Origin of the sequence: Pseudothauera rhizosphaerae (assembly GCF_004801305.1) — a bacterium.
Taxonomy (GTDB): Bacteria; Pseudomonadota; Gammaproteobacteria; order Burkholderiales; family Rhodocyclaceae; genus Pseudothauera; species Pseudothauera rhizosphaerae.
This window is the reverse complement of the sequence record NZ_SSOD01000007.1, coordinates 111,397-222,488: the sequence shown is the minus strand read 5'-3', so window position 1 is coordinate 222,488 and position 111,092 is coordinate 111,397. Positions and strand designations below refer to the sequence as shown.

Sequence of the window (111,092 nt, the reverse complement as noted above, 5' to 3'; positions counted from 1 at the left end):
GAACTTTGGAGCTGATGGTGACGAAGATCCTCATTGTGGAAGACCATGCGCTGGTGCGCGAGGCGCTGGCGCAAACCTTGTCCCGGCTGGCGCCGGACATGACTTGTGTGGAAGCGAGCTGTGCCGACGAGGCGCTGGCCAGGCTGGAGGGCGACGGCGACTGGGATCTGGTCGTGGTCGACCTGATGCTGCCGGACATGAACGGCTTCTCCCTGCTCGGCGTGCTCGCCAAGCGCTTTCCCGACGTGCCGGCCATCGTCGTGTCGGCCATGGACGATGCGTCCTCGGTGCGGCGCGCGATCAAGGGCGGGGCCTCGGGTTTCGTGTCCAAGGCCAGTTCCGGCGAAACCCTGTGCGAGGCGGTGCGCACCGTGCTCGACGGCGGGGTTTACCTGCCGGACGTCAATCACGCCGCCGCCAAGCGCGCCGCGGCGCCGGTCAACGAGCGCTTCGGCCTCACCCCGGCGCAGACGCGGGTCATGGAACTGCTCTCCCAGGGCAAGACCAACCGCGAGATCGCCGACCTGCTGGGCCTGTCGGAAGGCACCGTGAAGGTGCACATGTCGGCCATCTTCCGCGCCCTCAAGGTCAGCAACCGCGCCCAGGCGCTGGTCGTCATCTCGCGCCACGGCACGCGGCTGTAAGCTGCCGCGGGAAACGGAAACGCCCCGTGCGCCACAGGCGGACGGGGCGTCGTCACGACTGGACGCGCAGCTTCAGCGGCGCTGGGCCTGGCTCAAGCGCAGCGGCATTTCGGCGGGCGGAATGTGTACCGTCTCGTCCTCGTCGTCCGCGATCGGTTCGCTGCCGTCGCCGGCGCCGATTTCCAGCACCTGCAGCACCTGGCGCGCGAACGCGCGGCAGGCGTTGGCCAGCGGAGTGGGCAACTGGTCGGGCACCTGTTTCTGCAGCAGCAGCTTGGAGGCCGACAGAGCGCCCACCGGCTTCAGGATGCGGTGGCGGTAGGCGCCCATCAGCAGCGCCACGCTGCGGTCGGCGGCGTCGCGCTGCCAAGCATTGGCCGGCCACTGGGTGGGTACCGCGTAGGCGCGCGGGAACATCTCCAGGTCGCGCAGCACGGTGCGGATGTCCTCGTGGGATTCGCGGAAGGGCAGCAGCACGATGTCCGACAGGGCATACAGCTTGCGGTCCATCTCGGTGCGGTTGCCGCCGCCGTCGATCACGCCCAGCCAGTTGTCCAGCGTGCGCAGTTTGTCCACGACCTTGGTGAGCGCGTCGCGGGTGCGCGCGTCGGCAGTGATGTAGCGCCGCCCTTCCGGGGCGAGCGGTTCGCGCGAGGTGTCGGTCAGCACGCAGGCCGACCGGTGCCCGAGCAGCCCCAGCCCCTGGCAGAGCATGTGCGACAAGGTGGTCTTTCCGGTGCCGCCCTTGTTGCCAATGATGCAGATGATCTCAGCCATGACTCCATTCCCTGACTCGCAGCCTCCCGGCCGCACGATGTCATTATCGGCACGGGAGGGGGTGGACTAGAGGCGAATAAACGGCGCTAATGCGGCTCAATTCCGCGCCTGACCCGCAGCCTGCACCGGGCGGTAGGCGTACAGCCGCGTCCTGCGCCGGTCCGCGACGTCCACCACGAAGGCCGGTTCGACCCCCGGTACCGGGAAGCTGTTGCTGACCAGCAAGGCGTCCGCACGCAGTTCCCGGCAGGCCTTCTGCCACACCATGGCCATCGGCACGGGCGAAAGAAAAGCATACACCACGTCGTAGGCGGACCAAGACTCGGCGAAGAAATCGCCGCGGTGCAGCACGAGGTTGGGCTGGCGGCCGGCCAGCAGGCGGGCCAGCACATGGGGCGCCGGCGCGGCCTCGATGCCGGTGAAGCGGCAGTCGGGGCGCAGGCGGGCGAGGGGGCGCAGCAGCGTGCCGGTGCCGCTGCCCAGGTCGAGCACCTGCAATGGTCTGCCTGCCGGCAGCAGGCGGGCGAACTCGGCCACCGTGGGCTGGTTGCTGAGGTAGAGCGGCACCTGGGTGCGGAAGCTGGTCCAGTACACCGCCACCAGTGCCAGGAAGGCACCCAGGTACCAGCCCGGATGGAGATCCAGGCCGCGGGCGAGCACGACCAGCGGCGTGAAGCCCAGATGGATGGGCAGCCACCAGCGCGCGCTGCGCAGCGCCACCGCGACGGTCATGGCACCCACCGCCTGCGCCGCCACCAGCACCCACAGCCCGGCCGGCAGCAGGCCGCTGCGCGCGGCCAGCCAGGCGAGCGCCCAGCCGCCGCACTGGGTGAGCAGGGCTTTCAGGGCAGGGGGCATGGACGGGTCCGGGCTTTCCGTGGGGGAAGGCCCGGATCATAGCCCGATCAGGCCACGGCGCGCGCCTCCGCAGGCCGTGGGGGCGACTCCGCGCTGCGCCAGCGGGCCAGCAGTTGGTCGCGCCGGGCGGCCGCCTGCGCCATGTTGTGCGCCTTGACGTGGCCGAAGCCACGGATGCCGTCCGGCAGCGCGGCGATGTCCACCGCCAGCGGCAGGCGCAGGAAGGAGAGCGATTCCAGCATTTCGGCCAGGTCCTGCTCGTACTGCGCGATCAGCGCGCGTTCGGCACGCCGCTCGGCGCTGTAGCCGAACACGTCCCAGCGCGTGCCGCGCAGGCCCTTGAGCCGTGCGAGCAGGCGGAACAGCTTCAGCATGCGCGGGCCGTAGGTCTGCTTGGCGATGCGGCCGGTGTTGGGGTCGGGGCGGGCGAGCAGCGGCGGGGCGAGGTGGAAGCGCACCTCGTAGTCGCCGTCGAAAGTGGCGTGCACCTTGTCCCAGAACGCCGGGTCGGTGTAGAGCCGCGCCACCTCGTACTCGTCCTTGTAGGCCAGCAGCTTGTAGTAATTGCGCGCCACCGCCTCGGTGAGCCGGATCGATTGCTCGCCCGCCACGCGGGTTTCGGCGGCGCGCACCTTGTCCACCAGCGCCCGGTAGCGGGCGGCGTAGGCCGCGTCCTGGTAGGCGGCGAGGGCTTCCTCGCGCACGCGGAGGGTCTCGTCCAGGCCACGGGCGCGGATCGGCACCACCTCGGCCGGGCGGGCGTAGCGCAGCACCGCGTCCAGGTCGTGCGCCGCGCGCCGGCCCCACAGGAAGGCCTTGCGGTTCATCTCCACCGCCGTGCCGTTCAGTTCGATGGCCTGCATCAGCGCGCCGTGGGACACCGGCACCATGCCCTTCTGCCAGGCGTAGCCGAGCAGGAACAGGTTGGTGGCGATGGCGTCGCCCATCAGCGTGGTGGCGAGCTGCTGGGCGTCGAGGAAGTCCGCGCCGGCGTCGCTGACGGCGTCGCGGATTGCCGCCTGCATGCGCGCGAGCGGGAACTGCCAGTCCGGGTTCAGGGCGAACTCGGAGGTCGGCGTCTCGGCGCAATTGATCACCGCGCGGGTATGGCCGGCGGCCATCTTGGCGAGCGCCTCCACGCTGGCCGAGACGATCACGTCGCCGCCGATCACCGCATCGGCCTCGCCGGCGGCGATGCGCACCGCGTGCAGGTCCTCGGGCCGGTCGGCAAGGCGGATGTGGCTGAACACGGAGCCGCCCTTCTGGGCCAGCCCGGTCATGTCCAGCACGGTCACGCCCTTGCCGTCCAGATGTGCGCCCATGCCGATCAGCGCGCCGATGGTGACCACGCCGGTGCCGCCCACGCCGGTGACCATGATGCCGAACGGCTGCGCGGTGTCCGGCAGCGCCGGTTCGGGCAGGTCGGCGAAGTGTGATTCGTCGGCGGCCAGGGCCTTGCCCTTGCGCAGGGTGCCGCCCTCGATGGTGATGAAGCTGGGGCAGAAGCCCTTGAGGCAGGAGTAGTCCTTGTTGCACGAGGACTGGTCGATCTGCCGCTTGCGGCCGAACTCCGTCTCCACCGGCAGGATGGACATGCAGTTGCTGGCCACGCCGCAGTCGCCGCAGCCTTCGCACACCGCCTCGTTGATGAACACGCGCCGCGCCGGGTCGGGGAAGGTGCCGCGCTTCCTGCGCCGGCGCTTCTCGGCGGCGCAGGTCTGGTCGTAGATCAGCGCGGAGACGCCCTCGGTCTCGCGCAGTTCGCGCTGGACGCGGTCCAACTCGTCCCGGTGGCGCACCGGCACGCCGTGGGGCAGGTCCGCCGGTCCCCAGGCGCGCGGGGTGCCGTCGGTGGCCACGACGATGTTGTTGACGCCCTCGGCCCGCAACTGGGCGACGATCTTCGGCACGGTCAGTTCGCCGTCGTGGGGCTGGCCGCCGGTCATGGCCACCGCGTCGTTGTAGAGGATCTTGTAGGTGATGTTGACCTTCGCCGCCACCGCCTGGCGGATCGCCAGCAGGCCGGAGTGGAAGTAGGTGCCGTCGCCCAGGTTGGCGAAGATGTGCTTCTCGTGGGTGAAGGGCGCCTGGCCCACCCAGGGCACGCCTTCGCCGCCCATCTGGGTGAAGGTGCCGGTGTGCCGCTCGGGCATCCAGGTCACCATGTAGTGGCAGCCGATGCCGGCCAGCGCCCGGCTGCCCTCCGGCACGTGGGTGGAGGTGTTGTGGGGACAGCCGGAACAGAAGGTGGGCACGCGGTCGATCTTGAACACGCGGGTCTCCAGCGCCTTCTCCTTGGCCTCCAGGAAGGCGAGCCGCGCTTCGATGCACTCCGAGGTGAAGAAGCGGCCGATGCGCGCGGCGATGACGCGGGCGATCATCGCCGGAGTCAGCTCACCGGCCGCCGGGAGCAGCCAGTCGCCGTGGTCGGTGGTGCCGTCGGCGTGGGCGATGCGCGCCCATTCGCCCTTTTCGTCGAATTTCCCGACCACGCGCGGGCGCACGTCTTCGCGCCAGTTGTAGAGCTCTTCCTTCAATTGGTATTCGAGCAACTGGCGCTTTTCCTCGATCACCAGTATCTCGTCCAGCCCCTCGGCGAAGTGGCGCACGCCGTCGGATTCCAGCGGCCACACCATGCCCACCTTGTACAGGCGGATGCCGATCTCGGCGGCGAGCTCGTCGTCGATGCCCAGATCGTCGAAGGCCTGGCGCACGTCCAGATAGCTCTTGCCGCAGGTGATGATGCCCAGCCGCGGCGCGGGCGAATCGATGACGATGCGGTTGAGTCCGTTGGCGCGGGCGTAGGCAAGCGCCGCATACAGCTTGTAGTGCAGCAGGCGTTTTTCCTGCACCAGGGGCGGGTCGGGCCAGCGGATGTTGAGGCCGTCGGGCGGCAGCGCGAAATCGGTGGGGATGACCACCTGCACGCGCTGCGGGTCGATGTCCACCGAAGCGGAGGTCTCCACCGTGTCCGCCAGCGCCTTGAAGGCCACCCAGCAGCCCGAGTAGCGCGACAGGGCATAGCCGTGCACGCCGTAGTCGATGTATTCCTGCACGCCGGCCGGGGCCAGCACCGGCATCATCACCGCCTTGAAGAAGTGGTCGGTCTGGTGGGGCAGGGTCGAGGACTTGGCTGCATGGTCGTCGCCAGCGATGACCAGCACGCCGCCGAATTTCGACGTGCCGGCCGCGTTGGCGTGGCGGAACACGTCGCCGCTGCGGTCCACGCCTGGCCCCTTGCCGTACCACATGGCGAACACGCCGTCGTACTTGGCTTGGGGGGAAAGATTGACCTGCTGGGTACCCCACACCGCGGTGGCGGCGAGGTCTTCGTTCACGCCCGGCTGGAACACGATGTCGTGGGTGGCGAGGTGCTGCTTCGCCTTCCACAGGGTCTGGTCCAGGCCGCCCAGGGGCGAGCCCCGGTAGCCGGAGACGAAGCCGGCGGTGTCGAGTCCCGCCGCGGCATCGCGCTCCTTCTGGATCATCAGCAGGCGCGCCAGCGCCTGGTAGCCGGTGAGATAGACCCGGCCCGAGACGGTGGTGTACTTGTCTTCCAGGCTGGGGGAACGGGGAACGGGCGCGCTGCCGGCGCGCGGATCGGCTTCCGCCATAGGGAGTCTCCTTCCACAAGATTCGTGTTCTGTGCGTACCGCTTGCGTGCCTTGTGGGCACGTTCGCAGTGGTGATGCCGGAGCAGCCTAGCCGGGGTGGGCCAGCGGCTTCAATCCTTGGATACCCTAATGTCCCGGGCGTTCGGCCCGTGTTTGCGCGGGCGTCAGAACCCGGGCACGACCTTGCCGGGGTTGAGCAGGTTGTCCGGGTCCAGCGCCCGCTTGATCAGGCGCATGGCGTCCACCGCCGCTGCGCCGTGCTCGGCGAGCAGGAAGTCCTGCTTGCCGATGCCGATGCCGTGCTCGCCGGTGCAGGTGCCGTCCAGCGCCAGGGCGCGCTCGACGATGCGCCGGTTGAGCGCCTCGGCGCGTTCGATCTCGGCCTCGTCGTCGGGGTTCACCAGGATCACCGTGTGGAAGTTGCCATCGCCCACGTGGCCGACGATGGGGGCGACCAGCCCGCTGGCGGCGATGTCCTCGCGGGTTCCGGCGATCGCCTCCGCCAGGCGCGAGATGGGCACGCACACGTCGGTGGTGACGCCGCGGCAGCCGGGTTTCAGGTTGAGGCAGGCGAAGTAGGTGTCGTGGCGGGCCTGCCACAGCCGGCTGCGCTCCTCGGGGCGGGTGGCCCATTCGAAGTCCAGGCCGCCGTGCTCGCGGGCGATGTCCTGCACCGTGGCGGCCTGCTCCTCGACGCCGGCCGGCGAGCCGTGGAACTCGAAGAACAGCATGGGGGCCTCCCGCAGCGTGGTCTTGCTGTAGCGGTTGATGGCGGTGACGGTCAGCGCGTCCAGCAGCTCGATGCGCGCCACCGGCACGCCAAGCTGTATGGTCTGGATCACGGTGCGCACCGCGGCATCCACGTCCGGGAAGGTGCAGGTGGCGGCCGACAGCGCCTCGGGCAGCGGATGCAGGCGCACGATGAGTTCGGTGATCAGCCCCAGCGTGCCTTCGGAACCCACCAGCAGGCGGGTGAGGTCGTAGCCGCTGGAGGACTTGCGCGCCCGCCCGCCGCTGCGGATCACCCGGCCATCCGCCAGCACCGCGGTCAGGCCGAGGACGTTCTCCCGCATCGTGCCGTAGCGCACCGCGTTGGTGCCCGAGGCGCGGGTGGCGGCCATGCCGCCGAGGGAGGCGTCCGCGCCCGGGTCGAGGGGGAAGAACAGCCCGGTGCCGCGCAGTTCGGCATTGAGCTGCTTGCGCGTGACGCCGGGCTGGACCACGGCGTCCATGTCCTCGGTGTGCACCGCGAGCACCTTGTTCATCTCGGAGAAGTCCACGCTGACGCCGCCATGAATCGCCAGGATGTGGCCCTCCAGCGAACTGCCGACGCCGTAGGGGATGACCGGCACGCCGTGCTCGCGGCAGGCGGCGACGATGGCCGCGACTTCCTCGGTGCCGTGGGGGAACACGACCGCGTCGGGCAGGGCATCCGGAAAGTGCGATTCGTCGTGGCCGTGGTGGGCACGCACCGCCTCTGCGGTGGTGAAGCGCGTGCCGAAACCGGCCGCCAGGGTGTCGATCAGGCGCTGCGGCAGCGGGCGGCGGACGGGGCGGCTGGGGGCGTTCATGGAATGGGCTCCGGGGGACGGGCGGATCGAACGCGGCATTATCGTCCCAACTCGCTGGAACGCACGCATTCCTTGCGCCGGGGCTCCGTTCGTCTGCTAAAAAAGAAGGTGTCGCAAGCCTACGGGCGGGATGCGCCGGGCGGGGCCGAAATGCCCTGCCGGAGATCGGACGCATGAGGGCAAAAGTGTTTGACAGCCACGCGCTTACCCACTATAGTGCGGCGCTTCTCGCTTGGAGGGGTACCCAAGCGGTCAACGGGAGCAGACTGTAAATCTGCCGGCTCAGCCTTCGAAGGTTCGAATCCTTCCCCCTCCACCAGTAGCTGAAATGCGCCAGGTTTTTCTGGTGTGACGAGAAGTCTGGTGCATGTGGTGAGTGCGGGTCGTCTACGTTGTGCGCGGGTGTAGCTCAATGGTAGAGCAGAAGCCTTCCAAGCTTATGACGAGGGTTCGATTCCCTTCACCCGCTCCAGGTTGTGAGAGCAGCAGGTGTTTTGGCAGTGCCCATGTAGCTCAGTGGTAGAGCACTCCCTTGGTAAGGGAGAGGCCACGTGTTCAATCCACGTCATGGGCACCATTCCCTCTTCTCCGTCCTGGATGTTGAAGGTTTCCTGATTCCTGATACTGACATTCAAGAGGTTTCGACATGGCGAAGGGTAAGTTCGAGCGGACCAAGCCGCACGTAAACGTAGGCACGATCGGCCACGTTGACCATGGCAAGACGACGCTGACGGCGGCGATCACCACGATCCTGTCGAAGAAGTTCGGTGGGGAGGCGAAGGCCTACGACCAGATCGACGCGGCGCCGGAAGAAAAGGCGCGCGGCATCACCATCAACACCGCGCACGTCGAATACGAAACCGCCACGCGCCACTACGCGCACGTGGACTGCCCGGGCCACGCCGACTACGTGAAGAACATGATCACGGGTGCTGCGCAGATGGACGGCGCCATCCTGGTGTGTTCGGCCGCGGACGGCCCCATGCCGCAGACCCGCGAACACATCCTGCTCGCCCGTCAGGTCGGCGTGCCCTACATCATCGTCTTCCTGAACAAGTGCGACATGGTCGACGACGAAGAACTGCTCGAACTCGTCGAAATGGAAGTGCGCGAACTGCTCTCCAAGTACGAATTCCCCGGCGACGACATCCCCATCGTCAAGGGCTCGGCGCTCAAGGCCCTCGAAGGCGACCAGTCCGACATCGGTGAGCCGGCCATCCTGCGACTGGCCGAAGCGCTCGACAGCTACATCCCCACCCCGGAACGGGCCATCGACAAACCCTTCCTGCTGCCGATCGAAGACGTGTTCTCCATCTCCGGCCGCGGCACCGTGGTGACCGGCCGTGTCGAACGCGGCATCGTCAAAGTCGGCGAAGAAATCGAAATCGTCGGCATCAAGCCCACCGTCAAGACCACCTGCACCGGCGTCGAAATGTTCCGCAAGCTGCTCGACCAAGGCCAGGCGGGCGACAACGTCGGCGTACTGCTGCGCGGCACCAAGCGTGAAGAAGTCGAACGCGGCCAAGTGCTGGCCAAGCCCGGCTCCATCACCCCGCACACCCACTTCACCGGCGAAGTGTACGTGCTGAGCAAGGACGAAGGCGGCCGTCACACCCCGTTCTTCAACAACTACCGCCCGCAGTTCTACTTCCGCACCACGGACGTGACCGGCTCCATCGCGCTGCCGGAAGGCACCGAGATGGTGATGCCGGGTGACAACGTGTCGATCACGGTCAAGCTGATCGCGCCGATCGCCATGGAAGAAGGCCTGCGCTTCGCGATCCGCGAAGGTGGCCGCACCGTCGGCGCCGGCGTCGTCGCTAAAATCATCGAGTAATTCCTGACCGGATTGCCCGATAAAAACGAGCGCCCCGCCCGCGGGGCGCTCAGTAGTCTCTGCTGCAGGGGTATAGCTCAACTGGCAGAGCGTCGGTCTCCAAAACCGAAGGTTGGGGGTTCGATTCCCTCTGCCCCTGCCATACATTTCGGATACAGATAACGTCGATGGCCGATAAGTTGAAGTTCGCGCTGGCTCTCGCCCTGCTTGCAGCCGGCGTGGCCGGCTTCTACCTGCTGGCCGAGCAGCCCCTCGTGGTGCGCGTGCTGTCGGTGCTGGTGGGTGTGGGTGCCGGCGTGGGCGTGGCCGTGCTGTCCGAGCCCGGCCGGCGCTTCGTCGATTTCGCCCGCGAGGCGGTGGTCGAGACCAAGAAAGTGGTCTGGCCGACGCGTAAGGAAACGGTGCAGACGACCGGCATCGTGTTCGCCTTCGTGGTCGTCATCGCGATCTTTCTGTGGCTGACCGACAAGAGCCTGGAGTGGGTGCTGTACGACCTGGTCCTGGGCTGGAAGTGATCATGACGAAGCGCTGGTACGTGGTACACGCCTATTCCGGATTCGAGAAGTCCGTGCAGCGGGCCCTCGTGGACCGCATCAATCGCGCCGGCATGCAGGACCTGTTCGGCCAGATCCTGGTGCCCGTCGAGGAAGTGGTCGAGATGAAGGGCGGCCAGAAGAGCATCTCCGAACGCAAGTTCTTCCCCGGCTACGTGCTGGTGGAGATGGAGATGAACGACGAGACCTGGCACCTGGTCAAGTCGACGCCCAAGGTCACCGGCTTCGTCGGCGGCACGGCCACCAAGCCGACGCCGATCTCCGACAAGGAAGTCGACAAGATCATGCACCAGATGCAGGAAGGGGTGGAGAAGCCCCGTCCCAAGGTGCTGTTCGAGACGGGCGAGGTGGTGCGCGTCAAGGAAGGTCCGTTCACCGATTTCCACGGCAGCGTGGAAGACGTGAATTACGAGAAGAGCAAGCTGCGGGTGTCGGTGACCATCTTCGGTCGCGCCACCCCGGTGGAACTGGATTTCGCCCAGGTCGAGAAGACCTGAGCGCGAGGCGGCGGGCGCGGGCGCGTCCACTGCATCTGCCCGTCCCGCGACGGGCGCAACGAGGAGCGTCGGCGCGACCGGCGCGTTTGCACTCACGACAGGAGCATGCCTAGATGGCAAAGAAAATCACCGGCTACGTCAAGCTGCAGGTGCCGGCCGGCAAGGCCAACCCCAGCCCCCCGATCGGCCCCGCGCTCGGCCAGCGCGGCCTGAACATCATGGAATTCTGCAAGGCCTTCAACGCCCAGACCCAGAGTCTGGAGCCGGGCCTGCCGATCCCCGTGGTGATCACGGCTTACGCCGACAAGAGCTTCACCTTCATCATGAAGACCCCGCCGGCCTCGGTGCTGATCAAGAAGGCGGCGAAGGTGCAGAAGGGTTCCGCGAAGCCGCATACCGACAAGGTCGGCTCGATCACCCGCGCCCAGGCCGAGGAAATCGCCAAGACCAAGCTGAAGGATCTGACTGCTGCCGACCTGGAAGCCGCGGTGCGCACCATCGCCGGCTCCGCGCGCAGCATGGGCATCACCGTGGAGGGTCTCTGATCATGGCCAAGCTTTCCAAGCGCGTTCAGGCCCTGCGTGCCAAGGTTGACCGCAACCGTACCTATCCCGTCACCGAAGCGCTGACTCTGGTCAAGAGCCTGGCCACCGCCAAGTTCGACGAATCCATCGACGTGTCCGTGAATCTCGGCGTCGATGCGCGCAAGTCCGACCAGGTGGTGCGCGGTTCCGTGGTGCTGCCCGCCGGCACCGGCAAGAGCGTGCGCGTGGCCGTGTTCGCCCAGGGCGACAAGGCCGAGGCCGCCCGTGCCGCCGGCGCGGACGTAGTCGGCTTCGACGACCTCGCCGAGCAGGTCAAGGCCGGCAACCTAGACTTCGACGTGTGCATCGCCACGCCGGATGCCATGCGCGTGGTCGGCCAGCTGGGCCAGATCCTCGGTCCGCGCGGCCTGATGCCGAACCCGAAGGTCGGCACCGTCACCATGGACGTGGCCACCGCGGTCAAGAATGCCAAGGCTGGCCAGGTCCAGTACCGCACCGACAAGGCGGGCATCGTGCACGCCACCATCGGCCGCGCCTCGTTCCCGGAGGAAGCGCTGCAGCAGAACTTCAACGCGCTGGTGGACGCGCTGGTGAAGGCCAAGCCCGCCGCCTCCAAGGGTGTGTATCTGCGCAAGATCGCGCTGTCGAGCACCATGGGTGCCGGCGTGCGCGTCGAGCCGGCCAGCGTTACCGCCGCCTGAGCATAGGCGGCACAAAGAACTTTGGGCCGTCCCGGTGCACCCGCGCCGGGGCGGATCGTCAAAGACCGCAGGTGTGCGGGTTGATCCCCGCGCTTAAGTGCCTCCCGGGCGGCCTGCGCAGACGGTGAGCCCAGAACAGGATTTGGCCTTTGTTGGCCGCACTCCTGATCCAGGTCGCCGTGGGTGCGAATCGCCGTTGGCGGTTCGCGTGTGGACTTGAAAGGAGGAAAGACCCGTGGGTCTCAATCTCGATGACAAGAAAGCCGTCGTGGCAGAGGTGTCGGCACAGGTAGCCAGCGCCCAGACCATCGCGGTGGCCGAGTATCGCGGCATTGCGGTGGGCGATCTCACCGTGCTGCGTGCCAAGGCCCGCGAATCTGGCGTGTACCTGCGTGTGCTGAAGAATACCCTGGTGCGCCGCGCGATCGCCGATACCCCGTTCGCCGGGCTGGCCGACCAACTGGCCGGTCCGCTGATCTACGGCATTTCGGCCGATCCCGTTGCCGCCGCCAAGGTGCTCAACGATTTCGCCAAGGGCAACGACAAGCTGGTGCTGAAGGCCGGTTCCTACGCGGGCCGAGTGCTCGACAAGGGCGCCGTGCAGGAGCTCGCGTCGATCCCGAGCCGCGAGGAACTGCTCGCCAAGCTGCTGGGCGTCATGCAGGCGCCGCTCTCCGGCTTCGCCGGCGTGCTGGCCGCGCTGGCCAAGAAGCGCGAGGAAGAAGGCGCGGCTGCCTGAGCGACACGCACTACGGTTTTCTGAAAAATTTGGATTTTGGAGTGATTTGAAATGGCAATCAGCAAAGAAGACATCATCGAAGCCGTCGCCAATCTGACCGTGATCGAACTGAACGAGCTGGTCAAGGCGTTCGAAGAGAAGTTCGGCGTGTCCGCCGCCGCGCTGGCCGTGGCCGCGCCGGGTGCCGGCGCCGCCGCCGCGCCGGCCGCCGAAGAGAAGACCGAGTTCGACGTGATCCTGGCCGCTGCCGGCGAGAAGAAGGTCGAAGTCATCAAGGTCGTGCGTGCCGCCACCGGCCTGGGCCTGAAGGAAGCCAAGGACGTGGTCGACGGTGCGCCGAAGGCCGTGAAGGAAGGCATCTCCAAGGCCGACGCCGACGCGCTGAAGAAGCAACTGGAAGACGCCGGCGCCAAGGTCGAGATCAAGTAATCCCTCGGCCTTTCCTGGGGGCTGGTGCTCGTATGAGCGCCGGCCCTTTCGTGCTTTCTGCTCGCAGGAAGCCAGAATACAGCGTCCCGGCCTGTTGGCCGGCGGCGAACGTTCCGAGCGGGGCGCTGTCTTCTGTCTTTTGTTTGTCCGACGTCTGACCTCTACCCGGAGCATCCATGGCGTATTCCTACACCGAAAAGAAGCGCATCCGCAAGAGCTTCGCCAAGCGCAAAGCCGTGCTGGAAGTGCCTTTCCTGCTCGCCACCCAGATCGAGTCGTTCGCGGCCTTCCTGCAGGCCGACACGCCACCGGAAGCCCGCGTGAATCAGGGCCTGCAGGCCGCGTTCACGTCGATCTTCCCGATCGCCAGCCATAGTGGCAACGCACGCCTCGAATTCGTCCAGTACATGCTGGGCGAGCCGGCGTTCGACGTGAAGGAGTGCCAGCAGCGTGGCCTCACCTTCGCCTCGCCGCTGCGCGCCCGCGTGCGCCTGGTGATCATGGATCGCGACGCGCCCAAGGAAACCATCAAGGAGGTGAAGGAGCAGGAAGTGTACATGGGCGAGATTCCGCTCATGACCACCACCGGCTCCTTCGTCATCAACGGCACCGAGCGGGTCATCGTCTCCCAGTTGCACCGTTCGCCGGGCGTGTTCTTCGAGCACGACCGCGGCAAGACCCACTCCTCGGGCAAGCTGCTGTTCTCCGCGCGCATCATCCCCTACCGCGGCTCCTGGCTGGACTTCGAGTTTGATCCGAAGGACTACCTGTACTTCCGCGTGGACCGTCGCCGCAAGATGCCGGTGACCATCCTGCTGCGTGCCATCGGCATGAGCCCGGAAGAAATCCTCGCGACCTTCCATGACTTCGACGACTTCCACCTGTCCGGCGAGACCATCCAGTTCACCCTGGTGCCCGACCGCCTGCGCGGTGAAGTGGCGCGCTTCGACCTCACCACGCCGGACGGCAAGCTGATCGTCGCCCGCGACAAGCGCATCACCGCCAAGCACATCCGTGAGCTCGACCAGGCCGGCGTCACCCGGATGGCCGTGCCCGAAGACTTCCTGCTCGGCCGCATCCTGGCGCGTGACGTGGTGGACGGCGAGACCGGCGAGCTGGTCGCGCGTGCCAACGACGAGATCACCGAGGAGCTGCTGGCCAAGCTGCGCGAAGCCGGCGTGAGCGACATCCAGACCCTGTACGTGAACGACCTGGACCGCGGCGCCTACATCTCCTCCACGCTGCGCATCGACGAGACCGCCGACCAGTGGGCCGCCAAGGTCGCCATCTACCGCATGATGCGTCCGGGCGAGCCGCCCACCGAGGACGCGGTGGAAGCGCTGTTCCAGGGCCTGTTCTACGCCGAGGAGCGTTACGACCTGTCCACGGTCGGCCGTATGAAGTTCAACCGCCGCGCCTATCCGGAGAAGATCGACGACAAGGCGCCGGGCTGGCTCAAGCGTTTCTACGAGAAGGTCGGCGCGCGTGGCGAGGAAGGCCAGGGCGTGCTCGCCAACGACGACATCCTCGCGGTGATCGGCGTGCTGGTCGAGCTGCGCAACGGCCGCGGTGAGATCGACGACATCGACCACCTGGGCAACCGCCGCGTGCGCTCGGTGGGCGAACTGGCGGAAAACCAGTTCCGCGCCGGCCTGGTGCGCGTCGAGCGTGCCGTCAAGGAGCGCCTGTCCCAGGCCGAATCCGACAACCTGATGCCCCATGACCTGATCAACGCCAAGCCCATCTCGGCCGCGATCAAGGAGTTCTTCGGCTCCAGCCAGCTCTCGCAGTTCATGGACCAGACCAACCCGCTGTCCGAGATCACCCACAAGCGCCGCGTCTCCGCGCTCGGCCCGGGCGGTCTGACGCGCGAGCGCGCCGGCTTCGAGGTGCGCGACGTGCACCCGACCCACTACGGCCGCGTGTGCCCGATCGAGACGCCGGAAGGCCCGAACATCGGCCTGATCAACTCGCTCGCGGTGTATGCCCGCACCAACCGCCACGGCTTCCTGGAGACGCCGTACCGCAAGGTGGTCGATGGCAAGGTGAGCGACCAGATCGACTTCCTGTCGGCGATCGAGGAAGGCCAGTACGTGATCGCGCAGGCCAACGCCGACATCGCCGAGGACGGCTCGCTCGCCGGCGATCTCGTTTCCTGCCGCCACAAGGGCGAATTCATGCTGGCGACCGCGGACCAGGTGCAGTACATGGACGTGGCGCCGGGCCAGATCGTGTCGGTCGCGGCCTCGCTGATTCCCTTCCTGGAACACGACGACGCCAACCGCGCGCTGATGGGCGCCAACATGCAGCGCCAGGCCGTGCCCTGCCTGCGCCCGGAAAAGCCGCTGGTCGGCACCGGCATCGAGCGCACCGTGGCGGTCGACTCCGGCACCGCAGTGCAGGCCCTGCGTGGCGGCATGGTGGACTACGTGGATTCCAGCCGCATCGTGGTGCGGGTGAACGACGACGAGAACGTCGCCGGCCAGGTGGGCGTGGATATCTACAACCTGATCAAGTACTCCCGTTCCAACCAGAACACCAACATCAACCAGCGTCCGGTGGTGAAGGTGGGCGACGTGATCGCCAGGGGCGACGTGGTGGCCGACGGCGCCTCCACCGACCTGGGCGAACTGGCCCTGGGCCAGAACATGCTGGTCGCCTTCATGCCGTGGAACGGCTACAACTTCGAAGACTCCATCCTGCTCTCCGAGCGCGTGGTCGCCGAAGACCGCTTCACCTCGATCCACATCGAGGAACTGACCGTGGTCGCCCGCGACACCAAGCTCGGGCCCGAGGAGATCACCCGCGACATCGCCTCCCTGGGCGAAGCGCAGCTCTCCCGCCTGGACGAGTCCGGCATCGTGTACATCGGCGCCGAGGTGGAAGCCGGTGACGTGCTGGTGGGCAAGGTCACGCCCAAGGGCGAAACCCAGCTCACCCCGGAAGAGAAGCTGCTGCGCGCGATCTTCGGCGAGAAGGCTTCCGACGTGAAGGACACGTCCCTGCGCGTGCCCGCCGGCATGGTGGGCACCGTCATCGACGTGCAGGTGTTCACCCGCGAGGGCATCGAGCGCGACAAGCGTGCCCAGTCGATCATCGACGACATGCTGCGCAGCTTCAAGACCGACCTGGCCGACCAGATGCGCATCGTCGAACGCGACGCCTTCGCCCGTCTGCGCCGTCAGATCGTCGGCCAGAAGGCCAACGGCGGCCCGAAGAAGCTCGCCAAGGGCACGGCGGTCACCGACGCCTACCTGGACCAGCTCGAACCCTATCACTGGTTCGACATCCGCATGGCCAACGAGGACCTCGCGGCCCAGCTCGAAGCCGTGCGCGAAGGACTGGAGAAGACCCGCAAGGACTTCGACACCGCCTTCGAGATCAAGAAGAAGAAGCTCACCCAGGGCGACGAACTGCCCCCGGGCGTGCAGAAGATGGTCAAGGTGTACCTGGCGGTCAAGCGCCGCCTGCAGCCCGGCGACAAGATGGCCGGCCGCCACGGCAACAAGGGTGTGGTGTCGCGCATCGTGCCGGTCGAGGACATGCCCTACATGGAAGACGGCACCCCCGTCGACATCGTGCTCAACCCGCTCGGCGTGCCGTCGCGGATGAACATCGGCCAGATTCTCGAAACCCACCTGGGCTGGGCTGCCAAGGGCCTGGGGCAGAAGATCGACCGCATGCTGCGCGCCAACGCCGCGGTCGCCGAAGTGCGCGGACTGCTCGACCAGATCTATAACGAAACCGGTACGCCGGAAGAGATCTCCTCCCTGAACGACGGCGAAGTCGTGGAACTGGCGACCAACCTGTCCAAGGGCGTGCCTTTTGCCTCGCCGGTGTTCGACGGGGCCAAGGAAGAGGAAATCTCCAAGATGCTGGAACTGGCCGGCCTGCCGGTCGGCGGCCAGGTCACCCTGTACGACGGCCGCACCGGCGAAGCCTTCGAGCGCAAGGTCACGGTGGGCTACAAGCACGTGCTGAAGCTGCACCACCTGGTGGACGACAAGATGCACGCGCGTTCCACCGGCCCGTACTCCCTGGTCACCCAGCAGCCGCTGGGCGGCAAGGCGCAGTTCGGCGGCCAGCGCTTCGGCGAAATGGAAGTGTGGGCGCTGGAAGCCTACGGCGCGGCCTACACGCTGCAGGAAATGCTGACCGTCAAGTCGGATGACGTGACCGGCCGGACCAAGGTGTACGAAAACATCGTCAAGGGCGAGCACAAGATCGACGCCGGCATGCCGGAATCCTTCAACGTGCTGGTGAAGGAAATCCGCTCCCTGGCGATCGACATCGACCTGGACCGCTACTAAGAATCCGGCCTCGGGCCGGCGGCAGGAGGCGCTGCGCGTTTCCTGCCGCCGGCCCGGCCCCACTCCTCGCTGGAGATATTGATGAAGAGCTTGCTCGCCGATCTGTTCAAGCAAACCCTGCCGAACGAGGAAGAGTTCGACGCCATCACCATCGGCCTGGCCTCCCCGGACAAGGTCCGTTCCTGGTCCTACGGTGAAGTCAAGAAACCCGAAACCATCAACTACCGCACCTTCAAGCCGGAGCGCGACGGTCTTTTCTGCGCCAAGATCTTCGGCCCGGTGAAGGACTACGAGTGCCTGTGCGGCAAGTACAAGCGCCTCAAGCACCGCGGCGTGATCTGCGAGAAGTGCGGCGTCGAGGTGACCCTGTCCAAGGTACGCCGCGAGCGCATGGGCCACATCGAACTGGCCAGCCCGGTCGCCCACATCTGGTTCCTCAAGAGCCTGCCCAGCCGCCTCGGCATGGTGCTGGACATGACCCTGCGCGACATCGAGCGCGTGCTGTACTTCGAAGCCTTCGTGGTGGTCGAGCCGGGCATGACCCCGCTCAACCGCGCGCAACTGCTCACCGAGGACGACTACCTCGCCAAGGTCGAGGAGTACGGTGACGACTTCGACGCCGTGATGGGCGCCGAGGGCATCCGTGCCCTGCTCGGGTCGCTCAACGTCAACCTGGAGATCGAGAAGCTGCGCGGCGAGCTGGAAACCACCAGCTCCGAAGCCAAGATCAAGAAATTCTCCAAGCGCCTGAAGGTGCTGGAGGCCTTCCAGCAGTCCGGCATCAAGCCGGAATGGATGATCCTCGAAGTGCTGCCGGTGCTGCCGCCGGACCTGCGTCCGCTGGTGCCGCTGGACGGCGGCCGCTTCGCCACCTCCGACCTGAACGACCTGTACCGCCGCGTCATCAACCGCAACAACCGCCTCAAGCGCCTGCTGGAACTGAAGGCGCCCGAGATCATCGTGCGCAACGAAAAGCGCATGCTGCAGGAAGCCGTCGATTCGCTGCTCGACAACGGCCGCCGCGGCAAGGCCATGACCGGCGCCAACAAGCGTCCGCTGAAGTCCCTGGCCGACATGATCAAGGGCAAGGGCGGCCGCTTCCGCCAGAACCTGCTCGGCAAGCGCGTGGACTACTCCGGCCGCTCGGTCATCGTGGTGGGCCCGCAGCTCAAGCTGCACCAGTGCGGCCTGCCCAAGCTGATGGCGCTGGAACTGTTCAAGCCCTTCATCTTCAACAAGCTCGAACTGATGGGTCTCGCGACCACCATCAAGCAGGCCAAGAAGATGGTCGAGGGCCAGGAGCCGGTGGTGTGGGACATCCTGGAAGAGGTCATCCGCGAGCATCCGGTGATGCTGAACCGCGCGCCCACGCTGCACCGCCTCGGCATCCAGGCCTTCGAGCCGGTGCTGATCGAAGGCAAGGCCATCCAGCTCCACCCGCTGGTGTGCGTGGCCTTCAACGCCGACTTCGACGGCGACCAGATGGCCGTCCACGTGCCCCTGTCCCTGGAAGCGCAGATGGAAGCCCGCACCCTGATGCTGGCCTCCAACAACGTGCTCTCGCCCGCCAACGGCGAGCCCATCATCGTGCCGTCCCAGGACATCGTGCTGGGCCTGTACTACGCCACCCGCGAGGCGGTGAACGCCCCGGGCGAAGGCATGATGATGGCCGACGTGTCCGAGATCAAGCGCGCCTACGAGTCCAAGCAGATCAGCCTGCACGCGCGCGTCACCGTGCGCCTGAAGGAAATCGAGGTGACGCCGGAAGGCGAGCACCGCGAGAAGATCACCCGCTACGACACCACCGCGGGCCGCGCCATCCTGTCCGAGATCCTGCCGCCGGGGCTGCCCTTCAGCGTCATCGACAAGCCGCTCAAGAAGAAGGAAATCTCCCGCCTCATCAACGCCTCCTTCCGCCGCTGCGGGCTGCGCGCCACGGTGATCTTCGCCGACAAGCTGATGCAGTTCGGCTACGCGCTGGCGACCCGCGCGGGCATCTCCATCGCGGTCAAGGACATGCTGGTGCCCAAGCTCAAGGACGAGCTGATCCGCGCCGCCGAGGCCGAGGTCAAGGAGATCGCCCAGCAATACACCTCCGGTCTGGTGACCGACGGCGAACGCTACAACAAGGTCGTGGACATCTGGGGCCGCTGCGGCGACCAGGTGGCCAAGGCCATGATGGAGCAGCTCGGCCACGAGGCGGTCGTGGACCGCGCGGGCAAGGAGACCAAGCAGGAATCCTTCAACTCCATCTACATGATGGCCGACTCCGGCGCGCGCGGCTCCGCCGCCCAGATCCGCCAGCTCGCCGGCATGCGCGGCCTGATGGCGAAGCCGGACGGCTCCATCATCGAGACGCCGATCACGACCAACTTCCGTGAAGGCCTGAACGTCCTGCAGTACTTCATCTCCACCCACGGCGCCCGCAAGGGTCTGGCCGACACGGCGCTGAAGACCGCGAACTCCGGCTACCTGACCCGCCGCCTGGTGGACGTGACGCAAGACCTGGTTGTCATCGAGGACGACTGCGGCACCCGCGAAGGCTTCAACATGAAGGCGCTGATCGAGGGCGGCGAAGTGGTCGAGCCGCTGCGCGAGCGCATCCTCGGCCGCGTCGCCGCCGAGGACGTGGTGAACCCGGATACCCAGGAAACCGTGATCGAGGCCGGCACCCTGCTGGACGAGGACCGGGTGGACCTGATCGAAAGCCTGGGCATCGACGAAGTCAAGGTACGCACCCCGCTCACCTGCGAAACCCGCTACGGCCTGTGCGCCAAGTGCTACGGCCGCGACCTGGGTCGCGGCACCCAGGTGAACGCCGGCGAGGCGGTGGGCGTGATCGCCGCCCAGTCCATCGGCGAGCCGGGCACCCAGCTCACCATGCGGACCTTCCACGTGGGCGGCGCGGCCTCCCGTGCCGCCGCGGCGAGCGGCGTCGAGGCCAAGTCCACCGGCACCATCCGCTTCGCCGGCAACATGCGCTACGTGGCCAACGTCAAGGGCGAGAAGATCGTCATCGCCCGTTCGGCCGAGCTGGTGGTGGCCGACGACATGGGCCGCGAGCGCGAGCGCCACAAGCTGCCCTACGGCGCCACGCTGCTGGTGGACGACGGCCAGGCCATCAAGGCCGGCACGCAACTGGCGACCTGGGACCCCCACACCCGCCCGATCATCACCGAGTACGCCGGTACGGTGAAGTTCGAGAACGTGGAGGAAGGCGTCACCGTCGCCAAGCAGATCGACGAGGTCACCGGCCTGTCCACGCTGGTGGTCATCGACGCCAAGCGCCGCTCGAGCTCGACCACGGCCAAGGGCGTGCGCCCGCAGGTCAAGCTGCTGGACGAAACCGGCGAGGAAATGAAGATCGCCGGCACCGACCACGCGGTGGCCATCACCTTCCAGGTCGGTTCGCTGATCACCGTGAAGGACGGCCAGCAGGTGGGCGTGGGCGACGTGCTCGCGCGCATCCCGCAGGAATCGGCGAAGACCCGCGACATCACCGGCGGTCTGCCGCGCGTGGCGGAACTGTTCGAAGCCCGCTCGCCCAAGGATGCCGGCCTGTTGGCCGAATACACCGGCACGGTTTCCTTCGGCAAGGACACCAAGGGCAAGCAGCGCCTGGTGATCACCGAGCCCGAGGGCACCGTGCACGAGTTCCTGATCCCCAAGGACAAGCACCTGATGGTGCACGACGGCCAGGTGGTGAACAAGGGCGAGCCCATCGTGGACGGTCCGGCGGACCCGCACGACATCCTGCGCCTGCAGGGCATCGAGGCGCTGGCCCACTACATCATCGACGAAGTGCAGGACGTCTATCGCCTGCAGGGCGTGAAGATCAACGACAAGCACATCGAGGTGATCGTGCGCCAGATGCTGCGCCGCGTGGTCATCACCGATCCGGGCGACACCAAGTTCATCCGCGAGGAGCAGGTGGAACGCTCCGAGGTGCTGGACGAAAACGACCGCATGGAAGCCGAGGGCAAGCTGCCGGCCCAGTACGAGAACGTGCTGCTGGGCATCACCAAGGCTTCGCTGTCCACCGACTCCTTCATCTCCGCGGCGTCCTTCCAGGAAACCACCCGCGTGCTGACCGAGGCGGCGATCATGGGCAAGCGCGACGAACTGCGCGGCCTCAAGGAGAACGTCATCGTCGGCCGTCTGATCCCGGCGGGCACCGGCCTGGCCTACCACCGCAACCGCCGGGCACAGGGCGACGGCGAGGATCTTGGGGCGGAACATGCCTGGGCGCCGGCCGAGGAAGCCGCGGCGGAAAACCAGGACGTGGAAGCCAGTTGACGGAAAACGAGGTCTTGAACTAAACTCCGGCCTCTTTTTGTGGACTGACCAATCGTAGTCAGCCCAGAGCCGGAATAATCCGCCCGAGGCGGCCCCTGTTGGCTGCCTCGGTTTTTTGGGAAATTCTCAAGCTATGCCAACAATCAATCAGCTTGTCCGCAAGCCGCGGCAAATCGCCGTCACCAAGAGCAAGGTGCCGGCCCTGGAAGCGTGCCCGCAGCGGCGCGGCGTGTGCACCCGCGTGTACACCACCACCCCGAAGAAGCCGAACTCCGCGCTGCGTAAGGTGGCCAAGGTTCGCCTGACCAACGGCTTCGAGGTCATCTCCTACATCGGCGGCGAAGGCCACAACCTGCAGGAGCACTCGGTGGTGCTGATCCGCGGCGGCCGGGTGAAGGACTTGCCGGGCGTGCGCTACCACATCGTGCGCGGCTCGCTGGACCTGCAGGGCGTCAAGGACCGGAAGCAGTCGCGCTCCAAGTACGGCGCCAAGCGTCCGAAGAAAGCCTGATTGTCGGCAAAACACAAGATAAGCAGAGGTTGTCATGCCCCGTCGCCGTGAAGTACCCAAGCGCGAAATCCTGGCCGATCCGAAGTTCGGCTCCCAGGACGTTTCCAAGTTCATCAACGTGATCATGCAGGCCGGCAAGAAGTCGGTGGCCGAGCGCATCGTCTATGGCGCGTTCGCGCAGATCAGCACCAAGTCCGGCAAGGATCCGCTGGAGGTGTTCTCCGCGGCGGTGGCCAACGTCAAGCCGGTGGTGGAAGTGAAGAGCCGCCGCGTCGGCGGTGCCAACTACCAGGTGCCGGTGGAAGTGCGTCCGTCCCGCCGCATGGCGCTGTCCATGCGCTGGCTGCGCGAAGCCGCCCGCAAGCGCGCCGAGAAGTCCATGGCCCAGCGCCTGGCCGGCGAGCTGCTGGAGGCGGCCGAAGGCCGTGGTTCGGCGATGAAGAAGCGCGAGGAAGTGCACCGCATGGCGGAAGCCAACAAGGCGTTCTCGCACTACCGGTTCTGATCCCCTGTTCCGGTAGTGACTCGAGCCCTGCGAAGGGCTCGATTGTTTTGTAACGCAACACTTCAATAATCGCGCCCTGGCGCGATTCAGGAAAGGCAGGAATACACCGTGGCTCGCAAGACACCCATCGAGCGTTACCGCAACATCGGTATCTCCGCTCACATCGACGCCGGCAAGACCACCACCACCGAGCGCATCCTCTACTACACTGGTGTGAACCACAAGATCGGTGAAGTGCACGACGGTGCGGCCACGATGGACTGGATGGCGCAGGAGCAGGAGCGCGGCATCACCATCACCTCCGCGGCCACCACCTGCTTCTGGAAGGGCATGGATCTGTCCTTCCCCGAGCACCGCTTCAACATCATCGACACCCCGGGACACGTGGACTTCACCATCGAGGTGGAGCGTTCCATGCGCGTGCTCGACGGCGCGTGTATGGTGTATTGCGCCGTGGGCGGTGTGCAGCCCCAGTCCGAAACCGTGTGGCGCCAGGCGACCAAGTACAAGGTGCCGCGCCTCGCCTTCGTGAACAAGATGGACCGTTCCGGCGCGAACTTCTTCAAGGTCTATGACCAGATGAAGACTCGCCTGCAGGCCAACCCGGTGCCCGTCGTGATCCCCATTGGCGCCGAGGACAACTTCGCCGGCGTGGTGGACCTGATCAAGATGAAGGCCATCTACTGGGACGAAGCCAGCCAGGGCATGAAGTTCGAGTACAGGGACATCCCCGCCGAACTGCAGGCCGACGCCGAGAAGTGGCGCGAGCAGATGGTCGAGGCGGCCGCCGAGGCTTCCGAGGAACTGATGAACGAGTACCTCGAGAGCGGCGAGCTGGCCGAGGACAAGATCAAGCTGGGTCTGCGCCTGCGCACCATCGCGTGCGAAATCCAGCCCATGCTGTGCGGTACCGCGTTCAAGAACAAGGGCGTGCAGCGCATGCTCGACGCCGTCATCGAGTTCCTGCCGTCGCCGGTGGACATCCCGCCGGTGCAGGGTACCGACGACGACGAGAAGGAAGTTTCGCGCCGCGCCGACGACAGCGAGAAGTTCTCCGCCCTGGCCTTCAAGCTGATGACCGACCCCTTCGTCGGCCAGCTCACCTTCGTGCGCGTGTATTCCGGCGTGCTGGAATCCGGCTCATCGGTGCTGAACTCGGTCAAGGGCAAGAAGGAGCGCATCGGCCGCATCCTGCAGATGCATGCCAACGAGCGTGAAGAGATCAAGGAAGTGCTGGCGGGCGACATCGCCGCCGTGGTCGGCCTGAAGGAAGTGACCACCGGCGAGACCCTGTGCGACCCGGCCGCGCCCATTGTCCTGGAGCGCATGGTGTTCCCGGACCCGGTGATCCACGTCGCCGTCGAGCCCAAGACCAAGAGCGACCAGGAAAAGATGGGCATCGCCCTGTCCCGCCTGGCGGCCGAAGACCCCTCCTTCCGCGTGCGTACCGACGAGGAATCGGGCCAGACCATCATCTCCGGCATGGGCGAACTGCACCTGGAGATCATCGTCGACCGCATGAAGCGCGAGTTCAACGTGGAAGCCAACGTGGGCGCGCCCCAGGTCGCCTACCGCGAGACCATCCGCAAGGCCGCCAACGACGTGGAGGGCAAGTTCGTCAAGCAGTCCGGCGGCCGCGGCCAGTACGGCCACGTGGTGATCAACCTGGAGCCGGCGGAGCAGGGCAAGGGCTACGAGTTCGTCGACGCCATCAAGGGCGGCGTGGTGCCGCGCGAGTACATCCCGGCGGTGGACAAGGGCATTCAGGAAACCCTGCCCAACGGCGTGCTGGCCGGCTTCCCGGTGGTGGACGTCAAGGTCACCCTGCACTTCGGTTCCTACCACGACGTGGACTCGAACGAAAACGCGTTCAAGATGGCCGGCTCCATGGCCTTCAAGGACGCGATGCGCAAGGCCAGTCCGGTGCTGCTGGAGCCGATGATGGCGGTCGTGGTCGAGACCCCGGAGGACTACATGGGCAACGTCATGGGCGACCTGTCCGGCCGGCGCGGCATCGTGCAGGGCATGGACGACCTGCCCGGCGGCATCAAGGAGATCAAGGCCGAGGTGCCGCTGGCCGAGATGTTCGGCTACGCCACCACGCTGCGCTCGCTGTCCCAGGGCCGCGCCACCTATTCGATGGAATTCAAGCACTACGCCGAAGCGCCCAAGAACGTGGCCGAGGCGGTGATCAGCAATCGCAAGTAATCAGCTTCAACGAGGAAAACATTCATGGCTAAAGGTAAGTTCGAGCGGACCAAGCCGCACGTAAACGTAGGCACGATCGGCCACGTTGACCATGGCAAGACGACGCTGACGGCGGCGATCACCACGATCCTGTCGAAGAAGTTCGGTGGGGAGGCGAAGGCCTACGACCAGATCGACGCGGCGCCGGAAGAAAAGGCGCGCGGCATCACCATCAACACCGCGCACGTCGAATACGAAACCGCCACGCGCCACTACGCGCACGTGGACTGCCCGGGCCACGCCGACTACGTGAAGAACATGATCACGGGTGCTGCGCAGATGGACGGCGCCATCCTGGTGTGTTCGGCCGCGGACGGCCCCATGCCGCAGACCCGCGAACACATCCTGCTCGCCCGTCAGGTCGGCGTGCCCTACATCATCGTCTTCCTGAACAAGTGCGACATGGTCGACGACGAAGAACTGCTCGAACTCGTCGAAATGGAAGTGCGCGAACTGCTCTCCAAGTACGAATTCCCCGGCGACGACATCCCCATCGTCAAGGGCTCGGCGCTCAAGGCCCTCGAAGGCGACCAGTCCGACATCGGTGAGCCGGCCATCCTGCGACTGGCCGAAGCGCTCGACAGCTACATCCCCACCCCGGAACGGGCCATCGACAAACCCTTCCTGCTGCCGATCGAAGACGTGTTCTCCATCTCCGGCCGCGGCACCGTGGTGACCGGCCGTGTCGAACGCGGCATCGTCAAAGTCGGCGAAGAAATCGAAATCGTCGGCATCAAGCCCACCGTCAAGACCACCTGCACCGGCGTCGAAATGTTCCGCAAGCTGCTCGACCAAGGCCAGGCGGGCGACAACGTCGGCGTACTGCTGCGCGGCACCAAGCGTGAAGAAGTCGAACGCGGCCAAGTGCTGGCCAAGCCCGGCTCCATCACCCCGCACACCCACTTCACCGGCGAAGTGTACGTGCTGAGCAAGGACGAAGGCGGCCGTCACACCCCGTTCTTCAACAACTACCGCCCGCAGTTCTACTTCCGCACCACGGACGTGACCGGCTCCATCGCGCTGCCGGAAGGCACCGAGATGGTGATGCCGGGTGACAACGTGTCGATCACGGTCAAGCTGATCGCGCCGATCGCCATGGAAGAAGGCCTGCGCTTCGCGATCCGCGAAGGTGGCCGCACCGTCGGCGCCGGCGTCGTCGCCAAGATCATCGAGTAATCATTCGTATCCGGGTGCGGCCCCTGCCGCACCCTCGCTCTTTCGGGATAAAACCATGCAAAGCCAGAAAATCCGCATCCGTCTGAAGGCGTTCGACTACCGGCTGATCGACCAGTCGGCCCTCGAGATCGTCGAAACCGCCAAGCGCACCGGTGCCGTGGTCCGTGGCCCGGTGCCGCTGCCGACGCGCATCGAGCGCTTCGACCTGCTGCGCTCGCCGCACGTGAACAAGGCGTCGCGCGACCAGATGGAAATCCGCACCCACCAGCGCCTGATGGACATCATCGATCCCACCGACAAGACCGTGGATGCGCTGATGAAGCTCGATCTTCCGGCCGGCGTGGACGTCGAGATCAAGCTGCAGTAATCGGGCAGCTTGCAGTGCCAGCGAAAAGGCCGGTATAATCCGGCCTTTCGCCTATTGGCGTTAAAAATTGTTTGATAGGGCCCGGTCAATCGTAACCGGGGATCAGGAGAAGAAAATGAGTCTAGGCCTTGTCGGTCGCAAGGTTGGCATGACTCGCGTCTTCGCCGAGGATGGTCGTTCCATCCCGGTGACGGTGCTGGACGTGTCCAACAATCGCGTGACCCAGATCAAGACGCCTGAAACGGACGGTTATGCCGCCGTTCAGGTGACCTTCGGCAAGCGCCGTGCGAGCCGCGTCAACAAGCCGCTCGCCGGCCATCTCGCCAAGGCCGGTGTCGAAGCCGGTCACATCCTCAAGGAATTCCGCGTCGAAGCCGCCCAGATCGCCAGCCTCAAGGCCGGCGACGTGGTGGGCGTGGATCTCTTCTCGGTCGGCCAGAAGGTGGATATCACCGGCACGTCGATCGGCAAGGGGTTCTCCGGTTCGATCAAGCGGCACAACTTCAGCTCCAACCGCGCCTCCCACGGCAACTCGATCTCGCACAATGCGCCGGGCTCCATCGGCATGGCGCAGGATCCGGGTCGCGTGTTCCCGGGCAAGCGCATGGCCGGCCAGTACGGCAACGTCACCCGTACCACCCAGAACCTGGAAGTGGTGCGCGTCGACGCCGAGCGTCAGTTGCTGCTGGTCAAGGGTGCGGTGCCGGGCTCCAAGGGCGGCGACGTGGTCGTCCGTCCTGCGGTCAAGGCCGGTAACTGAGCGAGGGCGTAATGGAACTGAAACTACTGAACGACCAGGGTCAGGCCTCTGCCACGCTGCAGGCGTCCGACGTGCTGTTCGGTCGCGAATTCAACGAGGCGCTGGTGCACCAGGTGGTCACCGCCTATCTGGCCAATGCCCGTTCCGGCAACCGTGCCCAGAAGGGGCGCTCCGAGGTGGCCAAATCCACCCGCAAGCCGTGGCGCCAGAAGGGCACCGGCCGCGCGCGCGCCGGTATGGCCTCCAGCCCGCTGTGGCGCGGGGGCGGCCGCATCTTCCCGAACTCGCCGGAAGAGAACTTCTCGCAGAAGGTCAACCGCAAGATGTACCGCGCCGGCGTGGCCTCCATCCTGTCGCAGCTCGCTCGTGAAGACCGCCTGGCGGTGGTCGAGAACTTCAGCGTCGAGGCGCCGAAGACCAAGCTGCTGACGCAGAAGCTCAAGGGCATGGGTCTGGAGTCCGTGCTGATCATCACCGATCAGCTCGACGAGAACCTGTTCCTGTCTTCGCGCAACCTGAACGACGTGCTGGTTCTCGAAGTGCGGGAGGCCGATCCGGTTTCCCTGGTGCGCTTCGAAAAGGTGCTGGTCACCAAGGCTGCGCTGGCCCAGATGGAGGAGGCGTGGCAATGAGTGCATACAGCCAGGAGCGTCTGCTGCAGGTGCTGCTCGCGCCGCAGATCTCCGAAAAGGCGACCTATGTCGCCGACAAGAACGAGCAAGTGGTGTTCAAGGTCGCTTCCGATGCCACCAAGCCTGAAGTGAAGGCCGCCGTCGAGCTGCTGTTCAAGGTTCAGGTCGAATCGGTGCAGATCGCGAACGTCAAGGGCAAGGTCAAGCGTTTCGGCCGCAGCTTCGGCCGCCGCAAGGACTGGAAGAAGGCCTTCGTCAGCCTCAAGCCCGGCCAGGAAATCAACTTTGTGGCTGGGGAGTGATCAATCATGGCACTGGTTAAACTGAAGCCCACTTCCGCCGGCCGTCGCGCGATGGTCAAGGTGGTCAATGCTTCCCTGTACAAGGGCCGCCCCTACGCGGGTCTGGTGGAGAAGCAGACCAAGAACGCCGGCCGCAACAACGGCGGGCGCATCACCGTGCGCCACCAGGGCGGCGGCCACAAGCAGCACTATCGCGTGATCGACTTCCGTCGCAACAAAGACGGCATCGTCGCCAAGGTCGAACGCATCGAGTACGACCCCAACCGTTCCGCCAACATCGCGCTGCTGCTCTACGCCGATGGCGAGCGCCGCTACATCATCGCACCGAAGGGTCTGGAAGTCGGTCAGCCCATCGTCAGCGGTGTCGAAGCGCCGATCAAGTCGGGCAACGCCCTGCCGATCCGCAACATTCCGGTCGGTTCGACCATTCACTGCGTCGAGATTTTCCCTGGCAAGGGCGCGCAACTCGCCCGTGCCGCCGGTACCTCGGTGCAACTGCTGGCGCGGGAAGGCATCTACGCCCAGCTCCGCCTGCGCTCCGGTGAAATCCGCCGCGTGCACGTCGAATGCCGTGCCACCATCGGCGAAGTCGGCAACGAGGAGCACGGTCTGCGCAAGATCGGCAAGGCCGGCGCCAACCGCTGGCGCGGCATCCGCCCGACCGTGCGCGGCGTGGCGATGAACCCGGTGGATCACCCGCACGGTGGCGGTGAAGGCCGTACCGGCGAGGGCGGTGTGCCGCGCAGCCCGTGGGGTCAGCCCACCAAGGGCTACCGCACCCGTCGCAACAAGCGCACCGATACCATGATCGTGCAGCGTCGGCACAAGCGTTAAGGGGTAAGAGATGTCACGTTCAATCAAGAAAGGCCCGTTCGTCGACGCTCACCTGCTGAAGAAGGTGGATGCGGCGCGCGGTGGCAACGACAAGCGTCCGATCAAGACTTGGTCCCGTCGCTCGACGGTCCTGCCCGACTTCGTCGGCCTGACCATCGCGGTGCACAACGGCCGTCAGCACATCCCGGTGTACGTCACCGAGAACATGGTCGGCCACAAGCTGGGCGAGTTCGCACTGACGCGTACCTTCAAGGGCCACGCCGCCAGCAAGAAGGCGAAGAGGTAAGGAATGACTACGGAAACCAAAGCGATTCTCCGCGGGGTGCGCCTGTCGGCCCAAAAGGGCCGCCTGGTCGCCGACCTCGTCCGGGGCAAGCCGGTTGATCAGGCGCTCAACATTCTCGCCTTCTCGCCGAAGAAGGGCGCCCAGATCATCCGCAAGGTGGTCGAATCGGCCATCGCCAACGCCGAGCACAACGACGGCGCCGACATCGACGTGCTGAAGGTGAAGACCATCCACGTCGAGGAAGGCACCTCGCTCAAGCGCTTTACCGCGCGCGCCAAGGGCCGCGGCAACCGCATCCTCAAGCCCACGTGTCACGTTTACGTGACCGTCGGGGAGTAAGGAGTACTTATGGGTCAGAAAATCCATCCGACCGGGTTCCGCCTCGCGGTTACGCGTGACTGGGGTTCCCGCTGGTTCGCATCGAGCCGCGACTTCTCGCGCATGCTGCACGAAGACCTGAAGATGCGCGACTTCCTGAAGAAGCGCCTGGCGCACGCCTCGGTCGGCCGCGTGGTCATCGAGCGTCCCGCCAAGAATGCCCGCGTCACGCTGTACAGCGCCCGTCCGGGCGTGGTGATCGGCAAGAAGGGCGAGGACATCGAACTGCTCAAGCGCGAGCTGCAGAAGATCGTCGGCGTGCCGGTGCACGTGAACATCGAGGAAGTGCGCAAGCCCGAGATCGACGCCAAGCTGATCGCCGACTCGATCGCCCAGCAACTCGAGAAGCGCATCATGTTCCGCCGCGCCATGAAGCGCGCCATGCAGAACGCCATGCGCCTGGGTGCCCAGGGCATCAAGATCATGAGTTCCGGCCGCCTGAACGGCGCCGAGATCGCCCGTACCGAGTGGTATCGCGAAGGCCGCGTGCCGCTGCACACGCTGCGCGCCAACATCGATTACGGCGTCTCCGAAGCCAAGACCACCTACGGCATCATCGGCATCAAGGTGTGGGTGTACAAGGGTGAGCAGCTCGGCCGCAACGAGCAGCCGGCGGCTGCCGAGCCGGAAGCCGACAACCGCCGCGGCCGCCGCGGTGCGCCGCGTGGCGACGATGGCCGTCCGGGCCGCCGTCCCGCCCGTCGTGAGGGCGGCCGGCAAGAAGATAGCAGGAGTGAATGATGCTGCAGCCGACGCGAAGGAAATATCGTAAGGAGCAGAAGGGCCGCAACACCGGTCTGGCGACCCGTGGCGCCAAGGTCAGCTTCGGCGAGTTCGGCCTCAAGGCCACCGGCCGTGGCCGCCTGACCGCCCGCCAGATCGAATCGGCCCGACGTGCGATGACCCGCCACATCAAGCGGGGCGGCCGCATCTGGATCCGCATCTTTCCGGACAAGCCGATCTCCAAGAAGCCCGCCGAAGTCCGTATGGGTAACGGCAAGGGCAACCCGGAATACTGGGTCGCCGAGATCCAGCCCGGCAAGGTGCTGTACGAAATGGACGGTGTGGACGAAGCGCTCGCCCGCGAAGCTTTCCGGCTGGCTGCCGCCAAGCTTCCGATCGATACCGTGTTCGTCACACGCCAAGTGGGGTAAGGCATGAATGCGAGTGAACTCCGCGCGAAGAGCGCCGGTGAATTGAATCAGGAGTTGCTCGAGCTGCTGAAGGCGCAGTTTTCGCTGCGCATGCAACTGGCGACCCAGCAGCTGAGCAATACGAGCCAACTCGGGAAGGTGCGTCGCGACATCGCGCGCGTGCGTACCGTCCTGCGGGAAAAGGCAGGTCAGTAATGAGTGAAGAAACCGCAAAGGTTCGCCGCGCCCTGGTTGGCCGCGTGGTGAGCGACAAGATGCACAAAACGGTGACCGTGCTGGTGGAGCGCCGCGTCAAGCACCCGCTCTACGGCAAGATCATCACTCGTTCGGCGAAGTACCACGCCGACGTGGAAGCGGGCGGTGCCGCCGCCGGCGACCTGGTGGAGATCGAGGAATGCCGTCCGATCTCCCGCACCAAGAGCTGGAAGGTCACGCGCGTTCTGGAGAAGGCTCGCGTCATCTGAGCAAGGACGTTCCGTAAAAAAACAGCTTGGCAAGCCCTTGCCAAGCTGTTATATTTTGCAGTCTTTGCTCCGGACCCCTTCCGGGGCTGCTACCCGAACGGGTTCCAAGACTGACCGCGCAGCGGGATAAGTTGGAGATTTAATTCATGATTCAAATGCAATCCAGGCTGGACGTGGCCGACAACACCGGTGCGCGTTCGGTGATGTGCATCAAGGTGCTCGGCGGCTCCAAGCGCCGCTATGCCGGCATCGGCGACATCATCAAGGTCACCGTCAAGGATGCCGCGCCGCGCGGCCGCGTCAAGAAGGGCGACGTCTATAACGCCGTGGTGGTGCGTACCGCCAAGGGCGTGCGCCGTCCGGACGGTTCGCTGATCAAGTTCGACGGCAATGCCGCCGTGCTGCTGAACAACAAGCTCGAGCCGATCGGCACCCGCATCTTCGGGCCGGTGACGCGCGAGCTGCGCTCCGAGCGGTTCATGAAGATCGTCTCGCTGGCGCCGGAAGTGCTCTGAGGAGTCGTCGAGATGAACAAGATCCGCAAGGGTGATGAAGTGGTCGTGCTGACCGGCAAGGATCGCGGCCGCCGCGGTACCGTGCTGCGCCGGGTGGATGACGAGCGTCTGGTGGTCGAAGGCGTCAATCGCGTCAAGAAGCATGTCCGCCCGAATCCGATGAAGGGTGAGGTGGGTGGCATCGTCGAGAAGGAGATGCCCATCCATGTGTCGAACGTCGCGCTGTTCAATGCTGCGGCCCAGAAGGCTGACCGGGTCGGAGTAAGGGTGCTTGAAGACGGCCGCAAGGTCCGCTTCTTCAAGTCGAACGGCGAGCTGGTGGACGCGTAAGGAGTGGCAATGGCTCGCTTGCAACAGTTTTACAAGGAAGCGGTGGTGCCCGAGCTGCTCAAGCAGTTCGGCTACAAGTCCGTGATGGAAGTGCCGCGCATCACCAAGATCACCCTGAACATGGGGGTCGGCGAGGCGGTGGGCGACAAGAAGATCCTGGAAAACGCCATTGGCGACATGACCAAGATCGCCGGCCAGAAGCCGGTGGCCACCAAGGCGCGCAAGTCCATCGCGGGCTTCAAGATCCGCGACGGCTACCCGATCGGTTGCATGGTCACGCTGCGCGGTCCGCGCATGTACGAGTTCCTCGATCGTCTGGTGAGCGTGGCCATGCCGCGCATCCGCGACTTCCGCGGCATCGCCTCCAAGGGTTTCGACGGCCGTGGCAACTACAACGTGGGCGTCAAGGAACAGATCATTTTCCCGGAGATCGAGTACGACAAGATCGACGCGCTCCGTGGCATGAACATCAGCATCACGACGACGGCCAAGACCGACCAGGAAGCGCGCGCGCTGCTGGCTGCGTTCAAGTTCCCGTTCAAGAATTGAGGGTGATATGGCGAAACTGGCTCTGATCAATCGCGAAGACAAGCGTCGCAAGCTGGTGGCGAAGTACGCCGCGAAGCGCGCCGCGCTGGTCGCGCAGGTCAAGGACACCAACCTGTCCGAAGAAGAGCGCATGGCGGCGCGTCTGAAGATTCAGCAACTGCCGCGCAATGCCAATCCGACGCGTACCCGCAACCGCTGCAGCCTCACCGGCCGTCCGCGTGGCGTGTTCCGCAAGTTCGGTCTGTGCCGCAACAAGCTGCGCGAAATCGCGTTCCGCGGCGAAGTGCCGGGCATGACCAAGGCGAGCTGGTAAGGAGAGACCGAAGATGAGTATGTCCGATCCGATCGCCGATATGCTGACCCGCATCCGCAACGCCCAGCAGGCCCAGAAAGGCCGTGTGGTGATGCCCTCGTCCAAGCTCAAGGTGGCGATCGCCAACGTGCTGAAGAGCGAAGGCTACATCGAGGGCTACGCGGTGCGCGACAACGACGGCAAGGCCGAGCTCGACGTGGAGCTGAAGTACTACGCCGGCCGTCCGGTCATCGAACGCATCGAGCGCGTCAGCCGTCCCGGCCTGCGCATCTACAAGGGCAGCGACGATCTGCCGCGCGTGATGAACGGCCTCGGTGTCGCCATCGTGTCCACGCCCAAGGGCGTGATGACCGATCGCGCTGCGCGTGCCAGCCGCGTCGGCGGCGAAGTGTTGTGCGTCGTCGCGTAAGGGGGATGCCATGTCTCGTGTAGCCAAGAATCCGGTGGCCATCCCCGCGGGGGTCGAGGTCACCATCAACGCGGCGGAAATCGCCATCAAGGGCCCGCTGGGTGCCATCAGCCGCGCGCTGAATCCGGCCGTCGCCGTCGAGCGCGAAGGCGCTGCGCTGGTGTGCAAGGCGCGTGATGGCTTCGACAACGCCAACGCTCTGTCCGGAACCATCCGCGCGCTGCTGGCCAACATGGTCACCGGCGTGTCGAAGGGATTCGAGCGCAAGCTGACCCTGGTGGGCGTGGGCTATCGTGCCCAGGCGCAGGGTGACAAGCTGAATCTTTCGCTGGGCTTCTCCCACCCGGTGGTGCATCAGATGCCCGCCGGCGTGAAGGTGGAAACCCCCTCGCAGACCGAGATCGTGATCAAGGGCATCGACAAGCAGCAAGTCGGCCAGGTCGCGGCCGAGGTGCGGGCCTACCGCGCTCCCGAACCCTACAAGGGCAAGGGCGTCCGCTATGCGGACGAAGTGGTGGTGCTCAAGGAAACCAAGAAGAAGTAAGGCGGTTCGTCATGGACAAAAAACAAGTTCGTCTTCGCCGTGCGCGCAAAACCCGCGCCAAGATTGCGGAGCTGAAGGCGGTTCGCCTGACCGTGTTCCGTTCCAATTCCCACATCTACGCGCAGGTCATTTCGGGCTGCGGTTCGCGCGTGCTGGCGGCCGCCTCGACGGTCGAGCCCGCGGTGCGCGCCCAGGTGCCGAACGGCGGCAACAAGCAGGCAGCGGAAGTGGTCGGCAAGCTGATCGCCGAACGCGCCAAGGCTGCCGGGATCGAGCAGGTCGCGTTCGACCGCTCGGGCTTCCTGTATCACGGTCGCGTCAAGGCGCTGGCCGAGGCTGCCCGTGAAGGCGGTCTGAAGTTCTAAGCGAGGATACGAATGGCTAAGCAGCAAACCAAACGCCCGCAGGCCTCCGAGGAGCGCGACGACGGGCTGCGGGAGAAGATGGTCGCGATCAATCGCGTGACCAAGGTCGTCAAGGGCGGCCGCATCCTCGGTTTCGCCGCGCTGACCGTGGTCGGCGACGGTGACGGCGGCATCGGCATGGGCAAGGGCAAGTCCCGCGAAGTGCCGGTGGCGGTGCAGAAGGCGATGGACGAGGCGCGTCGCAAGATGGCCAAGGTGTCGCTGAAGAACGGCACCCTGCAGCACACCGTGGTCGGCAAGCATGGCGCCGCCGAAGTGCTGATGCAGCCGGCGCCCAACGGTACCGGCATCATCGCCGGCGGCCCGATGCGCGCGGTGTTCGAGGTGATGGGCGTGACCGACATCATCTGCAAGTGCATCGGCTCGACCAACCCGTACAACGTCGTGCGCGCCACCATCAACGGCCTGCTGGCGGTCAACACCCCGGCGGAAATCGCTGCCAAGCGCGGCAAGACCGTCGAAGAGATCCTGGGGTAAGCGATGTCCGACAAGAAACTCAAGGTTACGCTGGTCAAGAGCGTGATCGGCACCAAACAGTCCCATCGCGCCACCGTTCGCGGCCTGGGCCTGCGCCGGCTGAATCATACGGTCGAGCTGCAGGACACGCCCGAAGTGCGCGGCATGATCAACAAGGTGTCCTACCTGGTGAAGTGCGAGGCATAAATGCGGCTGAATGACATCAAACCCGGCGCGGGTTCCAAATCGCCGGCCAAGCGCGTGGGCCGTGGCATCGGCAGCGGCCTGGGCAAGACCTGCGGCCGCGGCCACAAGGGCCAGAAGTCCCGTGCGGGCGGTTTCCACAAGACCGGCTTCGAGGGCGGCCAGATGCCGCTGCAGCGTCGTCTGCCGAAGCGGGGCTTCGTGTCGCTGACCGGCGCGCGCAACGTCGAGGTGCGCCTGTCCGAACTGGACAAGCTGCCGGTGGAAGACGTGGACCTGCTGGTGCTGATGCAGGCCGGCGTGGTGCCGGCGGATGCGCTGGCGGCCAAGGTCGTCCTGTCCGGCACGATCTCGCGCAAGGTCAACCTGCGCGGCGTCGGTGCGACCAAGGGTGCCCGGGCTGCCATCGAGGCCGCCGGCGGCTCCGTCGCGGTCGCCGAGTAAGCGTCGAGGTCGGTTGTGGCCAATCCTTCCGCCACGCTCGGGAGCGCAGGCAAGTTCGGCGACCTGAAGCGCCGGGTGCTGTTCCTCCTGGGCGCGCTGATCGTCTATCGGATCGGCGCCCACATCCCGGTGCCGGGCATCGACCCGGACAAGCTGGCCGAGCTGTTCCAGTCGCAGGCCGGCGGCATCCTGGGCGTGTTCAACCTGTTCTCGGGCGGCGCGCTGTCGCGCTTCACGATCTTCGCGCTGGGGATCATGCCGTACATCTCGGCATCGATCATCATGCAGTTGATGACCGTGGCGGTGCCGGCGCTCGAACAGCTCAAGAAGGAAGGCGAGGCCGGCCGGCGCAAGATCACCCAGTACACGCGCTACGGCACGCTGCTGCTGGCGTTCGCCCAGTCGCTGGGTATGGCCATCGCACTCGAAGGTCAGCCGGGGCTGGTGCTGGATCCCGGCCTGATGTTCCGCTTCGTCACCGTTGCCACGCTGGTCACCGGCACGATGTTCCTGATGTGGCTGGGCGAGCAGATCACCGAACGGGGCATCGGCAACGGCATTTCGCTGATCATCTTCGCCGGTATCGTGGCGGGCCTGCCCAGCGCCATCGGCGGCCTGTTCGAGCTGGTGCGCACTGGCGCGATGCACCCCTTTACGGCACTGTTCATCTGCGTGCTGGTGGCGCTGGTGACCGCCTTCGTGGTGTTCGTCGAGCGCGGCATGCGCAAGATCCTGGTGAACTACGCCAAGCGCCAGGTAGGGAACAAGGTGTATGGCGGGCAGTCCTCGCACCTGCCGCTGAAGCTGAACATGGCAGGCGTGATCCCGCCGATCTTCGCCTCCAGCATCATCCTGTTTCCGGCCACGCTGGGGCAGTGGTTCGGCGCCTCCGAGGGCATGTACTGGCTGCGCGACATCGCCGCCACGCTGTCCCCGGGCCAGCCGATCTACGTGATGCTGTATGCGCTGGCGATCGTGTTCTTCTGCTTCTTCTACACTGCGCTGGTGTTCAATGCGCGGGACACGGCCGACAACCTGAAGAAGAGCGGCGCCTTCGTGCCGGGGATCCGGCCGGGCGAGCAGACCGCGCGCTACATCGACCGCATCCTCACGCGCCTGACGCTGGCCGGCGCGGTGTACATCACACTGGTGTGCCTGCTGCCGGAGTTCCTGATCCTGAAGTGGAACGTGCCGTTCTATTTCGGTGGCACCTCGCTGCTGATCATCGTGGTGGTCACCATGGACTTCATGTCCCAGGTACAGGCGTACGTGATGTCGCATCAGTACGAGAGCCTGCTGAAGAAGGCGAACTTCAAGGGTGCGGGTCTGCCGCTCAGGTAAGCGATGGCGAAGGAAGATGTAATCGAGATGCAGGGCGAGGTCACCGAGAACCTCCCCAACGCGACGTTCCGCGTTCGGCTCGAAAACGGCCACATGGTCCTCGGGCATATCTCGGGCAAGATGCGCATGCACTACATCCGCATCCTGCCGGGCGACAAGGTTACCGTGCAACTGACGCCCTATGACCTGACGAAGGGCCGGATCGTGTTCCGGACCAAGTGAATACAGAAACAGGAGCAAGAACATGAGAGTCCAGGCTTCGGTCAAGCGGCTGTGCCGCAACTGCAAGATCATTCGACGCAAGGGTGTCGTGCGCGTGATCTGCAGCGATCCGCGTCACAAGCAGCGCCAGGGTTGATCTACTCGATCCCGGATATTAAAATTTAACGTTTTGCTTTTTGGGGTAATCGGATGGCCCGTATTGCTGGGGTAAACATTCCCAACCACAAGCATGCCGAGATCGCGCTGACCGCCATCTATGGGATCGGCCGTACGCGTGCTCAGAAGATTTGCGACGCCGCCGGCGTGGTCCGCTCGACCAAGGTCAAGGACCTGACCGAGTCGGACATGGAGAAGCTGCGCGACGAAGTGGGCAAGTTCGTCGTCGAGGGCGACCTGCGCCGCGAAGTCACCATGAACATCAAGCGCCTCATGGACCTCGGCTGCTACCGTGGCGTACGCCACCGCCGGGGCCTGCCGCTGCGCGGCCAGCGCACCCGCACCAACGCGCGCACCCGCAAGGGGCCGCGCAAGCCGATCGCCGGCAAGAAGTGATAGGAACTGATAATGGCTAAGACTGCTGCAAAGGTTCGCAAGAAGGTCAAGAAGAACGTTGCCGAAGGCATCGCGCACGTTCACGCGAGCTTCAACAACACCATCATCACCATTACCGACCGCCAGGGCAATGCGCTGTCGTGGGCCACGTCCGGTGGCGCTGGCTTCAAGGGCTCGCGCAAGAGCACCCCGTTCGCCGCCCAGGTCGCGGCCGAGGCCGCCGGCAAGGCCGCGCAGGAATGCGGCGTGAAGAACCTCGAAGTGCGGATCAAGGGCCCCGGCCCGGGCCGCGAGTCCGCCGTGCGTGCGCTCAATGCGCTCGGGATGAAGATCTCCAGCATCACGGACATCACCCCGATCCCGCACAACGGCTGCCGCCCGCCCAAGAAGCGCCGTATCTAAGGAGTAGAAAGTGGCTCGTAATCTCGATCCCAAGTGCCGTCAGTGCCGTCGCGAGGGCGAAAAGCTCTTCCTGAAGGGCGAAAAATGTTTCACCGACAAGTGCGCCATCGAGCGCCGCGCCTACGCGCCGGGCCAGCACGGCCAGCGCTCCGGCCAGCGCCTGTCGGGCTACGGTGTGCAACTGCGTGAGAAGCAGAAGATCCGCCGTCTGTACGGCGTGCTGGAACGCCAGTTCCGCAAGGTGTATGCGGAAGCCGACCGCCGCCGCGGCCAGACCGGCGAAAACCTGCTGCAACTGCTGGAAGGCCGCCTGGATTCCGTGGCCTACCGCATGGGCTTCGGCGCCTCGCGTGCCGAGGCGCGCCAGGTCGTGCGCCACAACGGCGTGCTGGTCAACGGCAAGCGCACCAACATTCCGTCCTACACCGTCAAGCCCGGCGACGTGATCGAGCTGACCGAGCGCGTGCGTGCCTCGCTGCGCGTCAAGGCCGCCATCGAGGCCGCCGAGTCGCGCGGTTTCCCCGAGTGGATCGAGGTGGACGCCAAGGCGGCCAAGGGTGTGTTCAAGGCCTATCCGCAGCGCGCCGAACTGCCGGCCACGATCAACGAAGGTCTGGTCGTCGAACTGTACTCCCGCTGATCCGCGGGACGGTGAAGCTTCCCTAGATTCGAGGAAATGCCGATGCAAAGCAATGCTCTGCTGAAACCGCGCATCATCGACGTCCACAGTGTTTCGCCGGTCCAGGCCCGCGTGACCATGGAACCGTTCGAGCGCGGCTTCGGCCATACCCTGGGGAACGCGCTGCGGCGCATTCTCCTGTCCTCGCTGCCCGGCCATGCGCCGACCGAGGTCGCCATCGAGGGCGTGCTGCACGAGTACTCGACCATCGACGGCGTGCGCGAGGACGTGGTCGACCTGCTGCTGAACCTGAAGGGCGTGGTGCTCAAGCTCCACAACCGCAGCGAAGCCACCCTGCGCCTGGCGAAGTCCGGCGAAGGCGTGGTCACCGCGGCCGACATCGAGATCGGCCACGATGTCGAGATCATCAACCCCGACCACGTGATCGCCCATCTCGCCCCCGGCGGCAAGCTGGACATGCAGATCAAGGTCGAGGAAGGCCGCGGCTACGTGCCCGGCAACGTGCGTCCGGTGTCCGGCGAGTCCAAGAGCATCGGCCGCATCGTGCTCGACGCCTCGTTCAGCCCCGTGCGCCGCGTGAGCTATCTGGTCGAGAGCGCCCGCGTCGAGCAGCGCACCGACCTGGACCGCCTGGTCATCGACATCGAGACCAACGGTGCGGTCGATCCGGAAGAAGCGATCCGCTACGCGGCCCGCGTGCTGATGGATCAACTGTCGGTGTTCGCCGACCTGGAAGGCACCCCGACCGACATCGAGGCGCCCAAGCCGCAGACCATCGATCCGGTGCTGCTGCGCCCCGTGGATGACCTCGAACTGACGGTTCGTTCGGCGAACTGCCTGAAGGCCGAGAACATCTACTACATCGGTGACCTGATCCAGCGCACCGAGACCGAGCTGCTGAAGACCCCGAACCTGGGCCGCAAGTCGCTCAACGAAATCAAGGAAGTGTTGGCCTCCCGCGGGCTGACCCTCGGCATGAAACTGGAAAACTGGCCGCCGGCCGGGCTCGAGAAGCTCGGTTGAACGGTGACAGTGAAGTGAGGTATTGAAATGCGTCACCGTAACGGTCTTCGCAAGCTGAATCGCACCAGCAGCCACCGTCAGGCCATGTTCCGCAACATGGCCAACTCCCTGCTGCAGCACGAAGTGATCAAGACGACCCTGCCCAAGGCCAAGGAACTGCGCCGCGTGGTCGAGCCGCTGATCACCCTGGGCAAGAAGCCCAGCCTGTCCAATCGCCGCCTGGCGTTCAGCCGCCTGCGCGACCGCGACATGGTGGTCAAGCTGTTCGACGAACTGGGCCCGCGCTACGCCAACCGCAACGGCGGCTACCTGCGCATCCTGAAGTTCGGCTTCCGCAACGGCGACAACGCGCCGCTGGCGCTGGTCGAACTGCTCGACCGGCCGGAGGTGTCCGAGGCCGACGCCCCGGTGGAATCCGAGGCCGCTGCCGCCTGAGTCGCATCGGGCTTGTGAAGAAACCGGACGTCGTCCGGTTTTTTTTCGCCTACCATTTCTGCACGGTCCACAAGGGGAAGCGCATGGGCGCAGTACTGGTCACCGGCGGGGCGGGCTACATCGGCAGCCATACCTGCCTCGCGTTGCTGCAGGCGGGTTACGAGGTCGTGGTGGTGGACAACCTCTCCAATGCGAAGCGTGAATCCCTGCGGCGCGTGGAGGCGCTGGCGGGCCGTGCGCTGGCCGCCTTCCATGTGGCCGACATTCGCGACCGGAACGCGCTAGGGGCGGTGTTCGGCGCGCATGAGGTCGCCGCCGTCGTTCACTTCGCGGGACTGAAGGCGGTCGGGGAGTCGGTGCAAAACCCCGGCCTCTATTACGACAACAACGTCTGCGGTACGGTCGCTCTGCTCGACGTCATGGAGGCGAGCGGGGTGCGTGCGATCGTGTTCAGTTCCTCGGCGACGGTGTACGGCGATCCGGCGCGCGTGCCGATCGGCGAAGAGGCGCCGCTCGCGCCCACCAATCCGTACGGGCGGACGAAGCAGTTCATCGAAGCCATCCTGGCGGATCAGGCCGCCGCGGACCGGCGCTGGCGGGCCGTGTGCCTGCGTTACTTCAATCCGGTCGGAGCGCACGAGAGCGGGCGCATCGGCGAGGACCCCGCCGGGGTGCCGAACAACCTCATGCCCTATGTCGCCCAGGTCGCCGTGGGGCGTCTGCCCGAACTGCAGGTGTTCGGCGGCGACTACCCGACGCCCGACGGCACCGGCGTACGCGACTACATCCACGTGATGGATCTGGCGGAAGGCCACGTGCGCGCGCTGGAGCGTCTGGATGCGCTGCCCGGGCTGACGACGGTGAATCTGGGCACGGGGCGCGGCTACAGCGTGCTGGAGATGATCAGTGCGTTCGAGCGCGCCAGCGGACGGCCCGTACCCCATCGCGTCGTGGAGCGCCGGCCGGGTGACGTGGCGGCGTGCTGGGCCGATCCGCAGCGGGCGGCCGAACTGCTGGGCTGGAGGGCGGAACGCGGCCTGGAAACGATGTGCGAGGACGCCTGGCGCTGGCAGTCGGCCAATCCGGCCGGTTACGGCGAGGATGAGGAAGGCTGAGCGCCGGCGCCCGGCGCTGCGCTACCAACTGCGCTTGATGCGGTTGCGGTATTGCACGTCGTGGGGCAGCACGTGCTGCATGGCCTCGAGGTGGTTGCGGATGAGTTCGGTGGCCGTCTTGAGCGTGTCGGCGGTCAGCACGCTGATCTCGCTCGGGCGTGCGGTAGTGCGCACCACCTGTTCGATGGCGTGATTGCGCTGGCGCTCGTCGGCCGGCAGATAGACGCCGAGCCCTGCCGACTGCAGGGACTTCAGATAACGGGCCCGGCGGTCGATGCGCTCTAGGAAACGGGCTTGTGGGTCGGTCGGAGCAGTGGCCACTTTGCATACTCCCGGCAAGGGTTGGGGTGCAGTATCGTCGCGCAGCGGCGGACGATATGCAAGTGCGATTACATCGCCAATTGTAAGGCCCGCCGCGCCGCGGCGTGCCCAGCGCCGGCTCAGTTCCGCATGCCGAGCGAGCGCGCCAGATAGCGGGCGGTGTGCGCGAGGCCGCGCGCGGCGATCTCCTCGGGCGTGCCGGCGGCCACGATGGTGCCGCCGCCGTCGCCGCCTTCCGGGCCGAGGTCCACGATCCAGTCCGCGGTCTTGATGACGTCCAGGTTGTGCTCGATGACCACGATGGTGTTGCCGTGGTCGCGCAGGCGGTGCAGCACGGAGAGCAGCATGTCGATGTCGTGGAAGTGCAGGCCCGTGGTGGGCTCGTCGAGGATGTAGAGGGTGCGCCCGGTGTCGCGCTTGGACAGCTCCAGCGCCAGCTTGACGCGCTGTGCCTCGCCGCCGGAAAGCGTCGTCGCACTCTGCCCCAGGCGGATGTAGCCCAGCCCGACGTCGGTCAGTGTTTCCAGCTTGCGCGCCACCGCCGGCACCGCGCGGAAGAATTCCAGCCCCTGCTCCACGGTCATCTCCAGCACCTCGAAGATGGTCTTGCCCTTGTAGCGGATTTCCAGCGTCTCCCGGTTGTAGCGCTTGCCGTGGCAGACGTCGCAGGGCACGTACATGTCGGGCAGGAAGTGCATCTCCACCTTGATCAGGCCGTCGCCCTGGCAGGCTTCGCAGCGCCCGCCCTTGACGTTGAAGGAGAAGCGCCCGGGGCCGTAGCCGCGCGCGCGCGATTCCGGCACGCCGGCGAAGAGCTCGCGGATCGGCGTCATCAGGCCGGTGTAGGTGGCCGGGTTGGAGCGCGGCGTGCGGCCGATGGGCGACTGGTCCACGCTGATGACCTTGTCGAAATGCTCCAGGCCCTCGATCTCGCCGTAGGCGGCGGGCTCCGCGTTGGAACCGTAGAGGTGACGGGCGGCGAGCGGCACCAGGGTGTCGTTGATCAGCGTGGATTTGCCCGAGCCGGACACGCCGGTGACGCACACGAACAGGCCCACCGGCAGCGCCAGGTCCACCCCGCGCAGGTTGTTGCCGGCGCAGCCGCGCAGGTGCAGCCAGCGCTCGCCGGGAACGCGGCGGCGCGTGGGCACGGCGATGCGGCGCCGCCCGGAGAGGTAGTCGGCGGTCAGCGAATCCGGCGCCGCAGCGACTTCGGCCGGCGTGCCGTGGGCGACCACCTCGCCGCCATGCACGCCGGCACCGGGCCCCATATCGACCACGTAGTCCGCGGCGCGGATGGCGTCCTCGTCGTGCTCGACCACGATGACGGTATTGCCCAGGTCGCGCAGGCGCGCAAGCGTGGCGAGGAGGCGGTCGTTGTCGCGCTGGTGCAGGCCGATGGAGGGTTCGTCGAGCACGTACATGACCCCGGTCAGTCCGGAGCCGATCTGGCTCGCCAGGCGGATGCGCTGCGCCTCGCCGCCGGACAGGGTGTCGGCCGAGCGGTCGAGGGAGAGGTAATCCAGCCCCACGTTGATCAGGAAGGAGAGGCGCTCGGAGATTTCCTTGATGATCTTGTCGGCGATCTGGGCGCGGTGGCCGGTGAGCTGCAGGGTGTCGAAGAAGCGCTTGCAGTCGCCCAGCGCCAGCCGGCTGAGTTCGGGCAGGGAACGCCCGCCCACCAGCACCCAGCGCGCCTCGCTGCGCAGCCGCGTGCCCTGGCAGGCGGGGCAGGGACGGGTGGCGCGGTACTTGGCCAGTTCCTCGCGCACGGCGACCGAATCGGTCTCCCGGTAGCGCCGCTCCAGATTGGGGATGATGCCTTCGAAGGGGTGGCTCTTCTGCACTAGGCGGCCGTTGTCGGAGAGGTAGCGGAAGGCGATGGATTCGCGCCCCGAGCCGTGCAGCACGACCTCGCGCACGGCCTCGGGCAGGGTCTCGAAGGGCGTGTCTAGGTCGAAGCCGTAGTGCGTCCCCAGGCTGGCGAGCATCTGGAAGTAGAACTGGTTGCGCCGGTCCCAGCCGCGGATGGCGCCCGCCGCCAGCGACAGCTCCGGGTGGGCGACCACGCGCGCCGGGTCGAAGAATTCCACCTGCCCCAGGCCGTCGCACTTGGGACAGGCGCCGGCCGGGTTGTTGAAGGAGAACAGGCGCGGTTCCAGTTCGCCGAGGGCGAAGCTGCACACCGGACAGGCGAAGCGCGCGGAGAACAGGTGCTCGCGCCCGCTGTCCATCTCCACCGCGACGGCGCGGCCGTCGGCGTGGGTCAGGGCGGTTTCGAAGGATTCCGCGATGCGCCCGCGCAGGTCGGCCCGCACCCTGAAGCGGTCCACCACCACTTCCACCGTGTGGCGGCGGCCCTTCTCCAGCGCGGGCATGGCGTCGAGTTCATGGACCGCGCCGTCCACCCGCACGCGCACGAAGCCCTGGGCACGCAGTTCGCCGAACAGCTCGTGCTGCTCGCCCTTGCGCCCGGCCACCACCGGGGCGACGATCATCAGCCGCGTGTCCTCGGGCAGGGCCAGCACGTGGTCCACCATCTGCGACACGCTCTGGGCCTCCAGCGCCTGGCCGGGGTGGTCCGGGCAATGCGGCGTGCCCGCGCGGGCGTACAGCAGGCGCAGGTAGTCGTGGATCTCGGTGACCGTGCCCACGGTGGAGCGCGGGTTGTGGCTGGTGGCCTTCTGCTCGATGGAGATGGCCGGCGACAGGCCTTCGATCAGGTCCACGTCGGGCTTTTCCATCAACTGCAGGAACTGCCGCGCGTAGGCCGACAGGGACTCCACGTAGCGGCGCTGGCCTTCGGCGTACAGCGTGTCGAAGGCGAGCGAGGACTTGCCGGAACCGGACAGACCGGTGATGACGGTCAGGCGGTTGCGCGGCAGGTCGAGATTGACGCTCTTCAGGTTGTGCGTGCGGGCACCGCGGATGCGGATTTCGTCCATGGAACAGAGGCTGGAGAAAGACGACCCGACACTATAAGAGAGAAGCCGCGGCAGGGCCAATCCACCGTGCGGTGATAGAATCCAGCCCTTTCCCGCCCGCCGGCTTTCGCATGACCACCCCCGAGCACGACACCATGAGCCCGCAGGAGCGCCGCGCCGGCATCAGCCTGGCGGCGATCTTTGCGTTGCGCATGCTGGGGCTGTTCCTGATCCTGCCGGTGTTCGCGGTGCATGCGAACAAGGTGCCGGGCGGCGACGACCTGATGCTGGTCGGCCTGGCCATCGGCGCCTACGGCCTGACCCAGGCCGTGCTGCAGATTCCCTTCGGTGCGGCGTCCGACCGTTTCGGGCGCAAGCCGGTCATCGTCTTCGGCCTGGTCCTCTTCGTGGCCGGCAGCGTGATCGCAGCCCTGGCCGAGAACATCTCGTGGATCATCGCCGGGCGCGTGCTGCAGGGCGCGGGCGCGATTTCGGCCGCGGTCACCGCGCTGGCAGCCGACCTCACCCGCGACCAGCACCGCACCAAGGTGATGGCCATGATCGGCTCCAGCATCGGCCTCGTGTTCGCGCTCTCGCTGGTGGCCGCGCCCATGCTCTACGCAGCGGTCGGCATGGCCGGCATCTTCTGGTTCACCGCCGCCCTGGCGCTTGCCGCCATCTGGGTGGTGCTGCGGGTGGTGCCGGCCGCGCCGCCGGTGCCGCGCGCCACCGGGCGCTTCGCTGAAGTGCTGCTCGACGGCCAGCTGATGCGGCTGAATTTCGGCGTGTTCGTGCTGCACCTGATCCAGACCACGATGTGGGTCATGGTGCCGGCCGCGCTGGTGGCCAGCGGCGGCCTGCCGGTGGCCGCGCACTGGAAGGTGTATCTGCCGGCCGTGCTGCTGTCCTTCGCCGCCATGGTGCCGGCGGTCATCGTCGCCGAGCGGCGCGGCTGGATGAAGCAGGTGTTCCTGGCGGCGGTGGGCCTGCTCGTCGCCGTGCAGCTCGGGCTCAACCTGTTCGGCGAGGGGCTGTGGCCGCTGGCGACGTGGTTGACCCTGTTCTTCGTTGCCTTCAATATCCTGGAGGCTACCCAGCCGTCATGGATATCGAAGATTGCCCCGGCGCACGCCAAGGGGACGGCACTGGGCGTATACAATACGCTGCAGTCGGCCGGGCTGTTCCTCGGCGGCGTGCTGGGCGGCTGGCTGGCGCAGCGCTTCGGCCCCGGCTCGGTCAGCCTGACGTGTGCGCTGCTGGCGGTGCTCTGGCTGCTCGCCGCCGCTTCGATGAACCCGCCGCCGCGTCGCGTGCAAGCGCCCGCGACCGCCGGCTGAAACAACCAGTACTGGAGACTCCGGATGGCTTCCGTAAATAAAGTGATCCTGATCGGCAACCTCGGCCGGGATCCCGAAACCCGCTACATGCCCAGCGGCGACGCGATCTGCAACGTCACCATCGCCACCACCGAGACCTGGAAGGACAAGGCCAGCGGCGAGCGGCGCGAGGCCACCGAGTGGCACCGCGTGGTGTTCTTCGGCCGCCTGGCGGAAATCGCCGCGCAGTACCTGCGCAAGGGCAGCCAGGTCTACGTCGAGGGCCGCCTGCAGACGCGCAAGTGGCAGGACAAGGACGGCCAGGACCGCTACACCACCGAGATTCGCGGCGATGAAATGAAGATGCTGGGCCGCCGCGAAGGTGGGGACGTGCCCATGCGCGAAGGCGGCTACGATTCCGCCCCGCCGGCGCGCCAGGAGCGTGCCCCCGCGCCCGCCGCCCCGCAGGGCAAGCCGGCCGGCAGCGGCGGCTTCGGCGAATTCGACGACGACATTCCGTTCTGAGCGCGCTGGGGGCGTGAGCCCCGTCTTGCAGGGCGGGTGAGGTTTGCCGCCTCTGCCGCAGGAACGCGACTGCCAAGGCCGCCCACACGGGCGGCTCTTTCTTTTTGCAGCCAGGTGCGGAAACTTCCCGCGGATACCCTGGGCCGCTGCTTTACACTCGCGCCCATTCGGCAGTGGGCGGTGCGAGACCGCGTCGCTCGCCGTGCCGTGCGCCGGTCTTGCGGCGCCGGTGCCCCCCGGTCCGCGGCAACCCCGGCCCGGGCGGTTGCACGAGGATCGTGATGAACGCAAACATTTCCTTGCGCCGGCTGCTGCTGGGCCTGGTGGTGCTGTTCGGCCTGCTGGTCGCGGGCGGCCAGTTCACCTTCATCATGCATACCTACACCGCCGAGCTGCTCCACCAGACCCGCCAGATGACGGACCATGCCGGCCGCTTCCTGGCCGCCAATCTGGAAATCGACCTGAGCGCGGATGAACTGGAACACCACGCCCACCATCTGGTGGCGCAGATGGTGTCCCTGCCGCACCTGGTCTACGCGGCTTACGTCGATGCCGACGGCGTGGTGCGCCACGCCACCACGCCCGCGCTTGCCGGACGGCGGCTCGGCGATGCGGACCTGCCGTCCGCCGCGCTCATCGACGCGGCACGGCGGCAGCGCGGCAGTCGGGTTACCGAGGATGCGGCGCACAAACGGCTGTGGGCCGTTTTCCCGGTCCGCCTGCCCGGGGCGGGCGGCGAAACGTCCGCAGCGCGAAGCGGCCTGGTCGTGCTGCTGGTCGATACGGCGATGATCCAGCGCGAGGCGCTGCCCCGCGCGCTGGAGCAGACGCTGTTCGTGCTGGTTCCCATCCTGCTGCTGTCGCTGGGCATCGGTGTGCTGGTGAAGATGCTGCTCACCGACCGCATCGAGCAACTGCTCGCCTACACGCGCTCGCAGGTCGAAGGGCGCAGCCTGCCGCCGCCGGTCACCGGGCGGGACGAACTCGGCCAGCTCGGCGAGCGCCTCGCGGCGCTGATGCGTTCGGTGGTGGCCTCGCGCGACTTCCACGTCCATCTGCTCGACGGCATGCCCAATCCGATCTGGCGCGCCGGCGTGGACGGCAAGTGCGACTACTTCAACCGCGCCTGGCTGCAATTCACCGGGCGCAGACTCGAGCAGGAACTGGGCGACGGCTGGGCCGAGGGCGTGCATCCGCAGGACGCGGAGTACTGCCTGGGCGGCTACCGCGCCGCCGTCGCGGCACGTACTCCCTTCTATCTGGAATACCGGCTGCGCCATCACGACGGCAGCTACCATTGGCTGGCCGACCATGGCCAGCCCATCTTCGGTCCGGGCGGGGAGTTCATCGGCTACCTGGGCAGTTGCTTCGACCTGCAGCAGCAGAAGGAGGCCGCCGCCGCGATCCGGGCCAGCGAGGTGCGCTTCCGCGGCCTCGTGGAGCGCTCCCTGGTGGGCGTCTATCTGATCCAGGACGGCGTGATGAGCTACGCCAATCCGCGCCTCGCGGAGTGGTTCGGCTATCCGTCCGACGAGATCGCCGGCGTGCCGGTCGACGACTTGGTCGCGTCCGAGGACGTATTGCTGGTGCGCGAGATGCTGCGCCAGCGGCTGGAAGCCGGCGTGCTGCATCTGAACTACGGCTTCCGCGCGCGCCGGCGCGACGGCAGCGTGTTCCCGGTGGAGGTGTTCGGTACGCGCATCGACATCGACGGCCGCCTGGCGGTGATCGGCACCCTGCTCGACGTGACCGAGCGCGAACGCGACCGTGCCGCGCTGGCCGCCGCCGCCGAGGTGGTCGAGGCCAGCCCCACAGTGCTCTTCCGCTGGTCGCCGGACGAAGGCTGGCCGGTGCGCTACGTGTCCGAGAACGTCCATCGCTGGGGCTACCGCGCGACCGACATGCTGAAGGGCGACTTCCGCTTCGCCGATGTGGTGCATCCGGACGACATCGATCGGGTCGGGGCCGAAGTGAGCGCCCACCTGGCCGCGGGCCGCCGCGAGTTCGTGCAGGAGTACCGCCTGCGCCGCGCCGACGGCAGTTACATCTGGATCGAGGACTTCATCAGTGCGCACCGCGACGAAGACGGTGCGCTGCTGCATCTGGAGGGACTGCTCACCGACATCAGCGCGCGCCACGCCGCGCAGGAGGCGCTCAGGCAGTTCAACGCCGAACTCGAAGAGCGGGTGGAGCAGCGCACGCGCGAGCTGGGCGTGGTGAACAAGGAACTGGAGACCTTCGCCTATTCCGTGTCCCACGACCTCAAGGCTCCCTTGCGCGGCATCGACGGCTACAGCCATCTGCTGCTGGAGGAACATGCCGCCCAGCTCGACGAGGAAGGGCGCCTTTTTCTCGGCAACATCCGCGCCGGCGTGCGCCAGATGAGCCGCCTGATCGACGACCTGCTGGCCTACTCGCGGCTGGAGCGGCGCAATCTGCAGCACACCGACATCAACCTGCGCGAGATGGTGCATGGCATACTTGCCGAGCGTGCCGCCGAGCTGGAGCGGGGCGGCGCCCGCGTGGAGATCGAGGTGCCCGAAGACATCGTCGTGCGTGCCGATGTGGACGGGCTTGCCCAGGTGTTGCGCAATCTCGTGGACAACGCCTTCAAGTACTCCCGCAATGCGGCGCCTCCACTCGTGCGCATCGGCGCGTCCACGGCCGGCGACGTCCATCACCTCTGGGTCCGGGACAACGGGATCGGATTCGACATGCAATTTCATGACCGCATCTTCGAGATATTCCAGCGCCTGCAGCGTGCCGAGGAATACGGCGGCACCGGTGTCGGCCTGGCTATGGTGAAGCGGGCGGTGACCCGCATGGGCGGCCGGGTATGGGCGGAGAGCGCGCCCGGCGCGGGGGCCACCTTCCACGTGGAGCTGCCGCGATGAGGCAAACCCTGTCCGCTGCCGCCCGGCCCATCCTGCTGGTCGAGGACAATCCGGCCGATCTCGACCTCACCCGGCGCGCCTTCGAGCGCAGCCACCTGGCCAACCCGCTGCAGGTCGCGCGCGACGGCCAGGAGGCGCTCGACTTCGTGCCGCGCTGGGCGGCCGGCGACCCCCTGCCGCTGGTGGTGCTGCTCGACCTCAAGCTGCCGCGTGTGCATGGCCTGGAGGTGCTGCGCCGCTACCGCGAGCATCCGGCGGGGCGGACGGTGCCGGTGGTGGTGCTCACCACCTCCGACGAGGACGTGGACATCGACACCGCCTACCGCCTGGGGGCGAATTCCTACATCCTGAAGCCGGTCGATTTCGACATGTTCGTCCACGTCGCCGGGCAGATCGAACTGTACTGGTGCGCGCTCAACACAGCGCCGCGCCAGTAGGCCTTGCCCCCATGAAGGCCCTCTACGTCGAAGACAACCCGGTGGATGCGGATCTCTTTGCGCGGGCGTTCGCGCGCGAACTGCCGACCGCCGAGCTGCACCTGGCCCGGTCGCTCGCCGAAGGCACGGCGCGGCTGGCCGAAGGTCTGGACGTGGACGTCGTGCTCACCGACCTGTGCCTGCCCGACGGCTCGGGCCTGGAACTGCTCAACTGGGTGCGCGAGCGCCGCCTGCCGGCGGCCGTCGTCGTGCTCACCGGCTCGGGCGACCAGCGTGCCGCCGTGGCCGCGCTCAAGGCCGGCGCCGACGACTACCTGGCCAAGGACGGCGACCACCTGCACCGCCTGTCCGCCACCCTGGACGCGGCGATCGAGCGCGCCCGCGCCGAGCGCAACCGGCGCAGCCGGCCGATCCGGGTGCTGTATGCGGAACACCACCGGTTCGACATCGACCTGACCATCCGCCACCTGGCCCAGGTGGCGCCCCATCTGCGGCTGGACATCGTGGACAGCGCCGCCGCCGTGCTCGAAAGGCTGGAGGGCGAGAGCGGCGGGGGATACGACGTGCTGCTGGTGGATCACATGCTGCCGGGCACCGATGCGCTGGGCCTGACCAAGATCCTGCGCGAGGAGCGCAAGTTCGACATCCCCATCGTCATGGTGACCGGGCAGGGCAGCGAGGAGACGGCGGCGCAGGCCCTGCGCATCGGCGTGTCCGATTACCTGGTCAAGCACCACGGCTATCTGCAGGAACTGCCGCTGGTGCTCGAGAAGGCCTGCCGCCAAGCCGACCTGATGCGCGAGCGCGCGGCCCTGCGCGACGCGGTGGACAAGCTCAGGCTGCACTCGGCGGTCATCGACAGTACCCACGACGGCGTGCTGATCACCGATCTCGACGGCAACATCGTCTCGGTCAACCGCGCCTTCACCGAAATCACCGGCTACCCGGACGAGGAGAGCCGGGGGCGCAATCCGCGCTTCCTGCAGTCCGGGCGCCACGGCCGCGCGTTCTACAAGGAAATGTGGGCCGCGCTGACCGAGACCGGCTGCTGGCAGGGCGAACTGTGGAACCGGCGCAGGAACGGCGAGCTGTTTCCCGAATGGCTCACGCTCAACGCGGTACACGACGAGAACGGCGTGCTCACCAACTACGTGGGCGTGTTCACCGACATCAGCAAGCTGCGCAACGCCGAGGAGCGCCTGAGCCATCTGGCCCACCACGACCCCCTCACCGGGCTGCCCAACCGCCTGCTGGTGCTGTCGCGCCTGGCGCACGCCATCGAGGTGGCACAGCGCCGGGGCCACCGGCTGGCCGTACTGTGCCTCGACCTGGACCGCTTCAAGACCGTCAACGACAGCCTCGGCCATTCGGTCGGCGACGAACTGCTGTGTGCCGTGGCGGAGCGCCTGCACGCGCGCCTGCGCGAGGAAGACACCCTCGGCCGGCTCGGGGGCGACGAGTTCATGGTGCTGCTCGACGACCTGGACGCACCGCAGGATGCCGCCGTGGTCGCCAACGAACTGCTCGGGGCGCTGGCCGAACCCTTCGCCCTGCCCAGCGGGGCGGAGATGTTCATGCATGCCAGCATGGGCATCAGCGTCTATCCGGACGACGGCGACGACTATCTCGCCCTGGTGCGCAACGCGGATGCGGCGATGTACCGCGCCAAGGCCGAAGGCCGCAACACCTACGGCTTCTACACCGAGGACCTCACCCGCCTCGCCAGCCAGCGCCTGGAACTGGAAACCCGTTTGCGCCGCGCGCTTGCGGGCGGCGAGTTCGTCGTGCATTACCAGCCCGTCATCGCGGTGGCCGACGGCCGCCTGCTCGGCGCCGAGGCCCTGGTGCGCTGGCAGCCGCCGGGCGAGGTCATGGTGCCGCCCGGCGCCTTCATCCCCATCGCCGAAGAGACCGGGCTCATCGTGGCGCTGGGCGAATGGGTGCTGGGCACGGCCTGCCGGCAGTGGCGGGAGTGGCTGGACACCGGCCTGCAGCCGGGATCGCTCGCGGTGAACCTGTCGGTGGAGCAGATCCGCCGCCGCGACGTGGAAGGCATGTTGCGCGAAGCGCTGCACGACACCGGCCTGCCGCCCCGGTGGCTGGAACTGGAGATCACCGAGAGCAGCCTGATGGCGCAGGGCGAACAGGCCGAAGCGCTGCTCGCCGCGCTGAAGGCGCTCGGCATCGGCCTGGCCATCGACGACTTCGGCACCGGCTATTCGTCGCTGGCCTACCTCAAGCGCTTCTCCATCGACAAGCTCAAGATCGACCGCAGCTTCGTCCAGGACATCGCCGACGACCGCAACGACCTGGCCATCGCCGCCGCGGTGGTGGCCATGGCGCGGGCGCTGGACATCTCGGTGCAGGCCGAAGGGGTGGAAACCGAAGCCCAGCTCGATCTGCTGCGCGAACTGTGCTGCGGCAGCTACCAAGGCTATCTGTGCAGCCCGGCCCTGCCCGCCGACGAATTCCACGCCCGCTTCCTGGCGCGGCGCTGAATCCGCCCTAGCGCCCCCGCAGGGCGCGCTGCATGCGTGCCAGGGCCTCGGCCAGCGTGGCCGGCGGGCAGCCGAAGTTGAGCCGGACGAACCCCGGGGCGCCGAACGGTGCACCGTCCGAGAGCCCGACCCCGCCCGCTTCGAAGAAGGCCGCCGGATGTTCCAGTCCGGCTCCGCGGCAGTCGATCCAGGCGAGGTAGGTGGCCTCCGGCGGCACGCTGGCGAGGCCGGGCATGTCGGCCACGGCGGCGGCCACGCGCGCGCGGTTGGCGCGCAGCACCTCCAGCAGGGCCTCCCGCCACGGCCCGCCGTCCCGGTAGGCGGCCTCGCAGGCCACCAGGCCGAGCAGGTTCACGTGGGGCACGATGCCGCGCATGGCGTCGCGGAAGCGGCGGCGCAGGGCCGGGTCGGGGATGATGGCCAGTGCGCAGTAGAGGGAGGCGATGTTCCAGGTCTTGGACGGTGCCATCAGCGTGATGGTGCGCCGCGCCACGCGCTCGTCGAGGGCGGCGATGGGCAGGTGCGGCAGCCCGTCGTCGAGCACCAGGCCGCAATGGATCTCGTCGCTGCAGATCACCAGGTCGCGCCGTTCGGCCAGATCCGCGATCCAGCCCAGTTCGTCCCGGTCGAACACCCGGCCCACCGGGTTGTGGGGGTTGCACAGCATGAACAACCGGGTGCGCGGCCCGATGGCCTCTTCTACCGCGGCCCGGTTCCAGCCCCAGCGCCCGCCGGCGAGTTCCAGGGGGCGGCTCACCAGGCGGCGTTCGCTGTTGGCCGGCGCACTGAGAAAGGGCGGATAGACCGGCGTGGCGGTGAACACCTCGTCGCCCGGTTCGCCCACGGCCCGGCAGGCGATGTTGAAGCCGCTCACCACGCCCGGCAGCCACACCAGCCAGTCCGGCTCGATGCGCCAGCCGTGGTCGCGCTCGACGGCGTCGACGACGGCCTCGACGAGGGACGGCCACGGCTGGGTGTAGCCGAACACGCCGTGCGCCACGCGCGCCTGCACGGCGCCGATCACGGCCGGCGGCGCGGCGAAGTCCATGTCCGCCACCCACAGCGGCAGCACGTCGCGGCCGGCGTAGCGGCCCCATTTTTCGCCAGGCAGCGAACCCCTGTCGATTTGCCGGTCAAAGCCGAAGATGTCCGTCATGCACAGCTCCTCACGTTGGGCACAGTGTAACCCGGTGTTCGCTGCCGCCACGGGCCGCCGGGCTGCGGATAGAATTGCGCAAAATTATTCGAGCAGGAAGGAGGGAGACCAAGGTGCAGGACGTGATTGCCCACCCCGACGGCATCTATGCGGTGGATTCCGGCTACGGCCGGCCGCAGCTCGCGGCCATCCATCTGATCGTCCACCAGGGGCGTGCCGCGGTCGTCGATACCGGTACCAACGCCTCGGTGCCGCGCGTGCTGGCGGTGCTGGCCAAGCTCGGCGTCGCGCCCGCGGCGGTGGACTGGGTCATGCTCACCCACATCCATCTGGACCATGCGGGTGGCGCGGGCAGCCTGATGTGCGCGCTGCCGAACGCGCGCCTGCTCGTGCACCCGCGCGGCGTGCGCCACATGGCGGACCCGTCCCGGCTGTGGGAGGGGACCGCGGCGGTGTATGGCGCCGAGCGTGCCTTCGAGCTGTACGGGCGCATCGTGCCGGTGCCGGCCGAGCGCATCGTGCCGGCACGCGACGGCGACGAGATCGACCTGGCCGGGCGGCGCTTCCGCGTGCTCGACACCCCCGGGCACGCGCGCCACCACATCTGCATCTGGGACGAAACGGCGCGCGCCTTCTTCACCGGCGACACCTTCGGCCTGTCCTATCGCGAGTTCGACATGGACGGCCGCGCCTTCGCCTACCCGACCACGACCCCGACCCAGTTCGACCCCGACGCGCTGCACGCCTCCATCGACCGCCTGCTGTCCTTCGCGCCCGAGGCCATGTACCTCACCCACTACAGCCGGGTGACCGAGGTGGAGCGCCTGGCCGGCGACCTGCACCGCCTGATCGACACCCAGGTGGCGGTGGCGCAGGCGGCGCGCGGCGGCGGCGTGGCCCGCCACGTGGAGATTCTCGCCGGCCTGGAGCAGATCGTGCGCGAGGAGGCGGCGCGGCACGGATGGACGCTGTCCGAGAACGACGCGCTGGAACTGCTGCGCGACGACCTGGAGCTCAATGCCCAGGGGCTGGGCGTCTGGCTCGACAGCCTGCGGGTGGCCGAACCCGAGACGGTCTGAGCCCGGCGCCGCGCATGTTTGCCGATACCCTGTTCGAAGTCGATCCCCAGCGCCGTTTCGGCGGCATCGCGCGGCTCTACGGCGACGACGCTCTCGCACGCCTCGCTGCCGCGCACGTGTGCGTGATCGGCGTGGGCGGGGTCGGCTCGTGGAGCGCCGAGGCACTGGCCCGCAGTGGCGTGGGGCGGATCAGCCTGATCGACCTGGACCACGTGGCCGAATCCAACATCAACCGCCAGGCCCACGCCCTGGAACACACCCTCGGCCAGGCCAAGGTGCTGGCCATGGCCGAGCGCATCCACGCCATCAACCCCCAGGCCGCCGTCCATGGGGTGGAGGAGTTCGTCACCGCTGAGAACGCCGCCGCGCTGCTGCGGGGTTACGACTACGTCATCGACGCCATCGACAACGTGCGAGCCAAGGCCGCCATCGCTCTGGCCTGCCGTGACGCGCGCATGCCCCTGACCATGGCCGGCGGCGCCGGCGGCAAGACCGACCCCTGTGCCATCCGCGTGGACGACCTCGCGCGCAGCACGCAGGACCCCCTGCTCGCCAAGGTGCGCAGCCGTCTGCGCAAGGAGCACGGCTATCCGCGCGATCCGCGGCGCCGCTTCGGCATCGAGGTGGTGTACGTGGATCAGCCCCTGCGCCGGCCGGCGCAGGCCTGCGGGAGCGGGCGTGGCCCGCAGGGGCTGGCGTGCGCCGGCTACGGCTCCAGCATGATGATGACCGCCAGCGTGGGCCTCGCCGCCGCCGCGCGGGCACTCGAACGCCTGCTGGCGGCGCAGGTGCAGGGCGGTTCCGAATCATGAATCCCGGCGAGGCGCTGATCCTGTTCGGCCACGGCGCGCGCGACCCGGAATGGGCCGGGCCCATGCGCCGCGTGCGCGAACTGCTGGCCGCGCAGGCACCGGAACTGCGCGTGGAGTTGGCCTTCCTGGAGTTCATGGCCCCCACGCTGGACGAGGCGATCGGCCGCCTCGTCGCGGACGGCGCCTGCCGCGTGACCGTGCTGCCCATGTTCCTCGCCCAGGGCGGCCATCTCAAGCGCGACCTCCCCGCGCTCGTGGACGCCGCCCGTGCGTGCCACCCCGGCACCGCCTTCACGCTGGCGCCGGCGGTCGGCGAGGACGACGGCGTGCTGGCCGCGATGGCGGCCTACGCCGCGAACTTCACGCGCCCCTGAGCCTGCGCCTTCAGGGCTGCGGCCCGCGCAGGCGCGTGGTAACGGCGAGCCCCGCGCCCCACAATGCGGGAACGATGCCGTGCGCGCTCATTTGCGCTGCGCGGATCTTCCCCGTCTCGCGGCGGATCAGGTGCTCGACCGGCGTCTCGGGCGACGAGGGCATGGCCCCCGTGTCCACCTCGCCGCGCCGCAGCGCTTGCCGTGCGACCTCCAGGAAACGGCTTTCCTCGGCCACGTCCAGGGCGTGCTGCTCCAGGTAGTGCAGCACCTGGAATCCGCCCACGATGACGAAGACGATCAGCATCAACACTGCGGTGGTCAGCGCCGTTCCGGTCTGCGGCGCGGCATGCGCCGTCATGGCCCGCGACAGGACGATGCCGCCCAGCAGGATGAGCACGGCACTGCCGGCGAGGCCGTACGCCAGGCGTTCCAGCCGCCGCCTTTCCTTGGCCAGCATCGCTTCGGCCAGTTGGCACAGGGTGGTCCAGGTGCCGGCCGGACCATTGAACCAGGTCGGCCTGCCGACGGATGTATTCTCGTGGATCGTATGCATGATGGTTGTCCTCCAGGGTCGTTGTCGACACCAATGACATAACCGGCAAGACGTCTCCGGGAGGGAATGATCGCCCCGGGAATGCTTGCGTAATATCAGTCGATGCTGTCAATCCGGGGTCGGTAGCCACCGACATGACGTAGGATATCCCCGACAGACGGCATGAGCGGACTTGCCCACGCAGGGGACCGGGCGCGCCCCTCCCGGCGGCGTAGATCATGCTGGCCGGGTGCGGCAGAGGGTGGGGCTGTGCTAGCGTTCGCCCCATGTCCGCCGCCATCGTCCTCTCGCTCCACGTCCGCACCCTGACGGAAGCCCACGCCGCCGCACGTCGGGCCGCTGCGTTGTGCGCCCGGCCGCAGCGGGCCGAGCCCGGCCTCTACGAGCTGCTGGTCAACGCCATCGAACACGGCAACCTGGAGATCGGTCACGCGCTGAAGACGGAGCTGCGGGCTTCCGGGCAGTGGGAGGCGGAGGTGGCGCGCCGCCTGGCCTCGCCCGGACTGGGCGAGCGCCGCGCGCAGCTTGCCGCGTGGCGCACTGCCGAGGGCTGGTGCTTCGAGATCGCCGACGCAGGCCGGGGTTTCGACTGGCTGCCCTGGCTGGCCCTGGACCCGGTGCGCAGCCGGGCGCCCAGCGGGCGCGGCATTGCGCTGGCCCGTGCGCTCCATTTCGATCGCCTGGAGTTCCTGCCGCCGGGCAGCCGGGTGCGCGCCCATGTCCACGAACCATCCGTCGACTAGCGATGTCCACGCTGCGCCTTCCGCCATCGCATACAATCGCGCGCCATGAAAGACACCCCTGCTGCTCCCGCCCTGCACGGCGCCGAAGCCTCGCCCCTCGGCCAGCCGGTCGCCTACCGCGACACCTACGCGCCGGAGCTGCTGTTTCCCATCGAACGCCAGTTGAAGCGCGACGAGCTGGGCATCGCCGCGGGTGCGCTGCCCTTCGTCGGCGCCGACCTGTGGAACGCCTATGAGCTGTCCTGGCTCAACCCGCGCGGCAAGCCGGTGGTGGCGCTGGCGAGCTTCACCGTGTCGGCCGATTCGCCGCGGCTAATCGAATCCAAGTCCCTCAAGCTGTATCTGAACGCCTTCAACCAGAGCCGCTGCGCGGATGCACAGGCGGTGGCCGCGCTCATCCGCGCCGACCTGTCGGCCGCTGCCGGCGCGCCGGTGGAGGTCGCCGTCGAACCGCTGGGCGAGGCGCCGCGGCGCGCGTCCGGCACGCCGGAGGGCATCTGTCTGGACGGGCTGGACATCGACATCGACACCTACCGTCCGCAGCCGGCCTTTCTCGCGGCCGCCGCCGGGCAGCCGGAAGTGGCCGAGACCCTGTACTCGTACCTGCTGAAATCCAATTGCCTGGTCACCGGCCAGCCGGACTGGGGCATGGTGGCGGTGCGTTATCGCGGCGCACCGATCGAGCGCGCCGGGCTGCTGCGTTACATCGTGTCGTTCCGCCGCCACAACGAATTTCACGAGCAGTGCGTGGAGCGTATCTTCTGCGACCTGATGGCGCGCTGCCGGCCGCGCGAACTGCTGGTGTGGGCGCGCTACACGCGGCGCGGCGGGCTGGACATCAACCCGTGGCGCGCCACGCCTGGAATGGCGCCGCCGGCTAATACTATGGAAATACGCCAGTAGGACGCCGGGCGATGCGATTTCCCTTGGGAATCAAGGCGTCGCGAGGCGGTCGGAGTGCTGCAACATTTGTTGAACAGGTAGGCAAGGGTGGGCCGACTGGTTTAGTATCCGCCCACGTTCTACCACCACCATGAGGAAGAAACCATGAAGCTTTTCGTTGCTGCCGCGGTTGCTGCCGGCCTGCTTTCGGCCGCTCCGGCCTTCGCCTCCGCCGATCTGGCCAAGGCCAAGAACTGCCTGGCCTGTCATACGGTGGACAAGAAGCTGGTCGGTCCGGCCTACAAGGACGTGGCCGCCAAGTACGCCGGCCAGGCCGGTGCAGCCGCCACGCTGGCGACCAAGATCCAGAAGGGCGGCGTGGGCGTTTGGGGCCAGATCCCGATGCCCCCCAACCCGCAGGTCAGCGAGGCCGATGCCAAGACGCTGGCCGAGTGGGTGCTGACCCAGAAGTAAGCGCCTGACACGCACCAACAAGAAACCAGCCCGCGGGCTGGTTTTTTGTTGGCATTCCTCGCCGCGTGCCGTTCAGAGCATGGCGCAGGGCGGGGTCTGCAGCCACTGCTCGGCCTCGGCCGCGGCGGCCGGATGGGCGAAGTAGTAGCCCTGCATGACGTCGCAGCCGAGGGAGCGCAGCACTTCGACCTGCTCGGCCTGTTCCACGCCTTCGGCGATCAGTTGCAGGCCGAAGCCGCGCGCGATGCCGGTGATCGCGGAGATGATGGGGTTGAGGGCGGGGCCGTACAGGTCGCCCACGAAGCTGCGGTCTATCTTCAGGCAGCTCACCGGGAATTTCTGCAGGTAGGACAGGGAGGAATAGCCGGTGCCGAAGTCGTCGATCGCCACCCCCAGGCCGGCCGCGCGCAGGGCCTGCACCTTGGCGGCCGCGCCCTCCGTGTCCTGCATCATCATGCTCTCGGTGATCTCGAGTTCGAGCTGGGCGGGCGGGATGCGGTAGCGGGTGACCGCGGCGAGCACCTCGTCCACCATGCCGGCGCGGTCGAAATCGTGCGGCGACAGGTTGAGGGACATGCGCAGGTCCGTGTGTCCGGAGTCGCGCCAGCGCATCAACTGGTGGCAGGAGCGGTCCAGCACCCAGCGGCTGATGTCGGTGATCAGGCCCATCTCCTCGGCGACCGGGATGAACACTGCAGGCCCGATCTGCCCGTGCAGGGGATGGTTCCAGCGCAGCAGCGCCTCCATGCCGACCACCCGCCGCCCGGCCATGCTGACCTGGGGCTGGAAGTGGAGCTCGAACTCGTTGCGTTCGAGGGCGTTGTGCAGGTCGTTCTCCAGCGTCACGCGCTGGCGGTGGTGGGCGTTGAGTTCGGCGTCGAAGAAGCGGAAGCCGTTCTTGCCGGAGCGCTTGACCTTGTACATGGCCACGTCGGCATGCTTGGTCAGCTCTTCCGCGCTCTTGCCGTCGCGCGGATAGATGGAGATGCCGATGCTGACCGTGGCGCGGAATTCGCCTGACGGCAGCGCGAACGGCCGGGCCAGCGTGTCGAGTATCTTGCGCGCGGTGGTCTCGGCGTCCTCGGGACGGGAGATGTCCGGCAACAGGATGGTGAACTCGTCCCCGCCGAGCCGGGCCAGCGTGTCGCCGCGGCGCAGGGCGGTGCCCAGCCGTTCGGCCAGATTGCGCAGCAGGGCGTCGCCCGCGGCGTGCCCGTAGGTGTCGTTGACGAGCTTGAAGCGGTCCACGTCGATGAACATCACCGCCAGCATGCCGGCGCGCCGCTGCGCCTGGGCAACCGCGAGTTCGAGGCGGTCGCGGAACAGCACGCGGTTGGGCAGGCGGGTGAGCTGGTCGTGGTAGGCCTGGAAGGTGATGATCTCCTCGGCCCGCTTGCGCTCGGAGATGTCGCGGGCGACGCCGTAGAGACCGATGCCTGCGCCGTCCTCGCCGGCCATGGGCAGGCCGTTGAGGGCGACGGTGACGTAGGTGTTCTCGCCGTCCTCCACCATGTGGCGGTTGCGGCGCAGGCGCAGTTCGATGCTGAAGCCGTCCGAACGGCCGCTGCGGCAGACCTGCAGCAGGGCCTGGATGCGGTCCTGGTCCTCGGGCATCACCAGCAGGATGAAGGGGCGCCTGAGCAACTGGGCGCGCTCGAAGCCGAGCAGGGCTTCCACGCGCGGATTCAGGTAGCTGAAGCAGCCGTCCGCATCGAGGGTGAAGATGAGGTCGGGCGAACTTTCCACGAGGTAGCGGTGCAGGCGCTCGGAGGCGTGCAGGCGCTGGCTCATGGCGCGGTTGGCACGTTCGAGGGCGGTACGGTGCAGCACGTTCTGCACCGTGCGCTGCATCTGCACCACATGGTAGGGCTTGCGCACGAAATCGTCGGCGCCGCCGCGCAGGGCGCCGATGGCGGCATCGATGGCGTCCTCGCCGCTGATCATGATCACCGCCTCGCCCCGGTGCCGCTCGGCCAGCCAGTCGAGCACCGCGAGGCCGTTGCCGTCGGGCAGGCGGTAGTCGAGCAGGATCAAATCGTATTCGGTGCCGGCGAGCTTCTCGAGGGCTTCGGCGACCGTACCGCATTCGTCGAACTGGCGCGTCGAGTGCGCGAGCACGTGCGGAAGCGTGCGGCGCAGCGCCACGTCGTCATCGACGATCAGGATGCGGCACGGCAGTTCGGCGCCGTCGCGCGTTGCCGCCTGATCGAAGAAGGGTTGCTCTGCCGGGATAACCATGACCCCCCTGAGCTGCGCTGGTTATGGAGCGTTCCGGTACTGCACGAGCTTTCCGTTTTCGTGCCGCGGAGCTTACCGCCACCGGATGCGGGCGGGAAAGCGTTTCGTCATCGAATCCGACGGAAATCTCTTCTGTGCCAAAAGTTTAAACCAAATTCTTAAAGGCATTTAATCGATCCGGAGGAATTTGTACCGGAACGAACAACTGGAAGCCGGTTCCGCTGCCCGCCTGGCTGCGGCAGACGACGGTCGCGTTCCAACGCAAAAGAATATCGCGAACGATTGAAAGCCCGATACCCTGGTGTTCCCCGCCTTTGGTAGTACTGCCGCTGGCGAACAGGTCGGCCATGCGTTCGGCCGACAGACCGGGGCCGTTGTCGATCAGCCGGATCTCCAGGCAGGGGCGTCCGTCGACCACGAGCTGGCCGGGCACGGCGAGCGCGAAGCGGGTGCCCGGCGAGAGCGCCTCGGAGGCATTGCGCAGCAGGTTGAGCAGCACCTGCCTGAGGGCGGAAGCCGGCATGGCGACCCGTGGCAGGACGGCCGGCTTGCGCAGTTCGAAACGGATGCCGTGGCTCTCGAACAGCGGTTCGGCGCACAGGGCGCGCAGTTCGTCGAGCAGGCTGCCGACGGCGCAATGCGGTTCCTCCGGCGCGTCCTGGCCGGGCAGCGCGCTGAAGCGGCCGAGCAGGTCGCCGACGCGGGCCAGTTCCTCGTCGATGAGGGCGAGCTTGTCGCGCAGCGAGGTGTCGTCGGCGTGGCGCTGCTCCAGCAGGCCCACGTAGCTGCGGATCACGGTCAGCGGATTGTTGGCCTCGTGCACCAGCGTGCGCGCGTGCTGGCGGTAGCGCGCCTGGAACTGCTCGGCCTGCTCGGTCTGGGCGCGGACGCGCGCCTGTTCGTCGAGCAGACGGTCGGCGGCGCGGGCGATCAGGATGCCAAGCGTCGACGCCGCGGCGTCCAGCGGCAGATGCTCCAGGGGGCAGCCGAACACCGCCACCGTGCGGGTGTGCGCCAGTGCGAGGGGCACGCAGGCGATAACGCCCGCGCCGAGCCAGCGTCCGATCTGCCAGTCGGCCGCGCTGCGCGTGTCGAGGCTCTCGCCGAGTACCACGGTGGTCGGTGTGGTGCTGCGCAGCGCCAGCGCGATCATGCTCGATTCGTCGTCGCTGCGCAGGGCCAGTTCGTCCACCCACTCGGCAAGCCGCGGAGCGCCGGGCGAGAGCAGGGCCAGCGGGCGGTCGTCGGCGGGGCTGAGGATCAGCGGTTGCTCGACGCCGGCGAGCAGGCGGCAGCCGAGGGCGAGGCGTGCGTGCACGGCCTCGGCATCCAGTCCGGCGAAGGCCCCTTGCAGAAGGCCGCCCAGCGCGGCCGCCTGCAACTGGGGCGGCAGCGGGCCACGGGGCCACGGCGCGCCCGCCGTGGCGGGCGGAGCGGCCCGTCCGCCGGCGAGAAACGCGATGTCGGTGCGCAGGCTGGCGAGCACCTCCGGCGCCAGGTGCGCCATCGCCGCGAAGCGGGGGTCGGATGCGCTGTCCGGCTCGCGGGCGAGCCGCACCGCCGACCACAGGATGCGGGCGAGGGGATGGGCGGCGGCAACGTATTCTTCGAGGGCCTGTTCGATGAGCAGGGCGTCCACGATCGGTGAGGGCAGGCCGCACTGCGTGGCGAGCGCGGCTGCGGCCGCATTGGCCGACTGCCCGCTCGCGCCGCCGACCGCCTGGCCGAGCGCCAGCCACATGCCGGCCAGATAGGCTTCGTCCGGGCGCGGATAGCGATTTTCCTGGGCGATGTGGCGGGCGCATTCGGCGGCCAGCAAGGCCGTCTGCGCGAGTTCGGCCGCAGGGGCGGCGGCACGGGGCGGGTCGGCCTGGGCGAGGTGGAGCATCCAGGCCCGCAGCAGTCCGGTGCCCGCCTGGCGCAGACGCTGTTCGAGCAGCGCCCCGAGGTCGCACGCCTCCCCGCCCGCGAGCGGCCGCGCCGCCAGCAGCGGGAAGCACAGGGTGACGTCGCGCAGGGTGAGTTCGGCGGCGGCGCGCCAGTCGGGTTCGGGATTGCCGAGCAGGCCGAGGAGAGCCTCGCTGCCGCTCGGCACGAGGCTGGGCGCAGCAGGGCGGAGTGCGCTCGGCACCGGGTGGGCCATCAGGGGCTGGCTCCGGGCATTCATTGGACTGCCCGGATATTAGCGACAATCGGCCAGCGGCGACGTGACCGAATGCGCAGAGGCGCAGTGGCTGGTTTCGTCGCGCTCCGGTGCGCGCCGCCCATGCGACGAAAGGCATAGGCCCAACACACAGGGTGCAAGCCCGGCGCGGAAGAGGGCCTGCCGTCCGGTCCGATCCTCCGCTGTCGCCGGACTGCGACGGAGGATCTCTCAGGCCTGCAGGTCGTCGGCGAAGGCGAGGGCGGTCAGGTGGGCGCGGTTGAGCACGTCGGGTGCGAGCTGCAGTTCGTCGGCGGCCTTGGCCAGCGCACTGCCGTCGAAGCTCTCGCACAGCCGGGCGAGCTTGAGGAAGGGGGCGAATTCGCCCTGCTCGTAGAGCAGGGCCTCGGTGACGTTGGGCGGCAGGTTCATCTCGTCGAGCACCGCCTGCATGGAGGTGCCGAGCAGCAGGTTGAGCAGCGAGAAGGCGCCGGTGATGAACAGGTTGTCCCGTTCGGATTTGTCGAAGAATTGCGCCCCCGCTTCCTCCATGAAGCGGCCGCGCGTGATCGCGGTCTGCATCATGGCCGGTGCGCTGGGGTCGCGGCTGGCGGTGACCAGCAGCAGCGACAGCCACTTGTTGAGCTTGTCGTAGCCCAGGATGCTGACCGCGTGGCGGAAGGACTGGATCTCGCACATCAGGCCGAAGCCGGCCGAGTTGATGTAGCGCAGCAGCTTGTAGGACAGGGCCACGTCCTGCTTGAGCACCGCCTCGATCTCCTTGATGTCGCCGTTGTTGCGCACCAGGTTGAGCAGCCGCACGATCTGGGCGTGCCCCGGCGTCAGATCCTTGGGCGGCGGGTTGCCGTGCAGGAAGAACCAGCCCGAGGCGCCGTCGTAGCCCGCGGCCACCGCCTTCTGGAAGGCGGGCAGATCCGCCAGGCCCCAGGCCAGGCTGAGCCCCGGCGCCCCGTTGGGTGCGGCGTTCTTGCGTGCATCGAGCAGCACGAAGCGCCATTCGGCGCCGGCCGGCAGCGCGGTGCCCGGTGCGTACCAGCTCAGGCAGGTGCTGATGCCGGCTTCGCGCAACTGCGGCAGCAGGGCCTGGGTCTGGGGGTGGTTCAGGGCCTGCACCGGAATCTCCACCATGGCGTTCTGCGGCGCCGACCAGTTCATCAGGTCGGGCGTGGGCACGAGCCGCCCCAGGCACACGAACACCGTGTGGCGCGTCGGCCACACGTCGGCCAGGCCGTTGAGCGCGTCCACCACGGCCCCCATGTTCTGGCCGTGGGCGATGAGCCGGTTGGCGGTGATCGCGCGGCTCTTGTTGACGACGGGCTCGCGGGTGAGGATGACGGTCTGGCTCATGGCATCACTTGTTCGAATAGGTGAAGGAATCGGCGAAGAAAGCCGTGTCCGGCAGGCCGCAGCCCGATGCGAAATCCATGCGGGCGGCCGTGATCATCGCCGGCGCGCCGCAGGCATAGACTTCGTGCCCGGACAGGTCCGGCAGATCCTCCATGACCGCACGATGCACCAATCCGCGACGTCCGTCCCATGCGTCATCGGCCGACGGGTCGGAGAGTACCGGAATATAGCGGAAGCCGGGAAGAGCCCCCTCCCACCCGCGAGCGAGTCCGTCCATGTACAGGCCGGCACGGTCGCGCGACCCCCAGTACAGCGTCATCGGGCGGTCGAGGCCGATGTGCCGGGCGTGCTCCACGATGCTCTTGATCGGCGCGAAGCCGGTGCCGCCGGCCACCAGCACGATGGGCTTGCCGCTGTCCTCGCGCAGGAAGAAGCTGCCGAGCGGGCCTTCCAAGCGCAGGATGTCGCGTTCCTTCATGCCCTCGAACACGTGGCTGGTGAAGCGGCCGCCGGGTACCCGGCGCACGTGCAGTTCCAGGTGGCCGGCGTCGTGGGGCGCGTTGGCAATGGAGAAACTGCGCCGTCCACCGTCGGCGAGCAGGATGTCGATGTACTGCCCGGCGTGGAACTGGAACTGCTCCGTGGCCGGCAGTTTGAGGTCCAGGATCATCACGTCGTCGGCCGCGCGTTCGAGCTTCTGCACGCGGCAGGGCAGCTTCTTGACCGGGATGTCGCCGGTGCGCGCCACGGTGCGCGCTTCCAGCACCAGGTCCGAGCGCGCCGTGGCGCGGCAGAACAGGGCCAGGCCGGCGGCCCGCTCCTCGTCGGTGAGCACCGCGCCCGACACGCCGCCGTGATCCACCGTGCCCGCGATCACCTTGCCCTTGCACGCGCCGCAGGCCCCGTCGCGGCAGCCGTAAGGCAGCAGCAGGCCGGCCGCCAGGGCCGCGTCCAGGATGGTCTGGTCGGGTTCGGCCTGGAACTGCTGGCCGCCGGGCTGGAGTGAAATCTGGAAGGGCATCTTGCGTGAGATAATCCTGGCGCTATGAAGAGGATACTGATCGTCGGCAGCGGCGACGTCGCACGGCGCGCGATTCCCTGGCTGGCGCGCCGCTTCCGGGTACTGGCGCTGGTGCGCGACGCCGCGGCCGGTCCGGCGTTGCGGGCGCTGGGCGCCGTGCCCGTGCGCGGCGATCTCGACGACCGCCGCAGCCTCGCGCGGCTGGCCGGCGTGGCCGATGCCGTGCTGCACTTCGCCCCCCCGCCCGCGACCGGCACCACCGACCCGCGCACGGCGCACCTGCTGGCTGCGCTGGCGCGCGGGAGTCTACCACGGTGCATCGTATACATCAGTACGACCGGGGTGTACGGCGATTGCGGCGGGCAGGCCGTGGACGAAACCCGCCCGCGCCGTCCGCAGACCGCGCGGGCACGGCGCCGGGTGGATGCGGAGGACCGCCTGCGCGCCTTCGGCCGGCGCCACGCGTTGCGGGTAAGCCTGCTGCGCGCGCCCGGCATCTACGCGGCCGACCGCCTGCCCCTCGAACGCCTGCGGCGCGGCGATCCGGTGCTGCGGGCCGAAGAGGACGTGCATACCAACCACATCCACGCCGACGACCTGGCACGCCTGGCCTGTGCCGCCCTGTTCCGCGGACGCGGCGGGCGTGCCTACAATGCCGCCGATGATACGCACATGACGATGGGGGCCTACTTCGATCTGCTCGCGGACCGCTTCGGCCTCCCCCGCCCGCCGCGCCTCACCCGCGCCGAGATCGCCGCCCGCCTGTCGCCCATGGCGCTGTCCTTCATGTCCGAATCCCGCGTGCTGTCGAACGCGCGCCTGCGCCGGGAACTGCGCGTGGGCCTGCGCTATCCGACCGTGCTGCACAGCCTTCCCATCGCCATTGCCCAGGAGAATCCTTCCCCATGCTCGTGATCAAAGCCCTGCACATCGTCTTCGTCGTGTCCTGGTTCGCCGGCCTGTTCTACCTGCCGCGCATCTTCGTCAATCATGCGATGGTCGAGGACGCGGCCACCATCGAGCGCTTGAAGCTGATGGAGCACAAGCTCTACCGTTTCATGACCCCGCTGGGCATCCTGGCGGTGGGGCTGGGGCTGTGGCTGTGGTTCGGCTACCCGGAGGTGTACGGCGGCGGCTGGCTGCACGCCAAGACCACCCTGGTGCTCGGCCTGGTGGGCTACCACCTGTACTGCGGCAAGCTGCTGCGCGACTTCGCCGCCGGGCGCAGCAGGAAGAGCCACGTATGGTACCGGGTGTTCAACGAGGTGCCGGTGCTGGTGCTGGTGGCGGTGGTCTTCCTGGCGGTGCTCAAGCCTTTCTGACGGGATTCAGCCCGCCGGCGGCAGGTCGGCCGGGCTGTTGAGGTTGGCGAAGGCCTCGGCCGCGTCGTCGAAGGCCACCTCCACGCGCCGCCGGCTGCGCTGCCAGGCATCCACCTTGCGCCCCCCCGCGGCCAGATAGTCGGCGAGGGCCGGCAGCAGCGCGCGCCGGCACAGGCAGAACACCGGATGGCTGCGCCCGCCGGCCGTGGCCACGGCGATCTCCGCATCCTCGCGCAGCAGCGCCGCCAGCAGGCGGGCGACCAGGTCGGGCGGCAGCAGCGGTGCGTCGCACGGTACCGTGGCGACCAGTTCGTGGCGTGCCCGCGCGAGTCCCGCCTTCAGTCCGGCGAGGGGGCCGGCGAAGTCCGCCATGTCGTCGGCGAACACCGGATGGCCGAAGCGCGCATAGGCGTCCAGGTTGCGGTTGGCGCTGATCATCAGTTCGGCGACCTGGGGCGCGAAGCGTTCCAGCACGCTGGCGACCATGGGCCGCCCGCGGAAATCGACCAAGCCCTTGTCGGCCCCGCCCATGCGCAGGCCGCGGCCGCCGGCCAGCACCAGGCCGCTGACCGGGGGAAGGGGAGTGATGGCGTCCATGGGCGGGATTCTACCGGTGCCGTGGGGCGGGGGCGCCGTTACAATGGGCGCCGATTGCACGGTTTCTCCTTCCATTCCGTGTCCGCCGTGCGGCGGGCGCGCCCAGCCTTGACGGATCATCCATGTCCGAGCAGTTTTTCTCCCCCTGTCCGCGCGGCCTCGAACCGCTGCTGGTCGAAGAACTCGGCGCGCTGGGCGCGCACGCGCCGCAGGCCGTGCCCGGCGGCGTGGCCTTCGGCGGCGACTGGACGACCTGCTACCGGGTGAACCTGGAGAGCCGGCTCGCCACCCGCGTGCTGTGGCGCGTGGCGGGCGGGCGCTACCGCAGCGAGGAGGACATCTACCGCATCGCCTATGCGCCAACCTGGGCGAAATGGTTCACGGCGGACGACACGCTGCGGGTCTACGTGACCGCCAAGCAGTCGCCGCTGAAGAGCCTGGAGTTCGTTACGCTGCGCATCAAGGACGCGGTGTGCGACCACTTCCGCACCGTGGCCGGGCGGCGGCCCAGCGTGGATACCGCCAATCCGGCGGTGCGCATCCACGCCTTCCTGACCCGCGACGCGGTCACGCTCTACGTCGACACCTCGGGCGATCCGCTCTACCGGCGCGGCTTCAAGCGCGCCGCGGTGGAAGCGCCGCTGAAGGAGAACCTGGCCGCGGGCATCCTGCGCCTGACCGGCTGGCAGCCCGACGAAGCGCTGGTGGACCCCATGTGCGGCAGCGGCACCTTTCTCATCGAGGCGGCGCAGATCGCGCTGGACATCGCGCCGGGCCTGGGGCGCAGCTTCGGCTTCGAGCGCCTGCGCCAGTTCGACCGCGCCGCCTGGGCGGCGCTGCGGACGGCCGCCGAGGAGCGCCGCAAGCCCGTGCGGCGGCTGGCGATCTACGGCTCGGACATCGTCGGCGAGCAGGTGCGGCGGGCGCGGGTGAACCTGGAAGCGGCCGGGCTGGCGGAGGGCGTATACCTGGACCGCGCGGACGTGCTGGAGCGTGTCGCGCCGGCGCCGGAGGGCGTGCTGGTGACCAATCCGCCCTACGGCGTGCGCATCGGCGAGGCCGAGGAGCTGGCCGCGTTCTATCCGAAGCTGGGAGATGCGCTGAAGAAGCACTGGAGCGGCTGGCGCTGCTACGTCTTCAGCGGCGACCCGGCCCTGCCCAAGCTGGTCGGCCTCAAGGCCAGCAAGCGCACGCCGCTCTACAACGGCGCGCTGGAATGCCGGCTGTTCGAGTACCGCATGGTGGCCGGGTCGAACAGGCCCTAAACGATATCCAGGTGCTGGATGCCCGACTGCAGGTCGCGGTCGCCGTGCTTGCTGTTGAGCTTGATCTGCAGGCGCAGGTCGTTGATGGAGTCGGCGTTGCGCAGGGCGTCCTCGTAGGTGATCTTGTCTTCCTCGTAGAGGTCGAACAGGGCCTGGTCGAAGGTCTGCATACCCAACTCGCGCGAGCGCTTCATGACTTCCTTGATGCCCGGCACCTCGCCCTTGAAGATCAGGTCGGCGATCAGGGGCGAGTTGAGCAGGATTTCCACCGCCGGCACGCGGCCCTTGCGCCCTTTGAGCGGCAGCAGGCGCTGGGAGATCATGGCGCGCAGGTTCAGCGACAGGTCCATCAGCAGTTGCGGGCGGCGGTCTTCGGGGAAGAAGTTGATGATGCGGTCGATGGCCTGGTTGGAGCTGTTGGCGTGCAGGGTCGCCAGGCACAGGTGGCCGGTCTCGGCGAAGGCGATGGCGTAGTCCATCGTTTCCCGGTCGCGGATTTCGCCCATCAGGATCACGTCGGGAGCCTGGCGCAGGGTGTTCTTCAGCGCGGCCTCCCAGGTGTCGGTGTCGATGCCGATCTCGCGCTGGGAGACGATGCAGTTCTTGTGCGGATGCACGTACTCGATCGGGTCCTCGACGGTGATGATGTGGCCGTAGGAGTTCTCGTTGCGGAAATCCACCATGGCGGCGAGCGACGTGGTCTTGCCGGTGCCGGTGCCGCCGACGAAGATCACCAGGCCGCGCTTGGACATGGCCACGTCGCGCAGCACCACGGGCAGGCCCAGGTCGTCGAAAGTGGGAATCTTCTGCGCGATCGTGCGCAGCACCAGGCCCACGCGGCCCTGCTGGATGTAGGCATTGGCGCGGAAGCGGCCGATGCCGGCCGGCGAGATGGCGAAGTTGCATTCCTTGGAGGCCTCGAACTCGGCGGCCTGGCGGTCGTTCATGATCGCGCGCGCGAGTTCGGCCGTGTGCTGCGGCGACAGCACCTGGTTGGACTGCGGCACGATCTTGCCGTCCACCTTGATCGCCGGCGGGAAGCCGGCGGTGATGAAGAGGTCGGAGCCGTTCTTCTGCAGCATCAGCCGCAGCAGGTCGTGCATGAACTTGAGTGCCTGATCGCGTTCCATCGTGGCGTCCTCCGGCCGGACTGCCGGCTGGGTTGTCGGGTTGCCGTGCCGAGCGCGCCCGGACCTTGTCCGGGCGGCGGGCTCAGTTGAAGTTGTCCTTGTTCTGGGCGCGGAGCTTCGCTTCCGCCGCCGAGACCACGTTGCGCCGCACCAGGTCTTGCAGGCACTGGTCCAGGGTCTGCATGCCCACGTTCTGGCCGGTCTGGATCGCGGAGTACATCTGCGCGATCTTGTTTTCGCGGATCAGGTTGCGGATGGCGGGGGTGCCGATCATGATCTCGTGCGCCGCCACCCGTCCGGTGCCGTCCTTGGTCTTGAGCAGGGTCTGGGAGATCACCGCGCGCAGCGATTCGGACAGCATCGCCCGCACCATGTCCTTCTCGGCCGCGGGGAAGACGTCCACGATGCGGTCGATGGTCTTGGCGGCCGACGACGTGTGCAGGGTGCCGAACACCAGGTGGCCGGTTTCGGCCGCGGTGAGCGCGAGGCGGATGGTTTCCAGGTCGCGCATTTCGCCCACCAGGACCACGTCCGGGTCCTCGCGCAGTGCGGCGCGCAGCGCATTGGAGAAGGACATGGTGTCGCGGTGCACTTCGCGCTGGTTGATCAGACAGCGCTTGGACTCATGCACGAATTCGATCGGGTCCTCGACGGTGAGGATGTGGCCGTACTCGTTTTCGTTCACGTAGTCGATCATCGCCGCCAGCGTGGTGGACTTGCCCGAGCCGGTCGGCCCGGTCACCAGCACGATGCCGCGCGGCTGGTGGGCGATTTCCTTGAAGATCTTGGGCGCGTTGAGCTGTTCGAGGGTCAGCACCTTGGACGGGATGGTCCGGAACACCGAGCCGGCGCCGCGGTTCTGATTGAAGGCGTTGACCCGGAAGCGCGCCAGGTTGGGCACCGCGAACGAGAAGTCGCACTCCAGCGTTTCCTCGAACTGCTTGCGCTGGGAGTCGTTCATGATGTCGTACACCATCGCGTGTACGTCCTTGTGCTCCATGGGCGGCAGGTTGATGCGGCGCACATCGCCATGCACGCGGATCATCGGCGGCAGACCGGCGGAGAGATGGAGGTCGGAGGCGGAGTTCTTGACCGCGAAGGCGAGCAGTTCGGTGATGTCCATAGGTAGGGTACTGAGCCTGGCGACGGGACGGGCCGGCAAGGGGCCGGTGCTATACTTTGCCGGCCTTTTCGCGGCCTGGGCAGGCGCTATATGACATCAATCCCCTCCAACTTGCAAGCCGTGCGCGACCGCATCCGGGCCGCTGCGCGGGCCTGCGGACGGGCTCCGGAAGAGGTCGCCCTGCTGGCGGTGAGCAAGACCTGGCCGGCCGAGGCCGTGCGCGAGGCTGCCGCCGCCGGGCAGCGCGCCTTCGGCGAGAACTACGTGCAGGAGGGCTGCGCCAAGGCCGAGGCGCTCGCGGACCTGGGCCTGGAATGGCATTTCATCGGCCCCCTGCAGAGCAACAAGACGCGCCTGGTGGCGCAGCATTTCCACTGGGTGCACAGCATCGACCGGCTCAAGGTCGCCGAGCGCCTGTCCGCCCAGCGCGACGCGCATCTGCCGCCGCTCAACGCGTGCATCCAGGTGAACGTCAGCGGCGAGGAGAGCAAGAGCGGCGTGGCGCCGCAGGAGGCCGTGGCGCTCGCCCGCGCGGTGGCGGCGCTGCCCCGCCTGCGCCTGCGAGGGCTGATGTGCATCCCCGAACCCACCGAAGACGCCGCGCTGCTGGCGGCGCGCTTCGGCGTGCTGCGCACGCTGCAGGCACGACTGGCCGCGGAAGGGCTGGCGCTGGACACGCTGTCCATGGGTATGTCCCACGACCTGGAGGCGGCCATCGCCGCGGGGGCGACCATCGTGCGGGTGGGCACGGCGATCTTCGGTGCGAGGCGTCAGGCCTGAGCGAGCGGCCGGCGGCCGGCGTTCAGCCCTCACCCCTCACGAAACAGCGAGATGGACATGAAGATTAGCTTCCTCGGCGGCGGCAACATGGCCGCGGCACTGATCGGCGGCCTGACGGACAAGGGTTTCGCCGGTGGCGCGCTGCAGGTGGTGGACCTGCAGGCGGCGAACCGCGAACGGCTGGCGGAACGCTTCGGGGTGCGCGCGGTGGAAACGGTGGACGACCGTGTGCTCGGCTGCGACGTGCTGGTGCTGGCGGTCAAGCCGCAGCAGATGAAGGAGGCGCTCGCCCCGCTGGCCGGCCGGCTGGCCGGGCAACTGGTGGTCAGCATCGCCGCCGGCCTGCGCCTGGCGGACCTGTCGCGCTGGCTCGGTGGCCACCGCCGGCTGGTGCGCTGCATGCCCAACACCCCGGCGCTGATCGGCGCCGGCGTCACCGGCCTGTACGCCGATCCGGCGGTGGACGCGGCCGGACGGGAGGCCGCCGAGCGCGTGCTCGCGGCCGTGGGCAGCACGGTGTGGATCGCCGACGAGGCGCAGATGGATGCGGTCACCGCGATCTCCGGCAGCGGCCCGGCCTACGTGTTCCACTTCATCGAGGCGCTGCAGGCGGCCGGGCAGGGTTTCGGCTTCGACGAGCACACCGCGCGCCGGCTCGCCATCGACACTGTGCTGGGCGCGGCCCGCCTGGCGGCCGATTCGCCCGAGCCGGCGGCGGTGCTGCGCGAACGCGTCACCTCCAAGGGCGGCACCACCGAGGCCGCGCTGAAGAGCCTGGCCGCGGCCGGCTGGCACGACGCCCTGGTGGCCGCGATTGCCGCGGCCGAGGCGCGCGGGCGCGAGCTGGGCGACCAACTGGGCAAGGACTGAACCATGCTCGGCAACATCGTCCTGCTGGTGCTCGACGTCGTCGTCGGCCTGTTCACCCTGGTGCTGCTGGCGCGCTTCTTCATGCAGTGGCTGCGGGTTTCCTTCCACAACCAGGTCGGCCAGTTCGTGCTCGCCGCCACCGACTGGCTGGTGCGCCCCCTGCGCCGCGTGATGCCGGGGTTGATGGGGCTGGATCTGGCCAGCCTGCTGCCGGCCTGGGGGCTGCAGACGTTGTACGTGTTCGTGGAACTCGCCGTGCGCGGCGTGCCCCTGGGCGGCAACCCCGCGGGGGTGCTGCTCGGCCTGTGGGGCCTGGGCCTGCTGGAGACGCTGCGCATGGCCATCTATCTGGTGTTCGGCGTGGTGCTGATCTCCGCCGTACTGTCCTGGGTCAGCCCCCACGCGCCGGCCGCGGCCGTCTTCCATCGCCTTGCGGACCCCTTCCTGCGGCCGTTCCGGCGCGTCATTCCGCCGATCGCCAATGTGGACCTGTCGCCGCTGGTCCTGCTGCTGGTGCTGCAGATCGTGCTGATGGTGCTCGCCGGCCTGCGCGGCAACTTCGCGCCGCTGCTGTTCGGGACATGAGCGGACCCTGGCTGAGGCAGGCGGACGAGGACTGCGTCGTCCTCACCCTGCACGTGCAACCCAATGCCCGCCACACCGAGTTCGCCGGCCTGCACGGCGAGGCGATGAAGCTGCGCCTGGCCGCGCCGCCGGTGGACGGCAAGGCCAATACCGCCCTGTGCGCCTTTCTGGCGCAGTTCTGCGAGGTGCCCCGCAGCGCCGTCAGCCTGCTGTCGGGCGAATCCTCCCGCGCCAAGCGGGTGCGCATCGAGGGCGTGGACGACGAGGTGCTGCGCCGCCTGCGCCGGCTCGGCTGAACGACGCCGCCCGCGCCTGCCGGCGCGGCGGCGTGGTAGCCTCCTCCAAAAAAAGCGGTACGAAAGAGGAGGAGACGACATGACCCATGTGGATCGCTACGCCGATCTGCACGCCGCCCATCGCTGGCAGGTGCCGGAGCGCTTCAACCTGTTCCAGGCCTGTTGCGCGCGCTGGGCCGGCGAAGCCGGGCGGGTGGCGCTGTACGCCGAGGACGCAGACGGGCGCAAGGCCGTCCATACCTACGCCGGGCTGTTCGACGCGGCTGTGAGGCTGTCGGCCGGGCTGGCGGCGCTGGGGGTCGCCGCGGGCGAGCGGGTGGCCATCGTGCTGCCCCAGCGCTTCGAGACCGCGGTGGCCTACATGGCCATCGCCCGCCTCGGCGCGGTGTCCACGCCCCTGTCCGTGCTGTTCGGCCCCGAGGCGCTGGAATACCGCCTGCAGGACAGCGGCGCGGTGGCGGCCATCGTGGACGGCGCGGCCCTGCCGGCCCTGCGCGAACTGCGCGCCCGGTGCCCCGACCTGTGCCACCTGATCGTGGTGGACGAGTCCCCAGCCGGCACGGGCGAAACCGCCTGGCAGGCGCTGCTGGCCGGTTCCGGTGCGCCGCCGCCGGCCGACACGCGGGCCGATGACGGGGCGGTGCTGATCTACACCAGCGGCACCACCGGACCCCCGAAAGGCGCGCTGATCCCCCAACGGGCGATGTTCGGCAACCTCACGGGCTTCGTCGCCAGCCAGAACGGTTTCCCGCGTCCCGGCGACGTGTTCTGGTCGCCGGCCGACTGGGCGTGGACCGGCGGCCTGTGGGATGCGCTGCTGCCCACGCTGTACTTCGGCCACCCCATCGTGGCCTGGCGCGGGCGCTTTTCGCCCGACACGGCCTTCCGCCTGATGGCCGGGTACCGGGTCACCAACACCTTCCTGTTCCCCACCGCGCTGAAGGCGATGATGAAGGCCTGGCCGCGTCCGCGGGAGCATTTCGACCTGTGCCTGCGCGCCATCATGAGCGCCGGCGAGGCGGTGGGCGACACGGTGTTCGAGTGGTGCCGCGATGCGCTGGGCGTCACCGTGAACGAGATGTTCGGCCAGACCGAGATCAACTACATCGTGGGCAACTCCTGCGAGGACTGGCCGGCGCGGCCCGGTTCCATGGGGCGCGCCTACCCGGGCCACCGGGTGGCGGTCATTGATGACGCCGGCCACCCCTTGCCGCCGGGCACGCCGGGGGAGGTGGCGGTGAATCGCTGCGACCGCCACGGCGACCCGGACCCGGTGTTCTTCCTCGGCTACTGGAACAACCCGGAGGCCACGGCGCGCAAGTACAGCGGCGGCTGGTGCCGCACCGGCGACCTGGCGGTGCAGGACGAGGACGGCTACCTCTGGTACAAGGGCCGCGCGGACGACGTGTTCAAGGCCGCCGGCTACCGCATCGGGCCGTCCGAGGTGGAGAACTGCCTGGTCGGCCATCCGGCGGTGGCCAACGCCGCCGTGGTGCCCAAGCCCGACCCGGAGCGGGGCGCGGTGGTGAAGGCCTTCGTGGTGCTGGCGGCGGGCTTCGCGCCGGGCGCAGAGCTGGTGGCCGAACTGCAGGCCCACGTGCGCGGCCGGCTCGCGCCCTACGAGTATCCCAAGGAGATCGAATTCATCGACGCGCTGCCCATGACCACCACCGGCAAGGTGCAACGCCGGGTGCTGCGCCGGATGGAGGAGGAGCGGGCGGGCAGGCGGTAGCAGCCTTGCGGCCGGACGTCCGGCCGCAGGGCTGGGGATTCACTCGCCGAACATCACCTGGCCTTCGACCAGGGTGTAGCGCACCCGGCCGGGCAGTTCGCGGCCGAGGAAGGGCGTGTTCTTGCCCTGGCTCTTCAGCGCCTGGCGGCTCACCGTGGTGGAGGCGGCCGGATCGAACGCGCAGATGTCGGCGCGCGCGCCCGGGGCGAGGTGGCCGGCCTTGGTGATGCCGACGACCTTCGCCGCGTCGGAGGTGACGCGGGCCAGCGCCGCCGGCAGTGCGGTGTCGGTTTCCTGCGCCCATTTCAGCGTCAGCGGCAGCAGCAGTTCCAGGCCGGTGGCGCCGGGCTCGGATTCGGAGAAGGGCGTCTGCTTGCCGTCGTCGTCCACCGGGGTGTGGTCCGAACACAGCGCATTGATGCTGCCCGCGGCAAGGGCGGCGCGCAGCGCGTCCCGGTCGGCCGCGCTCCGGAGGGGTGGAATCAGGTGGCAGTTGGCGTCGAAGTGGCCGATGTCCCGGTCGCACAGGTGCAGGTGGTTGATGGACACGTCGCAGCTCACGTCCATGCCGTCGGCGCGGGCCTGCTCGATCAGGCGCAGGCCGGCGGCCGAGGACAGGCGGGTGATGTGCAGGCGGGCGCCGGTGGCCTGGGCGAGCTGCAGGTAGGTGTACAGCGCCACCGTCTCCGCCGCCACCGGGATGCCGGGCAGCCCCAGGCGGCTGGCGTACTCGCCGTCGTGGGCATAGCCGCCGCGGGACAGGAAGGGCGCGATGGGCTGCAGCCAGACGCGGAAGCCGAAGGTGGCGGCGTACTGCATGGCGCGCATCAGTACGGCGTTGTCCACGATGGGCACGTTGGCCTGAGAGAAGGCCACGCAGCCGGCTTCGACCAGTTCGGCCATCTCGGACAGGCGTTCGCCCTGGAGGCCCAGGGTGAGCGCACCCACCGGGTAGATGTGGGCGCGGTTGAGCTTCTTGGCGCGGTAGCACAGCATTTCGACGAGACCGGGCTCGTCCAGGGTCGGGTCGGTGTCGGGCGGGATCGCCACGCTGGTCACGCCGCCGGCCATCGCCGCTTCCATCTCGGATTCCAGCGTGGCGCGGTATTCGAAGCCGGGCTCGCGCAGGCGCGCGGCCACGTCGATCAGGCCCGGGCAGACCACCAGCCCCGTGGCGTCGATGACACGTTCGGCGGCGAAGCCCTCCGGCGCGCGGCCGTGGGCGAGGACGCGGCCGTCGGCGATGAAGAGGTCGGTGACCGTGTCGAGCTTGTTCGCCGGGTCGATCACCCGGCCGTTCGTGATGCGAATCTTCATCGTGCCTTCCTCAGTGGCTCCCGAGCATGCTCATCACCGCCATGCGCACCGCGATGCCGAAGGTGACCTGGGGCAGGATTACCGCCTGGGCGCCGTCGGCCACGGCGGAGTCGATTTCCACGCCGCGGTTCATCGGTCCCGGGTGCATGACGATGGCGTCCGGTTTGGCGAGGGCCAGCTTCTCGGCGGTGAGCCCCCAGACCTTGAAGAATTCCTGCGGCGTGGGCAGCAGCGCGCCGTTCATGCGCTCGTTCTGCAGGCGCAGCATCATCACCACGTCCACGTCCTTGAGCCCGGCGCGCATGTCGTGGAAGACGCGCACGCCCATCTGGTCCAGCGCGGTGGGCAGCAGGGTCTTGGGGCCGATGACGCGAATCTCCGGCACGCCCAGCGTGGCGAGTGCGCCGATCTGGCTGCGGGCGACGCGGGAGTGCAGCACGTCGCCGACGATGGCCACGGTGAGATTGGTGAAGTCGCGCTTGTAGTGGCGGATGGTGTACATGTCCAGCAGCCCCTGGGTGGGGTGGGCGTGACGCCCGTCGCCGGCATTGACCACGTGGATGTGGTCGCGCCCGGTGGCCTGCAGGTGCTGGGCGATCAGCACCGGTGCGCCGCTGGCGGCGTGGCGCACGACGAACATGTCGGCCTGCATGGCGCACAGGTTGTCCACGGTGTCGAGCAGGCTCTCGCCCTTGGCCGTGGAGCTGGTGTTGATGTTGAGGTTCACCACGTCGGCCGACAGGCGTTTGGCGGCGATCTCGAAGGTAGTGCGGGTGCGCGTGGAGTTCTCGAAGAACAGGTTGAACACGCTCTTGCCGCGCAGCAGGGGCAGCTTCTTGACCTCGCGCTCGGCCACCTCGGTGAAGGGCGCGGCGGTGTCCAGGATGGCGGTGAGGATTTCCCGCGGCAGCCCGTCCAGCGTGAGCAGGTGCTGCAGTTCGCCGTGCTTGTTCAGTTGGGGGTCACGCATCGATCAACCTCAGGGCGAACGTGCCGTCCTCGCCGCGTTCCAGTTGCAGGTTCTGCGAGGTGGGCAGGGCTTGGGGCAGGGTGTGGGCGCAGTAGCGCGCGGCGATGGGCAGTTCGCGCCCGCCGCGATCCACCAGCACCGCCAGTTCGACCCGGGCGGGACGGCCGAAGTCGAACAGCTCGTTGAGCGCGGCGCGCGTGGTGCGTCCGGTGTAGAGCACGTCGTCCACGATGATCACGTGGGCGCCTTCCACGTTGAAGGGGATTTCGGTGCGCTGCGGCTGCGGGTGCAGGCCCTTGGAGCCGTAGTCGTCGCGGTAGAAGGAAACGTCGATGGCGCCCAGCGGCTGGCGGATGCCGAGCGCCTTGTGCAGGCGTTCGGCGAGCCACAGGCCGCCGGTGTGGATGCCGACCAGGGCGGTGTCGGGTCCGACCTGCGGGCGCATCTGCTCGATGAGCTGCGCGCACAGGGCTTCTGCGTCTAGGCTAGGCATGTCGGTGTGCGTCCAGGAAGTGTTGCAGGATGATCTGCGCGGCGGCCGCGTCCAGCACCGCCTTGCGTTCGCGCCAGCGTCCGACGCCGGCTTCGCGCAGGCCGCCTTCGGCCTCGGCCGAGGACAGGCGTTCGTCCACCTCGGCCACCGGCAGGCCGAAGCGGCCGTGCAACTGGTGGGCGAAACGCCGGCAGCGGGCGGTCATCTCGTGCGCGCCGCCGTCGAGATGGGTGGGGATGCCCACCACCAGGCCGACCGGGCGCCATTCGGCGATCAGCTTTTCGATGGCGGCGAAGCGCGGGGCATTGGCTTCGCCGGCGATGGTGGCCAGGGGGCTGGCGTGGGCGGTTTCGAGTTCGCCGACCGCGACGCCGATGCGCGCGAGGCCGAAGTCGAAGCCGAGCAGGGTGCCGCGGGAAGGCAGTCCCGGAATGGCCTCAGGCATGCCCCGCCACGTCGCTGAGATTGGCGAAATCGATGCCCAGGTGCTGCATCGCCGCGACCAGCCTTTCTTCCGGCGGCAGGTCGAAGACGATGGCCATGTCGGCCGGGACGGTGAGCCAGGCGTTGTCGGCCAGTTCCTGTTCCAGTTGGCCGGCGGCCCAGCCGGCATAGCCGAGGGTCACCAGGATCTGTTCCGGTTCGCCCTGGCTGCCGATGGCCTGCAGGATGTCGCGGCTGCTGGTGAGCGCGATGTCGTCGTTGACCTTGAGCGTGGAGTGCCATTCGCCGGCCGGGCGGTGCAGCACGAAGCCGCGGTCGGTCTGTACCGGACCGCCGAAATACACCGGCTGCTCCGAAAAGCCGTCGGCCTCCAGCGGCACCTCGACGCGCTCGAACAGCGCGCCCAGGGTCATGTCGATGGGGCGGTTGACGATGATGCCGAGCGCGCCCTGGTCGTTGTGCTCGGCGATGTAGGTGAGCGTGCGCGCAAAGTTCGGATCGGCCATGCGCGGCATGGCGATCAGGAAGTGATGCGTGAGGTTGGCGGTCAGTTCGCTCATGCGGGTATTTTACGCGCTCCGAGCGCACCCTGCCGGGGGAAGCTGCGGCAGGGCGAATCCGCCGCAGCATGTGCGTAGGCGCTGGCGCGGCCCGTTCGCCGCGCCGGCGGCGGGTTTCAGTGGACGGCGGCGGTGTAATCGGCCAGCAGGCCCAGCAGTTCCTCTTCCTGGAAGGGCTTGCCCAGGTAGTGGTTGGCGCCCACCTCTTCGGCGTAACGCTTGTGCTTGTCCGCCAGGCGCGAGGTGATCATGATCACCGGCACGGCCCGGGTGCGCTCGTCGGCGCGGATGTTGCGCACCAGGTCGAAGCCGTCCATACGCGGCATCTCGATGTCCGAGAGCACCACGTCCGGCACCGTCTCGATGAGCTTTTCCAGCGCATCCACGCCGTCCTTGGCGGTGACCACGCGGTAGCCTTCCCGTTCGAGCAGGCGGCCGGTGATCTTGCGCACGGTGAGGGAATCGTCCACCACCATGATGGTCGGGATGCGCACCACGGCCGGGGCGGCCTCCGCCTGCAGGCCGGCACCGGCGTCCGCCCCTTCCTCGCCGCCCAGGCCGCGGCTGGCCAGGGCGACCGGGTTGAGGATGAGCACGATCTCGCCGTCGCCGAGCACCGTGGCGCCCGACACGCCGACCAGGCGGGCGACCTGCGGGCCGGCGTTCTTGACCACGATTTCCTGGTTGCCGCGCAAGGCGTCCACGTGCAGCGCCAGGGTCTGGGCGCCGGCACGCAGCAGCAGCACCCAGTTGAAGCGCTGGACTTCCGGCTGGGTGTGGTGGTCGCCGAGCAGGCGCGGCAGGTAGCGGTAGCTGTAGTGCTCGCCCTGCCATTCGGTGCCATGCTCGGTGCGCAGGCGTTCGAGCGGATCGGCCTTCAGTTCCAGCACCTGGGCGATCATGCTGGACGGGATCGCCCAACTGCGGTTGCCGGCGCGCACCAGCAAGGCCTGGGTCACGGCCAGCGTGAGCGGCAGGTAGATGCGGAAGCGGGTGCCTTCGCCGCGTTCGCTGCTCACTTCGATGCGGCCGCCGACCGCGGCGGTCTCGGCCTTCACCACGTCCATGCCGACGCCGCGGCCGGCGATGGTGGAGACCGAACCGGCGGTGGAGAAGCCGGGCACGAAGATCAGGTTGGTCAGGCGCTTCTCGTCGGTCTGTTCGTCTGCGCCGAGCAGGCCGTTGGCCCGCGCCCGTTCGGCGATGCGCGCGAAGTTCAGGCCGGCGCCGTCGTCGGCCAGCTCGATGGCGATTTCGTTGCCTTCCTGGCGCACGGTGAGCGTGATCTCGCCGATCTCCGCCTTGCCGGCGGCGCGGCGCGCCTCGGCGTCCTCGATGCCGTGGGCGAGCGAGTTGCGCAACAGGTGTTCGAGCGGGGCGACCATGTGCTCCAGCACGCCGCGGTCCAGTTCGATGCGTCCGCCGCGCAGGTCCAGGTTGGCGCGCTTGCCGAGATCCTTGGCGGCCTGGCGCACGACGCGGTAGAGGCGGTCGGCGAGGCTGTCGAAGGGCACCATGCGCACCTGCATCAGCGCCTGCTGCAGTTCGCGCGAGATGCGCGCCTGGCCGTGCAGCGCCACGTCGGCGCCGTCCAGGTTCTTGAGCAGGTTCTGCTGCACGGTGGTGACGTCGTTGACGCTCTCCGCCATCATCCGCGTGAGTTCCTGCAGGCGGGTGTAGCGGTCCATCTCCAGTGGATCGAAGTCGTCCTCATGGCTTTCGGCCTGGGCGATGCGCGACTGCATCTGCACCTCGGCCTGGATTTCCACTTCGCGCAACTGGTTGCGCAGGCGGATGACGTTTTCCGTGAGGTCGAGGAGCGAGCGGCGCAGCGTGCGCAGTTCTCCCTCGATGCGGGTGCGGGCGATGCCGATTTCGCCGGCCTGGTTGACGAAGCTGTCCACCGCGTCGGCGCGGACGCGCAAGGTGGCACTGGCGGAACTGGCTTCGCCCTCGGCGGCGATCTCGACGGCGCCGGTTTCCGCTGCCCCGGCGGTCTGGGTCGCCGCCGCAGCGGCGGATGCGGCCGCCCCTGCGGGTTCGCCGCCGCTGGCGAGGACGTCGAGGGCCTGTTCGACCACGTCGAGTCCGCCCTCCAGATACTCGATGAGCGCGGCGACGTCCTCGCCCTTCTTGCGCTGGGCCTCAAAGGCCGATTCCATCTGGTGGACGTGCTCGCCGAGGTTCATCGCCCCGGTCATGCGCGCGCTGCCCTTCAGGGTATGCAACTGGCGGGCGATGCGCTGCGGGTGATCGGCATCCGCCGGCGCCTCGCGCCAGGCCCGCAGCGCCGCGTGCAGTTCGCTCAGCAGTTCGGCCCCTTCCTCAAGGAAGATGGGCAGCAACTGGGTGTCGATTTCGTCATGGACCGGAGCGGCTTCCGGCGCCGCGGGTTCGGCCGCCGCCGCTTCCGCAGCGGCCGTCGCCACTGCCACCACCTCGGCCACGGTCATTTCTTCGGCCGCAGCCTCGACGGGTTGGACGGCCTCGTCCGGCTCTTCGGGCTCGGTCGCGAGCTCGGCGTCGGCGGCGAATTCGGCTTCAAGCGCGGCTTCAAGCGCGGCTTCAACCGCAGGTTCGGGCGCGGGCTCGAGAACGATCTCGTCCGCCGCTTCGTACAGCGGTTCGGCGGACACTTCCTCCACCGGGTGGCGGCCGACGGTTTCGAGCTGTTCGGCCAGCTCCGGCACCGGTAGCGGCATGCGGAAGCCGCCGACCTCGGCGACCATCGCTTCGAGCGTCTCCAGCGAGCTCTGCAGCAGGGCGGCCTGTTCGGCCGTCGGGGCGATCTGGTTGTCGCGGCTGCGCGACAGGGCATGCTCCAGGGCGCGTGCGAGCGCCTGCAGCGGGGCCATGCGCGCCGTGCCGGAAATGCCGGCCAGGGTGTGGGCGGCACGGACCGATACTTCGGGCGGCAGCAGTACCGGGTTGGCCTGCAGGCGCGCGAGTTCGTGATGGAGGGTGGCGATGTGGTGGCGCGCCTCGGCGAGATAGAGGTCGTAGAGCGGGCGCGAGATCTCCGCTTCGCCGATGCGCACGAAATCGCTTTCGTCCTCGGCCGGGGCGGTGGCTTCCGCTGTGGGCTGCGGCGCCACGGACGGGGCTTCGCGCTGGATGATGGTGGCGTCCGCGGCCGCCGGGGCGGCTTCGGGTGCGGCAGGGCGCTCGGGCGCGAGCTGCTGCTCGATCTCCAGTGCGGGCTCGAGGTCGAACTCGAACTCTTCGAGCGCTTCGGCCACGACGTCCTCGTCGGCCGCTTCCGCGGTGCTCGGCAGGAACGGGTTTTCGGCCCGGACGTGCGGCGCCGTGCGCGCAACGGTCTCGGGCTCGTGCTGCAGGTCGAACTCCGAGGCTTCGATCGGCGCCAGGATCACCGTGGATTCGGGCTTCCATTCCGCTGTGCCCGTGCTTTCGGCGACCGTTGCGGTGGCTTCCACCGCCCCTTCGGCGTCGCCGGCATCGGCGAGATCGAAGTCGTAGCTGACGGGTTCGGCAGGCTGTGCCGGTTCCGCACCGGCCGGTGCCGTGGCTCCGCCGATGGATGCGGGTTCACGGCTCTGGGCGTCGTCAGCGCGCAGGAGCTCGGCTTCGGCGAGCAGGGCGGTGACGTCACGCCCGTGGGCGCCGCCCTGTTCGAGCTGTTTCACCCAGGCCGAGAAGACCTCCCGGGCGGCTTCGACCAGGCCGTAGAGCGCCGGGGTCGGCGTCCACTCGAGCTGCAGCCAGCGGTTGAGCGTCTGCTCCAGGCCCCAGGCGGCTTCGCCCAGTTCGCGCAGGCCGACCATGCGGCCGCTGCCCTTGAGGGTGTGGAAGCCGCGCCGGACGGCGGTGAGGTATTCGGTGTTCGACGGTTCGGCGCGCAGCAGCCCGAGGTTCTCGGAGATCGTGTCGAGGACCTCGTGGGCTTCCTCGATGAAGATGCCGAGCAGTTCGGCGTCGATCTCCTCGGCGCTGGCTTCGATCAGGCGCTGGGTCTCGGCCGCGGGGGCGGGCACTTCGGCCGGCGCGGGCGGCGGCTCGGTGCTGAAATCCTCCTCCTGCACTTCCTCGACGACGATTTCCTCGACCGGTACTTCCTCGGGCGGTGCCTCCACGGCGGGGGCAGGTTCGGCCTGTGCCTCCACCGCGTCGGCCGGCGCGGGTTCGGGCGCCAGGGACAGCTCCTCGATGGCCGGAGCGGCTTCGGGCAGCTCGGGGGGCTCGACGAGTTCGGTCGCTTCGATCTGTTCGGGGTTCAGGAAACGCGCGAGGCTCGCCGGTCCGTGCTGCAGGGCCTGGATGTAGAAGCCCAGGGCGGACAGGCGATGGGCGAGCGAAGCGGATTGTTCCGCGGCGGGCTCGTCCTCGGCGGCGGCAAGGGCGGCGATCTCTTCGGCCGCCTCGTGCACCACGGCGATCGCCTCCTCGTCGCCGAGCAGGCTGAGCGCTCCTTCGATCTGGCGCAACGGCGTGGCCAGCGCGGCCAGCGGGGCGCGCTTCTCGCTGTTGCGGAAGAAGTCGTCGAGCGCCTGCTCGACATGCGCGAGGCTGGAGAGGATTTCGCGCGAGAGCTGGGTCAGCGCTTCGCGTTCCTGGTTGCGCCGTGCGCCCAGGGTGGTGGGCGACTGGTCGGCCGATTCCACCGCTTCGCCGCGCATCAGGGCGGCGATGCGCTTCAGGGTGTCGGCGACCTGGGCGGAGAAGGTCGTGTCCGGGCCGCCGCGTTCGAGCGCGGATTCGCCGAGCAGCAGCGCGGTGGCCACTTCCATCGAAAGCGCCTCGGTATTCTGCAGCGGATCCTTGCGCAGCCACTGCAGAAAGCCGTTCACGCCGACGAGCAGGCGCACGAAGGGCGGGCGGCCGAGCTGTTCGGCCTGGCGGGTGAGTTCGCCGAGCTGGGTTTCGAAGCGCGCCAGGGCCTCGGCGCTGCCGGTGCAGAACTCGTCCCAGGTTTCCTTGGCCGCGGCGAGCTTGCCGTGCAGGGTCTGCAACAGGGGGCCGAGGGGCGCATCGCTGACCGCCGAGCCGGCTTCAGGCATCAGCGTGTCGAGTTGCCAGGTGTCGCGCACCGCGCGCTGGTGGGCGGTGGAGGCGGGCGCGCGTGCGACCAGGTAGAGCACCTCGCGCATCAGGCGATCCGGGACGGCGCTGTTGCCGCCCAAGGTGCGCCGCAGTTGCGCATCGAGTTGGGCGCACAGCCTGCGGGTCTCGGTGTCGGCCGCGGCTTCCCCGGCGGCCAGCGCCTCGAACAGGGCGATGCTGGCCCACCACAGGGTGCGGGCGGGGGAGTCGGCGAGGGTCTGTTCGATGCCGGTGACGGCGTCTCGCATGGTCTTGGCGCCCGCCGGGTCCTGCGGCGAACGCAGCCAGCCGAGCAGGCCGCGTTCGAACCGGGTACGCAATCCGCGCAGGCGGGTGCGGCGCGCCTCCTCGCCCAGCCGGGGGGCCGCGGCACGGCGCGGCGGGCGACGGCCGAGGTCGGGGAAGAACAGATCCACCGCGGAGCCGGTGCGGCCGCGCGCGGTCTGGATTTCGCCGTACAGCGAGGCCAGCCGCAGCGGCTGGTCGGTGGCGCCATGCACCAGTTCTTCGAGGTAGTTGCCGATGGCCGACAGGCTGCGCCGGCCGAGCGCGAGCAACTCGGCGTCGGCGGCGACGTCGCCGCGCACCGCGGCACCGAACAACTGGTCCAGCGCGTCGGCAAACTGGGTCAGGCCATCCAGGCCGACGATGGACAGCGCGCCGCGGGCCTGGTGCAGATGGGTCTGGGCGAACTGGACCTGGGTCGCGGGATCGTCCGCGGAACCGGCCTGTTCGAGACCTTCGGCGGCGTGTGCGAGCGCGTTGTCGATCTCGCTCTTGACCCAGGTGAGCGGGCCGAGATCCCGTTCGATTGCTTGCGTCATGTGTGGGGTTCTCGCCGGCGGGGTCAGACCTTGAAGCCCGAAACGGAGCCTTTCAGCTCGACCGCGAGGTCGGCGAGCTGACCGATGGACACGGCGGTCTGCTGGGTGCCGCGCGTGGTCTGCTCGGTGATGCTCAGAATGTCCTTCATGGTCCGCGCCACGCCGGTGGCGGTGGCCGCCTGGCGCTGGGTGTCGCTGGAGATCTGTTCGATGAGGCGGGCGGTTTCCATCGACACCTGGCCGATCTCGGACAGGGCCTGGCCGGCGGCGTCGGAGAGCTGGGCGCCCTCGACCACGTCGCGGGTGGCGTTTTCCATCGCGCTCACCGCGTCCTGGGTGTCGGTCTGAATGGTCTTCACGATCGCCGAGATCTGCTTGGTCGCTTCCGCCGAGCGCTCCGCGAGGCGCTGCACTTCTTCCGCAACCACGGTGAAGCCGCGTCCCGCTTCGCCGGCCGAGGCCGCCTGGATGGCGGCGTTGAGCGCCAGCACGTTGGTCTGTTCGGTAATGTCCGAGATCAGTTCCACGATTTCACCGATCTCCTGGGAGGATTCGCCCAGGCGCTTGATGCGCTTGGAGGTTTCCTGGATCTTCTCGCGGATGTCGTTCATGCCGCGGATGGTGTTTTCCACCGCGTCCGCGCCCTTGCGCGCGGAATCCAGCGAGCGCCGGGCGACCTGGGCGGACTGCAGCGCGCGGGCGGAGGATTCGGTCATCAGCTTGGCCATCTGTTCGACCGTGGAGCCGGCGGTCTTCAGTTCCTGCGCCTGCTTCTGGGTGGCGGCGAGCAGTTCGTTGGAGGTTTGCTGGGCGGACTGGGTGGCAGCGGTCACGCGGGTGGCGGCGTCGTTGATGCGGCGCACCAGCACGGAGAGTTCTTCGATGGTGTAGTTCACCGAGTCGGCGATGGCGCCGGTGATGTCCTCGGACACGGTGGCGCGGATGGTCAGGTCGCCGTCGGCCAGGTCGCCCATCTCGTTCATCAGCCGCAGGATGGCCTGCTGGGTCTGGTTGCGCTCGCCTTCGGCGCTCATCCGCTGGCGTTCGGATTCGGCGCGGCGGGCGGCGAGGTCGTCGTTGTAGGCCTTGGCCATCATGACCAGCACGGCGATGCCGGCCAGGGCCGAGACGATGATGAGCAGGATGATGGGGTTGAAGCCGCGGAAGGCCTGGTTGTAGGCCTCGGACAGTTCGTTGGTGCGTTCGAGGAGGGTGGTGGAGTCGCGGAAGATGCGGCTGCCGGCCTGCTTGGCCTGCACCAGCAACTGCATGTTGCCGAGGATGCCGCTGACCGAGTCCAGGGTTTCCTTGGCCGTCTGGTCGAGTTCGGCCAGCCGTGCGCGCGTCTCGGCGTCGTTGGACGACTGCTGCAGTTGCGCCAGGTGCTCGCGGAAGGTGTTGGTGTCCTTGCCGAGCAGGAAGGCCACTTCCGGGTCGATCGCGTTGGCCACCAGCAGGGCGTTGGCGTTCTTGGCCATGCGCTGGGTCAGCATCACCGCGCGGTTGGCGGTGGCGATGTCCTGCGCCTTCGCGCCGGCGAGCAGCTTCAGCGAGGCGATCTGCTCGGTCAGGTCGAGCAGCAGGGCGTTCTGGGAGTTGATGGTGTCCACCGACTGGTTGAGCGTGACCAGGTTCTTGTCCTGTTCGAGCAGCTTGCCGGTGTCCTGTTCGGTCTTGCGCCAGGCTTCGGCCAGCGCCTGCAGCGCCGGCTGGATGGCCGCCGGGCTCGCCGGGACGGCGTTGGCGTCGATTTCGCCGCCCTGGGTCAGGGCGCGCAGCAGGGTGCTGAAGCGGGTGCTGGCGCGGCGCAACTCGTCGAAGGCGGAAGTGTTGCCCTGCAGCGAGAGCTGGGCGGCCTTGGCGATCTGCTGCGACAGCATCTGCATTTCGCCGGCACTGGCGACGTAGGTGGTGGCGTAGCTCGCCTGGCGCCCCTGATACACGAGCAGGGCGGCGGTCACCAGCACCAGCGCGGCGAATAGCACGCCCAGGTTGCGCAGGCGCTCGGCGACCGGGCGGCCGCCCGACGGTGCGTCCTGCCCGGCGGCCGGCGGCACCGCTTCATGGGTTTCCAGGATGGTGGTGTCGGACGTCGTTTTTACCCGGGCGCTTTTCTTTTTCGCCAGGGAAAGCTCTGGAAACTTGAATGCCATGTCGCGTGCTCCGCCACAAAGTGTCAATGCCCGCCGGCGTAAGGCCGGCGGGAAGGATTAGTCGAGTCCTGCATCGAGAAAGCCGGGGTGCGCCAGCAGCTTGGATGCGTCGAGCTTCAGCCACAGGCGGTTCTGGGTGTCGCGCAAACGCTGGGCGACCCAGGGACGCGGGTCCGCCTCGCCGTCGTCGGCTTCGAAATCGTCGCGGCTGCGCAGGCCCAGCGCGCGGGAAACGAGGACGGCGCTGCTGATGCCGTGCTTGGCGCCGACCAGCAGCAGGCGGGCATGGCCGGCCGGCGCGATGGGCGGCCCGTCGTGGAAGGCCGACAGGTCGATCACGCCGAACAGGGTGCCGCGCACGTTGGCCACGCCGCTGAACCAGTTGCGGGTGAGCGGCACCGGGCTGAGCGGCGGTACCGGCAGAATCTCGCCGCTGTCGGCGAGATCGATCAGCCAGTTGTCGTTGCCGGCCTGCAGGCCGAGCAGGGTGCGCCGGTCACCGGTGCGCGCCTCGGCCAGGCGCCGTACCAGGCTTTCCTGAAACTCGCGCAGGCTGATCCGCTTGGCCATCGGTCAGCCCAGGGCCTTGATGCGGGCGAGCAGGTCGGCCTGGTCGACCGGCTTCACCATATAGTCGTAGGCGCCCTGGCGCATGCCCCAGATACGGTCGGTTTCCAGCCCCTTGCTGGTACACATGATGATCGGGATCGTGCGGGTGGCCTCTTCGCGCGAGATCGTGCGGGTGGCCTGGTAGCCGTTGATGCCCGGCATGACCACGTCCATCAGGATCAGGTCGGGCAGTTCGGCCTTGGCCTTGGTGATCGCGTCCTCGCCGTTTTCGGCGGTCACGACCTGGTAGCCGTGCTTGACCAGCATTTCGGTCAGCGCCAGGCGTTCGGTGGGGGAATCGTCAACCACGAGGATTTTCTTGATCGGCATCGTCTTGGTCTTCCGTCTCGTTTCCGTTGCGGTGAATGGCGGTATCAACCCGCCCGCTGCGGCGCATGTTCCGCCACCGTCTTGAGCAGGCTGTCCTTGGTGAAAGGTTTGGTGAGGTATTCGTCCGAGCCCACCATGCGGCCACGGGCCCGGTCGAACAGTCCGTCCTTGGACGACAGCATGATCACCGGCGTGGATGACAGGCGGGGGTTCTTCTTGATCAGCGCGCAGGTCTGGTAGCCGTCCAGGCGCGGCATCATGATATCGACGAAGATGACGTCGGGGTGATGGTCGGCGATCTTGGCGAGCGCGTCGAAACCGTCTTCGGCAAGTAGGACCTGACAGCCGGCCTGGCCGAGAAAGATCTCGGCGCTGCGCCGGATGGTATTGCTGTCGTCGATCACCATCACCTTCAGTCCGTTCAGATCCATCGCGTCCTTATTCCTCGGTGTTTCATGCGGTCCGCCCCTCGCGGGAGGCCACAAGCATACAACAATGCCGCGCCAGGTGCTGCGCGGGCGTCATATCTCGACGAGTTCGAAGTCTTCCTTGCGCGCCTCGCACTCGGGACAGGTCCAGTTCGGCGGCAGGTCTTCCCAGCGCGTGCCGGGGGGAATGCCGTCCGCCGGCAGTCCCGCGGCTTCGTCGTAGATGAAGCCGCAGATCAGGCACATGTAGGTTTTGTATCCGGCGTCCGGCATCTGGCGGCGTTCTCGGCAACGAATGGCGCTAAAATGCGTGAAATATTACCGCATTCGGGCTGGCATGCCAGTACCGCCCTGAATCTGCCTTTCGCACTATGCCCGCCCTGCCGCCCGAATTCCCTCCCGTCGTCCTTTGCCTGGCCGCCAGCGATGCCACCGGCGGGGGCGGCCTGCAGTCCGACGTGCTGACCCTGAGCAGCATGGGCTGCCATCCCCTCGGCGTGGTGACCGCGGTCAGCGTGCGCGACACGCGCGGCGTGGACGACCTGCTGTCCATCGAGCCGGACGTGTTCGCCCTGCAGGCGCGGGTGGTGCTCGAGGACATCGAGGTGCAGGCCTTCAAGCTGGGCATGTGCGGCGGCGTGGAGAACGTCGCCGCGGTGGCCGAAATCCTTTCCGACTACCCGGACGTGCCGCTGGTGCTGGAACCCGCACTGGCCTACGGGCCCGCCGACGAGGCGGAGGCCGAGGACATGGTGGCCGCGCTGACGGAACTGATCCTGCCCCAGGTGACGCTGCTGGTGGCGAGCCGCGACGAAGTGCTGCGCCTGGCCGGCCCGGATTGGGAGGCGGACGCCCCCGAGGACGACCTCGACGACGAGGAGGGTGGCGTGCCCCTGGCGCCCGAGGAGGCGGTCGCCCGCCTGCTGGCGCTGGGCGTGGAGTACGTGCTGCTGACCGGCGCCGGCCAGCACGGCCCGCAGGTGGTCAACCGCCTGTTCGGCGCGGAAGGGCTGGTGCGCACGGACGCCTGGGAGCGTCTGCCCGGCCCCTTCCTCGGTGCCGGTGCGACGCTGTCGGCCGCTGCCGCCGCCGCGCTGGCCCACGGCATGGACGTGCCCGAGGCGGTGCGCGAAGCGCAGGAATTCACCCAGGCCGCACTGGCCGCGGCCTTCCGTCCCGGCATGGGTCCGGCCATTCCCGACCGCTTCTTCTGGGCCCGCCCGCGCAATGACGAGGCGTACTGAGCACGGGCTGCGCGGCCTGTATCTGGTCACCCCCGACGAGGCCGACGACACTCGCCTGGTGGCGCAGGTGGAGGCCGCGCTGCGTGGCGGGCCCGCGCTGTTGCAGTACCGCAACAAGCTGCTGCCCGCGGAGCGCCGGCACACCCAGGCCGCCGCCGTGCTGGCGCTGTGCCGGGCGGCGGGCGTGCCGCTGGTGGTCAACGACAGCGTGGACCTCGCGCTCGCGATCGGCGCCGACGGCGTGCACCTGGGGCGCGACGACGGCGACCCGGCCGCGGCGCGCGCGCGGCTCGGCACCGGGCGCATCCTGGGCGTGTCCTGCTACGACGAATGGGCGCGCGCCGAGGCCGGCGCCCGGGCCGGGGCGGACTACGTGGCCTTCGGCGCCATGTTCGCCTCGCCCACCAAGCCGGCCGCGGTGCGCGCGCCGCTGGAACTGCTCGGCCGCGCGCGGCGCGAGCTGGGCGTGGCGGTGGCGGCCATCGGCGGCATCACGGTGGACAACGCGCCGCAACTGGTGGCCGCCGGTGCCGACCTGCTGGCGGTGATCAGCGACGTGTTCGCGGCCGCCGATCCGGCCGCCCGCGCGACGGCCTACGGGCAGGCCTTCCGCGCTGGACCCGTGCCGGCGGCGCGGCCACAATGATGCCCTTCATTTTCAGCAAGCGAACAAGAACGCCATGACCAGCCGCAACGAAACCCTCTTCCAGCGTGCCCAGCGAACCATCCCCGGCGGCGTCAATTCGCCCGTGCGGGCCTTCCGCTCGGTGGGCGGCACGCCGCGTTTCCTGGCCCGCGCCGAGGGCGCGCGGGTGTGGGATGCGGATGGCAAGGCCTACATCGACTACGTCGGCTCCTGGGGCCCGGCCATCGCCGGCCACGCCCATCCGGCCATCGTCGAGGCGGTGCGGGAGGCGGCCTTGCGCGGCCTGTCCTTCGGCGCGCCCACGGAGGCCGAGGTGGAGATGGCCGAGCTGCTGTGCGAGCTGTTGCCCTCCGTGGAGATGGTGCGCCTGGTCAGCTCCGGCACCGAGGCCACGATGAGCGCGATCCGCCTCGCCCGCGGCTTCACCGGGCGCGACGCCATCGTCAAGTTCGAGGGCTGCTACCACGGCCACGCCGACAGCCTGCTGGTCAAGGCCGGCTCGGGCCTGCTGACCTTCGGCAACCCGTCCTCGGGCGGCGTGCCGGCGGACTTCGCCAGACACACCATCGTGCTGGACTACAACGACCTGGCCGGCGTGGAGGAAGTCTTCAAGGCCCGCGGCAGCGAGATCGCCGCCATCATCGTCGAGCCCGTGGCCGGCAACATGAACCTGGTCAAGCCCGTGCCCGGCTTCCTGGAAGGCCTGCGCCGCTTGTGCACCGAGCACGGCGCGGTGCTGATCTTCGACGAGGTCATGACCGGTTTTCGCGTCGGCCCGCAGGGCGTGCAGGGGCTGTACGGCATCACCCCGGACCTCACCACGCTGGGCAAGGTGATCGGCGGCGGCATGCCGGTGGGCGCCTTCGGCGGCCGGCGCGACATCATGGAGAAGATCGCCCCGCTGGGGGCGGTGTACCAGGCCGGCACCCTGTCCGGCAGCCCGGTGGCGGTGGCCGCGGGGATCGCCTCCCTGCGCCTGACGCGGGAACCCGGTTTCTACGAGCAACTGGCGGCACGCACCCGCGCGCTGGTCGATGGGCTGGCGGGAGCTGCGCGCGAGGCCGGCGTGACCTTCAGCGCCGACGCGGTGGGCGGCATGTTCGGCGTCTATTTCAGCGCCGGCGTGCCGGCTTCCTTTGCCGACGTGATGGCTTCCGACCGGGAACGCTTCAACCGCTTCTTCCACGCCATGCTGGACGCCGGCCACTACTTCGCGCCCTCGGCCTTCGAGGCCGGCTTCGTCTCCGCCGCCCACGGCGAGGCGGAGATCGCGGAAACCGTGGCCGCCGCGCGCAAGGTGTTCGCCGGGCTGGCCGGATGAGCGACCGTTTCGATCTGGCCATCGTCGGCGGCGGGCTGGCGGGCGCCAGCCTCGCCGTGGCCCTGCGCGCGAGCCGGCTCTCCATCGCCGTGGTGGAAGCGCAGCCGCCGCGCCGGGCCGAGGGCTGGGACGCGCGGGTGTATGCGGTCAGCCCGGCCAATGCCGACTTCCTGCGCGGCCTGGGCGCCTGGCAGCATCTGGACGCGGACCGCATCTGCGCGGTGTACGACATGGCGGTGTTCGGCGACGCCGGCGGCCGGCTGGATTTCTCCGCCTACGACAGCGGCCTGGGCGAGCTGGCCTGGATCCTGGAAGCCGGCCTGATGCAGGCCGAATTGTGGGAGACCCTCAAGCGCCAGCACAACGTCACCCTGTTCTGCCCGGCCGCGCCGCAGGCACTCGATCTGGACGAGGCCAGTGCCGTGCTGACGCTGGAAGACGGCCGCAGCCTGCGCGCCCGCCTGGTCGTGGGCGCGGACGGCGCCAATTCCTGGGTGCGCCGCCAGGCCGGCATCGAGGCCCGCTTCACGCCCTACGACGAGATGGGCGTGGTGGCCAATTTCCGCTGCGGCAAGCCCCATCGCAACACCGCCTTCCAGTGGTTCCGCGAGGACGGCATCCTGGCCTGGCTGCCGCTGCCGGACAACCTGATGTCCATGGTGTGGTCCACACCGGACGCGAAGGCGCAGGAACTGCTCGCGCTGGACGGCGAGGCCCTGTGCGCCCGCGTGGCGGAAGCCGGCGGCGGGCTGCTGGGCGACTTCGAACTGGTGACCCCGGCCCAGGGTTTCTCCTTGCGCCTGATGCGCGTCGGGCGCACGGTGGCCCCGCGGCTGGCGCTGATCGGGGATGCGGCCCACGCCATCCATCCCCTGTCCGGGCACGGCATCAATCTCGGCTTCCAGGACGCGCGCGCGCTGGCCGAGGTGCTCGGTGCGCTCCCGGCCTGGCGCGATCCGGGCGAGTTGCAGGCCCTGCGCGCCTATGCCCGGGCGCGTGCCGAGGAGCCGCTGCTGATGCAGTACACCACCCATGCCCTCAATCGTCTGTTCAACACCCGCAACCCGCTGCTCGCCGCGGCGCGCAACCTCGGGTTGAACCTCACCAATGCCCTGCCTGTCGTACGCAACGCCCTCGTCCGCTACGCGGTCAGCGGGCGCTTCTAGACTTCTGGAGAATTCGATGCCGCACACCCTGCTTCGCCCCGCCGTCCTCGCCCTGGCTCTCGCCGGCGGCGGTTTCGCCCACGCGTCCGAGGAGGCGGTCAAGAAGGGCATCGAGGCCTTCCTCGGCGCACCGGCCGTGCAGAGCGTGAGCCGTACCCCCTACGGAAGCCTGTACGAGGTCGTACTGAAGAGCGGCGAGCTGGTTTATACGGATGCCAAGGCCAGCTTCATCATCGACGGGCGCATCATCGACGCCAAGACCCGCGCCGACATCACCCAGGCGCGGCTGAATCAGCTTTCCGCCATCGATTTCTCCACGCTGCCCCTCGACCAGGCCATCAAGCAGGTGCGCGGCGACGGCAAGCGTGTGCTGGTGACTTTCGAGGACCCGAACTGCGGCTACTGCAAGCGCCTGGGCAAGGAGCTGTCCAGGATGGACAACGTCACCCTGTACACCTTCCTCTACCCCATCCTGAGCCCGGATTCCACGCAGAAATCGCGCCACATCTGGTGCGCCAAGGACCAGGCCGGGGCCTGGAACGACTGGATCGTGAACGGCAAGACGCCGGCGGCAGCCGACTGCGACAGCAGCGTGGTGGATAGCAACGTGGCCCTCGGACGGAAGCTGCGCATCAACGGCACGCCCACCATGTTCCTGGCCGACGGCAGCCGCATTGGCGGCTACGTGCCGGCCACCGAGCTGGAGAAGGCGCTGGACGGCGTCGCCACCAAGTAAGCGTTCTTACGCCGTGGCGGGAAAGCGGGGCGCCGATGGCGCCCCGTGTCGTTTCAGGGCCGCGGCGGCTGCATGCCGCGGGGGAGCAGCACCCACATGCGGCCCTGCTGGCGCATGCGCCCCGCGCGCGCGCCGGCGTCGGGGCCGAAGCCCCAGAAGAAGTCCGCACGTACCGCGCCTTTGATCGCGCTGCCGGTATCCTGGGCCAGCATCAGCCGCTCGAGCGGACGGTCCGAAAGCGGCCAGGTGGTGGACAGGAAGACCGGTGCGCCCAGCGGCACCGTGCGCGGGTCCACCGCAACGCTGCGCTCGTCGGTGAGGGGCACGCCCAGCGCGCCGATGGGCCCGCCGTCGGCCTGGGTCAGTTCGCGGAAGAAGACGTAGCTCGGGTTGGCGTTGAGCAGTTCCGACAGGCGCAGGGGGTTGCGCCGCGCCCAGTCCTTGATGCCCTGCATGGACGCTCTGTCCCGGGTCAGTTCGCCCTGGTCGATCAGCCAGCGGCCGATGGAGGCGTAGGGATGGCCGTTCTGGTCCGCGTAGCCGATGCGCACCCGGCTGCCGTCCGGCAGTTCCACCCGGCCCGAGCCCTGCACGTGCAGGAAGAACAGGTCGATGGCGTCCTCCGCCCACAGCAGGACGGGGGCGGGCAGGGCGTCACCGCGCTGTTCCAGCTCCCCGCGGGAGAAGTAGGGCACCACCCGGTTGCCGTCCAGCCGGCCGCGCAGGCGCATGTTCTTCAGTTCCGGGTACTGCCCGCCCAGGTCGATGGCCAGCATGTCCGCCGGCACGCCGTGCACCGGCCAGCGGTAGCGTTCGTCGCGGTTGCGGCTGCCCTTGATCAGCGGTTCGTAATAGCCGGTGACGAGACCCTCGCGGCTGCCGTCCGGGTTGACCACCGCCCAGGGCACGAAATGCGCCTCGAAGAACTGCCGCGCGCCTGCCGGCGACACCCGGTCGCCCTGCGCGGAGGCAGCGGCGCACACCGCCTGCCATTCGGCGCGCGCGCCGAGGGCCGCGCACGAAGCAAGCAGGGCCGGCCAGGCCGCGGCGTGGTCGTCGTCCTGCCAGCCCGCGAGCGCCGACCAGTCGGCGGCCTGCAGCGGCTCGGCGGCCGGCGGCGGGGGGACGGGCGCCTCCACGGCGGGGCACACCGGACAGGCCGGGCACGGCGCCGGCTTCGGGCAGGCGGCCGGTTCGGCGGTAGGGGCGGGGGGCGGCGTGGCGCAACCGCCCAGCGCGGCGGCGAGGAACAGCGCGCCGGCCAGCAGGCGGCGCGCCCGAAGGTTGGGAGGGGTCATCGGCAGGGGCTTCGGGTTACACTCGGGGCGGCTCGCCGCCAGTATACCCGGCGGGCCGGGAGCCGCCCGTACCTGGGGCGGCGACGCAGCCAGGACAGGAACACGGGTGGTGCCATGTGGGTGATCTTTCTCGAAGCCGGCCTCGCGCTGGCACTCGTGCTCATCATCGTGTGGGCCACCTGGCCGAAGAAGGGCCGCAACGACGAGGACCAGCAGGCAGAAGATGAGTAAGCACCAACCCGGGGCGATCCCCGCCTCCACCGATTTCTCCCGTCTCATCGAGCGCGCCGAGCGCGTGCTCGCGCGCCTGGAGGCCACGCTGCCGGGCACCCCCGAAGCCCCCGACTGGACCGCCGCCACCGCCTTCCGCTGGCGCCGCCGGCACGGCCGGGCCTGGCTGCAGCCGGTGGCGCATCCCCATGTGATCCGCCTGGCCGACCTGCAGGACATCGACGAGCAGAAGCAGCGCATCGCCGACAACACCCGCCAGTTCCTCGCCGGGCGGCGCGCCAACAACGTGCTGCTGACCGGTGCCCGCGGCACCGGCAAGTCGTCCCTGGTCAAGGCGGTGCTGGCGGAATACGCGGCCCAGGGCCTGCGCCTGATCGAGGTGGACAAGTCCGATCTGGTGGATTTGCCGGACATCGTGGACCTGCTGGCCGGTCGCCCCGAGCACTTCATCCTGTTCTGCGACGACCTCTCCTTCGAGGAAGGCGAGGCGGCCTACAAGGCGTTGAAGAGCGTGCTGGACGGCTCCGTGTCGGCGGTGCCCGACAACGTGCTGGTGTATGCCACCTCCAACCGCCGCCACCTGATGCCGGAATACCACGACGAGAACCTGCAGGCCCGCCACGTGGATGGCGAGATCCATCCGGGCGAGGCCACCGAGGAGAAGATATCCCTGTCCGAGCGTTTCGGCCTGTGGGTGTCCTTCTACCCCTTCAACCAGGACGAATATCTGGCCATCGTCGCCCACTGGCTGGGCGCCTTCGGCCTCAAGCCCAAGGCCGTCGAGCGCGCCCGCCAGGAAGCCCTGCAATGGGCGCTGATGCGCGGGTCCCGTTCCGGCCGCGTGGCCTGGCAGTTCGCCCGCGACTACGCCGGCCGCGTCGGGGGTTAGGGCGATGAAGAAGATCGTGGACGTGGCGGCTGGCGTGATCACCCGGCCGGACGGCAGTTTCCTGCTCGGTCAGCGCGCGCCCGGCACCTTCTATCCCGGCTACTGGGAGTTTCCCGGCGGCAAGGTCGAGGCGGGCGAAACCCCGGCGCAGGCACTGGTGCGCGAGCTGGACGAGGAACTGGGCATCCGCGTACAGGCCCTCAACCCCTGGCTGATGCGCGAGCACCACTACGAGCATGCCCACGTGCGCCTGCACTTCTTCGAGGTGCCGGCGTGGTCGGGCGAAGTGAACGACCACGTGCACAGCGCGCTGGTCTGGCAGCACGCCGGCCGGCTGGAAGTCGGCCCCATGCTGCCGGCCAACGGCCCCATCCTGAAGGCCCTGCGCCTGCCGCGTACGATGGGCATCACCCATGCGGGCGAGATCGGTGTCGAGGCGCAGCTTGCCGTGCTGGATACGGCGCTGGCCGGCGGCTTGCGCCTGGTGCAGGTGCGCGAGCCGGCGCTCGATGCCGCGGTGCGCGAGTCCTTTGCCATCGAGGCGGTGCGCCGTGCGCGAGCGGCCGGCGCCCTCGCCGTGGTCAACGGCGATGAACAACTGGCGCTGCGCTGCGGCGCGGACGGCGTGCATCTGCCGGCGGTGCAACTGGCCGCGCTGGACGTGCGTCCCGATCTGCCCTGGGTGGGGGCTTCCTGCCACACGCGCGCGGAGCTGGAGCGCGCCGCGGCGCTGGAACTGGATTACGCGGTGCTGGGGGCGGTGGGCGAGACGCCCACCCACCCCGGCCAGGCAGCACTGGGCTGGGAAGGCTTTGCGCGGCTGGCGGCCGGGTTGCCGCTGCCCGTGTTCGCCGTCGGCGGCCTGACGGCGGCCGACATGGCGGCGGCGCGGGCCGCCGGGGCGCACGGCATCGCGGCCATCCGCGGGGTGTGGGGAGCGTTCGCCTAGCTTGTGTGCAAGGCACGAGCCAAGGGTTCAGTCGCGGGGGACGTCCTTGTCCGCATCCGGCGGCGCTTCGGCCGGCACACGGTAGTTCTCGGACGCCCAGGCGCCCAGGTCGATCTGCCGGCAGCGTTCGGAGCAGAACGGGCGGTAGCGGTTTTCCGGCTTCCACTCCACCTGTTTGCCGCAAGTGGGGCACTTCACCGTGCGTGCGGGTTTGTTGCTCATCGCAGCCGGCTCCCCGTGCGGGCGGTCGTGGAGAATGGGGCGGGCGTCAGCGGTTCGGTAACGTTCATGCTTCACCTGGCTTGGCCTTCCCTTGCACTTCGGTTCGGTGCGGAGGGCGGCGTTGGTGGACGAAGGTGACGAGCGTACCGGATTTGCGCGGCCGTTGGCGGCATGGCCGGCGGGCGCGCGTTTACGCTGAGGCGGAAAGCCGCGCCCCTCACCGGGCGGCAGCGCCATAAAGGAAGGCGCGTTCCACCAGCGCCGCCAGGCCGCTCCTGGCGACCCGGCCGCGGCGCTCGGCATCCATCAGTCCGACGAGGATGTTGACCCAGATCTCGGTCAGGGCGGGCGCGGCGATGTCGATGCGGAACATGCCCGCCTGCTGCCCGCGCAGGAAAAAGGCATCGAGCGTGGCATTCCACTCGGCCTCCTCGCTGGGGGTCACCGAGGCGTCCTTCCAGTAGTACATCAGGAAGGCGGTCAGTTCGCGGTGTTCCAGGCTGTTGGCGAGCAGGCGCCTGAGCCCTTCCAGCGGGCCCCCCTGCTCCAGTTCCGCCTTGCGCAGGGTTTCGCTGATCACCTGGGTGGCGTGGTTGATCAGTCGTTCGATCAATTGCTCGCGGGTACGGCAGAAGCGGTACAGCGTCGTCTTGCTGATGCCGATGGCACCGGCCAGCTCCTGCAGGGAGGCCCGCGGCCGATCGACCAGGGCCAGGGCCAGTGCCGCCAGTATCCGGCCGTCTTCCACTTCAACGCCAGGGGTTGCCATTGCAGTTCACCATCGTTCCATACAAGGAAGGGCCGAAATCTTAAATGTGAATCACATTGGATTCAACATCGTAAGTTCCACGGAGATTTAACGATATATAGACGAAAAATGGCCATTTGGATGTTTGTGGTTCCTAATGAATCTTAATTGATTCGTTTTCTTCCGCATGGCACCATGGGCGCCTTTGCGAATCCATAGCTGAAAGGTGCCGACGATGAAGGGTCCAGGAATGCAACGACTGCTCGTGCTCGCCGCCGTGGGGCTGGTCGCCGGATGCGGCGCGGAGCAGGGCGGCCCGCCGGAGGCCGCGCCGCCGGCCGTCGAAGTGGTCACGGTACGGGCCGAGCCCTTCGAACTGAGCAGCGAACTGCCCGGCCGCATCGAGCCGGTGCGGGTGGCCGAGGTGCGCGCGCGGGTGGCCGGCATCGTGCTCCGCCGCCATTTCGAGGAAGGCGCCGACGTCCGGGCCGGCCAACTGCTGTTCCAGATCGACCCGGCGCCGTTCAAGGCCGCGCTGGCGCGTGCGGAAGGCGAACTGGCGCGCGCCGAGGCGGCGCTGTTCGAGGCCGAGGCGGTACTGCGGCGCTACACGCCGCTGGTGGAGATCGAGGCCGTCAGCCAGCAGGACTTCGACGCCGCCCAGGCCGCGTTCAGGAGCGCGCGGGCGGCGCGCCAGTCGGCCGCTGCCGAGGTGGACACGGCGAAGCTGAACCTGGGCTATGCCACGGTCAGCGCGCCCATCACCGGGCGCATCGGCCGCGCCCTGGTCACCGAAGGGGCGCTGGTGGGGCAGGGTGAGGCCACGCCGCTGGCCATCATCCAGCAGCTCGACCCGATCCATGCGGATTTCAAGCAGTCGGCCGCCGACCTGCTGCGCCTGCGCGCCGCGCTGGCCGAAGGCCGGCTGGCGCGGGACGGCGGCGAAAGCGCGCCGATCTCGCTCACCGTCGAGGGCACCGCCGAACGGCGCGACGGCCGCCTGCTGTTCTCCGACGTCACCGTGGACCGCGGCACCGGCCAGGTGTCGCTGCGCGGCCTGTTCGCCAACCCGGACGCGCTGCTGCTGCCGGGCATGTACGTGCGCGTGCACGTCGCCCAGGGCCTCGATTCGCAGGCCATCCTGGTGCCGCAGCGCGCGGTGCGGCGCGGCACCGACGGCACCGCGCAGGTGCTGGTGGTGGGCGTGGACGAGGTGGTCGAGGCGCGGCCGGTGCGCACCGGCGCGATGCGCGGGGCGGACTGGCACGTCGTGGAAGGGCTGCGGCCCGGCGAGCGGGTGATCGTCGGAGGCAGCGCCAATCCCGGCGACAAGGTCGCCGTGGCCGCGCCGGCCCGGCCCGTTTCCGACGCCCGCCCCTGAATCCAGGCGTCGCCGCCGCGCGCGCTTGCCGAGGATAAAGCCCCATGTCCAAGTTCTTCATCGACCGCCCCAACTTCGCCTGGGTGGTCGCCATCTTCATCACGCTGGCCGGCCTGCTGGCGATCCCTTCCCTGCCCGTGTCGCAGTATCCGGTGGTGGCGCCGCCGCAGATTTCGATCTGGGCGACCTATCCCGGCGCCTCGGCGTCCACCGTGGTCGATTCGGTGACCAGCGTCATCGAGGAGGAACTCAACGGCGCCAAGGGCCTGCTGTATTACGAATCGTCCAGCAGCTCGGCCGGCATGGGCGAGATCACCGTCACCTTCGCGCCCGGCACCGATCCCGACCTGGCCCAGGTGGACGTGCAGAACCGCATCAAGAAGGCCGAGGCGCGCCTGCCCAGCGAGGTGCTCACGCAGGGCCTGCAGATCGAGCAGGCCAGCACCGGCTTCCTGATGATCTACGCGCTGACCTACAGGGACGCCGCCGCCGGCCGCGACGTGGTCGGCCTGGCCGACTATGCCGCGCGCAACATCAACAACGAGATCCGCCGCGTGCCCGGCGTGGGCAAGGTGCAGTTCTTCGGCGCCGAGGCGGCGATGCGGGTGTGGATCGACCCGCAGAAGCTGCTCGGCTACGGGCTGTCGGTGGCCGACGTGAATGCCGCGGTCGCCGCGCAGAACACGCAGGTGCCGGCCGGCAGCTTCGGCAGCCGGCCCGGCAGCGCGGAGCAGGAGCTTTCCGCCACCATCGCGGTCAAGGGCATGCTGGCCACACCGGAGGAATTCGGCCGCATCGTGCTGCGCGCCAACGCCGACGGCTCCAGGGTGACCCTGGCCGACGTGGCGCGCCTGGAGGTCGGCCGCCAGGACTACAACTTCGAGTTGTCCAAGGACGGCAAGCAGGCCGTGGGCGCGGCGGTGCAGCTCAGCCCCGGCGCCAACGCGCTGGCCACCGCCTCTGCGGTCAAGGCGCGCCTGGCGGAACTGTCGCAGAACTTCCCGGCCGACATCGAATACTCGGTGCCCTACGACACCTCGCGCTTCGTCGACGTGGCCATCGACAAGGTGCTGATGACCCTGGCCGAGGCCGTGGTGCTGGTGTTCCTGGTGATGTTCCTGTTCCTGCAGAACTTCCGCTACACCCTGGTGCCGACCATCGTGGTGCCGGTGTGCCTGGCCGGCACGCTGGCGATGATGTACGCGCTGGGCTTCTCGGTGAACATGATGACCATGTTCGGCATGGTGCTGGCCATCGGCATCCTGGTGGACGACGCCATCGTGGTGGTGGAGAACGTCGAGCGCATCATGGCCGAGGAAGGGCTGAGCCCGCGCGAGGCCACCATCAAGGCCATGCGGCAGGTCTCCGGCGCCATCGTCGGCATCACCCTGGTGCTCTCGGCGGTGTTCTTCCCGCTGGCCTTCATGAGCGGCTCGGTGGGGGTGATCTACCGCCAGTTCTCGCTGTCGCTGGCGGTCTCCATCCTGTTCTCCGGCTTCCTCGCGCTGAGCTTCACCCCGGCGCTGTGCGCCACCCTGCTCAAGCCGATTCCCAAGGGCCACCACGCCGAAAAGACCGGCTTCTTCGGCGGCTTCAACCGCGCCTTCGGCCGCCTCGTCGAGCGCTTCGGGGGGCTCAACGCCCGTCTGCTGCGGCGCACCGGGCGCTACATGCTGATCTACGCCGTGATCGTGGCGGTGCTGGGCTTCTTCTACCTGCGCCTGCCGGAATCCTTCGTGCCGGTGGAGGACCAGGGCTATTTCATCATCGACGCGCAACTGCCGCCGGGCGCCACCCATGCGCGCACCGCGGCCGTGGTGAAGGAACTGGAAGACTGGCTGCTCGCGCGCGAGACCATGCAGTCGACCACCATGATCATGGGCTTCAGCTTTTCCGGCACCGGGCAGAACGCGGGGCTGAGCTTTCCCATGCTGAAGGACTGGTCCGCGCGCGGCCGGGGCGAGTCGGCCAGCGACGAGGCGGCCGCCTTCAACGCCCGCTTCGCCGGCCTCGCCGACGCCCGGGTGATGGCCGTGGACCCGCCGCCCATCGACGGCCTGGGCAACGCCAGCGGCTTCGCCCTGCGCCTGCAGGACCGCGGCGGCGTCGGCCGCGAGACGCTGCTCGCCGCGCGCGACCAGCTGCTGTACAAGGCCAACACCTCGCCGGTGATCGCCTACGCGATGATGGAGGGCCTGGAAGACGCGCCCCAGCTGCGCCTGGACATCGACCGCGAGAAGGCCGAGGCCCTGGGCGTGGGCTTCGGCGCCATCCGCACGGCGCTTGCCAGCGCCTACGGCTCGGCCACCGTGGCCGACTTCGCCAACCTCGGGCGCCTGCAGCGCGTGGTGGTGCAGGCCGACGTGCGCGACCGCATGACGCCGGAGCGCATCCTCCAGCTCTACGTGCCCAACGCCGGCGGCGAGCAGGTGCCGCTGTCCGCCTTCGCCACCACGGCGTGGGAGAACGGCCCCGTGCAGATCTCGCGCTACAACGGCTACCCGGCCTTCAAGATCGCGGGCGACGCCGCGCCCGGCCACAGCACCGGCGAGGCCATGGCCGAACTGGAGCGCATCGTCGCCGAACTGCCCGAGGGCATCGGCTACGAATGGACCGGCCTGTCCTACCAGGAGCGTTCCGCCGGGGCGCAGGCGCCGATGCTGCTCGGCCTGTCCTTCCTGGTGGTGTTCCTGCTGCTGGTGGCCTTGTACGAGAGCTGGGCCATCCCGGCCGCGGTGATGCTGATCGTGCCCATCGGCGCGCTCGGCGCGGTGCTGATGGTGACCCTGCTGGGCATGCCCAACGACGTGTATTTCAAGGTCGGCCTGATCACCATCATCGGCCTGGCGGCGAAGAACGCCATCCTCATCGTGGAGTTCGCCAAGAGCCTGCGCGCGCAGGGCCATGGGCTGGCCGAGGCCGCGATCCAGGCTGCGCGGCTGCGCTTCCGCCCCATCATCATGACCTCGCTGGCCTTCATCCTCGGCGTGGTGCCGCTGGCCATCGCCACCGGCGCCGGCGCGGCCAGCCAGCGCGCCATCGGCACCGGCGTGATCGGCGGCATGCTCACGGCGACCTCGCTGGGGGTGATCTTCGTGCCGATCTTCTTCGTCTGGGTGCTGTCGCGCTTCTCGCGCAAGCCGGCGCCCGCCATCCGGGCGAGCGAGGAGTGAACCTCCATGACGATCCATCCGATGAAAACCGTTTCCGGCCTGCTGGCCGCCCCGCCGCGCCCGTTGCCGAACAGTGGAGCGAGGCCGGCGAGCATGCCGGAGGCGCCTCGGCGGGCGCCCTGGCGTGGCAGGACTTCGTCACCGACGAACCCCTGCGCGCACTGATCGAACTGGCGCAGAACAACAACCGCGGCCTGCGCCAGACCCTGCTGGACGTGGAGGCGGCGCGCGCGCAATACCGCGTGCAGCGCGCCGACCGGCTGCCGGGCCTCGACGCGCAGGGCACGGGTACGCGCCAGCGCGTGCCGGGCGACCTGAACGGCACGGACCGCTCGCAGGTCCAGAGCAGCTACCAGGCCGGCGTGGGCCTGACCGCCTTCGAGCTGGACCTGTTCGGCCGCGTGCGCAATCTGTCCGAGGCGGCGCTGGAGGAATACCTGGCGAGCGAGGAGGCGGCGCGCGCGGCGCGCGTCGCCCTGGTCGCGGAAGTCATCCAGGCCTACCTGACGCGCGACGGCGCCCAGCGCCGCCATCTGCTGACCGCCGAGACGCTGCGCGCGCGGGAAGCCTCGCTGGCGCTGATCGCCCGGCGGCGCCAGGCCGGCACGGCCAGCGCGCTTGACCACCAGGAGGCGGTGGGGCTGGCCGAGCAGGCGCGCGCCGAGCTGGAACGCATCAGCCGCGAGTTCCGCCAGGCCGGCAACGCCCTGCAACTGCTGGTGGGCGACGCCGGCCCACGCCCGCCGCAGCGCCCCGGCGCGGACACCGTGCTGGTGCAGGACATCGCCGCCGGCGCGCCGGCGGAACTGCTCGCCTACCGCCCCGACATCCGCGCCGCCGAACACCGGCTGCGCGCGCGCAACGCCAGCATCGGCGCGGCGCGCGCGGCCTTCTTCCCGCGCATCTCGTTGACCGGGCTGCTGGGCAGTTCCAGCGCGGAACTGTCCGATCTCTTCGAGGGCGGCCAGCGCGCCTGGTCGTTCACCCCGCAGATCGTCCTGCCGATTTTCGACGGCGGGCGCAACCGGGCCAACCTGGACCTGGCGGCGGTGCGCCGGGACAGCGCGGTGGCCGGCTACGAGCAGACCATCCAGACCGCCTTCCGCGAAGTCTCCGACGCCCTGGCGGCCACCGACACCCTGCGCCGCGAGGAAGCGGCGCGCCGCGCGCTGGCGCGTAGCACCGGGGAGGCGCTGCGGCTGGCGGAGGCGCGCTACCGCGCCGGGGTGGACGACCACCTGCGCTACCTGGACGCCCAGCGCAGCGACTTCGCCAGCCAGAGCGCACTGATCGAGGTCGCCACCCAGCGCCAGATCGCCCTGGCGGACCTGTTCAGGGCATTGGGCGGCGGGTGGCTGGCCGATGTCCCGTTGGAGCCGGCTGCGCGGGAAGCGTCGTCGGCCGCGAACCTGGGGGGATGAGGGAGGGCGGTGCCTCAGACGGGGGCGCCGAAGCGCCCGCGCAGCCGTCCGAGCATGCCGACCAGACCATTCACGGCGGCGCGCTCGCCCTCGTCGCGCGGCGCTTCGGCGGCCCGTGCGACGACGGCCTGGGGCCGTGCGCGCCAGTGTCGGCTCTGGGTCACCGCCGCGTGCAGCGCGCGTTCGAACAGTTTGACGCTGACCGGCTTGAGCACGTAGCGGAAGATTTGCGCCTGGTTGATCAGCGCCAGCAGGGCCTGGGTGTCCTGGTAGGGCGTGGTGACGATGGTGAGCGCGTGGGGGCGCACCTGCGCCAGCGATTTGAGCAGCGGCGCGGTGGCGTGCTCGCCCAGGCGCAGGTCGCTGATGACGATGTCCACGTGCTCGCGGTTGAGGATGGCGATGGCTTCGTCCACCTGGCGCGCCCGGTGCAGATGGTGGCCGTCCACCGCGCACAGTTCGAGCACGCGGGCTTCCACGAGGGGATCGCCGTCCAGCAGCAGGATGGCGATGCCGTGGGGGATGTCGGCCCCGGCCGCGGCGCCGGCGGGTGCGGCCCGGGCGGCGCGCTGGCGCAGGCTCAGTTCGGCGGCCCGGGCAATGGTGTCGTCCATCTCGCGCGGGTTCCAGGGCTTGGTGAGGTAGCGGAAGATTTCGCCGTCGTTGAGCGCCTGGATGGCGGCGTCTACATCGGAATAGCCGGTGAGCAGGATGCGGATGCCCTGGGGCTGCAGGGCGCGGGCGCGGGCCAGCAGTTCGGCGCCGTTCATGGCCGGCATGCGCTGGTCGCTCACCAGGATGTCGATGGGCTCCTGTTCCAGGCGGTGCAGGGCGAGGTGGGGATCGCTTTCGGTGAGAACCTCGTAATCCTTGCGGAACTGCAGCGCCAGGCTGCGCAGGATGCGGCTTTCGTCGTCCACGAACATCAGGCGCACGGGGCGCTGGGTGTCAGGCATGCTCGATCTCCCGTTGGAGTGGCGCTGCCGGCGCGGCGCCGGCCTCGGCTGCATCGGCGGCGCGCCGCAGGGGCAGGGTGATCAGGAAACGGGTGCCGCGCCCCGGGCGCGAGGCGACGCGGATCGTGCCGCCGTGGTCGCGGACGATGCGGTAGCTGATGGACAGGCCCAGCCCGGTGCCTTCGCCCACCGGCTTGGTGGTGAAGAAGGGGTCGAAGATGCGCTCCAGCACCTCGGGCGTCATGCCCTTGCCGTTGTCCTCGACCGACAGATGGACCTGCGCCTCGTCCGCCCAGCTCTTGATCAGGATGATGCCGCTGCCGTCCATCGCCTGGGCGGCGTTGTTGAGCAGGTTCAGCAGCACCTGGTTGATCTGCGACGGGGCGCAGCGCAGCGGCGGCAGCGCCTGCAGTTGCTGGCGCACCTCGACGCGGCCCTTGAGGTTGTTGCGGGCGATGAGCAGCGCGGCGCGCACGCAGTCGTTGAGGTCCACGTCGTCGCTGGGGGCGCGGTCCAGGCGCGAGAAATCCTTCAGCCCGCCCACCAGTTCGGAGATCTGGCGCAGGCCGTAGTCGGTGTCCTCCAGCAACTGGCGGAAGTCCTCGGCCAGGGTGCCGGCATCCACCGCCCGGCGCGCTGCGTCGGCGGCTTCCAGGGCGTGCGCCAGTGCCTCCTCGTCGGTGGCCGGGTCGCCGAGATAGGCGGACAGGTGCGCCAGCGCCTCGTTGAGGGCGAACAGGGGCGCACTCAGTTCGCGCAGCAGGTCCACGTTGTTGCCGACGTAGCCCAGCGGCGTGTTCAGTTCGTGGGCGATGCCGGCCACCATCTGGCCCAGGGACGCCATCTTTTCCGACTGCACCAGTTGCGCCTGGGACTGCTTCAGGTCTTCGAGGGTGTGCTGCAGGGCCTGGTTGCGCTGCAGCAGGCGGGCTTCCATGGCCTTGAGCAGGTGCGGCACGGTGCCCAGCCCGCGGTAGCGGCCCGCGCCGTCCACGAGGATGAAGTCCTCGGTGACCGGGTACTGCAGGCGCGTGGTGACCTGCGCCGCGGCGGTCTCGAAGGGCGTGCCGAGCTGCAGCACCAGCGGCGCCGGGTTCATGACCTTGCTGACCGGCTGGGTGCCCCACAGCTCGCGGCCGAAGCGGCGCATGAAGATGTCCTGCAGGCGGTAGCGGCTGATCAGCCCGCAGGGGCGCTGCACCGCATCCACGACCGGCAGCGACAGGAAGGCGCGATGCTCGTCGAGCAGAAAGCGGCGCGCGACCTCGTCTATGCTGACGTCAGGCGTGAGCGCCTGCACCGGCTTGAGCAGGTGTTCGAGTGCGCCGATGTCGGCCATGCCCCGGGGTCCTCGTCGCAAAACCAATGACGGGACATTGCAGCACGGCGATGTTGCCGGAATGTTGCGCGGGGGCTTGCGAGCGGGCGCGGCCGCTCAGAGACTGCAGAAGGTCAGCTCGAAGGGGACGTCGCGCTCGGCGAGACGCGGACGGGCAAGGGTTTCCGGCATTACGAAGCGGACGTTCAGCGCGTACTTGTTGGCGCTGATCTCGGGCACCACCGCCTCGCCGTGGGTCAGCGTGAGGCGCAGCATCTGCGCGCTGCGCCCGGCCAGGCTGAGCTGGTAGGTGCCGCAGCGTGCGACCTGGTTCTCGGCGCGGCCGCTGGCACGCAGCAGGCGCAGCACGATGCGCAGGCCGTCGCGGATCGGCGTCATCGGCGTGAGCCAGACTTCCAGGTCGCGGCGGCGGTGCTCCGGGTCGCGGTTGAGCCAGAAGTGGTAGGACGGCACGTCGAACTGGCATACCCCGCCAGGGATGGAGGCGCGGCTGCGGATGCCCATCAGCCATTCGTTCTCGCGCAGGTACTGGCCGATCTTGCCGGCCATGGCGAGCAGCGAGGAGGAGGCCTGCTCGATTTCGTACAGCGCGCCCGAGAGCGCCTCCTCGGAGATTTCGGGGTTGTTGCGGAAGCCCATCAGGATCTGGCGCTGGCGTTCGAGTTCCTGCACCAGGTCCACCTTGAGGTCGGCGCGACCGGCGACTTCCAGCACTTCGAACAGGGTGAGCAGGGCGACGTGATGGTCCTGGGGCGCCTCGCCGCGCAGGAAATGTTCGATCTTGCGATAGAGGTCTTCCAGGCGCAGGAGCGTACGGATGCGCTCGTTCAGAGGGTATTCGTAGCTAATCACCGCGCAATGCCTGCAAGAAGGATCGTCTCCGCATGATCGGACGATGATAGCACAGCGTATTGTGCGGAATTGAACATGAATAGCCCCGTTCGTAAGGCTGTTCCGGCCCCCGGAGCGGGCCGGAACGACGTCATCGCCGCCTTGCCAGCGCGAGGTAGCGCTCGTGCAGCGCGTCCACCTGCGCGTGCAGTCCGGCCGGGGTGCCGCCGTTGTCGATGACGTCGTCGGCGCAGGCGAGCCGTTCGGCGCGGCCGGCCTGGGCGGCCATGATGGCGCGCACTTCGGCCTCGGACAGGCCGTTGCGCGCACGCACGCGCTCGATCTGCACGGCTTCCGGGCAGTCCACCACGCACAGCCGGTCGCAGCGTTCGCGCCAGTTGCCCGATTCCACCAGCAGGGGCACGACGAGGACGACGTAGGCGCCCTGGGCGGCCATGCACTGGCGCGCACTTTCGGTGCGGATCAGCGGATGCAGGATGCCTTCGAGGCGCGTGCGCTCGCGCGGGTCGGCGAAGGCCAGGCGGCGCATGGCGGCGCGGTCCAGGGCGCCGTCGGCGGCCACCACGGCATCGCCGAAGGCGGCGCGGATGGCGGGCATTGCGGCACCGGCGGCGGCGGTGAGTTCATGGGCGATGGCATCCGTGTCCACCACCACGGCACCGAGCGCCGCGAAGCGGTCGGCGGCGGCACTCTTGCCGCTGCCGATGCCCCCGGTCAGGCCGACGACGAAGGGGGCCGGGCTCACGGGGTGCTGCACGGGCCCGCCTTGGCGGCGGCCGGCAGACCGGCGAGGCGTGCGTCGACGGCCTCGCGGGCGCCGCGCACCTCCACGTGGTGGAGGGTGGCGCGGCGCGGCTCGATGCCGGCGCTGCGCACCCCCCGGGCGCGCAGCCGCTCCAGGTGCTGGTTGGCGGCGTTCTCGCTCTTGAACAGGCCCAGCGAGACGGCGTACTGGTTGGGTCCCGCTTCCACCACCACGTAGTAGTCGGTCACGTTCAGCCCCCGCAGCTCGCGCGCTTTGCGTTCGGCGAATTCGCGCGTGCCGTCGGGCGGGATCCGCACCCACCACGAGATGATCGCCTCCGCGCCTTCGCGCCGCACGGTGAAGGCCGGCGCGTCGAAGCGGTGCACCACCTCGTCGGCGGTGTCGTTGCCGAGGCCGTCGAAGGCGATGCAAGCCTGATTGTCCGGTTGCGCCGCGGGGGCGGTGGTTTCCGCCGGCGCTGCGGCGGGCGGCGGCACGTCGCGGCCGTTCACCAGGCGCAGGCGTTCCGGGTTGAGCTGGTTGGTCAGGCGCTCGGGTTCGCCGCGCGGCTCGTCCATGGTCAGCAGGCCGGTGGAGGCGGCCAGGGCGAGCAGGTTGAGCAGCAGCAGGATCAGGAAGAGCAGGCGCAGGATGGGCATGGCGGCCGGTTGCGGCGAGAATCAGCCGACCTTGGGCAGGTGGGCCAGCGACCGGGCCACCGCCTCGGCCGGGTAGTCGTAGTTCTCCAGTTCGCCACTGAAGTAGCGGTCGTAGGAACTCATGTCGAAATGGCCGTGGCCGGTGAGGTTGAACAGCAGCGTCTTCGGCTCGCCGCTTTCCTTGCAGCGCAGCGCCTCGTCGATGGTGGCGCGGATGGCGTGGCAGGCTTCGGGCGCGGGGATGATGCCCTCATTGCGCGCGAACAGCACGCCGGCCTCGAAGGTGGCGAGCTGCGGCACCGCCACCGCCTCGATCAGGCCCTCGTGGCAGAGCTGGGACACCAGCGGCGAATCGCCATGGTAGCGCAGGCCGCCGGCGTGGATGCCCGGTGGCATGAAGTCGTGGCCCAGGGTGTACATCTTCATCATCGGCGTGAAGCCGGAGGCGTCGCCGAAATCGTAGGCGTACTGGCCCTTGGTGAGCGTGGGGCAGGAGGTGGGCTCCACCGCCACGCAGCGCAGGTTCCGGGCGCGCCTGTCGCCGGCGGCCTTGTCGGCGAGGAAGGGGAAGGCGATGCCGCCGAAGCTGGAACCGCCGCCGCAGGGGGCGAAGATCACGTCCGGGTAGAGGCCGATCCGGTCGAACTGCTTGCGGGCTTCCAGGCCGATGATGCTCTGGTGCAGCACCACGTGATTGAGCACGGAGCCCAGGGTGTAGTTGGTGTCGGCGCGGCCGGCGGCCTCCTCCACCGCTTCGGAGATGGCCAGGCCCAGCGAACCCTGGTTGTCCGGGTCGCGGGCCAGCGCCTCGCGGCCGGTTTGCGTCATCTCCGACGGGCTGGCGAACACCTCGGCGCCCCAGGTCTGCATCATCAGCCGGCGGTAGGGCTTCTGGTGATAACTGACCTTGACCATGTACACCCGCACCTCCAGGCCGAACATCTGCCCGGCGAAGGCGATGGACGAGCCCCACTGGCCGGCGCCGGTCTCGGTGGTCAGGCGCTTGATGCCGGCCTGGCGGTTGTAATAGGCCTGGGGCACGGCGGAGTTGGGCTTGTGGGAGCCGGCGGGCGAGACGCCTTCGTACTTGAAGAAGATCTTCGCCGGCGTGCCCAGGGCGCGCTCCAAACGTACCGCGCGCACCAGCGGCGCGGGACGCCAGAGCTTGTAGATTTCGCGCACTTCCTCGGGGATGGCGATCCAGCGCTCGGCGCTCATCTCCTGTTCGAGGATCGCTCCGGGGAAGATGGCGCCCATCTGCTCGGGCGTGGCCGGCTTGCCGTCCGGGCCCAGCGGCGGGGCGGGCGGACTGGGCAGGTCGGCGATCACGTTGTACCAGTGGGTGGGGATCTCGTTTTCGTCGAGCAGGATGCGCGTGGCGTCGGTCATCGTTTCTCCGTTGCCGTGGGGCAGGGCCGAATTCGGTGTGGGGCGAATATTAGCCCATCGCCGCGGGCTGCGGACCTTCGCCGGCGACCGTGGCGAGGCCGATCAGGACCAGGTTGTCCACCCGCCGCAGCGGCACCTGCAGCAGGTCCGCGAAGCGTCCGGCCGCGCCGCCGGTGAGCAGGCACAGGGCGCCGGGCTGTTCTGCCAGGGGGCGGAACATGCGCTCCACGGCGCCCGCCTGGGCATGCAGGCAGCCCGTGACGATGGCATCCGCGGTGTTGCGCGGCACATCGCTGAAGTGGCCGTCGGCGAAGGGCAGCTGGGCGGTGTTGCGGGCCAGGGCGCGCAGCATCAGGCCCACGCCCGGCAGGATCACGCCGCCCCGGAAAAGTCCGTCGGCGTCGAGCACATCGGCGGTGGTCGCCGTGCCCGCGCTGACCACCAGGCAGGGGCCGCGATGCAGGCGGCGGGCACCGATCAGCGCGGCCCAGCGGTCCGTGCCGAGCTGGCCGGGTTCGCCGTAGCCGTTGCGCACGCCAGCGCGCTCGGCGGTGGAGGCGAGCCATTCGGCGCGCAGGCCGACGGCCGCCAGCGTGGCGTCCAGCGCCACGCCGAGTGCGGGGCCGGCCACGTTGCTGCCGAGCACGCGGCGGATGCCCGGGTGGGCGGCGAGCACGGCGGGCAGGGCCGCCCCGTCGTCATGGGCGAAGCTGCCGTGGGCGAGCCAGTCGCCCGGCGCCGCGCCGGGTTCGGCCACCGCCCATTTGATGCGGGTATTGCCCGCGTCGATGAGCAGCATCATGCGGCCACCCGCAGGGATACTTCGCCGGACAGGATGCGGGTGGTGAGTCCGTCTTCGGTGCGTATCAGCAGGGCGCCGTCCTCGTCCACGCCGGCGCACTGGCCGAAGATGTCGCCGTTTTCCGCGCTGATGCGCACCGGCAGATCGGCGAAGGCGTTGCGCTGCTGCCAGGCGCCGCGCAGCGCGGTGAAGCCGGCCGTGGCGTAAAGCTCGAACAGTCCGTGCAGTTCGGCGAGCAGCAGACCGGCGAGGGTGTTGCGCTCGGGCGGGTTGGCACAGTGGCTGGCGAGATCGGTGACCGCGGGCTGGTCCGGGATGTGCGCCTCGGCGGGCAGGCGCAGGTTGATGCCGATGCCGATGACGGCCGCCGGGGTGCGGCCGCGCCCCGGGAGCAGCTCCACCAGGATGCCGGCGAGTTTGGCCCCATGCACCAGCACGTCGTTGGGCCACTTGAGCTGGACGCCCTCCACGCCGAGCTTCTCCAGCGTCCGGGCAAGGGCCAGGCCCGCCACCAGCGACAGGCCGGCCGGCACCGGGCTGCCGGGGGCGAAGCGCCACAGGGCGGAAAAGGTGAGGCCGGCGCCGGGCCAGGACTGCCACTGGCGCCCGCGCCGGCCGCGTCCGGCGGTCTGGCGCTCGGCGAGCAGCACGTGGATGCGGCCGTCGTCCGGCGGCGGATGGTCCACCAGTTCGGAATTGGTGGAGCCGCATTCGTCCACCACGCGCAGGGCGAAGGCGGCGGCGTGGGGGGCGAGGGCAGCGAGGATGCGCGCCGGGTCCAGCGGCGGGCAGGAAGGGGTACCGGTCATTGCGGGCTTCGTGCGTGCGGAGAGGCGGCATTATCCGCGATTGCGGAGGGATGCACGAGGGTGGTGCGCCGCCGGGGCCTTCGTGGGAGCGGGCTTGCCCGCGATGGAACCTGTGGGAGAGCGAAAGCCGCATCGCGGGCAAGCCCGTTCCCACGGGTTGGGTGGCTCACTCGGCCGCGTCGTCCTCGCCGTTGCCGCGGCTGCGCTCGTCGTCCATGCCCAGTTCCTGGATCTTGCGCGTGATGGTATTGCGCCCGATGCCCAGCAACTGGGCGGCGTCGATGCGCCGGCCGCCGGTGGCGATCAGCGCGCGGCGGATCAGCGTGCGCTCGAATTCCCGCGTCAGGCGGTCGAAGACCTCGCCCGGGTGGGTGGCGATCAGGCGGTCGGTCTCGACGCTGAGGGCGTCGGTCCAGCTCACCGGCACTTCCTGGTGGGGCTGGTCGCGGATTTCCGGCGGCAGGTCGGCCACTTCCACGGTCTGGCCGGGCGCCATCACGGTGAGCCAGTGGCACAGGTTTTCGAGCTGGCGCACGTTGCCCTGGAAGGGCAGGGCCTGCAG

Annotated in this window: 111 protein-coding genes and 4 tRNA genes (1 of these 115 running past the window's edge); 77 read left to right on the top strand and 38 right to left on the bottom strand. The window is 68.5% G+C overall.

Annotated features, from left to right (window positions below):
* The first annotated feature begins 17 nt into the window (after positions 1-17).
* The gene (locus tag E6O51_RS11115) at positions 18-644 is read left to right on the top strand and encodes a response regulator transcription factor (RefSeq protein ID WP_136385079.1); all 627 of its coding nucleotides are present in this window, start codon (positions 18-20) and stop codon (positions 642-644) included.
* A gap of 72 nt (positions 645-716) precedes the next feature.
* Here the strand turns inward: E6O51_RS11115 and E6O51_RS11110 are convergent, their stop codons facing one another.
* The 4 genes from E6O51_RS11110 to E6O51_RS11095 all read right to left on the bottom strand — a co-directional run bounded on the left by E6O51_RS11110 (position 717) and on the right by E6O51_RS11095 (position 7,464).
* Positions 717-1,421, bottom strand: a complete 705-nt coding sequence (locus E6O51_RS11110) for a ParA family protein (protein WP_136385054.1) — start codon at positions 1,419-1,421, stop codon at positions 717-719.
* Positions 1,422-1,517: 96 nt separating this feature from the next.
* Complete coding sequence (locus E6O51_RS11105) at positions 1,518-2,279, bottom strand: class I SAM-dependent methyltransferase (protein ID WP_136385053.1); 762 nt, start codon at positions 2,277-2,279, stop codon at positions 1,518-1,520.
* 47 nt (positions 2,280-2,326) lie between these two features.
* Positions 2,327-5,893 carry an indolepyruvate ferredoxin oxidoreductase family protein gene (locus E6O51_RS11100; protein ID WP_136385052.1) on the bottom strand — a complete coding sequence of 1,189 codons (3,567 nt, stop codon included), beginning with the start codon at positions 5,891-5,893 and terminating at the stop codon, positions 2,327-2,329.
* A gap of 164 nt (positions 5,894-6,057) precedes the next feature.
* Positions 6,058-7,464 carry an FAD-binding oxidoreductase gene (locus tag E6O51_RS11095; protein ID WP_136385051.1) on the bottom strand — a complete coding sequence of 469 codons (1,407 nt, stop codon included), beginning with the start codon at positions 7,462-7,464 and terminating at the stop codon, positions 6,058-6,060.
* Between the two features lie 234 nt (positions 7,465-7,698).
* On the opposite strand from E6O51_RS11095, the gene E6O51_RS11090 reads away from it, so the two are divergent.
* The 47 genes from E6O51_RS11090 to galE all read left to right on the top strand — a co-directional run bounded on the left by E6O51_RS11090 (position 7,699) and on the right by galE (position 40,907).
* Positions 7,699-7,783, top strand: a tRNA-Tyr gene (locus E6O51_RS11090).
* A gap of 79 nt (positions 7,784-7,862) precedes the next feature.
* Positions 7,863-7,936, top strand: a tRNA-Gly gene (locus E6O51_RS11085).
* Positions 7,937-7,966: 30 nt separating this feature from the next.
* A tRNA-Thr gene (locus E6O51_RS11080) sits at positions 7,967-8,041 on the top strand.
* Between the two features lie 69 nt (positions 8,042-8,110).
* Positions 8,111-9,301, top strand: a complete 1,191-nt coding sequence (tuf, locus tag E6O51_RS11075; protein ID WP_136385040.1) for an elongation factor Tu — start codon at positions 8,111-8,113, stop codon at positions 9,299-9,301.
* A gap of 66 nt (positions 9,302-9,367) precedes the next feature.
* Positions 9,368-9,443 (top strand) — tRNA-Trp (locus E6O51_RS11070).
* A 25-nt stretch (positions 9,444-9,468) separates the two neighbouring features.
* Positions 9,469-9,816 (top strand): preprotein translocase subunit SecE, encoded by a 348-nt coding sequence (secE, locus tag E6O51_RS11065; RefSeq protein WP_136385050.1) that lies wholly within the window; start codon positions 9,469-9,471, stop codon positions 9,814-9,816.
* Between the two features lie 2 nt (positions 9,817-9,818).
* Complete coding sequence (gene nusG, locus E6O51_RS11060) at positions 9,819-10,352, top strand: transcription termination/antitermination protein NusG (protein WP_136385049.1); 534 nt, start codon at positions 9,819-9,821, stop codon at positions 10,350-10,352.
* Positions 10,353-10,465: 113 nt separating this feature from the next.
* Positions 10,466-10,897, top strand: a complete 432-nt coding sequence (gene rplK, locus E6O51_RS11055; protein WP_136385048.1) for a 50S ribosomal protein L11 — start codon at positions 10,466-10,468, stop codon at positions 10,895-10,897.
* Positions 10,898-10,899: 2 nt separating this feature from the next.
* Positions 10,900-11,598, top strand: a complete 699-nt coding sequence (gene rplA / locus E6O51_RS11050; RefSeq protein WP_136385047.1) for a 50S ribosomal protein L1 — start codon at positions 10,900-10,902, stop codon at positions 11,596-11,598.
* Positions 11,599-11,833: 235 nt separating this feature from the next.
* On the top strand, positions 11,834-12,337 hold the full coding sequence (gene rplJ, locus E6O51_RS11045; RefSeq protein WP_136385046.1) for a 50S ribosomal protein L10: 504 nt from the start codon (positions 11,834-11,836) through the stop codon (positions 12,335-12,337).
* A gap of 51 nt (positions 12,338-12,388) precedes the next feature.
* A complete protein-coding gene (gene rplL / locus E6O51_RS11040) occupies positions 12,389-12,766 on the top strand; it encodes a 50S ribosomal protein L7/L12 (RefSeq protein ID WP_136385045.1) in 378 nt (125 codons plus the stop codon).
* Positions 12,767-12,942: 176 nt separating this feature from the next.
* Positions 12,943-17,076, top strand: coding sequence for a DNA-directed RNA polymerase subunit beta (gene rpoB, locus E6O51_RS11035; protein ID WP_136385044.1), 4,134 nt, complete (start codon positions 12,943-12,945; stop codon positions 17,074-17,076).
* A gap of 81 nt (positions 17,077-17,157) precedes the next feature.
* The gene (gene rpoC, locus E6O51_RS11030; protein ID WP_136385043.1) at positions 17,158-21,372 is read left to right on the top strand and encodes a DNA-directed RNA polymerase subunit beta'; all 4,215 of its coding nucleotides are present in this window, start codon (positions 17,158-17,160) and stop codon (positions 21,370-21,372) included.
* A gap of 133 nt (positions 21,373-21,505) precedes the next feature.
* On the top strand, positions 21,506-21,883 hold the full coding sequence (gene rpsL, locus E6O51_RS11025) for a 30S ribosomal protein S12 (RefSeq protein ID WP_136349069.1): 378 nt from the start codon (positions 21,506-21,508) through the stop codon (positions 21,881-21,883).
* 34 nt (positions 21,884-21,917) lie between these two features.
* Positions 21,918-22,388: a 30S ribosomal protein S7 gene (rpsG, locus tag E6O51_RS11020; protein WP_136385042.1), complete on the top strand. Its 471-nt coding sequence runs from the start codon at positions 21,918-21,920 to the stop codon at positions 22,386-22,388.
* Positions 22,389-22,496: 108 nt separating this feature from the next.
* On the top strand, positions 22,497-24,596 hold the full coding sequence (gene fusA / locus E6O51_RS11015; protein ID WP_136385041.1) for an elongation factor G: 2,100 nt from the start codon (positions 22,497-22,499) through the stop codon (positions 24,594-24,596).
* Positions 24,597-24,620: 24 nt separating this feature from the next.
* Positions 24,621-25,811, top strand: coding sequence for an elongation factor Tu (tuf, locus tag E6O51_RS11010; RefSeq protein ID WP_136385040.1), 1,191 nt, complete (start codon positions 24,621-24,623; stop codon positions 25,809-25,811).
* A gap of 55 nt (positions 25,812-25,866) precedes the next feature.
* Positions 25,867-26,178, top strand: coding sequence for a 30S ribosomal protein S10 (gene rpsJ, locus E6O51_RS11005; protein ID WP_136385039.1), 312 nt, complete (start codon positions 25,867-25,869; stop codon positions 26,176-26,178).
* A 115-nt stretch (positions 26,179-26,293) separates the two neighbouring features.
* Entirely contained in the window at positions 26,294-26,938 is a 645-nt protein-coding gene (rplC, locus tag E6O51_RS11000) for a 50S ribosomal protein L3 (RefSeq protein WP_136385038.1), read from the top strand.
* Positions 26,939-26,949: 11 nt separating this feature from the next.
* Positions 26,950-27,570, top strand: a complete 621-nt coding sequence (gene rplD, locus E6O51_RS10995) for a 50S ribosomal protein L4 (RefSeq protein ID WP_136385037.1) — start codon at positions 26,950-26,952, stop codon at positions 27,568-27,570.
* The gene (gene rplW / locus E6O51_RS10990) at positions 27,567-27,872 is read left to right on the top strand and encodes a 50S ribosomal protein L23 (protein WP_136385036.1); all 306 of its coding nucleotides are present in this window, start codon (positions 27,567-27,569) and stop codon (positions 27,870-27,872) included. The genes rplD and rplW overlap by 4 nt, the downstream gene beginning before the upstream one ends.
* A 6-nt stretch (positions 27,873-27,878) precedes the next feature.
* On the top strand, positions 27,879-28,706 hold the full coding sequence (gene rplB, locus E6O51_RS10985; RefSeq protein WP_136385035.1) for a 50S ribosomal protein L2: 828 nt from the start codon (positions 27,879-27,881) through the stop codon (positions 28,704-28,706).
* A 10-nt stretch (positions 28,707-28,716) separates the two neighbouring features.
* Positions 28,717-28,992: a 30S ribosomal protein S19 gene (gene rpsS, locus E6O51_RS10980; protein WP_136385034.1), complete on the top strand. Its 276-nt coding sequence runs from the start codon at positions 28,717-28,719 to the stop codon at positions 28,990-28,992.
* Between the two features lie 3 nt (positions 28,993-28,995).
* A complete protein-coding gene (gene rplV, locus E6O51_RS10975; RefSeq protein ID WP_136385033.1) occupies positions 28,996-29,331 on the top strand; it encodes a 50S ribosomal protein L22 in 336 nt (111 codons plus the stop codon).
* Positions 29,332-29,340: 9 nt separating this feature from the next.
* Positions 29,341-30,111 (top strand): 30S ribosomal protein S3, encoded by a 771-nt coding sequence (rpsC, locus tag E6O51_RS10970; protein WP_136385032.1) that lies wholly within the window; start codon positions 29,341-29,343, stop codon positions 30,109-30,111.
* On the top strand, positions 30,111-30,524 hold the full coding sequence (rplP, locus tag E6O51_RS10965) for a 50S ribosomal protein L16 (RefSeq protein WP_136385078.1): 414 nt from the start codon (positions 30,111-30,113) through the stop codon (positions 30,522-30,524). Before rpsC ends, rplP begins: the two co-directional genes overlap by 1 nt.
* 3 nt (positions 30,525-30,527) lie before the next feature.
* The gene (rpmC, locus tag E6O51_RS10960; RefSeq protein WP_136385031.1) at positions 30,528-30,719 is read left to right on the top strand and encodes a 50S ribosomal protein L29; all 192 of its coding nucleotides are present in this window, start codon (positions 30,528-30,530) and stop codon (positions 30,717-30,719) included.
* Positions 30,719-30,988 (top strand): 30S ribosomal protein S17, encoded by a 270-nt coding sequence (gene rpsQ, locus E6O51_RS10955; RefSeq protein ID WP_136385030.1) that lies wholly within the window; start codon positions 30,719-30,721, stop codon positions 30,986-30,988. The genes rpmC and rpsQ overlap by 1 nt, the downstream gene beginning before the upstream one ends.
* A gap of 146 nt (positions 30,989-31,134) precedes the next feature.
* The gene (gene rplN / locus E6O51_RS10950) at positions 31,135-31,503 is read left to right on the top strand and encodes a 50S ribosomal protein L14 (RefSeq protein ID WP_114649074.1); all 369 of its coding nucleotides are present in this window, start codon (positions 31,135-31,137) and stop codon (positions 31,501-31,503) included.
* A 12-nt stretch (positions 31,504-31,515) separates the two neighbouring features.
* Positions 31,516-31,833 carry a 50S ribosomal protein L24 gene (gene rplX / locus E6O51_RS10945; RefSeq protein WP_136385029.1) on the top strand — a complete coding sequence of 106 codons (318 nt, stop codon included), beginning with the start codon at positions 31,516-31,518 and terminating at the stop codon, positions 31,831-31,833.
* Positions 31,834-31,842: 9 nt separating this feature from the next.
* On the top strand, positions 31,843-32,382 hold the full coding sequence (gene rplE / locus E6O51_RS10940) for a 50S ribosomal protein L5 (protein ID WP_136385028.1): 540 nt from the start codon (positions 31,843-31,845) through the stop codon (positions 32,380-32,382).
* A 7-nt stretch (positions 32,383-32,389) separates the two neighbouring features.
* Positions 32,390-32,695, top strand: coding sequence for a 30S ribosomal protein S14 (gene rpsN, locus E6O51_RS10935; RefSeq protein ID WP_136385027.1), 306 nt, complete (start codon positions 32,390-32,392; stop codon positions 32,693-32,695).
* A 13-nt stretch (positions 32,696-32,708) separates the two neighbouring features.
* Positions 32,709-33,104 (top strand): 30S ribosomal protein S8, encoded by a 396-nt coding sequence (gene rpsH / locus E6O51_RS10930; RefSeq protein WP_136385026.1) that lies wholly within the window; start codon positions 32,709-32,711, stop codon positions 33,102-33,104.
* Positions 33,105-33,114: 10 nt separating this feature from the next.
* On the top strand, positions 33,115-33,648 hold the full coding sequence (gene rplF, locus E6O51_RS10925) for a 50S ribosomal protein L6 (RefSeq protein ID WP_136385025.1): 534 nt from the start codon (positions 33,115-33,117) through the stop codon (positions 33,646-33,648).
* Between the two features lie 11 nt (positions 33,649-33,659).
* The gene (gene rplR, locus E6O51_RS10920; protein WP_136385024.1) at positions 33,660-34,013 is read left to right on the top strand and encodes a 50S ribosomal protein L18; all 354 of its coding nucleotides are present in this window, start codon (positions 33,660-33,662) and stop codon (positions 34,011-34,013) included.
* 12 nt (positions 34,014-34,025) lie between these two features.
* Positions 34,026-34,550, top strand: coding sequence for a 30S ribosomal protein S5 (rpsE, locus tag E6O51_RS10915; protein ID WP_136385023.1), 525 nt, complete (start codon positions 34,026-34,028; stop codon positions 34,548-34,550).
* Between the two features lie 3 nt (positions 34,551-34,553).
* Positions 34,554-34,736, top strand: a complete 183-nt coding sequence (gene rpmD, locus E6O51_RS10910; RefSeq protein ID WP_107494425.1) for a 50S ribosomal protein L30 — start codon at positions 34,554-34,556, stop codon at positions 34,734-34,736.
* On the top strand, positions 34,737-35,177 hold the full coding sequence (gene rplO, locus E6O51_RS10905; protein WP_136385022.1) for a 50S ribosomal protein L15: 441 nt from the start codon (positions 34,737-34,739) through the stop codon (positions 35,175-35,177).
* A 15-nt stretch (positions 35,178-35,192) separates the two neighbouring features.
* Positions 35,193-36,518 (top strand): preprotein translocase subunit SecY, encoded by a 1,326-nt coding sequence (secY, locus tag E6O51_RS10900; RefSeq protein WP_136385021.1) that lies wholly within the window; start codon positions 35,193-35,195, stop codon positions 36,516-36,518.
* Positions 36,519-36,521: 3 nt separating this feature from the next.
* Positions 36,522-36,740, top strand: coding sequence for a translation initiation factor IF-1 (gene infA / locus E6O51_RS10895; RefSeq protein WP_002931617.1), 219 nt, complete (start codon positions 36,522-36,524; stop codon positions 36,738-36,740).
* A gap of 22 nt (positions 36,741-36,762) precedes the next feature.
* The gene (gene rpmJ, locus E6O51_RS10890; protein ID WP_002931619.1) at positions 36,763-36,876 is read left to right on the top strand and encodes a 50S ribosomal protein L36; all 114 of its coding nucleotides are present in this window, start codon (positions 36,763-36,765) and stop codon (positions 36,874-36,876) included.
* Between the two features lie 53 nt (positions 36,877-36,929).
* On the top strand, positions 36,930-37,292 hold the full coding sequence (gene rpsM / locus E6O51_RS10885; RefSeq protein ID WP_136385020.1) for a 30S ribosomal protein S13: 363 nt from the start codon (positions 36,930-36,932) through the stop codon (positions 37,290-37,292).
* A gap of 12 nt (positions 37,293-37,304) precedes the next feature.
* Positions 37,305-37,694 carry a 30S ribosomal protein S11 gene (rpsK, locus tag E6O51_RS10880; RefSeq protein WP_011237995.1) on the top strand — a complete coding sequence of 130 codons (390 nt, stop codon included), beginning with the start codon at positions 37,305-37,307 and terminating at the stop codon, positions 37,692-37,694.
* Positions 37,695-37,704: 10 nt separating this feature from the next.
* Positions 37,705-38,334 carry a 30S ribosomal protein S4 gene (gene rpsD / locus E6O51_RS10875; protein WP_136385019.1) on the top strand — a complete coding sequence of 210 codons (630 nt, stop codon included), beginning with the start codon at positions 37,705-37,707 and terminating at the stop codon, positions 38,332-38,334.
* Between the two features lie 42 nt (positions 38,335-38,376).
* On the top strand, positions 38,377-39,357 hold the full coding sequence (locus E6O51_RS10870; RefSeq protein WP_136385018.1) for a DNA-directed RNA polymerase subunit alpha: 981 nt from the start codon (positions 38,377-38,379) through the stop codon (positions 39,355-39,357).
* Positions 39,358-39,384: 27 nt separating this feature from the next.
* Positions 39,385-39,792, top strand: a complete 408-nt coding sequence (gene rplQ, locus E6O51_RS10865) for a 50S ribosomal protein L17 (RefSeq protein ID WP_136385017.1) — start codon at positions 39,385-39,387, stop codon at positions 39,790-39,792.
* A gap of 83 nt (positions 39,793-39,875) precedes the next feature.
* Positions 39,876-40,907 (top strand): UDP-glucose 4-epimerase GalE, encoded by a 1,032-nt coding sequence (gene galE / locus E6O51_RS10860; RefSeq protein WP_136385077.1) that lies wholly within the window; start codon positions 39,876-39,878, stop codon positions 40,905-40,907.
* A 21-nt stretch (positions 40,908-40,928) separates the two neighbouring features.
* Here the strand turns inward: galE and E6O51_RS10855 are convergent, their stop codons facing one another.
* The gene (locus E6O51_RS10855; protein ID WP_136385016.1) at positions 40,929-41,228 is read right to left on the bottom strand and encodes a hypothetical protein; all 300 of its coding nucleotides are present in this window, start codon (positions 41,226-41,228) and stop codon (positions 40,929-40,931) included.
* 119 nt (positions 41,229-41,347) lie between these two features.
* Positions 41,348-44,173, bottom strand: coding sequence for an excinuclease ABC subunit UvrA (gene uvrA, locus E6O51_RS10850; protein ID WP_136385015.1), 2,826 nt, complete (start codon positions 44,171-44,173; stop codon positions 41,348-41,350).
* A gap of 134 nt (positions 44,174-44,307) precedes the next feature.
* Between uvrA and E6O51_RS10845 the strand changes: the two genes are divergently transcribed.
* From E6O51_RS10845 to E6O51_RS10825, 5 genes are all read left to right on the top strand, one after another.
* Positions 44,308-45,489, top strand: a complete 1,182-nt coding sequence (locus E6O51_RS10845; RefSeq protein WP_136385076.1) for an MFS transporter — start codon at positions 44,308-44,310, stop codon at positions 45,487-45,489.
* A gap of 24 nt (positions 45,490-45,513) precedes the next feature.
* The gene (ssb, locus tag E6O51_RS10840; RefSeq protein ID WP_136385014.1) at positions 45,514-45,993 is read left to right on the top strand and encodes a single-stranded DNA-binding protein; all 480 of its coding nucleotides are present in this window, start codon (positions 45,514-45,516) and stop codon (positions 45,991-45,993) included.
* A gap of 281 nt (positions 45,994-46,274) precedes the next feature.
* Entirely contained in the window at positions 46,275-48,887 is a 2,613-nt protein-coding gene (locus tag E6O51_RS10835) for a PAS domain S-box protein (RefSeq protein ID WP_136385013.1), read from the top strand.
* Positions 48,884-49,324: a response regulator gene (locus E6O51_RS10830; RefSeq protein ID WP_211091384.1), complete on the top strand. Its 441-nt coding sequence runs from the start codon at positions 48,884-48,886 to the stop codon at positions 49,322-49,324. Before E6O51_RS10835 ends, E6O51_RS10830 begins: the two co-directional genes overlap by 4 nt.
* A gap of 11 nt (positions 49,325-49,335) precedes the next feature.
* Entirely contained in the window at positions 49,336-51,822 is a 2,487-nt protein-coding gene (locus E6O51_RS10825) for a two-component system response regulator (RefSeq protein ID WP_136385012.1), read from the top strand.
* Between the two features lie 7 nt (positions 51,823-51,829).
* On the opposite strand, the gene E6O51_RS10820 is transcribed toward E6O51_RS10825, so the two are convergent.
* The gene (locus tag E6O51_RS10820) at positions 51,830-52,978 is read right to left on the bottom strand and encodes a MalY/PatB family protein (protein WP_136385011.1); all 1,149 of its coding nucleotides are present in this window, start codon (positions 52,976-52,978) and stop codon (positions 51,830-51,832) included.
* A gap of 113 nt (positions 52,979-53,091) precedes the next feature.
* Between E6O51_RS10820 and E6O51_RS10815 the strand changes: the two genes are divergently transcribed.
* Genes E6O51_RS10815 through E6O51_RS10805 form a run of 3 tightly spaced genes read left to right on the top strand, consistent with a single transcriptional unit; the run spans position 53,092 to position 55,243 of the window.
* Positions 53,092-54,057: an MBL fold metallo-hydrolase gene (locus tag E6O51_RS10815; RefSeq protein ID WP_136385010.1), complete on the top strand. Its 966-nt coding sequence runs from the start codon at positions 53,092-53,094 to the stop codon at positions 54,055-54,057.
* Positions 54,058-54,071: 14 nt separating this feature from the next.
* Positions 54,072-54,869 carry a tRNA threonylcarbamoyladenosine dehydratase gene (locus E6O51_RS10810; protein ID WP_136385009.1) on the top strand — a complete coding sequence of 266 codons (798 nt, stop codon included), beginning with the start codon at positions 54,072-54,074 and terminating at the stop codon, positions 54,867-54,869.
* Complete coding sequence (locus tag E6O51_RS10805; RefSeq protein WP_136385008.1) at positions 54,866-55,243, top strand: sirohydrochlorin chelatase; 378 nt, start codon at positions 54,866-54,868, stop codon at positions 55,241-55,243. The genes E6O51_RS10810 and E6O51_RS10805 overlap by 4 nt, the downstream gene beginning before the upstream one ends.
* Positions 55,244-55,253: 10 nt before the next feature.
* On the opposite strand, the gene E6O51_RS10800 is transcribed toward E6O51_RS10805, so the two are convergent.
* Positions 55,254-55,796, bottom strand: coding sequence for a hypothetical protein (locus tag E6O51_RS10800; protein WP_136385007.1), 543 nt, complete (start codon positions 55,794-55,796; stop codon positions 55,254-55,256).
* A gap of 218 nt (positions 55,797-56,014) precedes the next feature.
* Between E6O51_RS10800 and E6O51_RS10795 the strand changes: the two genes are divergently transcribed.
* The 3 genes from E6O51_RS10795 to E6O51_RS10785 all read left to right on the top strand — a co-directional run bounded on the left by E6O51_RS10795 (position 56,015) and on the right by E6O51_RS10785 (position 57,895).
* Entirely contained in the window at positions 56,015-56,539 is a 525-nt protein-coding gene (locus E6O51_RS10795; protein WP_136385006.1) for an ATP-binding protein, read from the top strand.
* A 45-nt stretch (positions 56,540-56,584) separates the two neighbouring features.
* Positions 56,585-57,442 (top strand): NADPH-dependent 7-cyano-7-deazaguanine reductase QueF, encoded by an 858-nt coding sequence (gene queF, locus E6O51_RS10790; protein WP_136385005.1) that lies wholly within the window; start codon positions 56,585-56,587, stop codon positions 57,440-57,442.
* Positions 57,443-57,586: 144 nt separating this feature from the next.
* Positions 57,587-57,895, top strand: coding sequence for a c-type cytochrome (locus E6O51_RS10785; RefSeq protein ID WP_136385004.1), 309 nt, complete (start codon positions 57,587-57,589; stop codon positions 57,893-57,895).
* 72 nt (positions 57,896-57,967) lie between these two features.
* Here the strand turns inward: E6O51_RS10785 and E6O51_RS10780 are convergent, their stop codons facing one another.
* The 4 genes from E6O51_RS10780 to E6O51_RS10765 all read right to left on the bottom strand — a co-directional run bounded on the left by E6O51_RS10780 (position 57,968) and on the right by E6O51_RS10765 (position 64,665).
* Positions 57,968-60,133, bottom strand: a complete 2,166-nt coding sequence (locus tag E6O51_RS10780) for a putative bifunctional diguanylate cyclase/phosphodiesterase (RefSeq protein ID WP_136385003.1) — start codon at positions 60,131-60,133, stop codon at positions 57,968-57,970.
* 145 nt (positions 60,134-60,278) lie between these two features.
* Positions 60,279-62,276, bottom strand: a complete 1,998-nt coding sequence (locus E6O51_RS10775) for an ATP-binding protein (protein ID WP_168735246.1) — start codon at positions 62,274-62,276, stop codon at positions 60,279-60,281.
* Positions 62,277-62,507: 231 nt separating this feature from the next.
* Positions 62,508-63,644, bottom strand: a complete 1,137-nt coding sequence (locus E6O51_RS10770) for an EAL and HDOD domain-containing protein (RefSeq protein ID WP_136385001.1) — start codon at positions 63,642-63,644, stop codon at positions 62,508-62,510.
* 4 nt (positions 63,645-63,648) lie between these two features.
* Positions 63,649-64,665: a CDP-6-deoxy-delta-3,4-glucoseen reductase gene (locus E6O51_RS10765; protein ID WP_136385000.1), complete on the bottom strand. Its 1,017-nt coding sequence runs from the start codon at positions 64,663-64,665 to the stop codon at positions 63,649-63,651.
* A gap of 24 nt (positions 64,666-64,689) precedes the next feature.
* Between E6O51_RS10765 and E6O51_RS10760 the strand changes: the two genes are divergently transcribed.
* Positions 64,690-65,580, top strand: a complete 891-nt coding sequence (locus E6O51_RS10760; RefSeq protein ID WP_136384999.1) for an SDR family oxidoreductase — start codon at positions 64,690-64,692, stop codon at positions 65,578-65,580.
* On the top strand, positions 65,571-65,987 hold the full coding sequence (locus E6O51_RS10755; protein ID WP_136384998.1) for a CopD family protein: 417 nt from the start codon (positions 65,571-65,573) through the stop codon (positions 65,985-65,987). Before E6O51_RS10760 ends, E6O51_RS10755 begins: the two co-directional genes overlap by 10 nt.
* Before the next feature lie 6 nt (positions 65,988-65,993).
* Here E6O51_RS10755 and mobA read toward each other — a convergent pair whose 3' ends face one another.
* Complete coding sequence (mobA, locus tag E6O51_RS10750; RefSeq protein WP_136384997.1) at positions 65,994-66,584, bottom strand: molybdenum cofactor guanylyltransferase MobA; 591 nt, start codon at positions 66,582-66,584, stop codon at positions 65,994-65,996.
* A gap of 122 nt (positions 66,585-66,706) precedes the next feature.
* Between mobA and E6O51_RS10745 the strand changes: the two genes are divergently transcribed.
* Positions 66,707-67,849: a THUMP domain-containing class I SAM-dependent RNA methyltransferase gene (locus E6O51_RS10745; RefSeq protein ID WP_136384996.1), complete on the top strand. Its 1,143-nt coding sequence runs from the start codon at positions 66,707-66,709 to the stop codon at positions 67,847-67,849.
* Here the strand turns inward: E6O51_RS10745 and E6O51_RS10740 are convergent.
* Positions 67,846-68,979 carry a PilT/PilU family type 4a pilus ATPase gene (locus E6O51_RS10740; RefSeq protein WP_136384995.1) on the bottom strand — a complete coding sequence of 378 codons (1,134 nt, stop codon included), beginning with the start codon at positions 68,977-68,979 and terminating at the stop codon, positions 67,846-67,848. The two genes, E6O51_RS10745 and E6O51_RS10740, sit on opposite strands and share 4 nt — an antisense overlap.
* Positions 68,980-69,061: 82 nt before the next feature.
* Positions 69,062-70,102: a type IV pilus twitching motility protein PilT gene (locus E6O51_RS10735; RefSeq protein ID WP_136384994.1), complete on the bottom strand. Its 1,041-nt coding sequence runs from the start codon at positions 70,100-70,102 to the stop codon at positions 69,062-69,064.
* A 90-nt stretch (positions 70,103-70,192) separates the two neighbouring features.
* Between E6O51_RS10735 and E6O51_RS10730 the strand changes: the two genes are divergently transcribed.
* From E6O51_RS10730 to E6O51_RS10710, 5 genes are all read left to right on the top strand, one after another.
* A complete protein-coding gene (locus tag E6O51_RS10730; RefSeq protein WP_136384993.1) occupies positions 70,193-70,882 on the top strand; it encodes a YggS family pyridoxal phosphate-dependent enzyme in 690 nt (229 codons plus the stop codon).
* A gap of 57 nt (positions 70,883-70,939) precedes the next feature.
* A complete protein-coding gene (gene proC / locus E6O51_RS10725; RefSeq protein ID WP_136385074.1) occupies positions 70,940-71,752 on the top strand; it encodes a pyrroline-5-carboxylate reductase in 813 nt (270 codons plus the stop codon).
* A 3-nt stretch (positions 71,753-71,755) separates the two neighbouring features.
* The gene (locus E6O51_RS10720; RefSeq protein WP_136384992.1) at positions 71,756-72,337 is read left to right on the top strand and encodes a YggT family protein; all 582 of its coding nucleotides are present in this window, start codon (positions 71,756-71,758) and stop codon (positions 72,335-72,337) included.
* Complete coding sequence (locus E6O51_RS10715; protein ID WP_136384991.1) at positions 72,334-72,633, top strand: DUF167 domain-containing protein; 300 nt, start codon at positions 72,334-72,336, stop codon at positions 72,631-72,633. Before E6O51_RS10720 ends, E6O51_RS10715 begins: the two co-directional genes overlap by 4 nt.
* A gap of 79 nt (positions 72,634-72,712) precedes the next feature.
* Positions 72,713-74,365: an acyl-CoA synthetase gene (locus E6O51_RS10710; protein WP_136384990.1), complete on the top strand. Its 1,653-nt coding sequence runs from the start codon at positions 72,713-72,715 to the stop codon at positions 74,363-74,365.
* 39 nt (positions 74,366-74,404) lie between these two features.
* Here E6O51_RS10710 and E6O51_RS10705 read toward each other — a convergent pair whose 3' ends face one another.
* The 11 genes from E6O51_RS10705 to E6O51_RS10655 all read right to left on the bottom strand — a co-directional run bounded on the left by E6O51_RS10705 (position 74,405) and on the right by E6O51_RS10655 (position 87,800).
* A complete protein-coding gene (locus E6O51_RS10705; RefSeq protein ID WP_136384989.1) occupies positions 74,405-75,682 on the bottom strand; it encodes a dihydroorotase in 1,278 nt (425 codons plus the stop codon).
* Between the two features lie 10 nt (positions 75,683-75,692).
* A complete protein-coding gene (locus E6O51_RS10700; protein ID WP_136384988.1) occupies positions 75,693-76,652 on the bottom strand; it encodes an aspartate carbamoyltransferase catalytic subunit in 960 nt (319 codons plus the stop codon).
* Entirely contained in the window at positions 76,645-77,145 is a 501-nt protein-coding gene (gene pyrR / locus E6O51_RS10695; protein ID WP_136384987.1) for a bifunctional pyr operon transcriptional regulator/uracil phosphoribosyltransferase PyrR, read from the bottom strand. Before pyrR ends, E6O51_RS10700 begins: the two co-directional genes overlap by 8 nt.
* Complete coding sequence (gene ruvX / locus E6O51_RS10690) at positions 77,138-77,590, bottom strand: Holliday junction resolvase RuvX (protein ID WP_136384986.1); 453 nt, start codon at positions 77,588-77,590, stop codon at positions 77,138-77,140. Before ruvX ends, pyrR begins: the two co-directional genes overlap by 8 nt.
* A complete protein-coding gene (locus E6O51_RS10685) occupies positions 77,583-78,149 on the bottom strand; it encodes a YqgE/AlgH family protein (protein ID WP_136384985.1) in 567 nt (188 codons plus the stop codon). Before E6O51_RS10685 ends, ruvX begins: the two co-directional genes overlap by 8 nt.
* Positions 78,150-78,265: 116 nt before the next feature.
* Positions 78,266-84,034: a hybrid sensor histidine kinase/response regulator gene (locus tag E6O51_RS10680; RefSeq protein ID WP_136384984.1), complete on the bottom strand. Its 5,769-nt coding sequence runs from the start codon at positions 84,032-84,034 to the stop codon at positions 78,266-78,268.
* Between the two features lie 23 nt (positions 84,035-84,057).
* Positions 84,058-86,187 (bottom strand): methyl-accepting chemotaxis protein, encoded by a 2,130-nt coding sequence (locus tag E6O51_RS10675; protein WP_136384983.1) that lies wholly within the window; start codon positions 86,185-86,187, stop codon positions 84,058-84,060.
* Positions 86,188-86,244: 57 nt separating this feature from the next.
* Positions 86,245-86,757, bottom strand: a complete 513-nt coding sequence (locus E6O51_RS10670; protein WP_136384982.1) for a chemotaxis protein CheW — start codon at positions 86,755-86,757, stop codon at positions 86,245-86,247.
* 3 nt (positions 86,758-86,760) lie between these two features.
* Positions 86,761-87,126: a response regulator gene (locus E6O51_RS10665; protein WP_136384981.1), complete on the bottom strand. Its 366-nt coding sequence runs from the start codon at positions 87,124-87,126 to the stop codon at positions 86,761-86,763.
* A gap of 44 nt (positions 87,127-87,170) precedes the next feature.
* On the bottom strand, positions 87,171-87,557 hold the full coding sequence (pilG, locus tag E6O51_RS10660) for a twitching motility response regulator PilG (RefSeq protein WP_136384980.1): 387 nt from the start codon (positions 87,555-87,557) through the stop codon (positions 87,171-87,173).
* A 90-nt stretch (positions 87,558-87,647) separates the two neighbouring features.
* Complete coding sequence (locus E6O51_RS10655) at positions 87,648-87,800, bottom strand: rubredoxin (RefSeq protein WP_285891460.1); 153 nt, start codon at positions 87,798-87,800, stop codon at positions 87,648-87,650.
* 125 nt (positions 87,801-87,925) lie between these two features.
* Between E6O51_RS10655 and thiD the strand changes: the two genes are divergently transcribed.
* From thiD to E6O51_RS10630, 5 genes are read left to right on the top strand one after another with little or no spacing between them, the layout of a single operon-like run.
* Positions 87,926-88,798, top strand: coding sequence for a bifunctional hydroxymethylpyrimidine kinase/phosphomethylpyrimidine kinase (gene thiD, locus E6O51_RS10650; RefSeq protein ID WP_136384978.1), 873 nt, complete (start codon positions 87,926-87,928; stop codon positions 88,796-88,798).
* Positions 88,782-89,444: a thiamine phosphate synthase gene (gene thiE / locus E6O51_RS10645; RefSeq protein ID WP_136384977.1), complete on the top strand. Its 663-nt coding sequence runs from the start codon at positions 88,782-88,784 to the stop codon at positions 89,442-89,444. The genes thiD and thiE overlap by 17 nt, the downstream gene beginning before the upstream one ends.
* A gap of 34 nt (positions 89,445-89,478) precedes the next feature.
* Positions 89,479-90,765: a glutamate-1-semialdehyde 2,1-aminomutase gene (gene hemL / locus E6O51_RS10640; protein WP_136384976.1), complete on the top strand. Its 1,287-nt coding sequence runs from the start codon at positions 89,479-89,481 to the stop codon at positions 90,763-90,765.
* Positions 90,762-91,931: a UbiH/UbiF family hydroxylase gene (locus tag E6O51_RS10635; protein ID WP_136384975.1), complete on the top strand. Its 1,170-nt coding sequence runs from the start codon at positions 90,762-90,764 to the stop codon at positions 91,929-91,931. The genes hemL and E6O51_RS10635 overlap by 4 nt, the downstream gene beginning before the upstream one ends.
* Before the next feature lie 16 nt (positions 91,932-91,947).
* Positions 91,948-92,667 carry a DsbC family protein gene (locus E6O51_RS10630; protein WP_136384974.1) on the top strand — a complete coding sequence of 240 codons (720 nt, stop codon included), beginning with the start codon at positions 91,948-91,950 and terminating at the stop codon, positions 92,665-92,667.
* A gap of 53 nt (positions 92,668-92,720) precedes the next feature.
* Here the strand turns inward: E6O51_RS10630 and mltA are convergent, their stop codons facing one another.
* Positions 92,721-93,965 (bottom strand): murein transglycosylase A, encoded by a 1,245-nt coding sequence (gene mltA, locus E6O51_RS10625; RefSeq protein ID WP_136384973.1) that lies wholly within the window; start codon positions 93,963-93,965, stop codon positions 92,721-92,723.
* 223 nt (positions 93,966-94,188) lie between these two features.
* Here mltA and E6O51_RS10620 point away from each other — a divergent pair, with 223 nt between their 5' ends.
* Both E6O51_RS10620 and E6O51_RS10615 read left to right on the top strand, forming a co-directional pair.
* The gene (locus E6O51_RS10620) at positions 94,189-95,085 is read left to right on the top strand and encodes an ATP-binding protein (RefSeq protein ID WP_136384972.1); all 897 of its coding nucleotides are present in this window, start codon (positions 94,189-94,191) and stop codon (positions 95,083-95,085) included.
* Between the two features lie 4 nt (positions 95,086-95,089).
* A complete protein-coding gene (locus E6O51_RS10615) occupies positions 95,090-96,034 on the top strand; it encodes a Nudix family hydrolase (protein ID WP_136384971.1) in 945 nt (314 codons plus the stop codon).
* Positions 96,035-96,061: 27 nt separating this feature from the next.
* Here E6O51_RS10615 and yacG read toward each other — a convergent pair whose 3' ends face one another.
* Both yacG and E6O51_RS10605 read right to left on the bottom strand, forming a co-directional pair.
* Positions 96,062-96,256 (bottom strand): DNA gyrase inhibitor YacG, encoded by a 195-nt coding sequence (yacG, locus tag E6O51_RS10610; RefSeq protein ID WP_136384970.1) that lies wholly within the window; start codon positions 96,254-96,256, stop codon positions 96,062-96,064.
* A gap of 217 nt (positions 96,257-96,473) precedes the next feature.
* Complete coding sequence (locus tag E6O51_RS10605) at positions 96,474-97,025, bottom strand: TetR/AcrR family transcriptional regulator (RefSeq protein WP_136384969.1); 552 nt, start codon at positions 97,023-97,025, stop codon at positions 96,474-96,476.
* Between the two features lie 229 nt (positions 97,026-97,254).
* Here E6O51_RS10605 and E6O51_RS10600 point away from each other — a divergent pair, with 229 nt between their 5' ends.
* The 3 genes from E6O51_RS10600 to E6O51_RS10590 are packed head-to-tail and all read left to right on the top strand — an operon-like array spanning position 97,255 to position 102,979.
* Positions 97,255-98,385, top strand: coding sequence for an efflux RND transporter periplasmic adaptor subunit (locus E6O51_RS10600; RefSeq protein WP_330997912.1), 1,131 nt, complete (start codon positions 97,255-97,257; stop codon positions 98,383-98,385).
* A 44-nt stretch (positions 98,386-98,429) separates the two neighbouring features.
* Positions 98,430-101,558: an efflux RND transporter permease subunit gene (locus E6O51_RS10595; RefSeq protein ID WP_136384967.1), complete on the top strand. Its 3,129-nt coding sequence runs from the start codon at positions 98,430-98,432 to the stop codon at positions 101,556-101,558.
* Positions 101,555-102,979: an efflux transporter outer membrane subunit gene (locus tag E6O51_RS10590; RefSeq protein WP_136384966.1), complete on the top strand. Its 1,425-nt coding sequence runs from the start codon at positions 101,555-101,557 to the stop codon at positions 102,977-102,979. Before E6O51_RS10595 ends, E6O51_RS10590 begins: the two co-directional genes overlap by 4 nt.
* 14 nt (positions 102,980-102,993) lie before the next feature.
* On the opposite strand, the gene E6O51_RS10585 is transcribed toward E6O51_RS10590, so the two are convergent.
* The 9 genes from E6O51_RS10585 to ntrC form a co-directional block, all read right to left on the bottom strand.
* Complete coding sequence (locus E6O51_RS10585; protein WP_136384965.1) at positions 102,994-103,935, bottom strand: response regulator; 942 nt, start codon at positions 103,933-103,935, stop codon at positions 102,994-102,996.
* Entirely contained in the window at positions 103,928-105,274 is a 1,347-nt protein-coding gene (locus tag E6O51_RS10580; RefSeq protein ID WP_136384964.1) for a sensor histidine kinase, read from the bottom strand. Before E6O51_RS10580 ends, E6O51_RS10585 begins: the two co-directional genes overlap by 8 nt.
* A 96-nt stretch (positions 105,275-105,370) precedes the next feature.
* The gene (zapD, locus tag E6O51_RS10575; protein ID WP_136384963.1) at positions 105,371-106,126 is read right to left on the bottom strand and encodes a cell division protein ZapD; all 756 of its coding nucleotides are present in this window, start codon (positions 106,124-106,126) and stop codon (positions 105,371-105,373) included.
* Between the two features lie 130 nt (positions 106,127-106,256).
* Positions 106,257-106,871 carry a dephospho-CoA kinase gene (gene coaE, locus E6O51_RS10570; protein ID WP_136384962.1) on the bottom strand — a complete coding sequence of 205 codons (615 nt, stop codon included), beginning with the start codon at positions 106,869-106,871 and terminating at the stop codon, positions 106,257-106,259.
* Positions 106,868-107,530: an SPOR domain-containing protein gene (locus E6O51_RS10565; protein ID WP_136384961.1), complete on the bottom strand. Its 663-nt coding sequence runs from the start codon at positions 107,528-107,530 to the stop codon at positions 106,868-106,870. The genes coaE and E6O51_RS10565 overlap by 4 nt, the downstream gene beginning before the upstream one ends.
* A gap of 21 nt (positions 107,531-107,551) precedes the next feature.
* Entirely contained in the window at positions 107,552-108,919 is a 1,368-nt protein-coding gene (locus tag E6O51_RS10560) for a TrpB-like pyridoxal phosphate-dependent enzyme (RefSeq protein ID WP_136384960.1), read from the bottom strand.
* Between the two features lie 49 nt (positions 108,920-108,968).
* A complete protein-coding gene (locus E6O51_RS10555) occupies positions 108,969-109,721 on the bottom strand; it encodes a type III pantothenate kinase (protein ID WP_136384959.1) in 753 nt (250 codons plus the stop codon).
* Positions 109,718-110,530 carry a biotin--[acetyl-CoA-carboxylase] ligase gene (locus E6O51_RS10550; protein ID WP_136384958.1) on the bottom strand — a complete coding sequence of 271 codons (813 nt, stop codon included), beginning with the start codon at positions 110,528-110,530 and terminating at the stop codon, positions 109,718-109,720. The genes E6O51_RS10555 and E6O51_RS10550 overlap by 4 nt, the downstream gene beginning before the upstream one ends.
* Before the next feature lie 166 nt (positions 110,531-110,696).
* A protein-coding gene (gene ntrC / locus E6O51_RS10545) for a nitrogen regulation protein NR(I) (RefSeq protein ID WP_136384957.1) crosses the window boundary here: on the bottom strand, positions 110,697-111,092 show its 3' portion. Its footprint extends 1,035 nt past the window's final position; the window shows 396 of its 1,431 coding nt (coding positions 1,036-1,431); its start codon lies off the right edge, out of view; it ends in the stop codon at positions 110,697-110,699.

Coding starts and splice junctions, on each gene's coding strand:
- E6O51_RS11110 (WP_136385054.1), bottom strand. CDS start 1,421: ATGGCTGAGATCATCTGCATCATTGGCAACAAGGGCGGCACCGGAAAG.
- E6O51_RS11105 (WP_136385053.1), bottom strand. CDS start 2,279: ATGCCCCCTGCCCTGAAAGCCCTGCTCACCCAGTGCGGCGGCTGGGCG.
- E6O51_RS11100 (WP_136385052.1), bottom strand. CDS start 5,893: ATGGCGGAAGCCGATCCGCGCGCCGGCAGCGCGCCCGTTCCCCGTTCC.
- E6O51_RS11095 (WP_136385051.1), bottom strand. CDS start 7,464: ATGAACGCCCCCAGCCGCCCCGTCCGCCGCCCGCTGCCGCAGCGCCTG.
- tuf (WP_136385040.1), top strand. CDS start 8,111: ATGGCGAAGGGTAAGTTCGAGCGGACCAAGCCGCACGTAAACGTAGGC.
- secE (WP_136385050.1), top strand. CDS start 9,469: ATGGCCGATAAGTTGAAGTTCGCGCTGGCTCTCGCCCTGCTTGCAGCC.
- nusG (WP_136385049.1), top strand. CDS start 9,819: ATGACGAAGCGCTGGTACGTGGTACACGCCTATTCCGGATTCGAGAAG.
- rplK (WP_136385048.1), top strand. CDS start 10,466: ATGGCAAAGAAAATCACCGGCTACGTCAAGCTGCAGGTGCCGGCCGGC.
- rplA (WP_136385047.1), top strand. CDS start 10,900: ATGGCCAAGCTTTCCAAGCGCGTTCAGGCCCTGCGTGCCAAGGTTGAC.
- rplL (WP_136385045.1), top strand. CDS start 12,389: ATGGCAATCAGCAAAGAAGACATCATCGAAGCCGTCGCCAATCTGACC.
- rpoB (WP_136385044.1), top strand. CDS start 12,943: ATGGCGTATTCCTACACCGAAAAGAAGCGCATCCGCAAGAGCTTCGCC.
- rpoC (WP_136385043.1), top strand. CDS start 17,158: ATGAAGAGCTTGCTCGCCGATCTGTTCAAGCAAACCCTGCCGAACGAG.
- rpsL (WP_136349069.1), top strand. CDS start 21,506: ATGCCAACAATCAATCAGCTTGTCCGCAAGCCGCGGCAAATCGCCGTC.
- rpsG (WP_136385042.1), top strand. CDS start 21,918: ATGCCCCGTCGCCGTGAAGTACCCAAGCGCGAAATCCTGGCCGATCCG.
- tuf (WP_136385040.1), top strand. CDS start 24,621: ATGGCTAAAGGTAAGTTCGAGCGGACCAAGCCGCACGTAAACGTAGGC.
- rpsJ (WP_136385039.1), top strand. CDS start 25,867: ATGCAAAGCCAGAAAATCCGCATCCGTCTGAAGGCGTTCGACTACCGG.
- rplC (WP_136385038.1), top strand. CDS start 26,294: ATGAGTCTAGGCCTTGTCGGTCGCAAGGTTGGCATGACTCGCGTCTTC.
- rplD (WP_136385037.1), top strand. CDS start 26,950: ATGGAACTGAAACTACTGAACGACCAGGGTCAGGCCTCTGCCACGCTG.
- rplW (WP_136385036.1), top strand. CDS start 27,567: ATGAGTGCATACAGCCAGGAGCGTCTGCTGCAGGTGCTGCTCGCGCCG.
- rplB (WP_136385035.1), top strand. CDS start 27,879: ATGGCACTGGTTAAACTGAAGCCCACTTCCGCCGGCCGTCGCGCGATG.
- rpsS (WP_136385034.1), top strand. CDS start 28,717: ATGTCACGTTCAATCAAGAAAGGCCCGTTCGTCGACGCTCACCTGCTG.
- rplV (WP_136385033.1), top strand. CDS start 28,996: ATGACTACGGAAACCAAAGCGATTCTCCGCGGGGTGCGCCTGTCGGCC.
- rpsC (WP_136385032.1), top strand. CDS start 29,341: ATGGGTCAGAAAATCCATCCGACCGGGTTCCGCCTCGCGGTTACGCGT.
- rplP (WP_136385078.1), top strand. CDS start 30,111: ATGCTGCAGCCGACGCGAAGGAAATATCGTAAGGAGCAGAAGGGCCGC.
- rpmC (WP_136385031.1), top strand. CDS start 30,528: ATGAATGCGAGTGAACTCCGCGCGAAGAGCGCCGGTGAATTGAATCAG.
- rpsQ (WP_136385030.1), top strand. CDS start 30,719: ATGAGTGAAGAAACCGCAAAGGTTCGCCGCGCCCTGGTTGGCCGCGTG.
- rplN (WP_114649074.1), top strand. CDS start 31,135: ATGATTCAAATGCAATCCAGGCTGGACGTGGCCGACAACACCGGTGCG.
- rplX (WP_136385029.1), top strand. CDS start 31,516: ATGAACAAGATCCGCAAGGGTGATGAAGTGGTCGTGCTGACCGGCAAG.
- rplE (WP_136385028.1), top strand. CDS start 31,843: ATGGCTCGCTTGCAACAGTTTTACAAGGAAGCGGTGGTGCCCGAGCTG.
- rpsN (WP_136385027.1), top strand. CDS start 32,390: ATGGCGAAACTGGCTCTGATCAATCGCGAAGACAAGCGTCGCAAGCTG.
- rpsH (WP_136385026.1), top strand. CDS start 32,709: ATGAGTATGTCCGATCCGATCGCCGATATGCTGACCCGCATCCGCAAC.
- rplF (WP_136385025.1), top strand. CDS start 33,115: ATGTCTCGTGTAGCCAAGAATCCGGTGGCCATCCCCGCGGGGGTCGAG.
- rplR (WP_136385024.1), top strand. CDS start 33,660: ATGGACAAAAAACAAGTTCGTCTTCGCCGTGCGCGCAAAACCCGCGCC.
- rpsE (WP_136385023.1), top strand. CDS start 34,026: ATGGCTAAGCAGCAAACCAAACGCCCGCAGGCCTCCGAGGAGCGCGAC.
- rpmD (WP_107494425.1), top strand. CDS start 34,554: ATGTCCGACAAGAAACTCAAGGTTACGCTGGTCAAGAGCGTGATCGGC.
- rplO (WP_136385022.1), top strand. CDS start 34,737: ATGCGGCTGAATGACATCAAACCCGGCGCGGGTTCCAAATCGCCGGCC.
- infA (WP_002931617.1), top strand. CDS start 36,522: ATGGCGAAGGAAGATGTAATCGAGATGCAGGGCGAGGTCACCGAGAAC.
- rpmJ (WP_002931619.1), top strand. CDS start 36,763: ATGAGAGTCCAGGCTTCGGTCAAGCGGCTGTGCCGCAACTGCAAGATC.
- rpsM (WP_136385020.1), top strand. CDS start 36,930: ATGGCCCGTATTGCTGGGGTAAACATTCCCAACCACAAGCATGCCGAG.
- rpsK (WP_011237995.1), top strand. CDS start 37,305: ATGGCTAAGACTGCTGCAAAGGTTCGCAAGAAGGTCAAGAAGAACGTT.
- E6O51_RS10870 (WP_136385018.1), top strand. CDS start 38,377: ATGCAAAGCAATGCTCTGCTGAAACCGCGCATCATCGACGTCCACAGT.
- rplQ (WP_136385017.1), top strand. CDS start 39,385: ATGCGTCACCGTAACGGTCTTCGCAAGCTGAATCGCACCAGCAGCCAC.
- galE (WP_136385077.1), top strand. CDS start 39,876: ATGGGCGCAGTACTGGTCACCGGCGGGGCGGGCTACATCGGCAGCCAT.
- uvrA (WP_136385015.1), bottom strand. CDS start 44,173: ATGGACGAAATCCGCATCCGCGGTGCCCGCACGCACAACCTGAAGAGC.
- E6O51_RS10845 (WP_136385076.1), top strand. CDS start 44,308: ATGAGCCCGCAGGAGCGCCGCGCCGGCATCAGCCTGGCGGCGATCTTT.
- ssb (WP_136385014.1), top strand. CDS start 45,514: ATGGCTTCCGTAAATAAAGTGATCCTGATCGGCAACCTCGGCCGGGAT.
- E6O51_RS10835 (WP_136385013.1), top strand. CDS start 46,275: ATGAACGCAAACATTTCCTTGCGCCGGCTGCTGCTGGGCCTGGTGGTG.
- E6O51_RS10830 (WP_211091384.1), top strand. CDS start 48,884: ATGAGGCAAACCCTGTCCGCTGCCGCCCGGCCCATCCTGCTGGTCGAG.
- E6O51_RS10825 (WP_136385012.1), top strand. CDS start 49,336: ATGAAGGCCCTCTACGTCGAAGACAACCCGGTGGATGCGGATCTCTTT.
- E6O51_RS10820 (WP_136385011.1), bottom strand. CDS start 52,978: ATGACGGACATCTTCGGCTTTGACCGGCAAATCGACAGGGGTTCGCTG.
- E6O51_RS10810 (WP_136385009.1), top strand. CDS start 54,072: ATGTTTGCCGATACCCTGTTCGAAGTCGATCCCCAGCGCCGTTTCGGC.
- E6O51_RS10805 (WP_136385008.1), top strand. CDS start 54,866: ATGAATCCCGGCGAGGCGCTGATCCTGTTCGGCCACGGCGCGCGCGAC.
- E6O51_RS10800 (WP_136385007.1), bottom strand. CDS start 55,796: ATGCATACGATCCACGAGAATACATCCGTCGGCAGGCCGACCTGGTTC.
- E6O51_RS10795 (WP_136385006.1), top strand. CDS start 56,015: ATGCTGGCCGGGTGCGGCAGAGGGTGGGGCTGTGCTAGCGTTCGCCCC.
- queF (WP_136385005.1), top strand. CDS start 56,585: ATGAAAGACACCCCTGCTGCTCCCGCCCTGCACGGCGCCGAAGCCTCG.
- E6O51_RS10785 (WP_136385004.1), top strand. CDS start 57,587: ATGAAGCTTTTCGTTGCTGCCGCGGTTGCTGCCGGCCTGCTTTCGGCC.
- E6O51_RS10780 (WP_136385003.1), bottom strand. CDS start 60,133: ATGGTTATCCCGGCAGAGCAACCCTTCTTCGATCAGGCGGCAACGCGC.
- E6O51_RS10775 (WP_168735246.1), bottom strand. CDS start 62,276: ATGGCCCACCCGGTGCCGAGCGCACTCCGCCCTGCTGCGCCCAGCCTC.
- E6O51_RS10770 (WP_136385001.1), bottom strand. CDS start 63,644: ATGAGCCAGACCGTCATCCTCACCCGCGAGCCCGTCGTCAACAAGAGC.
- E6O51_RS10765 (WP_136385000.1), bottom strand. CDS start 64,665: ATGCCCTTCCAGATTTCACTCCAGCCCGGCGGCCAGCAGTTCCAGGCC.
- E6O51_RS10760 (WP_136384999.1), top strand. CDS start 64,690: ATGAAGAGGATACTGATCGTCGGCAGCGGCGACGTCGCACGGCGCGCG.
- E6O51_RS10755 (WP_136384998.1), top strand. CDS start 65,571: ATGCTCGTGATCAAAGCCCTGCACATCGTCTTCGTCGTGTCCTGGTTC.
- mobA (WP_136384997.1), bottom strand. CDS start 66,584: ATGGACGCCATCACTCCCCTTCCCCCGGTCAGCGGCCTGGTGCTGGCC.
- E6O51_RS10745 (WP_136384996.1), top strand. CDS start 66,707: ATGTCCGAGCAGTTTTTCTCCCCCTGTCCGCGCGGCCTCGAACCGCTG.
- E6O51_RS10740 (WP_136384995.1), bottom strand. CDS start 68,979: ATGGAACGCGATCAGGCACTCAAGTTCATGCACGACCTGCTGCGGCTG.
- E6O51_RS10735 (WP_136384994.1), bottom strand. CDS start 70,102: ATGGACATCACCGAACTGCTCGCCTTCGCGGTCAAGAACTCCGCCTCC.
- E6O51_RS10730 (WP_136384993.1), top strand. CDS start 70,193: ATGACATCAATCCCCTCCAACTTGCAAGCCGTGCGCGACCGCATCCGG.
- proC (WP_136385074.1), top strand. CDS start 70,940: ATGAAGATTAGCTTCCTCGGCGGCGGCAACATGGCCGCGGCACTGATC.
- E6O51_RS10720 (WP_136384992.1), top strand. CDS start 71,756: ATGCTCGGCAACATCGTCCTGCTGGTGCTCGACGTCGTCGTCGGCCTG.
- E6O51_RS10715 (WP_136384991.1), top strand. CDS start 72,334: ATGAGCGGACCCTGGCTGAGGCAGGCGGACGAGGACTGCGTCGTCCTC.
- E6O51_RS10710 (WP_136384990.1), top strand. CDS start 72,713: ATGACCCATGTGGATCGCTACGCCGATCTGCACGCCGCCCATCGCTGG.
- E6O51_RS10705 (WP_136384989.1), bottom strand. CDS start 75,682: ATGAAGATTCGCATCACGAACGGCCGGGTGATCGACCCGGCGAACAAG.
- E6O51_RS10700 (WP_136384988.1), bottom strand. CDS start 76,652: ATGCGTGACCCCCAACTGAACAAGCACGGCGAACTGCAGCACCTGCTC.
- pyrR (WP_136384987.1), bottom strand. CDS start 77,145: ATGCCTAGCCTAGACGCAGAAGCCCTGTGCGCGCAGCTCATCGAGCAG.
- ruvX (WP_136384986.1), bottom strand. CDS start 77,590: ATGCCTGAGGCCATTCCGGGACTGCCTTCCCGCGGCACCCTGCTCGGC.
- E6O51_RS10685 (WP_136384985.1), bottom strand. CDS start 78,149: ATGAGCGAACTGACCGCCAACCTCACGCATCACTTCCTGATCGCCATG.
- E6O51_RS10680 (WP_136384984.1), bottom strand. CDS start 84,034: ATGACGCAAGCAATCGAACGGGATCTCGGCCCGCTCACCTGGGTCAAG.
- E6O51_RS10675 (WP_136384983.1), bottom strand. CDS start 86,187: ATGGCATTCAAGTTTCCAGAGCTTTCCCTGGCGAAAAAGAAAAGCGCC.
- E6O51_RS10670 (WP_136384982.1), bottom strand. CDS start 86,757: ATGGCCAAGCGGATCAGCCTGCGCGAGTTTCAGGAAAGCCTGGTACGG.
- E6O51_RS10665 (WP_136384981.1), bottom strand. CDS start 87,126: ATGCCGATCAAGAAAATCCTCGTGGTTGACGATTCCCCCACCGAACGC.
- pilG (WP_136384980.1), bottom strand. CDS start 87,557: ATGGATCTGAACGGACTGAAGGTGATGGTGATCGACGACAGCAATACC.
- E6O51_RS10655 (WP_285891460.1), bottom strand. CDS start 87,800: ATGTGCCTGATCTGCGGCTTCATCTACGACGAAGCCGCGGGACTGCCG.
- thiD (WP_136384978.1), top strand. CDS start 87,926: ATGCCCGCCCTGCCGCCCGAATTCCCTCCCGTCGTCCTTTGCCTGGCC.
- thiE (WP_136384977.1), top strand. CDS start 88,782: ATGACGAGGCGTACTGAGCACGGGCTGCGCGGCCTGTATCTGGTCACC.
- hemL (WP_136384976.1), top strand. CDS start 89,479: ATGACCAGCCGCAACGAAACCCTCTTCCAGCGTGCCCAGCGAACCATC.
- E6O51_RS10635 (WP_136384975.1), top strand. CDS start 90,762: ATGAGCGACCGTTTCGATCTGGCCATCGTCGGCGGCGGGCTGGCGGGC.
- E6O51_RS10630 (WP_136384974.1), top strand. CDS start 91,948: ATGCCGCACACCCTGCTTCGCCCCGCCGTCCTCGCCCTGGCTCTCGCC.
- mltA (WP_136384973.1), bottom strand. CDS start 93,965: ATGACCCCTCCCAACCTTCGGGCGCGCCGCCTGCTGGCCGGCGCGCTG.
- E6O51_RS10620 (WP_136384972.1), top strand. CDS start 94,189: ATGAGTAAGCACCAACCCGGGGCGATCCCCGCCTCCACCGATTTCTCC.
- E6O51_RS10615 (WP_136384971.1), top strand. CDS start 95,090: ATGAAGAAGATCGTGGACGTGGCGGCTGGCGTGATCACCCGGCCGGAC.
- yacG (WP_136384970.1), bottom strand. CDS start 96,256: ATGAGCAACAAACCCGCACGCACGGTGAAGTGCCCCACTTGCGGCAAA.
- E6O51_RS10605 (WP_136384969.1), bottom strand. CDS start 97,025: ATGGCAACCCCTGGCGTTGAAGTGGAAGACGGCCGGATACTGGCGGCA.
- E6O51_RS10600 (WP_330997912.1), top strand. CDS start 97,255: ATGCAACGACTGCTCGTGCTCGCCGCCGTGGGGCTGGTCGCCGGATGC.
- E6O51_RS10595 (WP_136384967.1), top strand. CDS start 98,430: ATGTCCAAGTTCTTCATCGACCGCCCCAACTTCGCCTGGGTGGTCGCC.
- E6O51_RS10585 (WP_136384965.1), bottom strand. CDS start 103,935: ATGCCTGACACCCAGCGCCCCGTGCGCCTGATGTTCGTGGACGACGAA.
- E6O51_RS10580 (WP_136384964.1), bottom strand. CDS start 105,274: ATGGCCGACATCGGCGCACTCGAACACCTGCTCAAGCCGGTGCAGGCG.
- E6O51_RS10565 (WP_136384961.1), bottom strand. CDS start 107,530: ATGCCCATCCTGCGCCTGCTCTTCCTGATCCTGCTGCTGCTCAACCTG.
- E6O51_RS10560 (WP_136384960.1), bottom strand. CDS start 108,919: ATGACCGACGCCACGCGCATCCTGCTCGACGAAAACGAGATCCCCACC.
- E6O51_RS10555 (WP_136384959.1), bottom strand. CDS start 109,721: ATGATGCTGCTCATCGACGCGGGCAATACCCGCATCAAATGGGCGGTG.
- E6O51_RS10550 (WP_136384958.1), bottom strand. CDS start 110,530: ATGACCGGTACCCCTTCCTGCCCGCCGCTGGACCCGGCGCGCATCCTC.